77 protein-coding genes (2 of these 77 running past the window's edge) are annotated in these 115,343 nt (G+C 52.6%); 37 read left to right on the top strand and 40 right to left on the bottom strand.

Annotated features, from left to right (window positions below; translation table 11 throughout):
- The 3 genes in view from ACTJJJ_RS02555 to ACTJJJ_RS02565 are tightly spaced (at most 36 nt apart) and all read left to right on the top strand, a layout consistent with a single transcriptional unit that may run on beyond the window.
- Positions 1 to 802, top strand: partial view of a heme-binding protein gene (locus tag ACTJJJ_RS02555; RefSeq protein WP_229221735.1) — the 3' portion only. 44 nt of this gene lie to the left of the window's left edge; only the last 802 of its 846 coding nucleotides appear in the window; the start codon falls outside the window, past its left edge; its stop codon occupies positions 800 to 802.
- 36 nt (positions 803 to 838) lie between these two features.
- Entirely contained in the window at positions 839 to 2,035 is a 1,197-nt protein-coding gene (locus tag ACTJJJ_RS02560) for an FAD-dependent oxidoreductase (RefSeq protein ID WP_188930996.1), read from the top strand.
- Between the two features lie 10 nt (positions 2,036 to 2,045).
- Positions 2,046 to 3,809 carry a flavin monoamine oxidase family protein gene (locus ACTJJJ_RS02565; protein ID WP_440701391.1) on the top strand — a complete coding sequence of 588 codons (1,764 nt, stop codon included), beginning with the start codon at positions 2,046 to 2,048 and terminating at the stop codon, positions 3,807 to 3,809.
- A gap of 206 nt (positions 3,810 to 4,015) precedes the next feature.
- Here the strand turns inward: ACTJJJ_RS02565 and ACTJJJ_RS02570 are convergent, their stop codons facing one another.
- Entirely contained in the window at positions 4,016 to 4,579 is a 564-nt protein-coding gene (locus tag ACTJJJ_RS02570) for a hypothetical protein (RefSeq protein WP_426294932.1), read from the bottom strand.
- A 204-nt stretch (positions 4,580 to 4,783) separates the two neighbouring features.
- Here ACTJJJ_RS02570 and ACTJJJ_RS02575 point away from each other — a divergent pair, with 204 nt between their 5' ends.
- The 13 genes from ACTJJJ_RS02575 to ACTJJJ_RS02635 all read left to right on the top strand — a co-directional run bounded on the left by ACTJJJ_RS02575 (position 4,784) and on the right by ACTJJJ_RS02635 (position 33,031).
- On the top strand, positions 4,784 to 7,912 hold the full coding sequence (locus ACTJJJ_RS02575) for a PVC-type heme-binding CxxCH protein (RefSeq protein WP_440701392.1): 3,129 nt from the start codon (positions 4,784 to 4,786) through the stop codon (positions 7,910 to 7,912).
- 61 nt (positions 7,913 to 7,973) lie between these two features.
- Positions 7,974 to 10,331: a right-handed parallel beta-helix repeat-containing protein gene (locus ACTJJJ_RS02580; RefSeq protein ID WP_440701393.1), complete on the top strand. Its 2,358-nt coding sequence runs from the start codon at positions 7,974 to 7,976 to the stop codon at positions 10,329 to 10,331.
- 75 nt (positions 10,332 to 10,406) lie between these two features.
- Complete coding sequence (locus ACTJJJ_RS02585) at positions 10,407 to 14,660, top strand: hybrid sensor histidine kinase/response regulator transcription factor (RefSeq protein ID WP_440701394.1); 4,254 nt, start codon at positions 10,407 to 10,409, stop codon at positions 14,658 to 14,660.
- Between the two features lie 256 nt (positions 14,661 to 14,916).
- Positions 14,917 to 18,099 (top strand): SusC/RagA family TonB-linked outer membrane protein, encoded by a 3,183-nt coding sequence (locus tag ACTJJJ_RS02590; RefSeq protein ID WP_440701395.1) that lies wholly within the window; start codon positions 14,917 to 14,919, stop codon positions 18,097 to 18,099.
- A 17-nt stretch (positions 18,100 to 18,116) separates the two neighbouring features.
- The gene (locus tag ACTJJJ_RS02595) at positions 18,117 to 19,796 is read left to right on the top strand and encodes a RagB/SusD family nutrient uptake outer membrane protein (protein ID WP_188930979.1); all 1,680 of its coding nucleotides are present in this window, start codon (positions 18,117 to 18,119) and stop codon (positions 19,794 to 19,796) included.
- A gap of 68 nt (positions 19,797 to 19,864) precedes the next feature.
- On the top strand, positions 19,865 to 21,427 hold the full coding sequence (locus ACTJJJ_RS02600) for a glycoside hydrolase family 30 protein (RefSeq protein WP_440701396.1): 1,563 nt from the start codon (positions 19,865 to 19,867) through the stop codon (positions 21,425 to 21,427).
- 253 nt (positions 21,428 to 21,680) lie between these two features.
- Positions 21,681 to 22,991, top strand: coding sequence for a hypothetical protein (locus ACTJJJ_RS02605; RefSeq protein WP_440701397.1), 1,311 nt, complete (start codon positions 21,681 to 21,683; stop codon positions 22,989 to 22,991).
- A 216-nt stretch (positions 22,992 to 23,207) separates the two neighbouring features.
- Positions 23,208 to 23,810: a DinB family protein gene (locus ACTJJJ_RS02610; RefSeq protein ID WP_426294925.1), complete on the top strand. Its 603-nt coding sequence runs from the start codon at positions 23,208 to 23,210 to the stop codon at positions 23,808 to 23,810.
- A gap of 167 nt (positions 23,811 to 23,977) precedes the next feature.
- On the top strand, positions 23,978 to 24,538 hold the full coding sequence (locus tag ACTJJJ_RS02615; protein ID WP_426294924.1) for an RNA polymerase sigma factor: 561 nt from the start codon (positions 23,978 to 23,980) through the stop codon (positions 24,536 to 24,538).
- 232 nt (positions 24,539 to 24,770) lie between these two features.
- On the top strand, positions 24,771 to 25,955 hold the full coding sequence (locus ACTJJJ_RS02620) for a FecR family protein (protein WP_440701398.1): 1,185 nt from the start codon (positions 24,771 to 24,773) through the stop codon (positions 25,953 to 25,955).
- Positions 25,956 to 26,158: 203 nt separating this feature from the next.
- Complete coding sequence (locus ACTJJJ_RS02625; protein ID WP_440701399.1) at positions 26,159 to 29,104, top strand: TonB-dependent receptor domain-containing protein; 2,946 nt, start codon at positions 26,159 to 26,161, stop codon at positions 29,102 to 29,104.
- Between the two features lie 106 nt (positions 29,105 to 29,210).
- A complete protein-coding gene (locus ACTJJJ_RS02630; protein WP_440701400.1) occupies positions 29,211 to 32,078 on the top strand; it encodes a PQQ-dependent sugar dehydrogenase in 2,868 nt (955 codons plus the stop codon).
- A gap of 11 nt (positions 32,079 to 32,089) precedes the next feature.
- Positions 32,090 to 33,031, top strand: a complete 942-nt coding sequence (locus ACTJJJ_RS02635; RefSeq protein ID WP_426294920.1) for a TIM barrel protein — start codon at positions 32,090 to 32,092, stop codon at positions 33,029 to 33,031.
- Between the two features lie 58 nt (positions 33,032 to 33,089).
- Here ACTJJJ_RS02635 and ACTJJJ_RS02640 read toward each other — a convergent pair whose 3' ends face one another.
- The 5 genes from ACTJJJ_RS02640 to ACTJJJ_RS02660 are packed head-to-tail and all read right to left on the bottom strand — an operon-like array spanning position 33,090 to position 38,473.
- Positions 33,090 to 34,799 (bottom strand): alpha-L-fucosidase, encoded by a 1,710-nt coding sequence (locus ACTJJJ_RS02640; RefSeq protein WP_440701401.1) that lies wholly within the window; start codon positions 34,797 to 34,799, stop codon positions 33,090 to 33,092.
- Positions 34,800 to 34,845: 46 nt separating this feature from the next.
- A complete protein-coding gene (fucP, locus tag ACTJJJ_RS02645) occupies positions 34,846 to 36,102 on the bottom strand; it encodes an L-fucose:H+ symporter permease (RefSeq protein WP_440701402.1) in 1,257 nt (418 codons plus the stop codon).
- On the bottom strand, positions 36,102 to 36,455 hold the full coding sequence (locus ACTJJJ_RS02650) for an L-rhamnose mutarotase (protein WP_188930963.1): 354 nt from the start codon (positions 36,453 to 36,455) through the stop codon (positions 36,102 to 36,104). The genes fucP and ACTJJJ_RS02650 overlap by 1 nt, the downstream gene beginning before the upstream one ends.
- A 3-nt stretch (positions 36,456 to 36,458) precedes the next feature.
- Positions 36,459 to 37,220, bottom strand: coding sequence for an SDR family NAD(P)-dependent oxidoreductase (locus ACTJJJ_RS02655; protein ID WP_440701403.1), 762 nt, complete (start codon positions 37,218 to 37,220; stop codon positions 36,459 to 36,461).
- Positions 37,221 to 37,243: 23 nt separating this feature from the next.
- Positions 37,244 to 38,473 carry an enolase C-terminal domain-like protein gene (locus ACTJJJ_RS02660; protein WP_440701404.1) on the bottom strand — a complete coding sequence of 410 codons (1,230 nt, stop codon included), beginning with the start codon at positions 38,471 to 38,473 and terminating at the stop codon, positions 37,244 to 37,246.
- A 270-nt stretch (positions 38,474 to 38,743) separates the two neighbouring features.
- Between ACTJJJ_RS02660 and ACTJJJ_RS02665 the strand changes: the two genes are divergently transcribed.
- Entirely contained in the window at positions 38,744 to 39,622 is an 879-nt protein-coding gene (locus ACTJJJ_RS02665; RefSeq protein WP_188930956.1) for an AraC family transcriptional regulator, read from the top strand.
- Positions 39,623 to 39,658: 36 nt separating this feature from the next.
- On the opposite strand, the gene ACTJJJ_RS02670 is transcribed toward ACTJJJ_RS02665, so the two are convergent.
- From ACTJJJ_RS02670 to ACTJJJ_RS02710, 9 genes are all read right to left on the bottom strand, one after another.
- Positions 39,659 to 40,249 (bottom strand): hypothetical protein, encoded by a 591-nt coding sequence (locus ACTJJJ_RS02670; protein WP_188930954.1) that lies wholly within the window; start codon positions 40,247 to 40,249, stop codon positions 39,659 to 39,661.
- An 80-nt stretch (positions 40,250 to 40,329) separates the two neighbouring features.
- Positions 40,330 to 43,050 carry a substrate-binding domain-containing protein gene (locus ACTJJJ_RS02675; protein ID WP_440701405.1) on the bottom strand — a complete coding sequence of 907 codons (2,721 nt, stop codon included), beginning with the start codon at positions 43,048 to 43,050 and terminating at the stop codon, positions 40,330 to 40,332.
- Between the two features lie 81 nt (positions 43,051 to 43,131).
- Positions 43,132 to 44,637, bottom strand: a complete 1,506-nt coding sequence (locus ACTJJJ_RS02680) for a glycoside hydrolase family 32 protein (protein WP_440701406.1) — start codon at positions 44,635 to 44,637, stop codon at positions 43,132 to 43,134.
- Between the two features lie 80 nt (positions 44,638 to 44,717).
- A complete protein-coding gene (locus ACTJJJ_RS02685; protein ID WP_440701407.1) occupies positions 44,718 to 46,430 on the bottom strand; it encodes a RagB/SusD family nutrient uptake outer membrane protein in 1,713 nt (570 codons plus the stop codon).
- An 18-nt stretch (positions 46,431 to 46,448) separates the two neighbouring features.
- A complete protein-coding gene (locus ACTJJJ_RS02690; protein WP_440701408.1) occupies positions 46,449 to 49,610 on the bottom strand; it encodes a SusC/RagA family TonB-linked outer membrane protein in 3,162 nt (1,053 codons plus the stop codon).
- A 32-nt stretch (positions 49,611 to 49,642) separates the two neighbouring features.
- Positions 49,643 to 50,575 (bottom strand): carbohydrate kinase family protein, encoded by a 933-nt coding sequence (locus ACTJJJ_RS02695; protein WP_440701409.1) that lies wholly within the window; start codon positions 50,573 to 50,575, stop codon positions 49,643 to 49,645.
- A gap of 24 nt (positions 50,576 to 50,599) precedes the next feature.
- Positions 50,600 to 51,934, bottom strand: a complete 1,335-nt coding sequence (locus tag ACTJJJ_RS02700; protein WP_188930941.1) for a sugar porter family MFS transporter — start codon at positions 51,932 to 51,934, stop codon at positions 50,600 to 50,602.
- A 193-nt stretch (positions 51,935 to 52,127) separates the two neighbouring features.
- Complete coding sequence (locus ACTJJJ_RS02705) at positions 52,128 to 52,763, bottom strand: NUDIX hydrolase (protein WP_440701410.1); 636 nt, start codon at positions 52,761 to 52,763, stop codon at positions 52,128 to 52,130.
- A gap of 157 nt (positions 52,764 to 52,920) precedes the next feature.
- Positions 52,921 to 56,559 (bottom strand): right-handed parallel beta-helix repeat-containing protein, encoded by a 3,639-nt coding sequence (locus ACTJJJ_RS02710; protein ID WP_440701411.1) that lies wholly within the window; start codon positions 56,557 to 56,559, stop codon positions 52,921 to 52,923.
- Positions 56,560 to 56,706: 147 nt separating this feature from the next.
- Between ACTJJJ_RS02710 and ACTJJJ_RS02715 the strand changes: the two genes are divergently transcribed.
- A complete protein-coding gene (locus ACTJJJ_RS02715) occupies positions 56,707 to 60,699 on the top strand; it encodes a hybrid sensor histidine kinase/response regulator transcription factor (protein WP_440701412.1) in 3,993 nt (1,330 codons plus the stop codon).
- Positions 60,700 to 60,703: 4 nt separating this feature from the next.
- On the opposite strand, the gene ACTJJJ_RS02720 is transcribed toward ACTJJJ_RS02715, so the two are convergent.
- The gene (locus ACTJJJ_RS02720) at positions 60,704 to 61,567 is read right to left on the bottom strand and encodes an AraC family transcriptional regulator (protein ID WP_440701413.1); all 864 of its coding nucleotides are present in this window, start codon (positions 61,565 to 61,567) and stop codon (positions 60,704 to 60,706) included.
- Positions 61,568 to 61,655: 88 nt separating this feature from the next.
- On the opposite strand from ACTJJJ_RS02720, the gene ACTJJJ_RS02725 reads away from it, so the two are divergent.
- The 3 genes from ACTJJJ_RS02725 to ACTJJJ_RS02735 all read left to right on the top strand — a co-directional run bounded on the left by ACTJJJ_RS02725 (position 61,656) and on the right by ACTJJJ_RS02735 (position 64,245).
- Positions 61,656 to 62,789, top strand: coding sequence for an alkene reductase (locus tag ACTJJJ_RS02725; RefSeq protein WP_440701414.1), 1,134 nt, complete (start codon positions 61,656 to 61,658; stop codon positions 62,787 to 62,789).
- Between the two features lie 62 nt (positions 62,790 to 62,851).
- Complete coding sequence (locus ACTJJJ_RS02730; RefSeq protein WP_440701415.1) at positions 62,852 to 63,394, top strand: DinB family protein; 543 nt, start codon at positions 62,852 to 62,854, stop codon at positions 63,392 to 63,394.
- The gene (locus ACTJJJ_RS02735; RefSeq protein WP_440701416.1) at positions 63,391 to 64,245 is read left to right on the top strand and encodes an alpha/beta fold hydrolase; all 855 of its coding nucleotides are present in this window, start codon (positions 63,391 to 63,393) and stop codon (positions 64,243 to 64,245) included. Before ACTJJJ_RS02730 ends, ACTJJJ_RS02735 begins: the two co-directional genes overlap by 4 nt.
- Before the next feature lie 38 nt (positions 64,246 to 64,283).
- Here the strand turns inward: ACTJJJ_RS02735 and ACTJJJ_RS02740 are convergent, their stop codons facing one another.
- From ACTJJJ_RS02740 to ACTJJJ_RS02760, 5 genes are read right to left on the bottom strand one after another with little or no spacing between them, the layout of a single operon-like run.
- A complete protein-coding gene (locus ACTJJJ_RS02740; RefSeq protein WP_440701417.1) occupies positions 64,284 to 64,760 on the bottom strand; it encodes a hypothetical protein in 477 nt (158 codons plus the stop codon).
- Positions 64,760 to 65,290 (bottom strand): hypothetical protein, encoded by a 531-nt coding sequence (locus ACTJJJ_RS02745; protein ID WP_440701418.1) that lies wholly within the window; start codon positions 65,288 to 65,290, stop codon positions 64,760 to 64,762. The genes ACTJJJ_RS02740 and ACTJJJ_RS02745 overlap by 1 nt, the downstream gene beginning before the upstream one ends.
- An 8-nt stretch (positions 65,291 to 65,298) precedes the next feature.
- Positions 65,299 to 68,097 (bottom strand): COG1470 family protein, encoded by a 2,799-nt coding sequence (locus ACTJJJ_RS02750; RefSeq protein ID WP_229221704.1) that lies wholly within the window; start codon positions 68,095 to 68,097, stop codon positions 65,299 to 65,301.
- The gene (locus ACTJJJ_RS02755; RefSeq protein WP_229221702.1) at positions 68,090 to 68,872 is read right to left on the bottom strand and encodes a hypothetical protein; all 783 of its coding nucleotides are present in this window, start codon (positions 68,870 to 68,872) and stop codon (positions 68,090 to 68,092) included. The genes ACTJJJ_RS02750 and ACTJJJ_RS02755 overlap by 8 nt, the downstream gene beginning before the upstream one ends.
- Before the next feature lie 7 nt (positions 68,873 to 68,879).
- Positions 68,880 to 69,446, bottom strand: coding sequence for a hypothetical protein (locus tag ACTJJJ_RS02760; RefSeq protein ID WP_188930916.1), 567 nt, complete (start codon positions 69,444 to 69,446; stop codon positions 68,880 to 68,882).
- Positions 69,447 to 69,699: 253 nt separating this feature from the next.
- Here ACTJJJ_RS02760 and ACTJJJ_RS02765 point away from each other — a divergent pair, with 253 nt between their 5' ends.
- Entirely contained in the window at positions 69,700 to 70,380 is a 681-nt protein-coding gene (locus tag ACTJJJ_RS02765) for a metal-dependent hydrolase (RefSeq protein ID WP_188930914.1), read from the top strand.
- Positions 70,381 to 70,545: 165 nt separating this feature from the next.
- On the opposite strand, the gene ACTJJJ_RS02770 is transcribed toward ACTJJJ_RS02765, so the two are convergent.
- Genes ACTJJJ_RS02770 through ACTJJJ_RS02790 form a run of 5 tightly spaced genes read right to left on the bottom strand, consistent with a single transcriptional unit; the run spans position 70,546 to position 74,588 of the window.
- Positions 70,546 to 71,313 carry a LytR/AlgR family response regulator transcription factor gene (locus ACTJJJ_RS02770; protein ID WP_188930912.1) on the bottom strand — a complete coding sequence of 256 codons (768 nt, stop codon included), beginning with the start codon at positions 71,311 to 71,313 and terminating at the stop codon, positions 70,546 to 70,548.
- Entirely contained in the window at positions 71,294 to 72,313 is a 1,020-nt protein-coding gene (locus ACTJJJ_RS02775) for a sensor histidine kinase (protein WP_188930910.1), read from the bottom strand. The genes ACTJJJ_RS02770 and ACTJJJ_RS02775 overlap by 20 nt, the downstream gene beginning before the upstream one ends.
- Positions 72,314 to 72,331: 18 nt before the next feature.
- Positions 72,332 to 72,817: a hypothetical protein gene (locus tag ACTJJJ_RS02780; protein ID WP_188930908.1), complete on the bottom strand. Its 486-nt coding sequence runs from the start codon at positions 72,815 to 72,817 to the stop codon at positions 72,332 to 72,334.
- Positions 72,818 to 72,825: 8 nt separating this feature from the next.
- The gene (locus ACTJJJ_RS02785) at positions 72,826 to 73,599 is read right to left on the bottom strand and encodes a DUF1223 domain-containing protein (protein ID WP_188930906.1); all 774 of its coding nucleotides are present in this window, start codon (positions 73,597 to 73,599) and stop codon (positions 72,826 to 72,828) included.
- Positions 73,600 to 73,643: 44 nt separating this feature from the next.
- Complete coding sequence (locus tag ACTJJJ_RS02790; RefSeq protein WP_188930905.1) at positions 73,644 to 74,588, bottom strand: heme-binding domain-containing protein; 945 nt, start codon at positions 74,586 to 74,588, stop codon at positions 73,644 to 73,646.
- 413 nt (positions 74,589 to 75,001) lie between these two features.
- Between ACTJJJ_RS02790 and ACTJJJ_RS02795 the strand changes: the two genes are divergently transcribed.
- Positions 75,002 to 75,454 (top strand): organic hydroperoxide resistance protein, encoded by a 453-nt coding sequence (locus tag ACTJJJ_RS02795; protein ID WP_188930903.1) that lies wholly within the window; start codon positions 75,002 to 75,004, stop codon positions 75,452 to 75,454.
- A 68-nt stretch (positions 75,455 to 75,522) separates the two neighbouring features.
- On the opposite strand, the gene ACTJJJ_RS02800 is transcribed toward ACTJJJ_RS02795, so the two are convergent.
- The gene (locus ACTJJJ_RS02800; protein WP_188930901.1) at positions 75,523 to 76,446 is read right to left on the bottom strand and encodes a LysR family transcriptional regulator; all 924 of its coding nucleotides are present in this window, start codon (positions 76,444 to 76,446) and stop codon (positions 75,523 to 75,525) included.
- Positions 76,447 to 76,543: 97 nt separating this feature from the next.
- Between ACTJJJ_RS02800 and ACTJJJ_RS02805 the strand changes: the two genes are divergently transcribed.
- Positions 76,544 to 77,167: an NAD(P)H-dependent oxidoreductase gene (locus ACTJJJ_RS02805; RefSeq protein WP_188930899.1), complete on the top strand. Its 624-nt coding sequence runs from the start codon at positions 76,544 to 76,546 to the stop codon at positions 77,165 to 77,167.
- Positions 77,168 to 77,173: 6 nt separating this feature from the next.
- Positions 77,174 to 78,220, top strand: a complete 1,047-nt coding sequence (locus ACTJJJ_RS02810; protein ID WP_188930897.1) for an SDR family oxidoreductase — start codon at positions 77,174 to 77,176, stop codon at positions 78,218 to 78,220.
- Here ACTJJJ_RS02810 and ACTJJJ_RS02815 read toward each other — a convergent pair.
- The 5 genes from ACTJJJ_RS02815 to ACTJJJ_RS02835 form a co-directional block, all read right to left on the bottom strand.
- Complete coding sequence (locus tag ACTJJJ_RS02815) at positions 78,217 to 78,648, bottom strand: SRPBCC family protein (protein WP_188930895.1); 432 nt, start codon at positions 78,646 to 78,648, stop codon at positions 78,217 to 78,219. The two genes, ACTJJJ_RS02810 and ACTJJJ_RS02815, sit on opposite strands and share 4 nt — an antisense overlap.
- A 20-nt stretch (positions 78,649 to 78,668) precedes the next feature.
- On the bottom strand, positions 78,669 to 79,001 hold the full coding sequence (locus tag ACTJJJ_RS02820; protein ID WP_188930893.1) for an ArsR/SmtB family transcription factor: 333 nt from the start codon (positions 78,999 to 79,001) through the stop codon (positions 78,669 to 78,671).
- A 139-nt stretch (positions 79,002 to 79,140) separates the two neighbouring features.
- Positions 79,141 to 81,546: an outer membrane beta-barrel family protein gene (locus ACTJJJ_RS02825; protein WP_188930892.1), complete on the bottom strand. Its 2,406-nt coding sequence runs from the start codon at positions 81,544 to 81,546 to the stop codon at positions 79,141 to 79,143.
- 132 nt (positions 81,547 to 81,678) lie between these two features.
- Positions 81,679 to 81,903, bottom strand: coding sequence for a hypothetical protein (locus ACTJJJ_RS02830; RefSeq protein WP_188930884.1), 225 nt, complete (start codon positions 81,901 to 81,903; stop codon positions 81,679 to 81,681).
- 82 nt (positions 81,904 to 81,985) lie between these two features.
- The gene (locus ACTJJJ_RS02835; RefSeq protein ID WP_188930882.1) at positions 81,986 to 82,573 is read right to left on the bottom strand and encodes a hypothetical protein; all 588 of its coding nucleotides are present in this window, start codon (positions 82,571 to 82,573) and stop codon (positions 81,986 to 81,988) included.
- A 337-nt stretch (positions 82,574 to 82,910) separates the two neighbouring features.
- On the opposite strand from ACTJJJ_RS02835, the gene ACTJJJ_RS02840 reads away from it, so the two are divergent.
- The 8 genes from ACTJJJ_RS02840 to ACTJJJ_RS02875 all read left to right on the top strand — a co-directional run bounded on the left by ACTJJJ_RS02840 (position 82,911) and on the right by ACTJJJ_RS02875 (position 96,183).
- Positions 82,911 to 83,321 (top strand): response regulator, encoded by a 411-nt coding sequence (locus tag ACTJJJ_RS02840; protein WP_188930880.1) that lies wholly within the window; start codon positions 82,911 to 82,913, stop codon positions 83,319 to 83,321.
- Positions 83,318 to 86,314 (top strand): ATP-binding protein, encoded by a 2,997-nt coding sequence (locus ACTJJJ_RS02845; protein ID WP_188930878.1) that lies wholly within the window; start codon positions 83,318 to 83,320, stop codon positions 86,312 to 86,314. Before ACTJJJ_RS02840 ends, ACTJJJ_RS02845 begins: the two co-directional genes overlap by 4 nt.
- Positions 86,315 to 86,455: 141 nt before the next feature.
- Positions 86,456 to 87,049 (top strand): RNA polymerase sigma factor, encoded by a 594-nt coding sequence (locus tag ACTJJJ_RS02850; RefSeq protein ID WP_188930876.1) that lies wholly within the window; start codon positions 86,456 to 86,458, stop codon positions 87,047 to 87,049.
- 86 nt (positions 87,050 to 87,135) lie between these two features.
- A complete protein-coding gene (locus ACTJJJ_RS02855; protein WP_188930874.1) occupies positions 87,136 to 88,236 on the top strand; it encodes a FecR family protein in 1,101 nt (366 codons plus the stop codon).
- A gap of 211 nt (positions 88,237 to 88,447) precedes the next feature.
- Positions 88,448 to 92,017, top strand: a complete 3,570-nt coding sequence (locus ACTJJJ_RS02860) for a TonB-dependent receptor (protein ID WP_188930872.1) — start codon at positions 88,448 to 88,450, stop codon at positions 92,015 to 92,017.
- A gap of 24 nt (positions 92,018 to 92,041) precedes the next feature.
- Positions 92,042 to 93,820, top strand: coding sequence for a RagB/SusD family nutrient uptake outer membrane protein (locus tag ACTJJJ_RS02865; RefSeq protein ID WP_188930870.1), 1,779 nt, complete (start codon positions 92,042 to 92,044; stop codon positions 93,818 to 93,820).
- Positions 93,821 to 93,904: 84 nt separating this feature from the next.
- Positions 93,905 to 95,467, top strand: a complete 1,563-nt coding sequence (locus tag ACTJJJ_RS02870; RefSeq protein ID WP_188930868.1) for an FG-GAP-like repeat-containing protein — start codon at positions 93,905 to 93,907, stop codon at positions 95,465 to 95,467.
- 146 nt (positions 95,468 to 95,613) lie between these two features.
- The gene (locus ACTJJJ_RS02875) at positions 95,614 to 96,183 is read left to right on the top strand and encodes a dihydrofolate reductase family protein (protein WP_188930866.1); all 570 of its coding nucleotides are present in this window, start codon (positions 95,614 to 95,616) and stop codon (positions 96,181 to 96,183) included.
- Between the two features lie 81 nt (positions 96,184 to 96,264).
- On the opposite strand, the gene ACTJJJ_RS02880 is transcribed toward ACTJJJ_RS02875, so the two are convergent.
- A complete protein-coding gene (locus ACTJJJ_RS02880; RefSeq protein ID WP_188930864.1) occupies positions 96,265 to 100,428 on the bottom strand; it encodes a DUF6923 family protein in 4,164 nt (1,387 codons plus the stop codon).
- A 523-nt stretch (positions 100,429 to 100,951) separates the two neighbouring features.
- Between ACTJJJ_RS02880 and ACTJJJ_RS02885 the strand changes: the two genes are divergently transcribed.
- From ACTJJJ_RS02885 to ACTJJJ_RS02895, 3 genes are all read left to right on the top strand, one after another.
- Complete coding sequence (locus tag ACTJJJ_RS02885; protein WP_188930857.1) at positions 100,952 to 101,485, top strand: YceI family protein; 534 nt, start codon at positions 100,952 to 100,954, stop codon at positions 101,483 to 101,485.
- Positions 101,486 to 101,617: 132 nt separating this feature from the next.
- Positions 101,618 to 102,433, top strand: a complete 816-nt coding sequence (locus tag ACTJJJ_RS02890; RefSeq protein WP_188930855.1) for a helix-turn-helix domain-containing protein — start codon at positions 101,618 to 101,620, stop codon at positions 102,431 to 102,433.
- Positions 102,434 to 102,532: 99 nt separating this feature from the next.
- Complete coding sequence (locus ACTJJJ_RS02895) at positions 102,533 to 104,983, top strand: TonB-dependent receptor domain-containing protein (protein WP_188930854.1); 2,451 nt, start codon at positions 102,533 to 102,535, stop codon at positions 104,981 to 104,983.
- A 3-nt stretch (positions 104,984 to 104,986) separates the two neighbouring features.
- Here the strand turns inward: ACTJJJ_RS02895 and ACTJJJ_RS02900 are convergent, their stop codons facing one another.
- The 5 genes from ACTJJJ_RS02900 to ACTJJJ_RS02920 form a co-directional block, all read right to left on the bottom strand.
- Positions 104,987 to 107,212 (bottom strand): S41 family peptidase, encoded by a 2,226-nt coding sequence (locus ACTJJJ_RS02900; RefSeq protein WP_188930852.1) that lies wholly within the window; start codon positions 107,210 to 107,212, stop codon positions 104,987 to 104,989.
- A 163-nt stretch (positions 107,213 to 107,375) separates the two neighbouring features.
- Positions 107,376 to 108,584 carry a DUF4374 domain-containing protein gene (locus ACTJJJ_RS02905; RefSeq protein ID WP_188930851.1) on the bottom strand — a complete coding sequence of 403 codons (1,209 nt, stop codon included), beginning with the start codon at positions 108,582 to 108,584 and terminating at the stop codon, positions 107,376 to 107,378.
- Between the two features lie 31 nt (positions 108,585 to 108,615).
- Positions 108,616 to 111,012 carry a TonB-dependent receptor gene (locus tag ACTJJJ_RS02910; RefSeq protein ID WP_188930849.1) on the bottom strand — a complete coding sequence of 799 codons (2,397 nt, stop codon included), beginning with the start codon at positions 111,010 to 111,012 and terminating at the stop codon, positions 108,616 to 108,618.
- A gap of 79 nt (positions 111,013 to 111,091) precedes the next feature.
- Positions 111,092 to 111,496: a hypothetical protein gene (locus ACTJJJ_RS02915; protein ID WP_229221700.1), complete on the bottom strand. Its 405-nt coding sequence runs from the start codon at positions 111,494 to 111,496 to the stop codon at positions 111,092 to 111,094.
- Positions 111,497 to 111,520: 24 nt separating this feature from the next.
- Positions 111,521 to 112,051 carry a Panacea domain-containing protein gene (locus tag ACTJJJ_RS02920; RefSeq protein ID WP_188930847.1) on the bottom strand — a complete coding sequence of 177 codons (531 nt, stop codon included), beginning with the start codon at positions 112,049 to 112,051 and terminating at the stop codon, positions 111,521 to 111,523.
- A gap of 223 nt (positions 112,052 to 112,274) precedes the next feature.
- Between ACTJJJ_RS02920 and ACTJJJ_RS02925 the strand changes: the two genes are divergently transcribed.
- Positions 112,275 to 114,803, top strand: coding sequence for a phosphocholine-specific phospholipase C (locus ACTJJJ_RS02925; protein ID WP_440701419.1), 2,529 nt, complete (start codon positions 112,275 to 112,277; stop codon positions 114,801 to 114,803).
- 61 nt (positions 114,804 to 114,864) lie between these two features.
- Here ACTJJJ_RS02925 and ACTJJJ_RS02930 read toward each other — a convergent pair whose 3' ends face one another.
- Entirely contained in the window at positions 114,865 to 115,197 is a 333-nt protein-coding gene (locus ACTJJJ_RS02930) for a YciI family protein (protein WP_188930838.1), read from the bottom strand.
- 108 nt (positions 115,198 to 115,305) lie between these two features.
- Positions 115,306 to 115,343 carry the end of an outer membrane beta-barrel family protein gene (locus ACTJJJ_RS02935; RefSeq protein ID WP_188930836.1) on the bottom strand. It continues 2,350 nt past the right edge of the window, so 38 of the gene's 2,388 nt are visible here — the last part of the coding sequence; the start codon falls outside the window, past its right edge; the stop codon is at positions 115,306 to 115,308.

A 115,343-nucleotide genomic window follows, 5' to 3' on the forward strand; every position in this document is an offset into this window, starting at 1 on the left:
TGGTGCTCCCGAGGAAACCAACTCGATGTTCGGTCCGCTGACCGACCTGATCGGTACCTGGGTGGGGCGCAAGGGCTGGAACCTCGTGGCCGTTCCTAACCAAAGAGGCGGCTTTATTTTGCTTGTGCAGCCCTACACCGAAATGCTCACCGTCACGCCGTTGAGCACACCTACGCCCAACCGCGGAACGCACATCGTGCAGCAGGTACCTACTTTGCTGTACCAGCTCACGATCCATAGCAATATCGATGGCAGTTTGCTACACGCAGAGAACGGAACGTGGCTGCTGTTGCAGGATTGCCCGGACGAATTCAGCATTGCCCGCCAGGCATCTGTCCCGCATGGGGATTCATTGCTGGCACTGGGCGGTTCGTCTGTCAACGGCGGGGCGCCCAACATCCCGGCGATCAGCACATTGCCGATTACCGGCCCGGGTTCGAAACCGCTGGGCTACACCGACCCTTACCTCACACCGCAGGAAGGCTTCAACAAGGTGAACCCGAATGCCACTTTGCAGGATGCCATTGCCGGTCAGACGATCACTTCCACCACCACCATTTCGGTGAGCACGGCCAACAAAGGCGGGATTACCAACATTCCCTTCATCGTTCAGAACGCTAACACGACCAGTTTTGAGGCAACTTACTGGATTGAAACCGTACAAAACCCGAATACCGGCGGCTCGTTCCTGCAACTGCAATACTCGCAGACTTCCATCATCGAGTTTATCCCGCAGTTCCACGATCCTGCTAAGCTCATCCAATGGCCGCACGTGAACATTAACACGCTGGTGAAACAATAAGTAATACACGAAACCTTCACGATAAATACGACATACATGGCGCAACCAGCAGATCATCATTTTGATGTGATCGTGGTCGGGGGAGGGGCAATAGGCCTCTCCACCGGTTACCATCTGGGAAAACGAAAAGCTAAAACACTGGTTTTGGAGCAGTTCAATTTCAAAAATCAGCTTGGCAGCTCAGCGGGCGTTTCGCGGCAATACCGCATTCCGTATCCCGAAGAATATATGGTGCAAATGGCGCTGGACGCGCAGCCGTATTGGGACGAGCTGCAAACGCTGACGCCCAAAACACTGCTCGACAAGGTTGGGACGCTTTGGTTCGGTGATCCTTCGGTGCATTCCACCGAGGGTAATATTGCCGAGGCCGAGCAGGCACTCAAAGCATTGAGCGTGCCTTACACCAGCCTGACGGCGAAGGAAATCGAGTCGCAATACCACTTCCGGAACCTGCCCGATACTTATACCGGCCTTTTCCAGGCGGATGGTGCGAGCATCGATTTCCGTGCCACCATCGAAACCCTCTACCAGGCCTGCGAGCGGGACCCGTACACGACCCTGCACGAAGAATCGCCGGTGACAGCGATTGGGCAGGACGGAAAGTTGTTCAACGTGACGACGCCGAAAGGTGTTTTTACAAGTGAAAAACTGGTGTTAGTACCCGGGCCGTATATTGATAGCGTGATCAACCTGCTCGGGTTTACGATCGAAGCGACCTATTGGAATATGTCTTCGGCCTATTTCAAAAAGACGGATCCGAAAATCCAGTACCCGACCTGGTTTGTGTTTCAGAATGCGATCGGCTCGAACGGTAACCAGTTTTATGGCTTCCCAGGTGTGGTTTGGGACCATCCGGAGTACATCCGTGTCGCACCCGACTTTGTGATCGATCCCCTCACAAGTCCTGAGCAACGGACGCTCGTACCTAACCCGAAGGAGCTCGCCTACACGTCGGAATGGGTCAGCGAGCACATGACAGGCCTCGATCCGACGCCCTATTTTACTTCGACCTGCCTTATCGCGCTCAGCAAGATCGCGAACAAGGAGCTGCTGATCGATTTTGCGCCGCCTTATGTGCCTAATCACCACAACATCGTGGTGTATGCCACAGGCTGGGCTGCCAAGTTTACCCCGTTTTTAGGTAAGATACTGACCGAGCTGGCGCTCGACGGCCATTCCACTTTCGATATCTCGCCATTTAAGCTGGGTTATAATTATTTCAAAGCCATTTAAAACCATCAACATGAACAAAAACACGCCACTTAACAACGGAATAAAGCCTGGTTTACGGACGGAAGTCGCGATCATCGGCGCGGGAACCTCGGGCCTGTACAGTGCCTACCGCCTGACCGACACCGGCAAATACACCGGCGAGCAGGTGCAGATTTTCGACATGAGCGATCGCCTCGGCGGCCGCCTCGAATCGGTAATCCTGCCCGGGATGAACTTCTGGGGCGAGCTGGGCGGTATGCGCTACCTCACTTCACAGCAGATCGTGACTACGCTTATTGAAGGCTATCCGCTGACGGAAAAAGACCTGAGCAAGCGCACGCCGGTACTCAAAGACCATATGACGCCCGTTCCGTTCCCGATGGGCAACCCGGCTGATCTGCTCTTTTACCTCCGCAAGCAACATTTCAAACAAAATGCCTGGAATGTAGCACAGGATAAAGGAGAGAAACTCGTGACCCGCTACTACCTCAACGACGACGACATCGGTTTCAGCTCCGACCAGCTTTTCAACAAGATCATCTACGACGTGCTTGTGGCCGATCCCTGGTTTGTAGCTAATTATTCCGACAAGGTTACCAAAGGGCCTACACAATATGATTACGGTTTCAAACTGACCAGTGAGGATTGGGACCAGGTGAAGCCTAAACTCACCTACAATTTCCCGGGGTCGCCCTATGATGGCCGCAAGGTGAACGACCTCGGTTTCTGGAACCTGATCAAAGACCAGATTTCGGAAGAGGGTTATAGTTTTGTGGCGAATGCGGGAGGTTATTATTCCAACACGATCAACTGGAATGCCGCAGAGGCATTTCCTTATATGGTAGGAGATTTTTCGGCCGATGTGACTTATAAAACGATCGAGGAAGGTTATGATAGCATCGCCTATGCGCTTGCGAATCAGTATACAGGCATTCCGGGCGCGACTATCTGGTCGGAAAACAAGCTGCTGACCTTCTCGAAAGGCCATGAGCTGCGTGACGATTACCGCTACGAGCTCACTTTCCTGAATATCCCGAGCAACACCCTGTGGTATGCTTATGCCAACCACATTATTCTCGGAATGCCGCGTAAATCGCTGGAACTGCTCGATCAGCAGAATTTCTTTTTCAATTCCAATGAAAACACCGCTCTTGACCGGAATATCCGTTCGGTAATCATGGAGCCTGCATTCAAAATCCTGATGGGCTTCCGTGAGCCCTGGTGGAAACAGCTGGGTATCGACTCCGGGCACTCTATTACCGACCTGCCGATGCGGCAATGCTACTACTTCGGCACCGATCCGCAGAACAACAACTCGATGCTACTCGGCAGCTACGGGGATATGGAAACCGAGACATTTTGGAAGGCACTTTCGGATGATACCGTGCTGTTCAAAGTAAGCGCGGCGGCATCGGCCTCGCTGGTGGAGCTGAAAGCCCTTGAAAGAGAGCAGGCTACGCAATTGATGGTGAATGAAATTATGAATCAGCTGCGTGAATTGCATGGTGCACAGGTGGAAATCCCGGAACCATACGTGACCTATTTCCGCGACTGGTCCGACGATCCGTTCGGCGCAGGGTACCATGCCTGGAAGGCCGGTGTGCCGGTTTGGGACGTCATGCCTTACATGCGCAAGCCGGATGCAGACGAGCATATTTATGTTGTTGGTGAGGCCTATTCCGATCAGCAAGGGTGGGTAGAAGGAGCGTTTTGCGAAGCGGAGAAAATGCTGGAATCACATTTTCATCTCCTGCGCCCGGATTGGTTAAGCAAGACCTATTATATGGGCTGGTAGCGATTCACGCAATCCGGCTGTCCGGTAAGAGTCTGGTTTGAACCAGGTATTGAAACGAAAAAGGGCACCTCGCATGTGAGATGTCCTTTTTCATAATTGGCTTGATCTAAATGTAAACCTCAGAGGCTTACATCACAATAATGTCTGGTTTCATAGCAGATTCAGTTTTAACCGTGGTGGCTTAAAAGTATGTAATGATACAGAATTCAATTTACAATTTCAAATGTATTGCCCGACTTGAATGTGCCTTCTTTTATGTCATGTTTTGAATAGGTTCTGACAAATACGCTTCCCAAGCCCGTTAGTTCGTGCTTGCAAATTACTCGTAGTTCAATGATGTGATGTTCATTGTCATTGAGGATGGTGGAGATATCGTCCGTTGTCAAAAACCAGAGTGCGTACTCGGATTTTTCCCCAACTCTGAACGGTGCTACGTAGTTGTACTGGTCTTTTATGAGCGTGAGGGGTTCCGTCCGGTGGTTCGTTTTCCCCTCGGGACCGGTCATCGGGATCTTTTGAATCACCTCGACACGAAGGTCAAACGCTCTGAACAAGGATCTGTTGATGATTTTGAAGCAATACCACTTGTTCGACCGGCAACCATATGATCTCACATGTGTCGCGATATGACGGGCTATTCTTATCCGTGGACGAAACAAAAACAGAAGCGCAAAGAGGAATACGAAGGAGGTTATGAAACCGGAAAGTATGTCGGCGATAAACGACTGGCAGAAGACTTTCTGCTCCAAAAAGATAAGTGTTTCATTCATAATTCAGGTTGATGAAAGTTCTTCAATGTCATAATTTGCCGGGGCAACGGGGCATAAGTATAAGTCAGCCTACGGAAATTCTTATTCGGCGAATTAGCGGAAGGCTGGTACTAATGAATATCTGGTTTACGGTAGATAATAGGTTACCGATTGCTTTGATACATCTGATAAATCCGAAATTCCAGATCATCAAAACCGCTCCCTATGACCGCGTCCAGACGTTACCTTCATGCATATATTATTGCGGTGGTTTCATGTATAACACCGGCTGCCGCGCAGGACAAGACTCATTCCGTCCGTAGGGGCGCCAATACGCCGGAGCAGGAGTTGGCCGGATTTCATCTGCCCGAAGGGTTTGTGATAGAACTCGTGGCCAGCGAGCGTGACAGCGTATTCAAGCCGATCGACCTTACGTTCGACGATGCGGGGAGGTTGTGGACGCAGACGGCCAGAATGTACCCCCTCGACCCGATTTCAGACATTCGCTGGGAAGATCTCCTGAAATTGATGGACGATGAGAATGCCCAGCGTAATCATCCCAATTTCAAACGCGTTTTGCAGCTCTACAAAGGCGAAACCAAAGGAGTGGACAAGGTCATTGTGCTTTCGGATATCTACGGAAAGGGGCCAGCGAAACCGACGGTTTGGGCCGATGGACTGACGATCCCGATGAGTATCCTGCCGTACCGCGACGGCGCGTATATCGCCCAGGGATCGGAGCTGTTTTTTATGGATGATACCGATAAAGACGGCAGGGCCGATAAGCGCGTGCCGCTCTTTACCGGTTTCGGGTTCACGGATACGCACACGATGGCGCATGCGCTCGTGCGGGCGCCGGGAAACTGGATCCATTTCAGTCACGGCGCGCTCAATAAGGGACGCGTGAAGTCGCTGGTGAGTGGTGATAGTTTGAAAATCGATTTCAGTAAAATAGCGCGTTTTACGTCCGATGGCCGGAAAATGGAACTGGTAAGCGTGGGACTGAACAATATATGGGGCTTTCAGTTGCGGGGTAATGGGCAATGGTACGGGTCCGAAGCGAACGACCTGGGCTATTCGGTGGTCCCGATGGAGCCGGGAACGGCGTTGCCGGGCATAGGGAATGAAAAGTTGAGGCCTTATCAGCCATTTATGCCTGCATTGCATTCGTTCCGCGTCGGTGGTACGGGCATTTCGGGGACGGCGTTCGCGGACGATGCATCCGGTTCATTTCCCGAGGCGTTTCGCGATGTGGCGTTCCTGGCCAACCCGATCACGAGCTCTGTTAATGCGGTGAAAGTTGTGAGAAATGCGGATGGCACTGTTTCCGCCGCCCATTTGCCCGATTTGCTTACCTCGGAAGATGACTGGTTCAGGCCTGTGAATATGGAATTCGGGCCAGATGGCTGCCTGTACATCGCCGATTGGTACAACAAGATCGTTTCCCACAACGAATTACCCACCACGCACCCCGACCGCGACAAGACACACGGCCGCATTTGGCGGATTCGCCATGTGACCCAGCAGCCGAGGAATATTCCTGATTTTTACGAAATGCCTGCTTCTGCTTTGCCGGAGCATTTGCGCGCTCCCTCGCTTTGGGCAAAAAGGGCCGCCTGGCATCAGATCGCCGACCGGCCACGCGAAGAAACGAATGCGCTGATCCCGGCCATCACCACCATAGCCGCGGACCGTACTGCCGACGACATTACAAGAATCCACGCGCTCTGGTGCCTCGAAAGTTTACAGCACTTCGATGCCGCATTAATGGGCAACCTGCTCGCCGAAGCATCCCCCGCTATCCGGCGCGAGGCGGTACGGTCATTGAGTAGTTTTAAATTGAATGGTGCTGAAATTGCGGCGCTGGTGAAGATTTCGGCAGACGATTCCGATCCCATGGTGCGCTCGCAGGTATTGCGCACGTTGGGCGAGGCGGTCGAGCTGGATAGGGCGGGTATTGCCATTCTTATTGCCGCTTGCAAGCCGGAGTTGGCGGGCGAAATGCTCGGCGGGCCTTATGAGCGGAGTTTCGAAAGGTTTTTGGCAAGAATGGCCCTTGAAAAACATTCGGAGGCACTAAACCGCTTCATTTCCGGGCCGGATGTGGCTAGGGTACCTGTCGAAAACCTGCTCTGGGCGACCCAAGCATTGCCGAAGGACGATCGGGAAGAGGCATTCCTGCGTTTCTGGCCAGAGGCACATATCGAAAAGCTCGACGAGCCTACGTTTACCAGCATTACCGCGATGCTGTCCAATAAAAATGTGCTTTCAGCGATCAAACCGGCCTTCGAGGCACCCCAGGCGACGCAATATGTCCGTTTTGCGATCGATAACCAGGCACAGGTCCAGTCGGCGGAACTGAATGGCTTGCTGGCTGCGCCGGTATCGCGGCTTTTAAAAAGTAACGATCAGGCGGAAGTCGACCTCGGGTTCGATGCAGTCGGGAGGTTTGGAATGCGTGATGCAGTAGGTCAGGTGCTGGCCGTGCTGGACCGCGATATGCCCGCGTCGTCGGTCAAACTGGCGTTGAAAGCGATCGACGCGAATCCGGCTTTGGGCAAAAATGCATTGGTTAAGGTCGTTAACAACGGCAGCCGGGAGTTCGATGTGCGCGCCTATGCATTGACGGCGCTGGCAAAGACGGATCCCGCATCGGCGAGGCTGGCCGCTCAAAAGTGGGTATCAAAGCTGGACGGCGCGGAAAAAGCAGCGCTAGCGAGCATGCTCCCATCGTCGCCCGCCGGGGCCGATCTTTTGATTTACCTTATTAAAAACAAACAACTCAGTGGAAGCTCCCTGGACGTCCCTACTGCCGAAAGGCTGGTGGCTGTTCGCCGGAACGCGGAAACGGCAAGCCTGCTAAGCCGGGCGAAATCTGCGGAAAGTGAGAAAAAGAAGGCATTCAAAACCAGACTAGACAAATATATGACCATAGCCGGGCAGCAGAAAGGAGATGCGGAAACGGGCAGGGCCCTCTTTCAGACCTGCCTGAACTGTCATCAGGCCGGAGGTAAGGGGCAGAATATCGCGCCATCGCTGGACGGCTCGGCGAGCCGGGAAAATGAGGCATTGCTGACGGCCATTCTTGATCCCGATGCCGCCGTCGAAAGCGGATACACTGTTTATAGGATAAGTAAAAAGGACGGGACGAATTTCGAAGGCTATCTGGTGAGTCAGGACAAACGAGGCACCACGCTCGCATTCATGGGAGGGGCAACTACCTTCATTCCAGCCGGGCAGATCAAAAGCCAAGGCGCGCTGGGCGGTCGGTCATTCATGATTAAGGGACTGATCGACACCTACTCCGACCAGCAGGTAGCCGATTTGTTGGCCTATATCCGTACATTGAAATAGCTATTTATATTAATCAGAACGAAGTTTGATCGGTACCGGCTCCGTACGGTGTTTTTTAGTTATGAATAAAAATTTTAAAAGACTGATAACGATTGCATTGTGTGCCATATGCGCTGCATTTACGACCTCACTGCTTGCTGCGGATATTTACGTTGCCCCGGGTGGGAGCGATCGTAACGCGGGCACGAAGGAAAAACCGTTGGCGACCCTTGAAGCTGCGCGCAACAAGGTGAGGAGCATGAGCGGAACAGTAACTGTGTTTCTGCGGGGAGGCACGTATTATTTTTCAAAACCGGTCGTTTTCGGGCCGGAGGACTCGCGGGCGGCGGGGCAAGCGGTAACCTACAAAGCCTTTCCCGGAGAAAAAGTCACAATTAGCGGTGCGGCAGTTGTCCCGGTTAAATGGTTGGAATACAAGGGTAATGTCAAGAAGGCGACTATCGGCGGCGATTATATTTTCGACCAGCTGTTTATTGGCAGGAAAAAACTGCACATGGCGCGTTACCCGAATCTTGACCCGGCGGTCAGCCATTTCGGCGGCTATTCGGCCGATGTGCTTTCACCAGCGAAAATCAACTCCTGGAAGCGGCCGGAGGGTGCCTTTATCCACGCCATGCATAAGCACGAATGGGGCGATTACCATTACCGGGTGACAGGGAAAACCGGCGACACCACGCTGGCGCTCGAAGGGGGGTATCAGAACAATCGCCAGATGGGCATGCACGACAAGTACCGTTTCATCGAAAACCTGCTCGAGGAGCTCGACGCGCCTGATGAATGGTACTATGACGCCCCTTCGCGTACGCTGTACGTGTATGCGCCTGCGGACGCCCGCGAGGTGCTGACGCCGCAGATCAGGCATTTGTTCGAATTCCGCAGCACCGCGCAGAAACCGGTTCGGAATATCCGTATCGAGGGTTTTGAACTTGCGCATACCCTCCGCACTTTCATGGAAACCAAAGAACCGTTACTCCGGAGCGACTGGGCCATTTACCGTGGCGGAGCGGTGTTGCTGGACGGTACCGAAAATTGCGCCATTCGCAAGTGCCATTTCAATGCGGTGGGTGGCAACGGGGTGTTTTTCAGTAATTACAACCGCGGTGGCGAAGTTTCCGGATGTCATTTTGAAGAAACCGGAGCCAGTGCGGTTTGCTTTGTGGGCGACCCCGGCGCGGTGCGTTCGCCGAGTTTCGAATACAACCAGGCGGTGCCTTACGACCGAATGGACAAGGCTCCCGGGCCGAAAACCGATAATTACCCGGCCCAATGCAGAGTTTACGATAACCTGATGCACGGCCTGGGGCGCGTGGAGAAGCAGGTCGCCGGCGTGGAGATTTCGATGAGTATGGATATTACCGTTAGCCACAACACGATCTACAACATCCCGCGGGCAGGCATTAACGTGAGCGAAGGCACGTGGGGCGGGCATTTGATCGAGTTCAACGACGTGTTCGACACCGTGCTGGAAACGGGTGACCATGGCTCGTTCAATTCCTGGGGACGCGACCGGTTCTGGCATCCGGTGCGGGAACGGATGGACAGCCTCGCTGCCGCCCATCCCGAACTGATCCTTCTGGACGCAGGCAGGACGATCGTGATCCGTAATAACCGCTTCCGTTGCGACCATGGGTGGGACATCGACCTCGACGATGGCAGTTCCAACTATCATATTTACAATAATTTGTGCCTGAATGGCGGTTTGAAGCTGCGGGAAGGTTTTCAGCGGGTCGTGGAAAATAATATTATGGTTAATAACTCCTTCCACCCGCATGTGTGGTTTGCCAAAAGCGGTGATGTATTCCGGAAAAATATCGTCACGAAACCCTACGCGCCGATCCGGGTAAATGAATGGGGCAAAGAGGTGGATTACAACCTTTTCCCCGACCAGCCAGCGCTTGAAAAGGCCCGCTATAATGGTACCGATGCGCACAGCCTGGAAGGTGACCCGATGTTTGAGGACCCGGCAAAGGGCGATTACCGCGTGAAACCGGGCAGTCCGGCATTGAAATTGGGCTTTGTGAATTTCGCCATGGACGAATTTGGCATCGTCTCTATCGAACTGAAAAGCAAGGCCGCAAAGGTGCCTCTTCCGGCGATCAAAAATGGGACCGACAGCAAAGCCGTATCCGCGATAGCCTGGCTGGGCGGCCAGTTGCGGAATGTAAATGGCCTGGGTGACCGATCGGCCTATGGGTTGCCCGATGAAAAGGGTGTGGTAGTAGAAGCAGTGGCTGAAAATAGCTTGCTTGCACGTGCAGGCATGAAGCCGGGTGATGTGATACGGGTCCTGAACCACCGCGATATTGCCAATGTGGCGGAGTTGACAGATATTTTTCAGGAGATCAACTGGATGGGCGAGGGGGAAGTCGCGTTTTTCCGGAACCAGGCTTTGCATAAGTTGAAAGTACCCTTTAAATAGTCGGCGCCGATTCTGTTATATTTGAAGTTCCGCCCGTAAAAAAACGGGCGGGCAAGATCGTTTCGTTTCGGAAATATGTCAGAAAAGTGGGTTATGCGGGTGATGAAACGCGTATTTTCAAATTTGGTTAAAGCCTTGCTGCCGGTGCTATGCTGTGTGGCGCTGGCAGGTAGCGCCATTGCCGGTCGCGCTGCCGACAATGCTGCGGGACGGGTGCTGCGCTATTCGATCCGCGAGGGGCTTTCGTTTGGCGTGGTGAATAGTATCGCACAGGACAACGACGGGCTGATGTGGTTTGCAACAGGCGACGGTGTCAGCCGGTTCGACGGCACTGCATTCAGGAATTTCAAATATGACCGCAACGATCCGCACAGTTTGCCAGGTAACTATGTCAAATCCATTCTCCGGGACAAAAACGGTACGATCTGGGTTTCCTCGCGCGAAGGCATCGGGGAGTTTGTGCCTTCGAGCCAGCGTTTCAACAAGTACAAACCCTATCAAACCAAAGGCGGTGTCGGGAACGACGTGAGCGATATCAGCCAGGGGGCGGGCGATCACCTTTGGCTTGCATTAAATGGCTCTGGTTTCGCTTCTTTCAATACCAAATCCCATCGATTTACACTTCATAACCAGCAAACGCTTCCCGGCCTTTTTACGAATTCCATTCTTAATGTGTTCGAAGATTCGCAGGGAATGTTATGGCTCGGCTCGCGCGATAATGGGATCGAGGTTTGGAAACATGATGGCGCCGGAAAGCTGGTGAAGGCAGGGCTGGACGTCGGCAGGGTATCCCGTGCGCGGATCAATGCGCTTTACGAGGACCATTTGCGTAACGTCTGGATCGCGTCTTCCCGTGGCCTGATCCTCTTCAAAAGGAGCGAAAACCGGTTTTATGACTTGCATATCAATACATTCCATCACAGCGACATCTATCTGTCGCTGATAGAGGACCAGCAGCAGAACCTGTTGATCGGTGTGCAGGATGGCGGGATTTATAGGCTGGCATTATCACAATTGGGTTCCAGGTCGCCGGATGCGCTCCTTTTCGAGCAGGTACGTGATAAGGACAATAAGGGCATTACGCAGCGCTCGGTGCAGTCGCTTTACATTGATAAGGACCGCAATGTGTGGCTCGGCACCTACGGCGAAGGCGCGTACCTGATCAGCGCGATACCGGAGAAATTCAGGAAGTTTGAACAGAAAACCATCGATTCCCGGGCTGAAAGCTATTTGCGTTACTATGGCATGTGCGCCGACAAGGATGGTAACCTGTGGATCGGCACCGATGGCGACGGCATTTACAAAACAACTGCTTCGGGGGAAGTTTTAAAGCATTATGCGGCCTCCACAACGCCCGGCATGCTGCCGGACGGAGCCGTAATCGCCGCGCACCGCGACCGGCAGGACCGGCTATGGTTTGGGACGTATTCCAAAGGCCTGGTCCGGTACGATCCTGCTACGGATACTTTCAGACGTTACGCGCACGACCCGTCGGAGCCGTATTCGCTGGGCGCGAACGACGTTCGTGTCATTTATCAGGACCGGCGACGTAATATCTGGGTCGGTACAAATGGGGGAGGGCTTAGCCTGCTCGATGAACGGACCGGTAAGTTCCGCAATTTTATCCCGTCCAACAGCTCCATTAATGCGAACGACGTGCGTGCGATCGCGGAGGATAAGTATGGCAATCTTTGGATCGGGACTTATGGCGGCGGGCTCAACTACCTGAATACCCGTACGATGCGGTTCGAGTCGTGGTTCAATGCGGCCGGTAAGGAGCCCTATTTGTCCAACAGGATCATTTTCTCCCTGTATATGGATGGTCTCGACCGGCTTTGGATCGGATCGGAAGGGAACGGGCTGTTGCTGTTTGATACCCGCGCGAAAACGGTGCGGTTTTTTGACGAGAAGCGCGGTTTGGCAAGCAATGTGGTCAATGCGATCCAGCCGGAAAGTGCGGGAAAAGTTTGGTTAAGTACAAATAAAGGTCTTTCAAGAATCGATGCGACAACCGGCTCGATCGAGAATTTTGACACCAGCCACGGGCTGCAAGGCGGGCAATTTAATCCTGGTTCTGCACTTTATAATGCCGAAAGCGGCCTGATGAGCTTCGGGGGGACCGAGGGCTGGAACCTCTTCGACCCTACGCAGGTGCGGGCGTCGCGGTATCAGCCGAAGGTGATGATCAGCGGGATCAGAATATTTGGTAAGGACAAGGAGGGCAACGAGGCTATTTCACTTTTTGAATACCTGGGTAAATCCCGCCGGTTTTCGATCAAACCCGACCAGTCGGTATTTGCGATCGATTACACGGCATTGAACTACGCTTACCCGGAACTTACACGCTACGCCTACATGCTCGAAGGGCTCGACAAGGATTGGAGTTATGTCGAAAACGAGCGTTCGGCGACCTACCGCTACCTACCTTCGGGCAACTATGAGTTTAAGGTGAAGGTCGCCAATCAGGACGGTGTCTGGTTTGAAGACTATGCCTCGCTGCCGATCCGCGTGATGCCGCCCTGGTACCAGAGCTGGTGGGCGTATTTCCTCTATATACTCACCATCGGGCTGGTGCTTTACTACTACCAGCAGTATAAGCTGGGGCAGGAAAAAATGAAGTATGAGGTGCAGCTGGCACATTTGGAAACGCGGCAGCAAATGGAGCTGAACGAAAAGAAGCTATCGTTTTTTACGAATGTTTCGCACGAGTTCCGGACGCCGCTTACATTGATCATCAACCCGATACGGGAGATGATGCAGTCCGCTGGGGCGGCTAGCGCCGACGTCCCGTCGGTGCCGTCAGCGACGACGAGCATGCACATCATTTACCGCAATGCAAAACGCCTCCTCAGCCTGGTGGACCAACTCCTCCTCTTCCGTAAGGCCGACCAGCAGACCGACCAGCTCAAACCGGCCGTACACAACCTTCCCCAGCTGGTTACCGAAGTTTTCCAATGCTTCCTGCACCAGGCCGAACAAAAGCATATCCGCTATGAGCTGGCCGTTCCCGAAACCGAACTGGAAGTGACCTGCGATTGGGAAAAAATCGAAATTGCGGTCTTTAACCTGATTTCCAATGCCATAAAATTTACGCCCGAACATGGGACTGTGAGGGTGCAGGTGCTCGATCTCGGGGAGCAGGTGGAAATCGTTGTGAGCGATACCGGGCCGGGCATTCCGGCGGACGCGGGCGAGGATATTTTCAAGGTCTTTCATCAGTATGCCGACCGTCGTTTTGCAGCCAAAGGTGGCTTTGGGATCGGTTTATATTTAGCCAAGACATTTGCAGAAAACCATTTCGGGCAGCTGAGGTATGAATCGGAGCTGGACCGCGGCACGACATTCCATATTTCGCTTTGGAAAAACCATCCCGAGCTTGCCAGTTTTGCGCGCGGAGGCGAAATGCGCGATTCGGTGCTGCTGGAAGAGCTTTCGGAAGGGGTAATGCCGGTAAAAACGCCCGCTATGCCCGACTGGCAGAGCGAACTGCTGGATATGAAGGAACCTTCGACCGAAAGCCACACCATGCTTGTGGTGGACGACGATCCGGAGATAAGGCAGTACCTGGGCTCCATTTTCTCGGGAAAGTACAAAATGTTTGAAGCAGGAAGCGGGGAGGAGGGCCTTGAACTTGTACGCAGGCATTTGCCCGACATCGTGATCAGCGATGTGATGATGGGGGGCACTTCCGGCATCGAACTCTGCCGCCAGATGAAACTCGATATGGCACTGAGCCATATCCCGGTGATCCTGCTCACGGCCAGTACCTCACAGGATGTCCGTTTGAAAGGTATCGAGGGTGGTGCTGACGACTATATCGGCAAGCCGTTCGATAAGGATATTCTCGTGGCGCGGGTGGCATCGATCCTCCGCAACCGCAACGACCTGCAAAGGTATTTTTACAACGAAATCACCTTGCAGACGAGTGATTTCAAGATCTCGGCCGAATATAAGGAGTTCCTGAACGAATGTATCCGCATTGTAGAAAACCATATCACCGACCCGGCATTCAATGTGAAAGTGCTCGCTTCGGAGATCGGGATGAGCCATTCTACGCTTTACAACCGCATTAAATCCATTTCCGGGCAGTCGGCGACGAGCTTCGTCCGTTTCATACGCTTGCGCAAGGCTGCCCAATTGCTCATTACCACGGACATTACGATCAGCGAGACGGCATTCAGTGTTGGCATCAACGACATCCGCTACTTCCGTGAACATTTCCAGAAACTGTTCGGGATGAAGCCATCCGAATATGTGAAAAAATTCAGAACGCCTTTCCACGAGCAGATGACAATCGACAAGGATCTTTTCCGCAAAAGAACCGTGTAGTAGGTTGTTTATTGGAGTTTCCCCAGCTTTTCATGCCTGATTCTAACAAAATCAGGCATTTTTTGTGAATTCACCCCCTTTTTAATGCGAAAATGTCCCCCTATGGCCGGGTTGAAATAGTCCTACTTTTGATTGATCAATTTATAAAAGCGGCGGGCGGTACCCCGGTTTATGATTAAATCAAGATTGGCCGGATCCAGTCAAGCCGCCCCCTTATGAGCTGATCCGGCATCCAATTATTCAACTTTACAGCTGTATGAAAAAAACTCTTTACGAAGGCGTTCGGCCAACCGTTAGACCAACCCTCCGGGCGGCCCTGTACACCGTCAGCCGGCCCGCCCGGCAAGCCCTCCCGGCGACTTTGCGCACTGCTTGTTTTTTGCTGTTCCTCGCGTTAACCTCCTTGTCGGCGTTTGCACAAAACCCATTTAACGTGAAAGGGACGGTCACTTCCGAAACCGGCGAAGGGCTGCCTGGTGCTAGTGTGATCCTGAAAGGCACTTCTACCGGCACTACGACAGACGTGGACGGCAAGTATTCGCTCAACGTGCCCGACGGCAGCGGGACGTTGGTATTCACCTACATCGGCTACCTGAACCAGGAAATCGCGCTGGGCAACCGCTCGCAGCTGGATGTAAAACTCGCTCCCAACGACAAGACGCTGGAAGAGATCGTGGTGGTAGGGTATGGCACCCAGAAAAAGGCCACATTAACGGGCTCGGTTTCGGAAGTAAAAGGGGCCGACATTGTGAAAAGCCCGCAACCCAACCTTTCCAACTCGCTTGCGGGCCGTTTTTCAGGCTTTGTGGCCAACAACCGTGGCGGTGAGCCGGGTTATGATGGGTCGAGCTACACGGTGCGCGGGTTCGCTACCACCGGAAATAACGATGTGCTGATCGTCGTGGATGGTATTCCCGGCCAGGTTGGCGGGCTCGACCGCCTCGATCCGAACGATATCGAGAGCATTTCGATCCTGAAAGACGCTTCGGCGGCTGTTTATGGTAGCCGTGCGGCGAACGGGGTGATTCTTGTAACTACCAAGCGCGGTACCACGGGCAAGCCGGTCATTTCTTACAGCTTCAACCAGGGTTTTTCATCGCCTACACGCCTGCCTAAGCTGGCCGACGCGCCTACGTATGCGACGATCATGAATGAGATCGATTACTATAACAACCCGGCGGGCGGGATGAACCAGCATTATTCAGCGGACGAGATCGAGAAGTTCCGCAATGGTTCCGATCCTTTGAATTACCCGAATACCGACTGGCAGAAGGAAACCCTCAAAAGCTTCGCATTGCAGAATCAGCATAGTCTGGCGATCAACGGCGGTACCGACAATGTGAAGTATTATGTGTCACTGGGGACGATTTACCAGGATGGTTTGTACAAAAATGGCGCTACGAAATACAAGCAGTATAATTTCCGCTCGAATATCGACGCCAATGTAACGAAGGATTTCAAGGTCAGTCTGGGCGTTTCGGGCCGTCAGGAGAACCGCGCTTTCCCGATTTCGTCGGCAGGAAACACATTCCGTTCGATTTACCGGGCCTATCCAACCGTTATCGCGCAATATCCAAACGGCTACTACTCGACGGGCGTGGAGAACCAGAACCCCGTTGTACTGGGGACTAACATGGGAGGTACTGTCAGCAACCCGACGTCCGTCTTCAATGGTATCCTGCGTGCGAACTATAACCTTCCGTTTGTGGACGGCCTTTCGGTGGACGGGTTTTACTCGGTGGATAAATCGTTCAACTTCTCGAAGTCGTTCAGCACGCCTTACACGCTCTATAATTACAATAAGACTACCGGGGCTTACTCCGGCGTAGTTACCGGCGGGTCGGCCGGCGCGGCGTCGATTGACCAGTCGCAGCTCAATATTACCAACCTTACGCAGAACTTGCGGTTGAGCTACGTCAAAACGATCGGCAAGCACAATGTGAATGCATTTGTGGCTTACGAGCAAAACAAGCGTAATGAGGCCAAATTCGGTGCAACGCGGATCAATTTCCCGACTACCTCCACGCCTGAACTTTCACAGGGTGGTGCGGCGGCGACCGACAAGAACAACTCGGGTAGCAGCTTCAACTTCACCCGCCGAAGCTACATCGGGCGCTTCGCATACAATTTCAATGAAAAATACCTGGCAGAAGTGCAGGCGCGTGTGGACGGCTCATCGGTTTTCCCGAAAGGCAAGCAATATGGTTTCTTCCCGTCGGTTTCGGCAGGTTACCGCATTTCGGAAGAAGATTGGTTTAAAAACAGCGTTAATTTCATCGACGACCTGAAATTACGTGCTTCTTACGGTACGTTGGGTAATGATAATGTGGGCCAATTCCAGTTCTACAATAACTACTCCTTCGTGAACCAGTATGTGCTGGGCAACAATGTGATTTCTCCGGGTATCGACCTTACGAAGATCGCCAATCCGAACATTACCTGGGAGACTTCCAAGAAGCTGGATATCGGTCTGAATGCGGTGTTCCTGAAAAATTTCAATATCGAAGTGATCTATTTCAGTCAGAAGAGATCGGACATCCTGGCGGCGAGAAATGCTTCTATACCAAATACTTCCGGTATCGTAAACCCTTACAAAACCAATGACAATACCCCATTGGTGCCGGACGAAAATCTTGGAAAAGTGAACAACACCGGAGTGGAAGCGACATTAGGCTATAACCACAATGGCAAGTTCCGCTACAACATTTCAGGAAACATTACCTATGCCAAAAGCAAGGTGATTTTCATCGACGAAGCTCCCGGCGCGCTTGATTATCAGCGCCAGACAGGCGGGCCGCTTTACACCAACCTGCTTTATAATACCCTCGGAATCTTCCGCACGCAAGCTGACCTGGATGCACACCCGCACGTACAAGGCGCGCAGCCGGGCGATTTGATCCTGGAAGACTACAATAAGGATGGCAAAATCACCGCCGACGACCAGGTACGCAGCAAATACGGCAATGTGCCTCTGCTGACTTACGGTTTGACGTTCAATGCGGGTTACGATGCATTCGACCTGTCGTTGGTATTCTCCGGTCAGGGCATGGTAAGCCAGTATGTGTTGCCCGAATCGGGCCAGGTAGGAAACTTTTACAGCAGCTGGGCCGACAACCGTTGGAGCCCTTCAAATCCTGACGGCTCGTTCCCGCGTGTCGACACCCGTGCTTCTTCGTCGATCAACGGTGGTTTGTATGCCAATAATTTCTGGTTGAACAACTCGTCGTTCGTTCGTTTGAAAAACCTGGAATTGGGCTATACACTGCCGAAAGACGCATTGTCGAGGCTTAAAATCGCGTCACTGCGGGTGTATGCGAGTGCATTTAACCTGTTCACGATCACGGGTGTGAAAGATTACGATCCGGAAGGCAATAGCAACAGCGGCCAGTTCTATCCGCAGCAACGTATTCTGAACCTGGGCCTCAATATCAAATTTTAATTGAAATCATGATTAACATGAAAATAAAGAGCTTCACATTACCAGCCCTGGCCGCAGCGATGATGCTTTCGCTGTCTGCGTGCGACCAGAATTTCCTGGATGTCGTTCCCACCGACCGTGTGTCCGATGCCTCCATTCTCTCCGACTCCGTACTTTTCGAAGCATATGTTACGAACCGCTACATGGGCGTCCGCCTGGCCGACAAGGAAGCGGAAGGCACCTTGCCCGGCTTTGGCCGCGGATTTGAATATGCGCTATGGTCTTCCGTTACCGACGAATCAATTTATAACAATGATGATAACACCTGGCTGATCCAGCGCGGGCAGATCGCACCGGAGAACACTGGTATCGCAGGGACATTCTGGGGCCGTAGCTACCGTAGTATCCGCGAGATTAACTACGCGCTGACAAATATCGACGCCGTGCCGATGAGCGCTGCCCGCCGCAGCCGTTTGAAAGGCGAATTGCAGTTCATCCGTGCATTCCGCTACCACGATTTGCTGCGTAATTATGGCAAAGTGGTGTTGCTGGGGGATAAAGTGTACCAAGTAAGCGATGACCTGACGAGCCCGGAGCTGTTCCAGCGATCGGAGATTAAAGCGGGTCTGGACTATGCGATCGCGCAGCTTGACGAAGCAGTCGCGTTACTGCCCGCATCGAACGACAACAGTACCTGGAAGCTCGGCCGTGCTACGAAAGGCGCTGCATTGGCATTGAAATCGCGTCTGGCACTTTATGCTGCAAGTCCGCTTTACAATGCAGGAACATGGCAGCAGGCAGCGGCAGCGGCCAAAGCGGTGATGGATTTGAACAAATACTCGCTCTACACCGGCGGATATGGTAATCTTTTCACGACTACCGATAACCAGGAGATCATTTTCGGCCGTTTGTACGCGGTAGGCGCGCGCCACGTGTGCCTCGAAATTTCGAACGGCCCGAATGGCTACAATGCATGGGGCGGTAACGTGCCGGTGCAGAACCTGGTGGACGACTACGAAATGCTGGACGGTACGCGCATTACCGATGCCAACACGAGCTATGACCCGAAAAACCCGTACAAAAACCGTGACCCGCGTTTTTACGCCACTATTCTTTACAATGGCGCCTCATATCGCGGCAGCACCGTGGAGACCTTCACACCGGGAGGAAAGGATAGCAAGGACGGACCTTCGAACTGGAATACGTCCAAGACAGGCTATTATCTGAAGAAATTCATGAACGACAACCTGCCGATCGACAACCCCTGGGACGTGGCCGGAACGCAGACCTGGATTTACTTCCGGTATGCTGAGATCCTGCTGAACTACGCCGAGGCGCAAAACGAAGCCTCGGGCCCGGATGCAACCGTGTACGCAGCTGTGAATGCGATCCGCCAACGTACGGGTGTGGGCATGCCTGCATTGCCCGCGGGCCTCACACAGGCGCAAATGCGCGAGCGTATCCGCAACGAGCGCCGCATCGAGCTGGCATTCGAAGAGCACCGTTTCTACGATGTGCGCCGCTGGAAAATCGCAAGCACGACCGAAAACGTGCCTGCTTATGGCGTCGAGATCGGCAAGAGCGGCAGCGCGTTTACCTATGCCCGTAAGGAAGCGCTTACCGGCCGCAAGTTCGCCGACAAGCAATACTGGCTCCCGATCCCGCGTACCGAGATCCAGGCTTCGAACAACAAGCTCGAACAGAACCCGGGCTATTAATATCCTTCACTCCCGGCGCCTCAGTCGCCGGGAGTTCTTTTTCTATCCATTCCCTGACAGACCAATTCATGCAAATTTCTCAAAACCTCGGAACATTGTTCCTGGGGTTGCTCATGGCTGCACCCATCAGTTGCCAAGGAAGCGACCCCGTTGCTAAGACCAACGAGCCGGCTGCCGGAACGGTGACGATCCGCATCGATCCAACCAAAACTTATCAAACGATCAGAAATTTCGGTGGTTCCGATGCCTGGGCATGCCAGTTTGTAGGCAACTGGCCGCTGGCCAAAAAGAACGGGATCGCCGATCTGCTTTTCAGCAAAGACACGCTCGCCGACGGTCGTCTGAAAGGCATTGGCCTGTCGCTGTGGCGGTTTAATGCCGGTGGCGGTACAACCGAGCAGGGCGATGCGAGCGGTATCCGCGATGAGTGGCGGCGTGCGGAATCGTTTTTTGCCAACGACGGAGGTTATGACTGGAACAAGCAAGCCGGCCAGGTGTGGTTTCTCAATGCGGCCAGGGAACGCGGTGTAGGCGAGTTTTTGCTTTTCCCAAATACCCCGCCGGTGCAGTTTACGACCAACGGAAAAGGCTATGCCACAAACGGCCAGCCAAACCTTGCCTCCCAGCAGTTCGATAAATTTGCGGGTTACCTGGCCGATGTGATCGACGGCGTGCGCAAGAAAACCGGCATTACGTTTCAGTACGTGAGCCCGGTGAATGAGCCACAGTGGGATTGGAGTGACGGCGGCCAGGAAGGAACGCCGTATTTCAACAACCAAGTGGCAGCCATTACCCGCTCGCTAAGCGCTTCGCTGCTGAAAAAGAACCTTTCAACCAAAATCAATGTGGCGGAAGCCGGGCAGCTCGAATATCTCTATTCGGAGCATAACCGCCCGGGACGTGCGAGCCAGATCGCAGCTTTCTTTGATAAAAACAGCTCCGAATACATTGGTAACCTTCCTAATCTGGTTCCGGCGATTTCGGGGCACAGCTATTTCACTACTTCCCCTTATAAAACCGCCGTTGACAAGCGAAAACAGCTTGCGGGCGGGCTTGCGACCGTACCGGGGCTGGAATACTGGCAGACGGAATACTGCATTCTGGGCGATAACGATGGCGAAATAAAGGGTGAGGGCCGCGATTTGAGCATCACTTCCGGTCTGTACATTGCCAGAGTGATCCACAACGACCTCGTCTATGCGAATGCCACGGCCTGGCATTGGTGGCTTTCCGTTTCGCCTTACGACTACAAGGATGGGTTGGTATACATTGATAAAAACAAAACCGACGGTAGTTTCCAGTCATCCAAAATGCTTTGGGCATTGGGTAATTTCAGTCGTTTCGTGCGTCCGGGCGCTAAGAGGGTGGAGGCATCGAGCAGCCTCGGTACCGACGGGCTATTGGTTTCTTCTTATTTAAATACAAATAATGAACTGGTAACCGTGATCGTGAACAACGACAATCAGGATCGGGAGATTCAGCTCTCGCTCGGATCCGGCCAGAAGCCGGTGGCGACCAGGGTTTACGAAACTTCCGCCGAGCGTGACCTCGCGCCTGTACAGGTAAGCGGTCCGAACGGCAATATTTCGGTAAAAGCGCGGAGCATTGTTACCGTTACCAGCAAAATGTAAGTGGATAGTGTTCAATATGGTATCCTGGACAGGTAGTCCTGGACGGACTTTTTGGGCGGGCCGGTTCTTTGGGATCGGCCCGTTTTCGTCTGTACAGCCATTTTGTAATGTAATAGTTACAACCTAATTTTGACCCAACTACTCACCTAAATCAAATTGTATCTGTTGAAATCCGTTATACGACGGGACAACTCGTGTACGAGACGGCCAAAATAAGTGGCGAAGGCATTGCAGCAAATTCTCTAAAATATTTATGCCCACAAGAAATATCCTTGCATTGCTTGCAACGCTGCTGGTTATCGCAGCAGCCCGTTTATATTGGGTCGAAACCTTCGCGATCCGACTGCCCTTCTGGGACCAGTGGGATGCCGAGGGTGATTTTCTGCTCAGACCGTGGATCGAAGGCCGGCTGAAATTGCATAACCTGTGGGAGCCGCATAACGAGCACCGCATTTTTCCCACGCGGTTGCTGTCGCTGCTGATTTTCAGTGTTACAGGCGTATGGGACAACCTGGTCGAGGCGCGGGTGAACATCCTTGTCGCAGCTTGCATTCCGCTCATTATCCTGCTGTTTTTAATGCGGCAAAAGGCGTTGCACGGCCCGCGCTGGCTGGTGCTGATTGTGATCATCGCCCAGTTTTCGCTGCCATTCGCATTCGAAAACCTACTGATCGGCTTTCAAAGCCAGTTTTATTTTCTCATCATTTTTACACTTTTGGCCCTCATACTGGTCTCCCGCTATCCCGACAGTTTCGTGGCGATGGCTGGTGTGCTGGTACTGTCGTGGCTGAGTGTATTGACGATGGCTTCTGGCATCCTTACGCCCCTGGCGGCGGCGGGCGTGTATGCATTGCAAGGGTTTCAAAAGCGGCAGCTCAATTGGAAACATGTGGCTTTTGCCGCTGTGCTCATTGGCTTATCCGTGGCCGGGTATTTCCTGATGCCGCAGATCGAAGCCAACCACATTTACCGCTCCCGGAACGTTGTCGAGCTACGTAAGGCGTTGCGGTACATTCTGGCCTGGCCGGTGCTGAAAAGCTGGCCTGCTGCGATTGCGTTGTGGGCTCCTGCTGTGGTGATGGTACCCTGGTTTTTGCGGAACCGCACGCTCTCCCGGGCGGACCTGTTCATGGCCGGATGCGTGATGTGGTCGCTCGCACAGACGCTCGCGATCGCATACGGGCGCGGACAGGCGATGCAAACCGTCTCTTCCCGCTACACCGAGCTATTTACCATCGGATTGATCGGCGGTGCCTGGTTTGCAGCACGTTTTATGGAAATTACGCTGAAACACTGGTATATTACCTGGATTGGGGCAGTGTTTTTCGTGGTATTCATCAGGGGGCACATCACTCGCCGCGATCTGGAAATGCATAATGTCCGCACGTCGTACGGCCTCTCCGTGAAACAGGAATCGAACGTGCGCAAGTACCTGAAAACGGGCGACCCGTCGGCGCTGGTTCAACCGCAATTTGAAATACCTTACCCCGATTCCGTCCGCTTGCGCAGCCTGCTCGATAATCCGACGCTCAGGCATATCTTACCACCCTATTTGAGCCAATAGCGTACCCATTTCCTTCCCGGGAAAGCAAATAATATGGTGCCGTTAAATCACTGAAAAGCACGTATAATACCCTGTTTTTACGCCTTTGGATAATCAAAATTGTCAAAGCAGGTAAAAAGAAATAGCATTGTGGCCACATTCCGGACAATGGTCGCGGCAGTTCACGAAAAGCCGGCAGCCATTTGTTACGGAACAAGCGTTCACAAAACAAAAGCTATGAAAATCAGTACACTTTTTACCCTAGTTTGGCTCTGTGTGGCCATGCAATGCTTCGGCCAGGAAAAGCTCTGGACCGCAGCTGACAAACAGTCAACGATCGATCAATTGACCCGCACACGCGATGCATTGGTGAAGGAAACGGAAAACCTCACGCCCGAGCAATGGGCATTCCGCGAGTCGCCCGACCGTTGGTCCATTGCCGAAGTGGTGGAGCATCTGGCGCTCTGGGAGATTGTCTGGTTCAGAGAGCTTAGCATCGGGACAAGAAACAAGCCGCAACCGGAGCTGATCAAAACCACGCGGCCAGACAGCTATTACCAGGAATTCATCATGGAGCCGAACCCTCACAAAGCCGCTGAAATCGCGAAGCCAACCGGGTTTATCAAAGGAAAGGACAACCTGACGTTTTTCCTGCGAGGCCGGGAGCAAAGTATCTCTTTTGTGCGCACCAGCGAAGCCGATATGCGGGCTATTTTCGAGCTGACCGGCACACCCGACCCGCGCAACATGCATCAGGTGCTCATTTACCAATGGGGCCACACGGACCGACATTTGCGGCAGATCCTGAAAGTGAAAAGCCATTCGTCGTATCCACGGTAAGAGGGAGGAAGGAGGAAGGGGAGGAAGGAGGAAGGAGGAAGGGATAGTCCCTCCTCCCTTTCCTCCCTCCCCCCCTTTCTTCCTCCTTTCACCCAAAATAAAAATTGTTTAATTATATAAAAACGTGTAGGATTGCATTCCCGTTACATCTGACGTACCGTTCCTGAATGCAATCCAATCCCGACAACAATGCTGATGACGCTGACTTGTGGAAGTCGTTTCGTGCCGGGGATGATGAGGCGTTCGGGCAGATAGCCCGGCATTACTACAAAAGCCTGTTCAGTTATGGGGCCAAGTTCTCACGTGACCGTGAATTTGTAAAAGATTGCATCCAGGATCTTTTCATGGAACTTTGGGCGAAGCGCGAGACGATAGGGGATACTGAATTTGTAAAATTTTACCTGCTTAAATCTCTTCGCCGGAAAATCTACCGCGAAAGCCAGCGGCAGCAATGGATTAACGACGGGGATGAACTAGACTTTTCTGCCGAAATCACCGGAGACGCCTCCATTGAAGAGCATATCATCGAGATCGAAACCAATGAAGCGATGCTCAAAACGCTCAATCAGCAAATAAACCTGCTCACGCGCCGCCAGCAGGAGGTGATTTACCTCCGTTTTTTTGAAAGTATGGATAATGAAGCCATCGCACAGGTAATGGGGATCACACGTCCCGCCGTTGCCAACCTGCTCTACCGCACCATCCAGGAGCTGAAAGATCGTCTGTAAAGCGTTCGTGCGCTTGTGCAAATCTCCTGATTTGCACACCCCATTCGCAGGCCTCCGGCCGGTCGGTACTGCAAAGACGCTATCGCAGTATAGACTAGCCGGAGGCCCTTTCCTTCCTCCTCCCTTTCCTCCTTCCTCCCTTTCCTCCCTCCTCCCTTTTAAAAAAAAATTGAAATATTTTGATTATTCCAATGCGACCCCTGCCTATGTATAGTTAGAAAACAATTATAACATGGATCAGTACCAGGAATACACCCTTGAAGATTTCGTTCTCGACGCCCGTTTTCAGGGCTGGGTACGGCATCAGGAAGCTACGGATGCGGTATTCTGGAAGCAATATATCGACGAAAACCCTTTGCAGGCAGACGACATTCGAAGCGCCCGCAAGCTGCTCGACGGCGTGTACCGTCATTACCGTACGGACATTGACGAAGTGGAGATCGACCTGGAAATACAGGGACTTTTGGAACGCGTCAGAACGGATAAGTTGCTGGGTTTGAGGACGGAGGAAAAGGAGTATGGAAGAAGGGAGGAGCGAATTGTCAGTGAGCCATTGAAACTCAACGAGTCGCGTGTTGTTAGTGAATCCGGGCGTAGCGTGTGGTTTGGGTCGGCGTTTTGGACTCGGGTGGCGGCTTGTCTGGTGCTGGCGATTGGTTTGGGGTGGATCGGATGGCGGTATTATCGCTTCAATGACGGCTATAACGGGCTGGTATCGGGTAAGGGGCTGGTGGAGCGGGTGAATACTTCCGGGAAACAGCAGGTTATCAAACTCGCAGACGGCACGCAGGTGGTGCTTTACCCGCAATCCCGGCTGAGCTTTGCTGAAACATTTCAACCGGATCAGCGTATTGTATACTTGTTGGGCGATGCCTATTTCCAGGTGGTCAAGGACCCGAAGAGGCCGTTTCTGGTACATACGACGGACTTGGTGACCAAAGTGCTGGGTACCAGCTTCTTCGTGCGGGCGCAGGATGCTTCGGACAAGACGCTGGTAGAGGTGCGGGAAGGAAAAGTTTCTGTTTTTAAACAAAAGGAATTTGCGGCGCGCAAAAATGCCCTGGCCAAAACGCCGAACGGCATGGTACTCACGCCCAACCAGAAGCTCATTTTCGAGCATGCAAGCAGCGAAATGCGCAGGACGCTGAGCGACAATCCGGAAATCGTGCCTTCCGATAACCCGAAGACATTCGAATTTGTAAATACACCCGCTTCCTCCGTGCTCACCGACATCGAAGAGGCTTACCAGATCGACATCATTTTCGACCGTGATGTCATGAAGGGGTGCCCGGTAACGGCATCGCTCGGCGGGCAGCCGATGTTCAGCAAACTGAGCATTCTCTGCGAGGTGATCGAGGCGAGGTACGAAGTGCTCGACGGCAAGATTGTCATTTACAGTAGGGGCTGTAAAAGCTAGAAACCCTGTTTAACCCAACCAAAACCGGATGCCGATGCGTATATAGAAGAAAGTAACCACAAAAAAAGAGTCGGACAATGCTACCAACATGCCCGACCCTCATGAATCCCCATATTTGTTTTCGACCGCAAATACTATCCGTCCTAAGAAGGATAACGGGGATTGTTTTATCAAAATCTAACCTCAATAAAACAGTCAAATGTATGAAAGAAGCTTTTAAGTTTCAATTTATTTTCAATGTGATGCGGATATCGCTGTGCCAGTTTTTACTTGTCGGGTTGTGGGCGCTTGGTACTGCCAAAGCGACGGACGGCAACGCGCAGGCGCTTTTGTCCAAAAAAGTGACGGTGGATATCCAGGAGCAGGGGATCGAGCATGTGCTGGGAAATCTGGAAAAACAAGTGAACGGCAAATTTGTTTACAGCGCGAAAATGATTGGCAGCGAGCGAAAAGTGAGCATTAAGGCAAGCCAGAGACCATTATATAAGGTTTTGGATGAAGCATTGAAACCGCTCGGGCTGCATTACCGGGTGACGGACAACCTGATCATCATCAGTCGGTCCGATAAGTCGGCAGTAGCGCCTACGACGGGCATCCGCAGCCGGGCGGCGGGGTATACCGTTTCGGGGAAGATTACCGACGTGGCGGGCGAGACGCTCAGCGGCGTCACCGTGATCCTCAGCCACAACAACCTCGGCGTGGTGACCGACATTAACGGAACTTACAGCTTCGCCGATATTCCGGACGGTACCTATACATTGAACGTGACGAGCATTGGTTTCACGGCCATTAAGAAAGAAATACAGGTGGCAGGCCAGGACGTGCAGCTGAATATAGAAATGAAAGACGACATTCTGCAATTGCAGGAAATAGTCGTGACGGGCGGTAACCCGAAGAAAAAGATCGAAAGCAGCGTAGCCATTACGACTATCAATAATAAAGACATTCAAACCCGCGCGCCGTTGAACAGTACCGACCTCCTGAAAGCTATCCCAGGCCTGACGGTGGAAAGTACTGGAGGCGACGGGCCCGGCAACGTGTGGGTACGCGGTTTCCCGCAGCAGGGCGGCTATATTTTCCTCGGAATAATGGAAGACGGGCTGCCCGTACTGCCCACAGGTTTCAATTCCATTCCTTCTGTGGACCAGTATTATAAAACAGATTTGACGATTAAGAATATCGAAGCCGTGCGCGGCGGTAATGCGTCGATTGTGATGGCTAACACGCCCGGCGCGGTGATCAACAACCTTAGCTACACCGGTGCGGATAAAACTTACGGCAAATTCAAAGTCACGACCGGCCTTTCACAAGGCTTGTACCGCCTCGACGGTAATGTAGGCGGCAAGGTAAGCGAGCAGATCCGGTACAACATCGGTGGCTTCTTCCGCACCGATAAAGGCATTGTGCCTCCGGGCTATACAGCCAACCAGGGCGGTCAGTTGAAAGGTAATATGACTTTCAATTTCAAAAACCAGAAAGGCTTCGTGCGCCTTTACGGGAAGTATCTCAATGATAAAGTACAGTGGATGCTGACGAGCTTCTATCCCTACGACGGCACAGGTAAGCCCACCAAAACCGGCAATTTCGACATGGTTACGCAGTCGCTGGCGACGATCGATACTAAGTTCAGTTATACCGATGCCAGCGGCGTGACACGTAATTATGATTTTTCCGACGGCATTCACACCAAGCAGGGGTCGGGCGGTTTCCAGTTCAATTACCTGCTGGATAATGGCTGGGAGGTGAATAACAATTTTCGCTACCAGCACACCAACCGCACCGTTACTGCGGGCATTCCGGCAAGCATTACAACCTACAACGGAACGACACCTTATTATTACCTCGATGGCTCAGAGGCCGGTTTGAAAGCGGGCGACAGGATTGTGAATGTGACCGGCATCGGCCAGGAGGGTAAGGATGTTCAGGTTGTTGATTACCTGGATTTTAAAAAGACGATCAGCAACCATAGCGTTGGCTTCGGCGCAGGTATTCACCAGTTCAACCGCAACGACGGACCTAACTATAACTTCTCTTACCAGCAGGAGTTTAAAGAAAATCCTAAAAGACTGCTGACCTCGCCAACGGCGGCCAAAATCACGGCCACCAACCTTGTAACGGTGATCGGCGACACCCGCACATTATCAGCCTATGCATCGGACGAGATCACACTGAATCCCCAATGGCGCCTTGACCTCGGAGCACGCATCGATAACCAGAATGTTTCAGGCAAGCGTCCATTCTACGCATTCAAAGCCGATGGCACACCCGATTACACGAGAGGGGCAGGCCTGACGATCGCGGGTCACACCGATTATTCGGAAACCATCACCAACTGGGCGGCAACGGCTGGTTTGAACTACAAAGTCAACAATGAGGCGGCCTTGTTTGCACGCGCCACACGCGCCTACAATGCACCCACCATCGCGGATTACAACGCCACCGCGTACGATCCGGCGAGGATCAAGAAACGTCCTGTGTACCTGGGTGAAGTGGGGGTAAAGTATGCGAAAAACGACTTTTCACTGTTTGCTTCTGCCAGCTATTCCGCGATCAAGAATGTGTCGTTGTCCATTACAGTACCGACCATTTCCTCGGGTAACCAGGTGCTCGTAGCGTTCGGCTCCACGCGCACTTACAGCGCTGAGTTCGAAGCGTCCTACAAGCTGACAAAAGCCCTGAGCCTTCGCTGGACGGGTACTTTACAGGATTCGAAATACACAGATTATACCGCCAACACCAATACCAACTCGGCCATTGTGGCGATTCTGGGCGATACTACTTACAGCTTCACAGGCAAAAGAACGGAACGCGTCCCCGTTTTCAACACCGAATTGTCGGCGACTTACGATTACAAGAAGTTTAACATTTACCTCGCAGGAAACTACATCGGTTCCCGTTTTACTGCGCCGAGCGATAGCTACAAGCTGCCAGCTTATGTGCTCATGAAAGGTGGTGCCGGGTACAACTTTACGAAAGCGATCAATGCACGTTTCTGGGTTGATAACCTGCTCAATGCAAGAGTATTGACGGAAGGCGATGTGCGCGGCGACCAGTTCCGCAACTTCGCTGCCGTGGAAAAAGGAACAATGATGCCGGGACGCACGATTCTCCCGAGGAGTTTTTGGCTCTCGTTGTCTTACGAGTTTTAATACGATGGATGAAAAGGAGGGCGGGGGAGGCTTCCCCTGCTTTCCGCTTTTGATGCGAATTCAATGAAGGTCATATATTAAATGGTTCATTTTGATGTACATATCTATGCTTAAACCTTTCCCGATTCCGCGCAAAAGCCTTGTTTCGTCGGTGCGCTGGTCCGCCAAACTGATCACAGTCGCCGCCTTTGCTGCATTCACGATGCAGGACACCGTCACCAAACCTGATGAAAGTCGGTTCACGCCTGTTGTCCTGGCCGATAACCTCGATGAACCGATGGCATTCGAAGTGCTGCCCGACGGCAGTTCCTACATTATCGAGCGTAAAGGCGCTTTGAAAAAGTACAATCCGTCGACCAACACCACCGAGCTCATCACGACGATCCCCGTCAATACCAAATATGTGAGCAAAGAGGGCGTCTCGCGAGAGGCTGAGGAGGGTCTAATGGGTATTACCCTGGATCCGAACTTTGCCAAAAACCACTGGATTTACCTCTATTATGCCCATCCCACGGAGAAAAAGCACATTCTGGCACGCTGGGACCTGGTAAGCGACCAACTGGTCGAAAATTCAAAAAAAGTGGTGCTCGAAGTAACTACCCAGCGGGAAGTGTGCTGCCACACGGGTGGCGGTATGACGTGGGATAAAAACGGCAACCTTTTGCTTACTGTTGGCAACAACACCGGTAATGACAAAGCCGCCCAAACCGACGAACGCCCCGGCCGAGAAAGCTGGGACGACCAGGGACATGCCGGTAATACCAATGATTTGAGGGGCAAAATTCTCCGCATTCATCCCGAACCGGACGGTAGTTACACCATTCCGGAGGGCAATCTTTACCCGAAAGGCACTGCGAAAACCCGTCCGGAGATTTACTCGATGGGCCACCGCAACCCATGGCGCATCTCGGTCGACAGCAAGACGGGCTTCATTTACTGGGGCGAAGTAGGACCGGATGCGAACGAGGATTCCGAGATCGGACCGAGAGGCTACGACGAACTGAACCAGGCGCGTAAGCCGGGCAACTTCGGCTGGCCGTGGTTTGTGGGCAACGATCAGGCGTTTCCGGTTTTTGATTATGGCAATAATAAACCCGGCGAGAAGAAAGACCCTAAAAACCTGGTGAACACCTCGCCGAACAATACGGGTTTGAAGGAACTGTTCCCGACCACCCCGAGCTTCATATATTATCCCTACGGCGTTTCGGAGAAGTTCCCGCAGGTAGGCTCAGGCTCGCGCAGCGCAACGGGCGGTCCTATTTACCACCGTTCCGATTTCAAGGCTCCGAAACGTCCGTGGCCGGCTTATTACGAAAACAAATGGATCGCCGCCGACTTCTCACGCGGCTGGATCATGGCCATTACGATGAATGCGCAGGGCGATTACGAATCGATGGAGCGCGTATTGCCGAGCTATCACCCGGTGCAGCCGATCGATATCAAATTCGGGCCGGATGGCGATTTGTACATCCTCGAATACGGCAGCAACTGGTTCCGCAAAAGCGACAATTCGCGGCTGGTGCGCATTGAGTACAATGGCGGAAACCGCAAGCCCGTAGTAGCCGCATCGGCAGAGAAAAAGGGTGGGACGGTGCCATTCGAAACAATTTTGTCCTCCAAAGGCACGAAGGATTTCGATAAAGACGCATTGAAATACAGCTGGAAAGTAACCGGTCCGGGTGTTGCGCCAAAGGTTTTTAGTACTGAAAACCCTGCGGTAAAATTCGATAAAGCGGGCGTTTACACCGCCACTCTGACCGTTACCGATGCCAAAGGTGCCAGCAACAGCCAATCCGTACGCATTATTGCCGGTAACGAGCCGCCGAAAGTGGCGATCAAACTCGACGGTAACAGCACATTTTTCTTCCCTAAAAAGCCGATCGGTTACGCGGTCGGTATTACGGATAAGGAAGATGGCAGCACGGCCGACGGCAAAATCAAAGCGGGGCAGGTGGCGGTAAGTATCGACTATACCGCCGAAGGCTTTGACTATGCCGAAGTGGCCCAGAGCCAGCGCAGCGTGGATGCGACGACGCAATTCGCAGTAGCACAGACATTAATGAGTAAAAGCGATTGCAAAGTGTGCCACCAGCCGAACACCAAGTCGGTAGGGCCTTCATTTGCCGATGTTTCGAACAAATACAAAGCTGACCCGGGCGCATTGGATAAACTGGTGAAGAAAGTACGCGAAGGCGGATCGGGCGTTTGGGGCGAAGTAGCCATGGCGGCGCACCCTGCATTGCCCGTAGCTGATGCCGAAGTAATCGTCAAATACATTCTGAACAGTACCGAAAAAACGCTTTCGACATTGCCGCTGGAAGGGCAATACACCCCCCAGATCCCGAAAACAGACAACGGGAAAGGCTCCGTAATCATCCGCGCCGCCTACACTGACCGTCCTGTGGGCACCACGAAAGCCGTTCCCGCCCAAACCACCGAGGAAATGATCGTGCTTCGCAGTCCGGAGCTTAATGCGGCCGAAGCACCTGTCACGAAAGGTGTCGAAACCAAAGCATTGGGTGTAGCCGGACAAGGCTTTGCCGTGGTCGCGTTTGAAAACAGCTACATCGCATTCCCGGCCATTGATCTCACGGGCATCGATTCCCTCGAACTGAATGCCGCCGCCCAGCAACGCGAAGGCAGCGTGGGAGGAACCATCGAAATTCGCCTGAGTTCGCCGACCGGCACGTTGATCGGCCAGCAAAAACTCGCCGTAGCCAAGCCGGTAGACGTCGCTAAAATGATGGCCGAGCTGGAAAACGGCGCGAAAAAGGAAGGATCGGGTGCTGCCGCAGCATCGACTGCCAAACCGGCACCGGCGCCTCCACGACGCTTCTCGCAGCCCCCTGTTCGAATCGGCATTCAACCTACGACCGGCAAGCAGGACATTTATTTCGTGTTCCGGAACGCCGAAGCTAAGGCTATCGAGCCGCTGATGTCGTTCTCCAAAATCAAGTTTAAAAACAAACCATAACTAATTGAAATATGAAGTTTAACATAAACAGGAGGGATTTTCTCACCCGTGCAGGTGCAATGGCCGCCGGTACGCTGTTGGCGCCCTCGTTGGTCGAAGCTGCCCGCCAGGCAGGCATCACTTTGGCCGAAAAACCAGCCGGTATCCAGCTTTTCACGGTTTTTGAAAAAATGAACACCGACCCGAAAGGTACTTTGGAGCAGATCGCTAAGATCGGGTACAAGGAAATCGAATCCGCATTCAGCACGCGGGGCAAGTATTATGGTTATGAGCCTAAGGAGTTCAAAGCATTGGTGGAAGGTCTCGGCATGACCTGGCGCGCACATCACGCACTAGGCGCACCGTTCAAAATGCCTCCCGGGCGTAAGTTGCCGGTTGGCTCCGACGGAAAGCCCATTACCATCCCGCCGATGAAAAATCTTCGGGATAACTACCAGGAACTTGTAGACGACGCAGCCTCCGCCGGCCTGAGCTACCTCGTATGCGCAAGCACGCCCGTAGGCACAACCGACGAGATCAAAAGCTCTATTGAAGTGTTCCAGAAAACCGGTGAAGCAGCGAAAAAAGCCGGCATTCAATTCGCTTACCACAACCACGCAACGGAGTTCGATCCCGTGGATGGCGGGAAAACGCCTTACGAACTGGTATTGTCCCAAACCGATAAGGACCTGGTGAAAATGGAGCTCGACCTGGCCTGGGCTACCAAAGCCAAAAAAGATCCGGTAGCACTGTTTAAGGAGCATCCGGGCCGTTTCCCGCTCTGGCACGTGAAAGACATTAAGGCAGATCTTGCCACTATTACTGCCGTAGGAACCGGCGTCGTGGAGTTCAAACGCATTTTCGAAGCTGCGCAAATCGCCGGTTTGAAATATTTCTTCGTGGAATACGACCTCGCACCGGGCTTCGAAACGGTAGAAACCTGTTATAAAAACCTGCAAAAAATCCTGGCCTGAGGGTTTTGACCAGGATTTCAAAGCACACGCCAGCGGATTTCCGGGGCGTGTGCTTGTTTTAAGGGTTAGGGGGGAATAGTTGAAATTCGTTCACGCCGAAATAGCCGTGGTAATCCTGAATGGCCAGCCTGAATTTTTGGGCTTTCACAGGTGCGATGGTCTTGTCCCAGTCACCCATTTGGGTGTCCTGCGCCAGCGAAACCCATTGATTTCCTTTTAAATAGAGCACTTCAAACTTTTTGATCTCTGATTTTCCGTACCTGGATTCGCCCAGCTTAATGCGGCCTACGGTCTCCGGCTTGCCCAGATCTACTTCCAGCCAGCCCGTTGGCTCATACAACGCCATGATCTCGGGCGACTGATAATGCAGGTTTTTACCATAATATTTCGAGAAATCGACGTCCTTCCGCCGCCCGATCTTCCAGGCTGTTTTGGGGTTATCATCAAATGCGGACGCCGCGTCGTGGTAAAACTGCCCTACCGCGCTTGAAGCTGTGGCCTTGTGGGCATAAGCGAGCGAGCCGCTGGCTGGCAGCGGAACGGTCGGCGCGATCGTCGAAGCGTCTTTGTCGAGCGTCAGTACGGCAATCGTCGCGATCGGGTCGATTTTGTCTGCGGGGTAGGCGAGGCTAATGCTTTTATTATTTTGTGTGAACTGAACCGGCGTGCCGTCCGGCAGCTTTGCGCTCAGTATTTTGGCGGGAATGGCCGGCAATGCGAGGGTGGTTTTGTCCGCATTTAGCAAATGGACGAACACTTGTTTGCCACGATACGAGCTCACATAGTCGGGAGCGGGGGTGAATACGCCGCCTTTGGTATTGTAAATGGCAGTCCGGTTCTTCGCAATCCAATCGCCCATTTCGCGGGCCCGGGCTGCAAAGTCGGCGGGGAAAATGCCGGTGCTATCCGGACCGATGTTGAAAAGCAGGTTGCCGTTTCCGCCTACACAGCGCAACAGGGTGTGCACCGATTCTTTCAGGCTGCGGGGCGTGTCGCCGAACCTCCATGCCCATTGGTGGCCCATATTGGTGCAGGTTTCCCAGGGTACTTTTCCGTAACCGGCCACAAAACCCTCGGGCGTAGCATAGTCGGCGTATTTGCCCACATAAGCGTGCGATTCGTCGGGTGTGAATGGTTCCAGGCGGTTGTTGATAATGATTTCTGGTTGGAGTTTTCTGGCCAGATCATACACTTTTTTAGGCTCAACCGGCGTCGGCCAGCCTTCGTAATCGATCCAAAGCAGACTGATCTTGCCGTAGTTGGTTAATAGCTCGCGTACCTGTTCGAGTGCACGGTCGGCGAATATGCCGTTCGTTTGCGGATTACGGCAGTCGGGGTCTTTCCAGTCGGCTACTGAAAAGTACCAGCCGATGGGCATATTGGCCTCGTGCGCAGCCTGCGCAAGCTCCTTGCACACATCGCGGCCGAATGGCGTGTGCATGATGTTGTAATCATTGGTTTTGGTATCAAAAAGCGAGAAGCCGTCGTGGTGCTTGGCCGTGAGCACCATATACTTCATGCCCGAAGCTTTCGCGAGTGCTACCCATTCTTTGGCATTGAAGCGGGTAGGGTTGAAGCCGCGGTAGAGCGAGTCGTATTTGGCCTTGCCATAGCCTTCCCGCGACCAGCTGATTTCCTTGCCGATGCGGGAGACGGGCCCCCAGTGAATGAAGAGGCCCATTTTGGCGTCTTGCCACCATTTCAGGCGCTGCGCTTTCGGCATTTCGGTTTGAGAAAATCCGGGTAGCGCAAATGCCGCCAGTAACATTCCTAGTATTGTTTTTTTCATCATCATAAAAATTCAAATCAATGCTTTAAACTTGCGTTATGCCTGCCTGCGTGATGGTGTGCCCCGTCCGTGCGTAATACACGAGGTAGATGTAGCAGAGCACCGGTACGATAAATGCTTTTTGTATTCCAAAACCGTCGGACAGGAGTCCCATTACCGGCGGTATCACAGCTCCGCCCACAATGCTCATGATGATCAGCGAGGAGCCGGTTTTGGTGTAAATCCCTAAATTTTTAATACTGAGCGTGAACAGGATAGGGTACATCACGGAAGTGAACAGCCCTACCAGCGACAACGCATACACCGATACGTAACCGGTGGTTGTCATTGAAATACACACCAGTACCATTGCCGCTGCCGAGCAGAAGGCCAGGGTTACCGGTGGGTTCGCGCTCCGCAGCCAGTAAGCCCCGACCAGCCGCCCGGTCAGCACCAATGCCATGTATAGTGTGATAAATAATGCCGCGCTTTGTTCGGTAAGCCCCGGAATGCCGGACGATTTCGCATAGCGGATCAAAAAGCTCACGATACCCACTTCCGCGCCCAGGTAGCAGAACACGCCGAGCGCGCCGAGAACGGTATGGCGGAATTTCAGAATGTCGCGGATGCTGCCCGTGTGGTTGTCCTCGCCTTCTATTTTGGGTAGTTTAATAAAATACAGGAGGAGTCCGATGGTTAAAAACAGCCCGCCAAGGCTCAAATAGGGCGTTTTCACGAGCTGGGCTTCTGCATTCAGGTAATGGGTCAATTGTTCCGAATTGAACTGCCCGACCGTTTCAGGTGACACTTCCGTCGCATGAAGCAGGAAGCGGCTGCCAATAAATGGCCCGAGCGTGGCACCCACCGAGCCCACTGCCGAAGCGAGGCTCAACCTGCTGGATGCGCGTTCGGGATCGCCGAGGACAGAGATATAGGGCGTCGCGGTTACTTCGAGGAACGTAAAACCGGCTGCCATAACGAACAACGCCGTCAGAAACAGCGGGTAATAACGCATATCGGCGGCGGGGAAGAACAGGAGTGCACCCGCAGCGGCCGTAAGTAGCCCGGTAACCATGCCGGCCTTGTAGCCAAACCGGCCGATAAACTGCCCCACCGGCAATGCCAGCAGGAAATAGCCACCAAAAAACGCCGATTGTACGAGCGACGATTGAAAGTCCGTCAGCTGACAGGCCCGTTTCAAATGCGGGATCAGCACGTCGTTGATATTCCGGCTGAGGTTCCAGATAAACATCAGGCTCATCACAACGAGCAATGGTACCACCACGTCTTTGCTGTTTTTCATTACAAATGGTCGTTGAGTAGAAACACAGGTTTCATTGCGGCCCAATGCTCGCCGGCTGGGGCTTCGGAAAGTTTCTGCTGGAAACTGCCCATCCATGCGGCCCATTCTCCCTGCCGGGGCAGGGTAGCCATTTTATCGAATGCGGTTTGGAGGTCGGTGGTCTCGTCATGCTCCACGATCATGAACAAATGGCGGCCGATCCGGTAAATCTGCATATCGGTAATGCCCGCATCGCGAATACCGGCCGGGATTTCGGGCCAGATGTTTCCTGGTTTGTGGTGATGTTCGTACGATGCGATGAGTTCGGCGTTGTCGACCAGGTCGAGGGCCATGCACGTTCTTTTTGTTGCCATTGCTTATCTTCTATAACCTAATTCCGCACCGCCGCTAACGGGCATGATGCAACCTGTTACAAACCGCGCCGCATCCGAAACCAGGAATACGGCCACATCGGCGATTACGTCGCCCTCGGGGCAATGGCCGAGCGGATGGATATCGTCCAGGTACTGTTCGATTTCGCCTGCATTCGGCTGCTCGCCTGCCCATTTGCGCAGCATGGGTGTCCATACACCCGCAGGGCAAACGGCATTCACGCGAATGCCGAAAGGGGCATAATCCAGCGCCATGGCCTTCGTCAGGGCGCTCATGCCGCCCTTTGTCGCCACATATGCGGCGTGGTTCTCCTGGCCTATTTCACCCACCATGCTGCTGGTGTTGAGGATATTGCCGCGGGTTTGTTTCAGGTATTCTAAACCGTATTTGGTGGTGTAGTAAACGCTTTTCAGGTTGATCTCGAAAAGGCTGTCCCATTCGTCTTCCGAAGTCTGGTCGAGCGGCCTGGATGGGCTGGCGATGCCTGCATTGTTGTGGATCACGTGCAGGGTGCCGAAGGTAGCTACCGTTTGTTGGATAGCGGTTTGAATGTCGTCTTTTTGCCTGACATCACCCGGTAGTGCCAGCAACGCATCGCCAAACTGTGTTCGTAGCTCGTTCAGGGCGTTTTCGTCCCGGTCGAGCACGCCCACACGTGCCCCCGCACGCAGGTAGGCGGTCACGCATTCGCGCCCGATACCCGATGCGCCGCCGGTGATAAAAATCGTTTTACTGGTCAGATTCATAATGCTCGTTTTTGCTGTGGCGGTCAGTCATTCAGGTCGCTGCCGCTGCCCGGTATTTGCGGTACCTGATAGTAACCGTCCCTGATTTCCGCCGGATGCGCAAAATACGTCCGTAAATGCGGAATATGTTCCAAAAACAAATGCTCATGCCCCATGCCGATGTGGTTGAACAGCACCAGATGCTGGTGGATCTGTCCCATATCGCCCACGTGTGGCACCACCGGAATCCCCATTTGCCGGGACAGCAGGCTGATCGTCAGGAATTCTGATATGCCGCCTACCCGCACGGCATCCACCTGGCAGAAGTCCATGGCACCGGCTTGCAGGAAGTTTTTGAATATCACCTTGTTGGGAATGTGCTCGCCCGTAGCCACTTTAAAAGGGGCAATAGCGCTTGCGATAGCCTGGTGGCCCGTCACATCGTCGGGATGGGTAGGTTCTTCGATCCAGAAAGGGTTGATGTCGCTGAGTTTTTTACAAATATCCAATGCCTGCGGCAGGTTCCATTTCTGGTTGGCATCCACCATAATGGTTGCGCCGTCGCCCGCCGTTTGGCGGATCAACCCGGCCCTGCGGATGTCGCGTTCCGGGTCGTCGGAGCCGACTTTAAGCTTCATCGCATTAAAACCGTTATCCATGGCCTTGCGGGTATTTGCGACGATCTTTTCATCGGGATAGTTGAACCAGCCCACGGAAGTATCGTAACCCCGGTAGCCCGACGAAAGGACGGACGTGCGCGTGTTCCGGGTAGGCAAATGGCTTTCCAGCAGTGAAATGGCCTGGTCGCGGGTTAATATTTCTTCAAGGTAACTGAGGTCGAGGGTATTCACAAGCTGTGTGGGCGTGAGATCGAGCAACAACTGCCAGAGCGGCACCCCGCGCGACTTGGCCCAGAGGTCGTAGCAGGCATTTACGACAGCCGCAAGCGCCAGGTGAATCACACCCTTATGCGGCCCTAGCCAGCGGAGTGAAGGCGAATCGGCCATACGACGGTATTCGTTGCCGAAGTCGGCCATGAGCGTTTCGATTTCCTTTCCTTTTAATGCAACCGAGAGGTATTCAATGGCTTTGCAAACAAGATCGTTCCCGGCGCCAAGTGTAAATGCGAGACCGACGCCTGTAACCGGCGTGCCCGTGTGCAGGCAACAAACGGCATAGGCGTATTGCGGGGTGGTGTGTGTAGCGTCCGAGCCGACCCCTTCCGCCAGGTCGAAGCGCTTGTCTTTTATTTCAATGGATGTAATAATATGCATGTTTTCAGCGGATGTCAATATGATACCAATTCGGATTCTTGCCGGAGTTGCAGTTTAGTGAAATGGAGAAAGCTTGCAATAGTGTTGAAAAATAGATTCTTATCGGTGTTACATTATATTTTAGTGTTAAAAGGGTCCGGAATATTTGGATATCATTTTTTTGCTTGGTTGGTTTGCTACTGAATTTGTACAAAAATATGGGTGATAAATCCTGTAAGTTAATGGCGGATTGATAACTTGTAGTACTAAGTTTGCTTAACTCCCGAAACTATGAAAGCTACCTACACCCTCCTTCCTGAATTTGCGCCTTCGCAGAAGCCATTTGTCGTAAAAAAGACGGTGAGGCCGTATTTTTCGACGGATTTTCACTTCCACAAAGAATGCCAGCTCGTGTACGTGCTTTCAGGTTCAGGTACGCGCATTATCGGTCACTCGACCGAGCGGTTTGAAGAAGGCGATCTGACATTTGTAGGCGCCAACGTGCCCCACGTGTGGTATAGCGAGTCAAAACCGAATGAACCGGCGTTCGAGGCTGTCTCGCTCGCGCTGTATATTAATCCGGAAACGGTTTGCGAGTACTTGAGTGCGCTGACCGACACCGTGGAGCTGCGGCAGTTTTTTAAGGAATCGGAGCGGGGAATACGGATATGCGGAGAGAAAAAGGCATTGATTACCGACATTTTGAAACAAATGCTCGGGCAGCAGAACCGTCACGTAGGAATGCTCGCATCGTTTCTGCAAATTCTCGATCAGCTGCTCGATCCGGAGGAGCTGGTGTGGCTCAACGTTCCGGACCCCATTTCGAGCTATACCACTCAGACCTCCGGCCGCGTACCCAAGCTTATGCATTTCATCCAGCAGAACTTCAAGGAGGACATTACTTTGCAACAAGCCGCTTCGGTAGCCGGATTGCAAATCCATTCATTCTGCCGTTTTTTTAAGACACTCACCAACCGCACCTTCTCCGATTTCCTGAACGAGGTACGCATCGGTTTTGCCTGCAAGCTGTTGCAGCAATCGGATCTGTCGGTTACGCAAATTGCGCTGGAATGCGGCTATTCAAATATTTCCTATTTCAACCGGTGCTTCAAGAAGATCAACAAAATGTCGCCGAAGGCATACCGGAACGGGCGTGTAGCTAAAAGTTAGCCATCCGCCCACGGGTGACGGATGGCTCTAAACGTATTACAATGCGGAGCTTACCAGGCTAACGATGCCGCCCAGTTGCTTGGACGATGCCGCCGCGGCGAGTTTGGCAGCAGGGCCTTTTTTGTCAAGACCAGAAACGGTTTTGGTGGCTTCACCAAGCAGTCCGTTCAGTTTCGACTCGTTGGAATCGCCCAGGATTGAGCTTCCGGCTTTGATCAGCCCGAGGTTGCTGGTGAGGCTCGCTGCGTTCCCCAACAGGCCCGATTCGCCTTTTCCGAGCAATCCGCTGATGCGATTGGCGCCGATCAGCATTTTTACGGCGTTAACCACCTTGCCGAGCGTGCCGCCCGACAGCTTGCCCGACGAAGCCAGCGGAATCAGGTTTTTAAGGTCGCCCGCCTTGCCCAGCAGCTTGTCTTTCAGGCTGCCGTCGGAGGATTTCGCCTCTTTTTCCAATGCGGAAACACCCTGTGTAAGCGCATCGGCCGTGCCGGATTTGTCACCTTTTTGCGTCAATGATACAGCTTTGTCAAGCAGGCTTTCAACCGAAAGGCCTTGTGCGAAGGTGGTGGAAGCCCCCGAGAACAGAAACAAAGCGGCTGCGAGAGAAAAGAGGAAACGTTTCATAGTGTATTAATCAAATTGTGTTTAAATGGGCGGCAAAATAGCATTTATCTGGCATACCACCTCACTCGCCGGTCAAAGCATCAGCTTTTCACCAGCCGCCAATCCTTGGGCGATACCCCAAACCGGGTTTTGAAAACGGTAGAGAAATAGCTCTGCGAGGTAAATCCGGTCTGGTCGGCAATCTCTGCGACGGTCAGATCGGGGTTGCGGAGCAATGCGCAGGCTTTTTCGAGCCGGATGTTCAGAATGAGGTCGTTGGTTCCGCCGCCGAGGAGCGCCTTGGTTTTGCGGAAAAGCTGCACGCGCGACAGGCCCATTTCCTTGCCGATGGCTTCTACGGTAAGGGTTGGGTCGGCCAGCCGGGAGACGATCAGCGCGCGGAGATCATTCACAAACTTCTTGTCAAGTCGCGATATGCCGGTATCGGTGTCTGCCATATTTCGCCCTATCTGAGCGGATAGCAGCAATTGTCTGTTAGTCAATAGGCTGCGTATGCTTTCCTGTAAAAACTGCGGACTGAATGGCTTCGTCATGTACATATCCGCACGCGCCTGCATGCCCTCTACCTGCTGTTCTGGCGCGTTTTTGGCCGTGAGCAGGATTACCGGGATATGCGACGTGCGCATGTCGGCTTTGAGGGCGGCGGTGATCTGTAAACCGTCCATGCCAGGCAGCATTACATCACAAATGATCAGGTCGGGTACGGTGTCGAAGCACTGGTCGAGCCCGGCCTTGCCGTCCGTTGCGGTAACGACCTCGTACTGGGTTTGCAAAAGGCCGGTCATGAAACCGACCAGATCTTCATTGTCTTCGATGACCACGATGGTCGGTAGGTCGCGGTGCGGCGGCGTACTGGTTGGCTCCTCCGTTTCGAAGCTTGTGGTCGTCCAGGTAACGGATTTTTCGATGGCACCGGCCGCGGGATCGGCCAGGTCCTCGGGGCGGAAATGGGTATTTCCGAGTGGTAATGTGACCGTAAAAGTTGCGCCATCGCCTTTTTTGCCGTCGGCAGTGATGGTGCCCTGGTGTAATTCGACAAACTCCCGGGAAAGCGGTAAGCCGAGCCCGGTACCCTTGGTCGAATTTTTTCCCTGGTAAAACATTTCAAATGCACCCACCATATCGGCCTCGCTCAATCCCGAGCCGTTATCCTGCACTTTGATGGTCACTTCACCGGCATTTTGGGTGATATGAATATAAATATGCCCCCAGTCGGATGTAAACTTGAATGCATTTGAAAGCAGGTTGAAGAGTACCTTGTCCAACATGTCCCGGTCGAACCAGACATTTAGCTCATGCAGCGTGGTGATCAGTCGGAAATCAATCCTGCGTTTTTTGGCGACCTGTTCAAAAGGGAGCATGAGCTCGCTGATAAACGCAATAATATCGTTTTCGGCGGCCTGCAAACGGATTTTGCCGCTTTCGATCTTGCGGAAATCCATCAGTTGGTTCACGAGCCATAGCAGTCGCTGCGCGTTCTTTTGCACAAGGGAAAGGTTTTTCTTAGCTGCCGGGCTTTCGTTTTTTTGCCTGAGAAGCTCTTCCACCGGTGCGAGTATGAGTGTTAGCGGCGTCCTGAATTCGTGGGAAATGTTGGTAAAAAACCGGAATTTGGATTCCGTAGCTTCCTGCGCCTTTTCGGCAATGTCTTGAATACGGTTCCGCTGGATGAGGATTTCTGTGTTTTTAGAATTCAATTCGCGGTTGATCTTCTTGTTTTCGATCAGTGAATACAAAGCCACAGAGCCGAGGATGATCGAGACGATAAACAGGACGGTCATCACATAAAGCAGGCCGCGCTGGGTTTGGTAAATTTCCAGTTGCTCGTCGATACGGGCCTGCTGACGCTCGATATCATTCTGTTGGGAGATCATCTTGTCGGTCTGCATTTTGATCATCCTTACATTCGACGAATCGATAATAGCCGTTTGCAGCAGGTTTTCCTTTTGATAGGGCTGCTTTTGCAGGATATTCATTGCTACCCGTGCAGCCTCCTCGCCGCCTGTAGGGTAAAGTGCCGTAGCGGTAATATGGCCGTCGTAGACCATCTGGATATCCCCAAATTGCCCCGGTAGCCCGTCCACGCCGATCACGCGGATCTTTCGTTCGGGAAAAATCTCATTGCAAACTTCGCGCGCGCCCATAGCCATTACCTCGTTCTGTGCGAAGATGAGAGCCAGGTTGGGGAAGTTCGGAAGGGTTTTTCGGAGTTCTTTTTTGGCAATATCCTTTTCCCACTGGCCATTCAATGTGGCCACGCGCTGAATACCCGGACGGGTCACGAGCGCGTCTACGAGGCCGCGGTGGCGGTCGGAGGCGGGCGAGGAGCGGGGCAAGCCGGTGATCTCGATCATACTGCCCTTTCCACCGAGTAAAGTGGCTGCATATTCGCCCACAGTTTTGCCAACCTGGTAATTATCCCCGCCCACATAGGCCGTATAATAGGGCGATGAAGTGCGCCTGTCGACGACTACGACCGGGATACCCTTTTGAAAAACCTTTTCGATCACGGGCGTGAGCGGGTCCGACTCGTTGGGTGAAACGATCAGCAACTGAATACCGCTTTGGAGCAGCTCTTCGATCTGTTTCACCTGCACGGCGCTGTTGGCATGAGCGTCCCTGAAAATTAGCTTGGTATTGTTGTAAAATGCGAGTTCGCGCTGCATCCCGTCGAGCATGGCCCGCCGCCATTCGTCGTCACCGGTACATTGGGAGAATCCGATGACATAACCCTCCTCCTGTTTTTGAGAACAGCCTCCAAACAACATCAGCAACAGGAAAGCGATCAGCGCGAATCTCATAGAATAATTTGTATTTCAAATATAATACAAAATAGAGCTGCCGTAGCGATGGCCACGGCAGCTCTCATACCGCCGGGGCCGCTATTCGATCGACGGTTTCAATGCATGATACTGCAAATCTTCTATCTGAATACCCTTTGCGGATTTGATACTCAGTCCCGAAAGCGGCGTATCGGCGAAGAAAATATCGGTCATGACAGTCAACCCGCCATCGGCGAAAAGTTCGACGGACGCCGCGTCAGCAATGAGCGTCAATGCAATTTTCGTGTCACTGGACAATCTCGGTGCAAGATGCTTTTGCCCGAAACCCGCTTCGAAATCAACCTTGCCCGATTTGGTACGGTCAATGTAATATTGATTGCTGGCCTTGTCGTAACCGATCAGGAGCTCATTGCCTTCTTTGTTGGACAGCACCAGTTCAAAATCGTTGGCCGTTGCCGTTTTCAGATCGAGCCGGAATAGGCCGGAAGCATTGCCGCCTTTCGGTGCCAGGTCAACGGGCGCTTTTACGGCCAGGCTCTTTTTGGAATAACCTTCCGCTTTAATGGCGTCCAGCTCTTTGGCGGGTACCGAGGTCAGGTACAGCTCTTTACCCACAGTTTTCAGGCCCAGCTCGCGGGAAATAGTGTTGGCGCTACGCCAGGGGTCGGTGGGAACTTGGTTGGCGTATTGCCAGTTGCTCATCCAGCCCATCAGCAGGCTTCGGTTGCCGGTGTTGGAGAAGGTCACGGCGGCATAGTTGTCTGCACCCCAGTCGAGCCATTTGGTTTCTTTGGAATACGCGGTAAATGTTTTGCCGTCGAAATCGCCGAGGAAATATTGGCCTGCGGAGCCTTTGTTGGGTCCTCCGGGATTGATATTAACGATCAGCACCCACACCTGCTTGCCATTGTGCGTGAGCGGGAGCAGGTCCGGGCATTCCCATACGCCGCCATGCGCGCCCGCATCGACGCCGAATTCGCTTTCCTTCGACCAACTTTTGAGGTCGGGGGAGGAGTAGAAAGTAATGCGGTCTTTGGTAGCGAGCGTCATGATCCACTTTTTCTGCGGTCCGTACCAGCGCACTTTCGGATCGCGGAAATCGGTAATGCCGGGGTTGGGAAGTACGGGGTTTCCATTGTATTTGGTCCAGGTAACACCGTCGTCGAGGCTGTAAGCAATGCTCTGGTACTCGTGGCGGCCGGTTTTTTGCTTTTCCAAAACAGGGTTATGGTGCGTAAAAATGGCCACCAACGGCGCTTTGCCGTTTTTCCCGAAACCGGAAGTATTATTCACATCGACCACCGCGCTCCCCGAGAAAATGTAGCCGAGGCTGTCGGGATAGAGCGCGATGGGCTGTTCCTTCCAATGCACCATATCTTTGCTCGTGGCATGGCCCCAGTGCATTGGCCCCCATATTTTCGCCTCAGGGTAATATTGGTAGAACAAATGGTAGGTGCCGTTGTGGAACACCATCCCGTTCGGGTCGTTCATCCAATGCGCCTTCGGCGAGAAGTGGAATTGAGGGCGGTACTTTTCGGGCGTGCCCTGGGCTTGTGTTAGTTGCGCGAATAGCAGTGCTGCTAGTATTGTGATTTGTTTTTTCATATGTTTTTTTTGACATGATGCGCTCAGACTGACATTGCTGCAAAGTGGGCTTTTGCCCTTACAACTACCTCATTACATAACTAATAACCCGGATTCTGAACATAAAGCCCCTTCGTAAAGCTGATCTCCCGCTGCGGAATGGGCAAATATTCATCCCTTCCCGCAGTAAATTTCGCAGTCGCCAGAAACGGCCTCCTCACTTTTTCCTTTTCAAGATACGCATTCAAAGTCTGCTCAGCGATACCCCAACGCACAAGGTCGAAGAAACGCGGACTTTCGGTCGCAAATTCGAGCCTTCTTTCCCAGCGGAGTGCCTTTCTTGCATAATCCTGCGTCCAGCCAGAAGTGCTGTATTCTTTGATATTGTATTTTGAGGGCAATGTGCCGTCCTTCTTTTTCAACCGGCCGGTACTCGCGGCAGCGCGTTTGCGGATCTGGTTAATGAGCGGCAATGCAAGCGTATGCTGCCCGAGTTCAATATAAGCCTCGGCCTGCATGAGCAACACATCGTCGTAGCGGATAATGTCGATGTTTTTAGAGCTGCCGATGAACGGACCTTCCTTGTGGTACGACGCGCTCGTTGCCAGCTGCTGCTCTTTCATGGTATGGAAAAAGCCGTACACGCCCGGGTCGCGCACCCAGCTGTTGCTGAACGGCTTGGTTGCGTCGTATTTGTAAGGATGGCCGTCGATACCGATAGTATGGTCTACACGTGGATCGACGGTTTCGTTTGTGAAATCCACGTTTTTGTCATTGAATGTCTCGAAAAGCGGCAAACCGTTCGCATCGGTGCGGTAGGCGTTGGCGAGGTTCTGGCTGGGCTGGTGGAAGCCGCAGCAACCGTATTGCGGCGCGCCGTGCGGGTAGTTGAGGCCGGTCACATAGCTGAGGCGGCCCACGGCGGTACCGTCGTTGATCGAGTACTGGATCGCGAAGATCGATTCGGGGCCGTTTTCGGTTTCGGCGATGAAGTTCTCGGCGAAATCGGGTTGCAGGCTGTACTGGCCGGAGGCGATCACTTGCTGGGTAAGCGTTACCACTTCCTGCAAGCGGTTTTTGTTAATAGCCGTCACCTTGTGGTTTGCATCCTGCTCGTAGGCCTGGAAAAGCCGTAATTTAGCGAGATAAGCAGCCGCCGAAAGCTTGTTGGCTCTACCAAGCTGACTTTGTTTGGCTGGCAGGTTGTCGACCGCAAACTGAAAATCTTCTCCGATTTTGTTCCAAAGCTCGTCGTTGTTGTACCGCACGTTCGACTCTTTCAAAATGTCGTCGCTCGATAGTTTTTCATCGATATAAGGCACATTCTTGAACAACATTTTGAGCATAAAATGCGAGTGGCCGCGCAGGAAACGCATTTCGGCAATGCGGGTACTGCGGAGGGGAAATTCCGCATCGGTCAATGTATTGAGGCTCGTGAGGGCGGCGTTGGCACGAGAAATGGCTTTGTAAAAATTCTCCCAGGTGAAGGGGTGCATCAGGCCGAGATCCGGGCGGGTGAGGTTGTAGTGCTCGTAAAAATCCACTTCCGCCACGTCGGAAACACCGCCGCCGCCCTTGTAGGCGTCATCCGAGCGCACGCTGCCGTACACCCACATGCTCGTCATGGGGCCGATCATATCGTCGTTGCCGATACCGGCATAGGCAGCCGTAACCAGCGATTCCACCGCCGAGGCCGATTTGACGTTCTCCGACGACAGCAACCCCTGCGGCTGGTAGTCGAGAAAATCGTTACAGGAAGTAGTGATCAGCAACGTGCCGCTGGCGATCAGACCGAATAGATATTTGCTTTTCATAACAATGCGCTTTGGGGATTAGAAAGAAATGTTCAAACCAAATGTGAATGTCCTCGGAATCGGGATCGCGTTGATGTCCGTCCGCTCGGGATCAGGGCCGGTGAACTGCTTTGATTTAATCAGGAACAGGTTTTCGGCCATGAGGTACATCCGTACGCGTTGCAGTTTGATCTTCTGGGTTAGCTCTGAACTCAGTGCGTACCCCAGCTGGATGTTGCGCAGTTTGAAATAGGAGGTATTCACATTGAAATAATCCGAAGAACGCGTCTCGTTGTTGGCGTCGGAAAGCGACAATGCGGGGATTTTGGAGCCGGTGTTGCTTGTCGACCAGGCATCGAACACGCCCGGACCTACGTTCTCGCGACCACGGATGAAGTTGTTATAAAAAGTATAGGTATCGAATCCCTTCCTGCCCGCAATGCCGGAGCCGAAGATCGAGAAGTCGAACGACTTGTAGAATGCTTCCACTTTCAGGTTGTATTCGAATGCGGGCAAGGTAGTGCCGAAAAACACGCGGTCGAGGTCGTCGATGCGGTTGTCGCCGTTGGTGTCCACGTAGCGGATGCGGCCCGGCCCTGCACCCACCTGTGCGGGAGCGGCGTCCACTTCGGCCTGGTTCTGGAAGAGGCCGTTGGTTTTATAGCCAAACAGATCGAACTGCGAATGGCCGAGGATCGTCTGGATCGCATTGCCGGGATAAGCGGCGCGCACTTCTTCGGGCAGCTCGGTGATTTTGTCGCGGAAACGGCTCACGCCAGCCATGATATTGTAGGTGAAGTCGCCTTTCGGGCGAGCATAGTAGCCGGCCGAAAACTCAAAACCCTTGTTGGACTTGGCCGCACCATTCAGCACGCGCAGCTGCCCTTCGCCCACGGCCGATGCCACCGGCGGGGTGATCAGGATATCGCTGGTTTTGCGGGTAAAGTAGTCAAATGAACCCTGGATCATCCCGTCGAAAAGCCCGAAATCGAGCCCGAAGTTAGCTTCATCGGTTGTTTCCCACTTCAAATTCGGGTTAGCGCCCTGAATGGAGACGAAGCCGGAAGGCAGGTTGCCTGTATTGGCACCATTGAGGTCATAGGCAGTGCCGATGTTGTAGAACTGGTCGAAAAAGCCGTTATGACCGTTCGGAAACTGCGATTGCCGCGCGCCGTAACGCGTATCGTACAATCCAAAGCGGGCGAGGTCACCGATCTCCTGGTTACCAACCCTGCCGACCCCGGCCCGCAGTTTCAGATTGCTTATTTTGGTTACTCCCTTGAAAAACTGCTCTTTATCGATGCGCCAGCCCACCGATGCCGCCGGGAAAATACCGTAGGCATTCTCGGAACCGAAGCGCGACGAGCCGTCACGACGGATGGTAATGGCCGCCAGGTAACGGTCCGAGAAACCGTAGTCGATGCGGGCGAATTGGGAAAGCAGCCTGCTGCCCGAGCCGGAGCCGGTCACGTTGGTATTGCCGGTGCCGGCATTGAGCACAAAGTACTCCTTGGTTTGCACAGCGAAGCCTTCTTTTCTCGCAATTTCAAAATCGGAGTCGTTTTTAATGGCCTCGACACCCGCCAGGAACTTGAAATGGCTGTTGCCAAGGTCGAGGTTGTAGCGGGCCGTGTTGGACCAGGTAATGCTCAGGTAGCGGTTCTGGTCGATCGTGAGGCTATTGTTGGCGCGGCCGAAAGAGCCTTCTTCAAAGGATTGTTCGATGTTTTTGAAGCGAAAAGCCGCATTATCCGCACCGAGGCTGGTTTTAAGAAAGAAATTTTTAAATGGCTGTAATTCCACAAAAACATTGCCAAACAGCGTGAGCCGGTGCGCATTGTCCCATTTGTTGATCTCCTGCATGTGGAGGGGGTTGTTGCGGTCGGAGTAACCCGAGCCGATAGCGCCGCCCCAGGAGCCGTCTTTGGCATACACCGGAATGGTAGGGGCAAGGGTAACGGCCAGGCCGGGCGTGCCGGCACCACCGATGTCGGTCGAAGCCAGCGTCTCGTTCGAGGAGGCGATCTGCATATTCGCCCCGATTTTCAGTTTGCCGTCGAATGCGCTCGTAAGGCCGTTAATGCGCCCGCTGATCTTATCATAGTCGGTGTAGCGGAGCATACCCGTATTTTTGTAATAACCCAGGTTGATTTGCAGCGAAGAAGTGCCGTTACCACCCGAGATGGTCAGTTCATTGTTGGTCACGATGCCGGTTTTGTACATCACTTTCTGCCAATCGGTATCGCCTGCGGGCATGTTGGCATTCCCGCCCACGAGCGGCTGTACTTTTACACCATTTAATATGGGATTGGTGAAATCCTTGTTCCAGTCGAACTGGTATAAGGCCCCGTAACCGTCCTCCGGATTGACCTTGTCGTTCACCGAAGCCTGCCACAATGCACGCCCGCGATCAACCGCATTCAGCATTTTATACCGCGCATATTTCTCCGATTGCGTCGAAATGCTCGTATTGAAGTCGATATTGATCTTGCCGTTGGAATTGGCACCGTTTTTGGTGGTAATGATAATCACCCCATTGGAAGCACGCGACCCGTAAATGGACGATGCAGAGGCGTCTTTCAGCACCTGAATTGACTCAATGGAGTTCGGGTTCAACCCCTGAAATACCTCCGGGCGCTTGGTAGGCACGCCGTCGATGATATAAAGCGGATCTGTATTACCCAGCGTGTTCGCGCCACGGATCAGGATCCGGGAATTGGTACCATTCGGCGAGCCGGTTTTTTCAATATACAAACCAGGCACGCGTCCCTGCAAAGCCTGCATCGGGTTACCGGAGCTGATGTTTTTTAAAGGGGCCATGTCCACTACGGCAATGGCGCCGGTGAGGTCTTCTTTTTTGGAAGAAGTATAACCTACTACCACCACTTCGTTGAGACTTTTCTGGTCGTAATCGAGGGTAACGTTGATGGTCGTCTGGTTACCCACGGCCACCTCTTTGGTTTGCATGCCAATGTAGGAGAAAACCAACGAAGCATTCGCAGCTGGCGAAATATTATACGCTCCCGAAACATCGGTTACGGCACCATTCGAGGTCCCTTTTTCGAGGACATTCACACCGGGAAGCGGCTCGCCGTCGGTACTCTTGACGACACCCTTGATTTGCGCCCTGTTTTGCGCGTGGGCGGGCAGTTGCATCACGCAGGTGACCGCGAAGGCCACCAGCAGTAAAATTCTTTGCATACGGATTGAGATTAAAATAGGGTGATTGGAAACTAGTGGGTAACGGAGTGCTGCCCCAGTGGATGCTGCCCCAGCGGCAGCTGTGCGTGAATGAAATCCTGAATATCGGTTTCGCCGAATGCGGGCAATGCACCGGCTTTTCCGGCTACGAATGCACCGGCGGCGCAGGCAAATTCGAGGGATTCAGCAAGCGGATGCCCGGTGGCGGTCTGGTAAAGGAATGCGCCCAGGAATGCGTCGCCGCTGCCGATGGTATCTGCCACCTCCACGATAAACCCGGGGTGCTGGTGGAACTCGCCGCTAGCGGTAAGTAGCATTGCGCCGTCCGCCCCGCAGGTAAGAACCAGCATATCGAGTTTGAAATGGTCGATCAGGAATGCCATGGCTTGTTTTTCGCTTTCAAACGGTGTGAGCCAGCCCATCACTTCGCGAATTTCATGCTCGTTCATTTTGACGATGCCGGCAAATCCGAGGAGTTCGAGTACCTGCTCGCGGGTGTAATGCGGCGGGCGCAGATTCACGTCGAACACACGCGTCTGGGCATGGCTTAGATACCGCATAAGCGTAGCACGCGTGGTATGGTCGCGGGCGGCCAGCGTGCCGTACACGAAGAAATCGCTGTGGGCAACCTGCTGTGCGGCGGCGGCATCGAACTGAATGTAGTCCCAGGCCACCGGGTGCAGGATCTTGTAGGTAACCTCGTTGCTGTCCGACACGTTGGCTTTGGCAATGCCCGTCAAATGCGTCTCGCCGGTTTGTACCCATTGCGTATCGAGCCCGTGCTGTGCCATAAATGCGAGCAGTTCGTCACCCAGCTCGTCGTGACCTACGCGGCTGATGAAGGCAACGTCCATGCCGTAGCGTTGCAAATGTGCAGCAACGTTCATCGTAGCACCGCCGGCCAGGCGCGCGTCGGGCAGAACGTCCCAGAGTACTTCTCCAAAAACAGTCAGTTTCGGTGTCATATGTATTCGGTTAAAGTGGAGATTTTAGTGGAGGACCAGTGTTTTTTCGATTTGTTCGAGGGACGTGCCTTTTGTTTCGGGCATCATCTTCCATACAAAAAGCAATTGGAGTACCATCATCCCGCAGAAGATCATAAAGGTGTTGCCGCCACCGAGCGTTTCGGCGATGTAGGGGAATGTGAATGCGATCACGGCGGCCAGCAGCCAGTGCATAAAGCTGCCCATCGACTGCCCGGCTGCACGTACCTGATTCGGGAAAATTTCAGAAATGAAAACCCAGATCACCGCGCCCTGCGACAATGCGAAGAATGCAATGTAAATGAACAAGTACACCGGTACGGCATAACCGCCCAGGTTGCCGCTGTAAAATGCCTGCGCCACAAGCCCCAGCGTTGCGATCAATCCGAACGACCCGATGAACATCAGCGTCCGGCGGCCGAAACGATCTATGAGATTGATGGCGATGAATGTGAAACAGAAATTCACCAGCCCTACACCGGCAGACGACAGCAGCGCCGAACTTTTGCCCAGGCCAGCCATTTCGAAAATGCGCGGTGCATAATAGATGATCGCATTAATGCCCGAAACCTGGTTGAAAAAGGCAAAAAGCAAGGCCAGCGCCAGGGGGAGTTTGTATTGGGATGAAAAAATGGACATGCTGTTTCCGCTCTGGATGCCCGCATTGGCGGAGTTCTGAATGTCGGAAACAATGCCGCTCACATCTATACCGCCATTAGCGACGGATAGTATGTGCCGCGCTTCTTCCACTCTGCCGCGTTTCACGATCAGCCAGCGGGGGCTTTCGGGTACGAACAGGATCGTCACCAGGAAAACCAGCGACGGGAACGCCTGCACGCCCAGCATCCAGCGCCAGTCGTTGTCGCCCACGCCTACGAGCAGGAAGTTGGACAGGTAGGCGATGAGGATTCCAAGCACCACATTGAACTGGAACATGGCTACCAGGCGGCCGCGGGAATTGGCGGGCGATATTTCGGAAATGTATAATGGAGCGGTAACCGACGAAATGCCTACACCGATGCCGCCAAGGAAGCGGAAGACGAGGAAGGAAATCCAGTCGGAGGCGAGTGCCGAGCCGATCGAAGACAGCAGGTAAAGGACAGCAATGGCGAAGAGCGTGTACTTACGCCCGTAACGCTCGGAAGGGATAGCACCGGTGAGCGACCCGAGGACGGTGCCGATCAAAGCGATGGAAACTGTGAACCCGTGCTGCACCGTAGTGAGGCCCCACAATTGCTGGATCGATTTCTCCGCGCCCGAAATGACCGCCGTATCAAAACCGAATAAAAAACCGCCCAGCGCGACTGTGAATGCCCAGAAGATTACCTTTTTGCTTGTCATGATTGTTGAATTAATTTCTGACGAAGCTACCGGCTCTCCGGGCAAACTATTTTCGAATCCGTACCAAATGTTTTTAAATTTCACATTTGGTATTTTTGTATGTAGTTAGTTGATTATTAGATTTTTATATTAATTTAAAAAGCCTTTGTTTTTAAATTTGTTTCAAAGTTTTCAGGAAATGTTTCATACGTTGTCAATCACATAAAACCGGCAGCCCGGGATCAGAAGCGAATGGGAGCAGCTGGCTGATCTGCGAATAGGCGACCCGGTTCACCGACAAGTCCAGCGACAGCAACGCGTCGAACCTGATCCAACTGACACCAGAAGTTTCGTTGGTTTGGTCAAGCATCTCGCCGCCCGTGACCCGGCAGAGAATGAAGAATTTATAAACGTACCAGAGCTCTTCCGGGTGGTCGTGTTTGCGTTTATCAAAAACAGCCAGTAACCGCACTGCTTCCACGTGCAGGCCGGTTTCTTCAAATGTTTCTTTCACCGCCACTTCAAATGGCGTGTAGCCGACATCCGCCCAGCCGCCGGGCAATGTCCAGCGATCGTTGTCGATCTTTTCCTGCACCATCAGGATCTCATCGGTACCACGGAAAATCACGGCGCGGATATCGACTTTCGGTGTAACATAACCGATTTCGTGGGGCAAGAGGCTGATAATCTGCTCAATGGGCGCGTTACTGATATCGGCGAGGAGGCTGAGGCTGATCTGGCGGATCTCCTCGTAACGTTCCCGGTCGTATTCTCCGGGTTGAAAGGCCAGGCCGGTTTGGGAAAGGGCCAGAATGCGTTTGACGGCAGCCAGCCAGGGATTTGCGGACATAGCAATGAAAAAGGGACAAGTGTAGATCGATTCGCACCAGCCGGATCAGAAGGCCGGCAGCATTTAAGTAACCGGCGAATATCTGAAACATTTGTGTGAATTCAATCCAGCCTGCCCCCATTATGGAACGTTGAGTATTAGCTAGCGTTTGTAATGATTATGGCGCCACCGCGAGTTTGAGGATCTGCCGGCTGCCACCAGTTGTTTCTATTTCAACGGCATAGGTGCCTGGCCGCAGCTTGCCGATATCCATACAGCCTTCCCGCAATGCAGGCTGTACAACTAGCCTTCCGCTGGTGTCGAACAGCCTGATGTTCTTGATGCTTTCAGGTTTTAGCCCTTTCACACGAACTGCCGCCACGCCTATGGCAGGATTAGGATAAATGGCCACCCTTTCTCCTTCAAATTCCAGCACGGCAATGCGGCTGTACGAGAATGTACCGTCCAGATCGATCATTTTAAGCCGGTACATATTGGTACCGGCTTGTGGAAGGGCATCGGTATAGGAATAGTCGGTAACTGTCGCTTCACCGCCGCTCGACATTACTTCGCCAAGGTGGTGCCATTGCTTGCCGTCGCGGCTGCGTTCAATTTCGAATGTACGGCTGTTGATCTCGGAGCTGGTCTGCCATTGCAGATGAGCCTCATTCTCGCGTTTTTTGGCTTGAAAGGACACGAGCGTAACAGGCAATGCGGCCTCCGATTGCCCCGAAATAAAGAACCCGCTGAACCCGCTCACCTGAAATGAAACGAGGTACATGGTGTGGTCTTCGCTTTCCGTTACGGTTACGTTCGTGATCAGTTGCGTAGGCCCGGAGTAGGTACCCGGGAAGCCATACGGACTGGTACCATGGTATTGTACCACTTTCAGGTTTGCAGGGAGAGAGGCATTGTTGGCGTTGCCGTAGGCCTGGTTATAGGCTTCAAAATCCTGCTTGGAAAAGAATAACGTCACTTTTGCGGGGCCGTCGGTTCCGGAAGGGGTGATGTCGTAATGCCTCTTGACAAATATTTTTTGTCCTTCCGACACGGTATTGCCGGCTGCCAGGAAAGTCTTGATCGTGACATTACCGAGTGAGCCGGGTGTACCGGTGGGTTCGATAAGGCCGAAAGTCTTACAATCACTAGTGATGGAGGTCGCGCCTGCATACACAGGTAGCGTAGCCTGCTCGCCACTCGCGGGTAATGTGCCCGGGCCTGCGATCGCTTGCAGCTCGTACGCGCCCATGTCTGTTTGGACGTTGAAAGTACGGGTGTTGTTGGCGAGGTCGGTTAAGTTAGCAGGGAGGTCGGGCAATGCTTCGTTGGTACCCCGGTTGATGGCCGGCGAGCAGGGGAGGAGCTTCCAGTCAGTTTCGCCTGCGAACTGCGGATTAGTGGTGCCGGCGAGATTATGGTCTGCGTCGCTGGCCGCAATGCCTTCCACCAGGCTGTATGTGACCGAAACAGTACTTTCCTGGCTGGTAATGCCGCTGCCATTGCCATAAAGGATGCTGTTGCGGACGGTTACCGGGCCTTCGTAGCCGGTAATGGTACCCGGGTAGTTCTGGCTGTTGCCCGAAACCGTACAGTTGAGCAGCGTTACCTGGGAGCTTTGATTAAAAATCGCCCCGGCAAAATCGCCTGCGGAATTGCCTGTGATGAGGCAGTTGACCAAAACCGTGTTCGAGCCGTTTCTGTTGGCTATGGCGCCGCCGTTGCCGAACATGGCCGTATTACTTTGAAATATCGTGTTGGTGATCAGCGGCGAGGCAATGTCATTGTAGATCGCCCCCCCATTTGACGCAGAGTTGTTCAGGAATGCGCAATTGGAAATAGTGGGCGACACATTGAAATTCCGCATGGCACCGCCGTCGTTTCCGGTCACACCGGCAATGGTAAACCCGTCGAATATATCGTCGCGGGTCAGGCCGTTGTCTGAATTGTTAATGAAGGGCCCTACGGATGAAGTCAACACGGTAGCCGTCGCCGGATCGCCGTGGACGATGGGCAGCGCTCGTTGGTTGAGAGCGGTTTCGGTTCCTGCGAAACTGCCGTACATCTTCACGCCGTGGATAAAGGCCAGCTGGCTTCCGCTATTTTCGTATTCTCCGCGTGCTACCCAGACCTGGTCGCCCTCGGAAGCGACGTTCAAAGCGTCTTGCAGGGTGGGAAACGCATTGGCCCAGCTGTCCCCGGAAGGATCGGGCGCAGCGTTCGTCGTACTTACATACCAGATTGCGCTTGGCGTCACTTCATAGAGCCCGAGGTCGATGGCCTGGCTGGTGAGCCTTCGGCTGCCGTCGAATGCGACGGGTGTATCGTCTGTGTTTTTAGGGAAAATGGAAAGGTCCGTGGCGGGTTTGCCGGCGTTGGTCACCGGGCTGCCTTTGCGCTGTCTGAAATCAAGCTGCACCGGGTCGGTGAACTGCGGATCGGTGTCGAGGATGTTCGTGCCTCCTGCAAAACCGCCCTGGATGAGCGAGTAGGAGACAACCGGCGTTCCGCTTCCACCGATGCTGTTGATGCCGCCGGGCGATGCCGGATCGGTATTGTTCCAAATGATCGTATTCTCGACCACGGGCGACGAGCCGCCCACCGCGTACAATGCCCCGCCGTTGCCTCCCGCGGCACTGCCCCCTACCTCATTGGCCGAAAAAGTGCAGTTCCGGATCGTAGGCGACGAATTGTCAAGAAAGATCGCACCGCCTTTTCCGGACGTAGTGCCCTTGGCCGAATTGACCGCGAAAAGGCATTGTACGATCAAAGGGCTTGAATTGAGCAGGTACATCGCGCCCCCCTTGCCTTCCGCCGCCGACGGATCGGTGGCGTTCTCGCCGAACGTGCAGTTGGCGAGAACGAGCGAGGAATTGGTCGCATGCAGCGCCCCGCCCCGTCGGTCGCTGCCCACGAGCACGCCGGTCCCGGCCGTCACGATGAAGCCGTCGAGCCGTGTCGTGGCGCTCGCACCGGAAACGGTTATGACCGTGCCGCCCTGCCCGGAAAGCACGGTTTGGCCGCTGAACGACCTTTCGCGAAGATCACTTTCGTAGCCCTCGAAACCGCCGTAGTAAGCTACGCCGTTCGTCAGTGAAAAAGGCGTGTTGGCGGCTTCGGTCTGGTAATTACCATTCACTACCCATACCTGCTTGATAGCCGGATTCAGCGCTGCCGCGCGGGTTGCGTGGTACATCCGTTTCAGCGGGTTGTCCCAGCTGCTGCCATTGCCCGGCGAGTTGGTTTCGTCATTGACATATAAGATTCCATTGCCGTCGGGCTGTGCGTCCTCGGCGGCATCGTAGCTGGTTACCGAGCCGTTGAGCGTGAAATTGTCGATGGCCGAATAATTTTGGTTGGGCGTGTTGCTGTTGTTAACCGCGATCCTGATCTGCATGGTGTTCCGCAGTTTGGAAACGGTTTTGGTGCGGGTAATGGATGCCATGTCCATGCTCGACGAAAAGGACGAGCCGTAGTTGACGCCGTCAACCTGGACCTGGAATGTCCCGTTGTCAGCAGAGAACCGTGAAAAGGTAATACTGGTCAGTTCAACCTGATACCCTTCCTTGATCGTGACCGTGAGCACGTACACGTGATTGTGCGCATTGAGTGCCATGGCGTTGTTCCCGTTGTAGCTGTACGAGTAAGGAGTGTCGCCTATCCCCGTCCACTTGCCCGTCAGGTTAGCGTTAATGGAGGTAGGGGTGTTGAAATTGCTATTGGGAAAGGTGTGGTTATAAATCACCGCCGAATGGGCGATGGTAGCAACCAGCAGTGCGCAAAACAGTGTGAAAATGGGTCGTAGTAGTTGTGTATTCATAGCACGGTCCGGAATGATGAGTGATCATTTTTAGCGATGCAATATGGACTGCTCAACTGCCCGGGGATTGTCAATTTTTAATCAGATACTGTTCAATTTTCGTCATACAAGGCTGTTTTATCGTAAATTAGCTTCAAAGCACACCATTTGAAGAAATTCTACATGCTCCGTACGTTTCTCGTCTTCATGCTGTATTGGCTGGCCGCCTTCTGGTGCGTTCCGGTAGGCTTGTTGGCGCAGCCCGCCGGCTTCCCGGTTCCCGAAAGTATCACGGCCAAACAGGGCCTTCCTCAGGGTTTTGTACCGGGTATCGTCCAGGATTCACGCGGCTTCATATGGCTCGCCACGCGCGACGGGATGTGCCGCTTCGACGGTAGAAGTTTCAGGGTATTCCAACCGTCGGACACGCAGGAGATATCGCTTTCGTCATTAGGGCTTGAAAATTTGCAGACCACCGCCGACGGGAGAATCTGGATTACCACCGACCAGGGTCAGATCGACCTCTTCGACCCCGTGCGGGAAACTTTCATCAACTTTTCACGCCAGGCTTTTTATCAGGAACAGTTCGGGAAACGCTTTCTCAGAGATATGTACGCCGACCGCCAGCACCGGCTTTGGCTGATGTCGGATGGTGGCGGACTGGATTATATTCATTTAAATACCCAAAAAATCCGGCGTTACCACTCCGCCAATGGGGATACCTGCGCCATTGCACACGCCCATGTTCGGTTCGTGAAGGAAGACAAGGCTGGTAACATCTGGGCTGGTACTAACAAGGGTCTTTTTTTGCAAAAACAAGGGACTGACAGTTTTGTAAAATACCATTCAACGACGCTTGCAGGTGCTACCGATCACAAAATAAATGCGTTGAGCGAGCTGAACGACGGCCGCCTGCTGCTGCTTTATAATACCGGGATGGTATTACTCGATCCCGGTACCGGCATTGGGCAAACCCGCGAGCTGGTTTTGGACACCCAGGCGCAGTACAGGCACCCGATCGTGACGGATAGCAAGGGGAATGTCTATTTTTTCCGGATGAACCACCTGTACAGGCTTGGCAAGGACAACAGCCTCGCCGAATTTCCGGTCCAGCCGGATGTAGACGAATTCAAGAGCCTCTACGTTGACCGTTCTGATGTGCTTTGGGCGGGTACGAACGGGCAGGGGATCCGGAAATACAACCTCAGGGCGAGCTATTTCGATACCAAGGCCTATTCATCCGACTTTATTTCGGATCTCCTGCGTGATTTTTTGAAAGTGCCCCAGACCGAAATGGCAAAGCTGCCTGCCGGGTTGTTTTCCTACAACTTCCGCTATGCATTCGACAGCCCGCAGAGAATTTGGTTTAGTGCCGGGCGCACGCCGCTGTATGAACTGGATCTGACTTCGCACGCGATCAAAAGCATTCCATTTCCAGTGGAGGTCGCTGATATCAAGCGGTCGGAGCTGGCGATCAGCCTGGCAAAAGACCCCGACGGCCGCATGTGGGCCATACACGACAGCCTTTTGTTTTCCTACAAAAACGGCATCTGGACGCGTTTCCCGCATGCTATCCGACCGCGGCAAGCAACCGATCGCGGCCCGGCCCGCCCGGGAATCGAATCGGGCATTTATCAGATCGTAGCCGATAGGCAATATCTCTGGGTCGCGACGACGATGCGTGGATTGTACCGCATCGATAAAGCTTCGGGTGCGATCAGGCGGTACGGACAAGGGGCTGGCTCGCTTAGTAGTGACAATCTGTATTGCCTTTTCGCCGATCCGCTCGATGAAAACCTGCTTTGGGTAGGCACATTCGGCGGCGGCCTCTGCCGGTTCGACAAGCGTACCGGGCATTGCGAGCGGCTTACAAAACATAATGGTCTGCCCAATAATGTGGTATACGCAGCCATCCCCGACGGGCACGGCAGCGTGTGGGTGGCCACCAACCAGGGGTTATGCCAGATAAACAGGAAAACCCTGCGCACGCGAACCTACACGCGTGAGGACGGTCTGATGGCCGACGAATTCAACCGCTTCCATGCGCTTGCATTGCCCGATGGCCGCATTTTTCTGGGCGGAATGGAGGGGATAACAGCTTTTGATTCAAAACAGCCGAATGAGGACCGGTACCGGCCGCCGGTTTATATCACCGGCATTTCCATCAACAATGCGCCTTTGGAGCCGCGTCTGTCGGCTGGGGAATTGCCGGTAGCTGCAATGCAGGGGCTCGATCTGGCCTATTGGCAGAACTTTCTCACGATCGAATTTGCGGCCATGCAATACAACCGGAGCGACAAGATCCGCTACCGGTACCAGTTGGAAAGTGTGGACGAGCGCTGGATCGAAACCGAAACGCCTGTTACCAAGTATACCGACCTCCGGCCGGGGCATTATGTGCTCCGGCTGAATGCATCGAATACGCTTGGCGTGTGGAGTCCCGAAATCCGGGAGCTGCATATCCGAATTAGTCCGCCCTGGTGGCGGACCTGGTGGGCTTACGTGATCTATGGTGTGGTTTTTCTAGCCGTGCTTTATGGAGCATTACGCGTTTATATAAACCGCGTCAGGATGCAGCAATCCATTGTTTTCAAACAAAAAGAAATAGACCTGAAAGCCCGGGAGGCAGAGCAGCTGCGCGAGCTGGACGAAATGAAGACCCGGTTTTTCTCCAACATTACCCACGAATTCAGAACGCCGCTGACTTTGATCCTCGGCCCTGCCGGCCAAATGCTGGAAGAACCGCGGGAGCAAAAGGACAACAAACGCCTATCGCTGATCGACCGGAATGCGCGGCAACTGCTCGGGCTGATCAATCAGTTGCTCGATCTTTCCAAACTCGAAGCCGGTACCACGCACGTCGATGCGGCCTGGGGCGACCTGGCGGATTTTGTTGAATCGCTCACCGGCACATTCCAGCTGGCTGCGGAAGCTAAGAATGTGACGTTGGCGTTCAACAACCGCCTTGAAAACCGGTACTACTGGTTTGATCATGAAAAATTGGAAAGGATTGTTACTAACCTGCTTGCCAATGCGGTGAAATTTGCGAATGAAAACGGGCACATACTCGTTACGTTGAATGCGGCTGGTCCGGAAGGTACGGAAATCACCGTCGCGAATACCGGCGCCAGGATCCCGGACATGCAGCTTAGCCGCATTTTCGACCGGTTTTATCAGGCCGGTCAGCCAACGGGTTATCACGAAGGAACCGGCATCGGACTCGCCCTGGTGAAGGAGCTGGTAACCCTGCAAGGCGGCACGGTATCTGTCGAAAGCGGTGCGGATGGCTTCGATACTGTTTTCACAGTGGCTTTGCCTTATCGCTGTGGGGAGGAACGGAATGCAACCGAAAATATCCCGAAGATCAATGGAAACGGTCGAATCCCTCACCAGGAAGCGCATTTGACCAAAATACTGCTTGTGGAAGACAATGCGGGACTGGCAGAATTTGTTTCCGATAGTCTAGCCGGGAGTTACCGGTTCTACCATGCGCAGAATGGCGAGGAGGGGCTCGCGATGGCCGCCGAAATCATGCCCGACCTGATCATCAGCGATGTGATGATGCCGGTCATAGATGGTTATACTTTTTGTAAACTCATTAAATCCAACCTCGAAACGAGCCATATTCCCGTAGTGCTGCTGACGGCCAAGTCGGCCCTGGAAAGCAGGGTGGAAGGATTGGAACTCGGTGCGGACGACTACATTACCAAACCTTTCCACCTGCCTGAGCTTCGCCTGCGCATACGTAACCTGCTCGACAGGCAGACGCGCCTCTACGAACGCCTGCGGGCAGTGTTCGCGACGCCCGCCGCGCTACCGGCAGACCAGGAAGTAGTCACAGACCCGTTTTTGAACAGATTGCATGCGATCCTGGATACCCGTCTCGACGACCCTGAGTTCGGGGTTACCGAGCTGATCCGCGAAATAGGCATGAGCAACAGTAGCCTGAACCGGAAACTCAAAACCCTGACCGACCTTTCGGCGGTGGAACTGATCCGTAACTATCGGTTGAAAAAAGCGGCAGTATTGCTTTCGGAGGGTATTTCGGTGTCGGAAGCGGCCTATGCGGTCGGTTTTGATAACCTTTCTTATTTTGCCAAATGCTTCCGCGACCTGTACAATATGACGCCCCGCGAATTTGCCGCTAACGGCATTCTTTGAGGCATCAGGCGGCGATAACGAGCCCTTTTCGAAAGGCAGTCGGGCTCGTGCCGTGATGCTTACGGAACTGGCGACTGAGATGGCTTTCGTCGGTATAGCCCAGCTCGGCGGCTATTTCACCGATCGTCAGGCTGCTTTGCGTGAGCCGCTGTGCTACGAGCTTGATGCGCGAGGATGCGATGTAGCTTTGCAGGCTTTCTCCTGTGTATTTCCTGAAATATTCGCCTACATAATTGGGTGAAAGGTTGAATTGCTCCGCCAGGTAATCGACGCGCAATTTGTCCGGGTTCGCGATATGCCTTTGGATATGCAGCAGTACCCGGTTAATCAGTGCCTCCTTTGAACCGGGACTGTCGGTAGCACGGCCGTCGTGCACGTTGCGCGTGATCACATTGAGGATCAGCGTGACCAGGTGCCGCAAGTTTTCCTCGTGACCTGCCTGCCGCTGGTTGTATTCAGTGATCAGATGTGCGATCAGGGAGGAGATCATTTTGCAATCGCCCTCGTTGCGGATCAGGAGCTCTTCGAACCGGTTATTGTGTGCGAAAATCGTTTCAAGCTGTTTCAGCCACGCCGTTACCCGTTCTTTGTCCTGCTCGGTTTTGTATTCGGATAAAAACACTTCCGAGAACCGGATGGAGCAGAACCGGGTGTGCGTCCCGACATCGAACCCTCGGCAATCCAGCGGGGTGAACAGAAATATGCTGCCGGGGCGGTAGGGAAAGCGGTTCCGGTTGGTCTCGCGGGTACCGGTGCCGTTCATGATCCAGACTATTTCGAAGAAGTGGTAGATCAATGGCCGCTCGTTCCAGCAATCCATATCGGCTACGTAAACTTCAAAGGGTTGGTGCAGTGTTTTTTGTTTCATAACCTGTAAAAATACCGAAAAAGCCACGCAATGTCACTGGCCGGCCGCCGGTGGTCCGGATAGTTTTGTATTCAAAAAAAAGCAATTTATGAATACGGAGAAAAAACTATTGACACCAGTCACAACAGGCACGCTTGAATTACCAAACCGCGTCGTGATGGCGCCAATGAACCGCCGGAGGGCATTGAATGGCATTCCCGGTGAATCAGCGCCGATATATTTCGGGCAGCGGGCGGGCGCGGGGCTGATTATTACGGACAATACGGCCGTCGCCCCTAATGGCATCGGCTATATGGGTACCCCCGGAATTTACAACCAGGAGCAGGTCGACAGCTGGAAGCGCGTTACGGCGGAGGTGCATGCCCTCGGCGGACGGATTTTTATGCAGCTGGTGCATGCGGGCCGCATCGGGCATTACCTCAATAATGAAGGACAAATGCCGCTGATCGCGCCGGCCGCGCTCAGCGCCGAAGGACTAATCCGCACGCCGGGGGAAATCCATTTGCCAAACAGCGAGCCCGTTGAAGCTACCGCCGCCGACGTGCGCAGGCTCATCGGCGAGCATATCCAAGGGGCTATCAATGCCATCGAGGCAGGTTTCGATGGCGTGGAAATACATGGTGCACACGGCTTTCTGCCCGAACAGTTCCTGCACCCGCATACCAACCGGCGCACAGATGCGTACGGTGGAAGTATTGCCGCCCGCAGCCGTTTCCTGCTCGAAATCGTGGAAGGTACCGCGGCGGCGATCGGGAAGGAGCGCACGGGGATACGCCTTTCGCCGTTTGTAAAGCTCAACGACCTGCCCGACTACGCGGAGGAAGCTGAAACGCAGCGCTACATTGTGGATGCATTGCAGCAAATGGGGATTCTGTACATTCATTTGTCCGATCAGGGGCCGGTTGGGCACGGCAAAATCCCGGAAGCATTCATCCGCGAGCTGCGTCGGCGTTACAGTGGGCTGGTAATTCTTGCGGGAGGCTATTCGGCAGAGACGGCTGAGGCTGCGTTACAAGCCGGGCTGGCCGATCTCATCGCATTTGGAAAACCTTACATTGCCAATCCTGACCTCACCGAACGTTTCAGGTTAAATATTCCCCTTGCAGTGGGGGATCCGGCGACCTATTACCAGGGCGGTGACGAAGGCTACATCGACTACCCTTCCGTCGATCCTGTACATAGCCCTATTTTTGTCGCAAATGCCACCGCTGATTGTCGTTAAACCCCGCGCATTTTCACACATGATCCGGTTAAGTTTGTAAGTTCATCAGCACATCTTAAACAATGAGGGTCAAGGATTACCACCACACCATTAATATCTGGCTTCAATCGCTGGAAGCTTACGACATCGCCAGGCTTCTGGCCCAGCCGGGGCCGGGTGCGTGGTCGTTGGGGCAAGTGTATATGCACATCCTGGAAGAGACGGATTTTTATTTTAGCCAGATCAGGATTTGCCTCGCGTCGAACGACCATGCCATGGAGGATTGCACTTCCGAGGCGAAAGCTATGCTGCGCAACAATGCATTTCCCGATGCGATTCTCGAAGGTCCTCCTTCCAACGCGTTCGTCCGTCAGCCGGACAGCAGGCAATTTCTGGTCGACAGGCTTGTCCGTTTGAAAACACTTGTCGCCGAAACGGACCTTTTGATCGGCAGGAGTTTGTTTCATGGGAAAGCGAAACATCCCGGGCTGCATTACCTGTGCGCGGAGGAATGGTTTCAGTTTTCGGAAATGCATTTCAGGCATCATTTGCGGCAAAAAGCGAGGATAGAGTCGTTTTTGGAACGTACATTTGGAAAGTACGAGCCACAAACCAATCTGAAATGAAACTGAAACTCGCGATCGTGTTTTGCTGTCTGGCGTGGGCACAGGCATATGTACAAGCGTCAGCCCAGGTAAAGCCGGATACCGCGCTGCTGGGCCGCAATCCCAAAGCGGGCCATTTTGCCGAATTGCGGGGCGTGAAGCTGTATTATGAAATGTATGGCGCCGGTGCGCCGGTGCTGTTTATTCATGGTAACGGCGGCTCTATGCACGATTTCAAGCACCAGCTCCTTGCATTCGCGAAATCCAACAAAGTGATTCTGGTCGATAGCCGGGCACATGGGAAATCTAAAGATGCAGGCGACTCGCTATCCTACGAAATGATGGCCGACGACATCCACGCATTGTTGGAACACCTCAAAATTGATTCCTGTAATGTGGTAGGGTGGAGCGACGGCGGTATCAATGCATTGCTGCTTGCCCTGCGACACCCCGGGAAAGTACGCAAACTGGCCGCCACGGGCGCAAACCTTTGGCCCGATTCCACGGCCCTGGATCCGTGGGTGTACAAAAAAATCCTGGAATGGGACGCCGACCTCGCCACTCAAACATCCGATCCCGTGAAACGCAACCAGAAGAAACTCATGCATCTGATGGCCGTCCAGCCGAATATCACGCTCGAACAACTGCATAAAATACATTGCCCTTCGCTCATCATCGGCGGCGACCATGATGTGATTATCCCCGAACATACAGTTCAGATCGCCCGGGCTATTCCAAAGTCGTATTTGTGGATTTTGCCGAATTCAGGGCATTCGACGCTGGTGCATTACGCGGCAGAGTTTAACCGGGTGACGATGGAATTTTTTGCGAAGCCGTTTCGCGCGATACGGGAGGAGAAGATGTTTGAATAGCAATGACCGACCATCGTCCATGGTCGGCCCGAAGGGCTTCACAGCCCCGAAATCGTATAAGTCACCGTCGTCGTATACGTCTTCACCGGCAGCATAACCGACAACCCTTCGATTTTGTACTGAATGGGGATATTGTCGCGGTGGGCGAGCAGGTTCAGCAAGCCGCTGAAGAATGCTTGCGGCGTGCTGGTGAGTTGGATGTACGTGGTGCCGCCGCTAAGGATGGCAATGCCCGTACCATTGCCGGTTCGCTGCACGTAAAGTTTCAGCGAGGAGTCCCAGTTGGAAGTCGTGCTGAGGTGTGCGGTGATGGACCAGCCAATTAACGCATTCACTTTCAGTAGGGTTTGAGAAGCGCTGCTGATTTCGATATGCTCGTAATTTTTACCGGCTTTTGTGATCGTCGACGACAGCGAGGGGATAGACCACGTCGTTCCGCTGTTAATCGATATCGTTTGGGCGGAAACGGCGAAGGTGCTCAGGCAGGCGATATAAAAAGCGATCAGGTATCTCATCAGTTGTCGGCCATGGTATAACGCACCGTCACATTCGATGTGCCGCTGCGGATATTGGCATAAGTCTGTATTTCAAGCGAATAAGTAAGTTGGAAGCCGCTGCTACCATAGGTAATGCCGGTGTAGGCGCCTTTGATATTATCTATAAAACTGACTGGCGTGTTGGTCAGGTATTTGTTGGCCGTGACGTAGCTGTTACCACCCGTAAAGCCCAGCCCGGTGCCGACGTACGCCGATACATCCAGGCGCAGCCGGATGCCTGCGGGCAGGGTGCCTATCACATCGCCCTTAATGCTCCGTGATCCCCCGGTAGCAACCGCCGAAGTGAATATGAGCCAGTTGGCATTGTTTGAAGTGCCCGTTCCGACCGTATTACCTGCTTCTGTCGGTGCGGTCATTTGCAGGGTAACGCTGTTGGAGCCCGTGGGCAAAATGTCCACCAGGGCCACCGACGGCATAGCAAGGCTCACGTCCACGGTCACCGTCTGCGCGGATGAGGCGAGGCCGGACAAAAGACAGTAAAGGAGCATTACATACCTCATTTTTTGACAGATACTTCAAAATTTCTTTCCGAAAAATGGATCCGCTTCTCGTTCGGCCTGATCCTGAATGTCAGATCGAGCGTTTTGTCGGTTTCTACCGTCAGCTGGCGGTTGCTTTCTTCGACCACGAACCGGTCCTGGCTTCCAGGGATGAATACCGATATTTCCCAGTTCCCGGGCCGTATCTCGCGGAACGAGAATTCACCTTTATCGTTTAGCTCGGTGAGGTAGCTACCATTTTCGCCATTCAGTTTGATCAGCACCGGCGGCTTTTCGGTCAGGACGGCCGACAGGCCATTCTGTTTTGCCTTTAAAAATTCGATCCTGCCGACAATGCTTCCTGTGCGCGTCAGCGGAATTTCTACCATACTAAGGCTGTCGGGGCGCACATCTACCAACATGGGCATCCGCACCACCGGTACTACACCCTCACTGCCCGATTCGTTTTGGATGATGCTGAGGTAATAGCGATCGGGCGCTACACCGACGAAGGAGAACATGCCCGTGCTGTCGGTCATGAACTTATGGCTGCCGAGCTGGATAAGATTACCCTGCTTGCGATAGCCCAAACCGGTAAGTTTCCCTCTCACCGTGCCGATGTTCTTTTTCCGTCCCAGCGGCACATTCAGCCGCAATGCGTACCTGATATTGAAAAAGAGCGTGTTCTGGTCGGTATTGGCGGCGTTGGGAATATAGGAATGGCCGCCGGAGAGTGCGAAAACGTGCCTTTTCAGGTCCAGGGTAATCGAGGCGTCCAGAAAACTTCTTCGCACGTAGAGCTCGTCGGGCGCGTAATTATTGCGGTAGAGGAAGCTCGCGTACAGGTTCCTTTTGATATTGACCCTCGCATTGCCTCCATAGAAAAGCAAATTTTCGACCGCGCCGGTTGCCGAAAACTTGCTCGTACGCTGGTGCTCGAAATACCCGCCGACCCAAATCCACGGAAAGAGCCGGACCGCCGGTTGTATGAGGTTCGAAAACGACTCGTTTCGTCCATTATTATCGGGTACGAGGTGATTTTTGGAATAACCATATCTGCCCTGATAAAAGAGGGTAAACTTTTGGGAGGCAAGGTTATAGGAAAAATTACTGAAATTTTCGGAGTAGTGAAATGCCGCGGGCTGCTGCCGGTCCTTGCGTTCCGCTTTGGAATAGAAGAGATAAAAGCGGTTTCGCTGGTCGGGCTGGTAGGAAATGTAACCCATGTAGCTGCGGTCTTTCGGCGACACGCTGTACAGGTTGGCGTCCAGGCTCGGGTTCACGTCGGAAAAGTTGTTGCTTGCGCCGATCGTCAGTTTGCGGGTGATATTGAAGCCGATATTGTTGTTGAACAGGCGACTGTTGTTGTAAAAACCATAAAAGTGCTTTCCTGCGTAAATGAGATTGCTCGTGATACTGATCCATTTTTTGGCCAATTGAAGCCGGAGAAATGCACCGTAATCGGTTTTGCCGATAGCCTGGCCGGCACTCAGTTCGCTTTCGAAATTGAATTCCCTGGTGTGGACGCTCGCGGCAAGGCCCGTCATATGCGACCAGAATTGCTGGTGGTGAAAAAGCACATTTTTAGATGCATAATGGACCCCTACATTGGCAGACTCTTTGATTTTAAACAAAAACCTGCCCCCGATAGCATCCTTCTGGTTCATAAAAAACCGGGCTTTCTGGTAAAATAAGGTGTAGGCCACTTTTTTAAACTGCTGCTCCACGCGCAGCCCGCGCCCGAAACGGCCGAATTCCATCAGGTTGTTGAGCTGCAAAACATAATCGCCCGCCGAAACGAACAGGCGTTTGCGCCAGGCATAATCGAGCGAGTATTGATCGTACGTGCCTATCGCTGGGAACACGAACTGGTTCGGCCCGCGAACGGTGAAGTCGATGTAATGGCGCTCTTTCTGATCGATGAAACCTTTGCCGGTGGCCAGGTATTGATAGGCCGTGAACTGCCTGCCGCCATAGCGGTAGGAGAGATATGTACCGCCCACTTCCACCGGAAAGCGGAAATAGGGGTCGATTTTCCTGACTTTGGAGGAAAAAACAGGTATGCTAGTAACGGAATACACGGGCTCCGCGCCGCCTGTCATCATAATCGAGAGGTTCGAAGCGGCTTGCCACGCATTGTTGTCGGTGACCGGAATGACTTGCGATACGGTTACGTTGGTGCCGGCCCCCGGTTCGAGGGTTAGGCTGTCGGCAATGTGATCGACCTTGCCTTGGTCGGACTTCACAAGAAACTTCTCCGGATTGTTGCCGGAATTGCGGATCAGGTAGGTCAGCCGGAGCGTGTCGCCTTCGCGGATAAACTCGGGCTGTGTGACCACAAACAGTTCAATGCTGCGAATCGGCGTGATGGTGATTGGCACTTGCACGCTGGCCTCGCGTCCGTCCGTTTGCACGGCGCTCACGACGGCAGTGTGCACGTGGAATTTAACCTGGTAATCGCCCGAGGCGCAGGCGGCTGGCGTGCCTATTACGTAAAAGTAGCGCAGGCTCTGGTCGCCGGGCGTTCTTGCGGGCCGTCGCTGGGAAAGCAGCCGCCATTTTTCAGGCAGCTGAATCTCTTCCCGCAGCGAATCTGGGAGGGATGAGGAGGACTTTACGTCAAAAAACAGTGTGAAATGTCCGCCGGGAACAACCGTGCCCGACCCGGCGGGGCCCGACCCAGCGGGGCCCCACCCAGCGGGGCTCGGTACATTTGCCAGGCTCACGGTTATGGGTGATTGCCCGTAACCGTTCAGTCCTGTCAACAAAAGCAATATGGCGATAAGCCGGTACAATGGGAGAGGAGGGTTATTCAACCTGTAAAGAAATGTTCGAGCCGAACAGGTCTTTTTTTGTGTCGGCGATGATCACGCAATCGTATTTGCCTTTCGGCACATCGGTAACGGGTATTTCAAACGTACTGCAACTGCCCGGATAAAGCATGCGGGTATTTGGCTGCGTGGTTTTGAGCTTGTTACCGTTGCTGTCGTACACTTCGAGAATCACATTCGTACGCGCGCCATAGGCGCCGTTGTTCTTCAAAACGACTTTCAGGACAGACTGTTCGGCGGCAACCTTTTCGTAGGTAACCTTCTCGTAGGACAAAGGAGGCCCTTCCGCCGGCCCGATATCCACGATCACCTGAATGGCGTAACGTACTTTCGAATTGATCTGAATGCCCCGGTGCGATTCCTCGCGCACGGGATCGGCAACTTCCACCATGATCACCTCCCAATAGGTACCCGGCTGGCGGTTCGGATCGGCTTCGATCGTGTACCGCACGTCGTATTCTTCGCTGGTGGCGATCACCCGTTCATCGATATTCGTTTTCAGGCCCAACCCGAGCGACCTGCTGTGGCTGCCCACTTCCGGGTAAGCCGCCTGCTGATCGCACTCTGAAACGAGGTCCTGACGGTATACCAATATACGGGAGTCTTTTCCTCCATCATTTTTGACCTTGATCGTCCCCTGGACCTTCGTCGAGGCTGTCGGAATGCTGTGGTTGTGCGTCAATCCGTTCAAGACCACTACCGATGCCCGCAAATATCGGGGCATCAGTAGCATCATGCTGAGTAAGGCAATCCATTTCATCGGAATCTCAGTTGTCCGCGAGCGTGTAAGTCACGGTAACCGTCGTGGATCCCGACCGCAGGTTTGCATAATTGGCATCGTCGGCAATGAAAGTATAGGTGAGCTGGTGCCCGCTCGTGGGGCCCGAAGCCGTGTACGCGCTTCCGATGTCGGAAATGAGCGCCTGATCGGTTGTCAGCAGATTAAAGCCGGCCGTTGGCGTACCTTTTGTACCGGCACCACCCACCGCAGTGGCTGCCACCAGGTGGATGTCTATGCCATCGACCAGCGGCGTAGCTTTCACATTCACTTTCTTGGTCGTGGTTCCCGTCTGGATCGATGTGTAGTTTAGCCAAATCGTCGAGTTTGCAGCGGGAGCTACTATTTTATCACCCGCTTCATCGTTGGCAGGTTTGGTAAAACTGGCTGTAAAGTTTCTGGTTGCGGAAGTTTCAAGGTCAAGTAATGCCACGGTGGGTACAACCACGGAAATCTGGTGATTGTCGGTTTGGGTGTCCTGTGCTAGGGCACGGTTTGATAAGCCGGCCAGCGCCACAACAAGGGTAAAGGGGACGAGGGTAAAGTAATTTTTCATAATTAAAGAGGGAATAAAGTGAATTTTGTTGCTTTAAGGAAAGCGTATAAATGTAGAAGTACTTTTATGTATATCCAACAGTATCGGGAAATATTTTGCCTACAAAGTATAGGGTTATAGTACTTTCGGTTACATGAGTTTAAAATGGCAATGGTGGACGATTAAGCACTGACGTGAGCAACACCGACTTTTATGCCGTTATCATTTTGACAGCTCCCGGCCGGGCAGTATTATTACACCAAAAACTAAAACAATGAAAATTACCTATTACGGCCATTCGTGTTTCTCCGTAGTTGCGGGAGGCAAAACGATCCTGTTCGATCCGTTCATTTCGGGTAACGAACTTGCCAGCGGCATCAACCCGGACGATATTAAAGTGGATTATATTTTTGTGTCCCACGGGCATTTCGATCACTCACATGACGTGGTGCGTATCGCCAACAACAACGATGCAATGGTGGTGGGCAGCTGGGAACTTTACACGCATTTCGGCGCGCAGGGTGTTAAAAACGTGCATCCGCTCAACCCGGGCGGTAAGTGGAGCTTCGACTTCGGGATCGCGAAAGGTACCGCTGCCGTGCATTCGAGCAGTTTCCAGGATGGCAGCTACGCCGGTGTAGCGGAGGGGTTTGCATTCAAAACCGAAGACGGCAATTTCTATTACAGCGGCGATACCGCGCTCACGCTCGATATGACGCTCGTCCCGAAATGGGTGAAGCTGGACTTCGCGGCATTACCGATCGGCGATGTGCTTACGATGGGGATCGAGGATGCCATCGAGGCGGCCAAACTGCTGGGGGTGACGCATGTACTGGGCGTGCATTACGACACTTTCGGCTTTATTAAGGTCGACAAAGCGGCGGCAATAGAGGCGTTCCGCGACGCGGGCCTGACGCTGCATTTGCCCGAAATAGGGGAGTCGATTACGATTTAGCAGAGGAAGGGGGCATTTTTAATTCATTTTTAATTACACCGCCTTCTTCTTAACGATATATTTCGAACACAATAACAAATGCACCTAGTGCGGTTATTGCTATTGAGTTATGTAGTTAAAGATCCATTGTCCATATTTATGTTCAATGGATTTTTTATATAAAGCTCAACGGTTTTCGAGCCAGCCCAAAAAATGGCTTACTTTTTCCTTGCCAATCAGCAGTTTTTCCGGTGTCGGGGTCGTGAGTTTGATAAAAAGCTTCCTCGAAAAATAATGCTCCACTTCCTTCACCGCATCGAAATTGACGAGGTACTGGCGGTTCAGCCTGTAAAACTGTGAAGAGGAAACCATCCCCTGCACGTCTTCCAGAGGCTGGGTAATGGTATAATCCTGATTATCAAATGTGCGCAGCCAGGTTGTTTCATTATGAATGTAGAAGAATGCGATCGTCTCGGTTTTAATGGTAATGTATTTGTTTTGCCTGAAAACCAGAAAGCTCTTTTTGCCTTCGGGTTCGGCGAGTTTTTTTAAAAGCATTTCAAGCTCAGGTACCAGTGGTTTTTCACTGGAAAAATAGGTTTTCAACTGGCTAAGTTTATCGAGCGCACCTTCAATATGCTCTTTTTTGAATGGTTTGAGCAGATAATCAATGCCATTGGCCTTGAACGCCTCGATGGCATAATGGTCGTAAGCCGTGCAGAATATCACCGGTGGTACCACTCTCACCGATTCGAAAATCTCGAAACACAGGCCGTCGGACAGCTGGATATCCATGAAAATCAGGTCGGGCTGGGGCATTTCCGTGAGGTAGGAAACGGCCCGTTCCACGCTCTGGATCGTGGCCACAATGTCGGCTTCGGGGCGGAGCGTGGTGATCAGCTGCGCCAGCGAGCGGGCCGTTTTGATTTCGTCTTCAACGATTACGATTTTCATGAATGAGCGGCAGTTTGACCCTGAAATATTCCTGGTCGTTTTCGATTTGTACTTTTTGGTTCAGCAGGTGGAAATACCGGCGGTTGATATTGTCGAGCCCCACTTCCGTCGAATGCTCGGGGTTCTTTTTCAGGCGCAAAGGGTTTTCGACGACCAGCAGGCCGTTCTTTTCGTATATGGTAATGTGCAAGGGATAATCAAGCGAAACGACGTTGTGTTTAATGCAATTCTCGACCAGCAGTTGCAGGGTGAACGGCGGTATGAAAGTCCGGTAAATGTCCTCCGGGATCCGGTATTCCAGCTCGATACCCTCTTCGAACCGTGCTTTCAGCAAATACATATAAGCGTCGAGTATTTCAATCTCCTCCGAAAGTGAGATCAGGTCGAGCTTTCTGTTTTCGAGTGAAAACCGGTAAAAATCAGAGAGTTTTAATATGAAGTCGACGCTGTTCTTGTCTTCCAGCTCCACCATCGATTTCAGGGTACTGAGGCTGTTGAAGAGGAAATGTGGGTTGACCTGCTGTTTCAGCAACTCATATTGCGCGCCGAGGTTGTCGGCCTTGCTGCGTTCGAGTTCGAGGATCACCTGCTGGTTGCGGTGTGTCTGGTAGAGCAGATGCAGCAACATATAGAAGATCAGGTTGATCATGATCCCGCGCACCTCGAACATCAGCACCACCGGTCCGAAATCCACCGACGGGATCGCCAGCTTTTGCGCGCCTACCATCAGGAACATGAGCACGATGCCAATGGCGATGCTCCGGAACAGCAGGGAGTAGGAAAAGCCCGTCGCTGAATGCTCCTTGGTGAATTTCGGCAGCGAATAGATATTGAAATACCACACAAACAAGGTAAACGACGTGGTGATCAAGGCGCTGGTAATCGCCTCGAAACCATTGGGATGCTTCTCGGCTATTTTGGGGACGGTGGTGAGCACACCCAGTGACAGGGAACTAAGCCAGACGATCACCGCCGAAACCCTGAATCTCTTTTGTACCATGATTGTTCTTGAACAGGTTTACGGAAAAACAGATGCCTGTTGGGCAAATATAAAACTAATCCGCTCTGCTTTGCTTGTAGCGGCATTTTCGTCACGCTTTTGACGGGAGTGGCGGATCGCATAATCGATCGCAGGGCCAGAGCCGCCGGTGGAAACGGTTACCGTCTCCACCGACCGTAGTCCGCCATTGATATTACTCCCAAACCACAGCGGATTTTGTTTCAAATCCCAGGTTACGAGCTTGAAAACTACGCCCGGCGTCGCTTCGCCGGGCGTCGCTTCGCCGGATGTGTGCGCTGCGCGCTCCTCACGTGCATGTGCGAGGGCGTCGTCGTTCCCGTAAAGTACCGAAATCGTATGCGTACGGGCGTTGTGGAAGGAGGTGATGACGTGCAGGCCCTGATCGTCGAAGATCGTCTCGGGTGCAGGCGTGAGCTTGCGCGAGTCCTGGCAAGCGGCCAATACGAGTGTGGCGGAGATGATGATTAAAATGATGCTTTTCATGGCGATCCTTAGCTATTTTGTTTGAAATCGGGCCGAATGGCGGCGGTAATGGTACCAGTCTGGGTGTTTTGCAGGAAAGTAATCACTTCCCATTCGGTCGGGTTAAAACCTTCCGGCAGATTCAACGCCACATGGCCGCTGTCTACTGCCGGGAAGCTTTGAATGCGGCGGACGATCTGCACGTGCGGCAGCAACCGGCCCGCATTCTCGCCGCGTTTCACCATCGTATGCGCTACTTTTTGTACCAATGCGACTTGTAAAACGGTACCGCGGCCCGCGTTGGTTGCCTGGTAAGCCAGTTTCAATTTCCCCGCCTCGATTTGCGCGTCGGCATGCAACTGCGCAGGAGCGCCGGAGTTCAGTTCTATATTCAATGCGCGTCTCAGCGTCTCTTCCTGCGAGCCGATCAGTTCATGCCTGCCGTTTACGACCACCTGCGGCGTGTAAACCGTTTCGAGGTTGAGCCAGCTTGCATATTGGTACTGGCGTTTGGTAAAGTCTTTTTCGCTGAACACGTCCCGCCAGCCCTGGTGGTTCCAGTAGTCTACGTGGAAGGCGAGAATGTAAACCGGTTTGCCCGCATGTTCCTCCTGGATTTTCGCCAGCAGCTTATCCGCTGGCGGGCAGCTCGAACAGCCCTCCGAGGTGAAGAGTTCGATAACCGCAAAGCCTCTGTTTGCGGCTTTTTCTGTATTTGCCGAATCGGTTTTTGGGTTAAAAGCCATAGCAGAAATGGAAATGCCGAATAAAAGAAAAAGCGAATTGATGATTTTGGTTTTCATAATGAGTGAATGATTGAGTTTTGAATGAGTGAATGTTCAGGCTGTCACCGCTGAGCCGGTTTGGTCGGAATGTCGAATACGAACCCGGTTCCCTTGGCCAACTGGTGGCAATTGATGCAGCTGGTCGCGAATGCGGTCGTCTTGCCGTAGGGTTTCAAATCAAGCCCGCCGAACCGGGCGAAGCCCCAGCCTTCGGTTCCGGCAAACTTTTTCGCGTCGCGGACCATCATCTGGACGTTGTTGAAGTTGCCGGGTTTTACATTGCCGTCGGCGTCGGGTGCCTGGCTGTTCCAAACTACTTTCACGATCACCGCACCGTCGGGCCAGGGAAGGATGTCGTTTTCTTCCAGGGCTTTCACGGCAATGTCGTTTCCGTAGATTATGCGTGAGGTACCATTGTCGGGACGGCCTGTGGTGCTAATCACCTTCCAGTTTTTGTAATCATCGAAATAGCGAATGCCAATGACGGAGGTTGGCACGTTTGCGACTTTAGGCTTGTCAACGATCTTGGCTGTGTCTCCGGTGGCATAATGCTTTTGCGATATGCTGGTCACGTAGTTTTTCAGGACAGTAAGCTCCGCAGGCGTCACTTTTGCGGACGGGTGTGTGGCTGTGTACTCAGGTAGCGGCATCCGGCCGGCCTCGATCATATTGACAATGTACCAGAGCTTGCCTTCCTGCTCGCCCTTGGGAATGCTGTCCCATTCCGAAAAATTGAACCGTTTGCGGGCTTCCTCGACGTCGGCAGCGACTTTGTAGGAGAACGGTGCGACCTTGTCGTACCAGCGCAGGTTGGTTTCGTTGGAATGGCAATCGTAGCACGAGCGTTTCAGAATGCGGGTTACCTCTTCCGGTCCGTGAAATTCCGACGTTACGGGCGGATTTTCGATCTCTGGGCTATTAACCTGCAATACAACGAAACTCGTGAAAAAGATGCCTGCGAGCACGGCTGCAATGTTGCGGAATGTGTGGTGTTTCAGGGTCTTCATTGCGGTTTGTTTTTTCTCAAAAGTAGGGTTAGGAGCCGTCGTGGGGAATTGGATTCGGGCCGAACTGGACATATTCGGGGCTGGAATGGACGGGGGAGGGAGGAAGGGAGGAAGGGAGGAAGGGAGGAAGGGAGGAAGGGAGGAAGGAGGAAGGAGGAAGGGGAGGAAGGGCAATTTCAGTCTGAGCGGACGGGGCGGCTCAGACTGAAATTGCCGAGCTCGCGACGTTCTTTGTCCAGTTGGGCTTTCAATCTGTCCAGTCGGGTTATTTTGCGGTGTTGGGTGCGACGGAATTGTAGTCTATTTGTATCAGAAATCGCAGCGGAAACGCTGATTTTGCGCAGAATTGCAAACTATTAAAAGACTACAAAATCAAACTTTAATTTAATCGTACCGGCGACCCGGTCAAAATCATGGAAACAATCGAAATCGCTCAAGTAGCAGGTAATACCACCATCGATAAAGTTCTCTATACAGGGAAAACCCACACCTCTGGCGGCCGCGACGGCGTTTCACGCAGTTCGGATGGTAATCTGGACATTAAATTGTCATCACCGGGCTCCAATGGCGCTGGTACCAATCCTGAGCAGCTTTTTGCCGCGGGCTGGTCAGCATGTTTTATCGGGGCAATCGGCATAGCAGCCGCGAAGAAAAAAGTTGCTTTGCCGGAAGGTACAGCGGTGGATGCAGAGGTAGACCTGGGTCTCACTAAGGCCGAATATTTCCTGCAAGCCCGCCTGAATGTAAGCCTGCCCGGCCTGGACGAAGAAACTGCCCGCATTCTGATCGAATCGGCGCACCAGACTTGTCCTTATTCCAAAGCGACGCGGGGGAATATCAACGTCACTATTAACGTGAGTATCTGATAGGTTAAGTACAGTACTTCCTCGACAGCCCCGTCCGGTTTATCCCGGGCGGGGATTTTTGTATTAACTCAGGCCAATGCTATGGCTTCCGGAGCTTTCCATTTGCTCACAAACAGCTCCTGCAACTGCTCGATCTCCTTTTGATAAATGGTCTTTTTCCTTGTCCCGAAATACAGCGTGTTTTCCAGCGGCGTGCTGCCTTCCCATACGAGCTGGATCTGCGCGGCTTCCATGGCCTCCACGCATAGGAAATGCGGGACGATCGAGAAGCCCTCGCCGTCGCTGAGGCAACGGATGATGGAGCAAATGTTGGGGACAATGTAATTAGGGCGGAAATCGGGGTGCTGCTCGAAATTTTTCAGCCAGAAATTCTTCAAATGCTCCATGTCGGCAGCCGTGCTGTACCAGATCTGCTGTTTGAGCCAGTTGGCGGCTTCCGTCTTATTCGGCTGGCCGAGCAGATCGATCAGCGGGTCGATGTCGGTCTGATTACCAGCGATGAGCACAATCCTTTCTTTGGAAAATGGCTTGTAAACCAGGTTTTGCTGGCTGCCCTGCTGTGGCGTGACGATCAGGTCGAGCAGGCCGTTGTCGAGGTCCTGCTGCATTTGCGGGTATTCGCCGAATTTAATAATGAGGTTAAACGGCAATGAGGCAATATGCTCTTCGAGCGTGTACTGGAATGTTTCAAAACACATCCCGACGCTGATCGTCGGCCGCTCGGACTTGGAGCTTTTATGAAAATGCTGTTCCACGGCTTCCAGCTTGCGCAGTGGGTCGAGCACGAAGTTGTATAATACCTTTCCCTTCTCGGTTGGTACCATTTTCCGCGGCGACCGGTCGAACAGTTTGTGCCCGGTATAGGCTTCCAGTGAGTTTAAATGCAGGCTTACGCCTGGTTGCGATATAAAAAGCTCCTGGGCCGCCGCCGAGAGCGTCCCCGTTTCATAGATCGCCTTGAAAGTGCGGAGCCATTCCAGATTGAGTACCATACCTTTCTATAAGTTTTATGATACAAATATACAATTTAAGTTATTTTGATAATGAGTTAAGCTGCCGGAAATTTGTAGCATCAAAATCAAACAGAACATGAAAAAGATATTTGTCATCAACGGCGGTCAGCATTTTGCGCATTCCGGAGGGAAATTTAATCATACACTGACCGGACTTGACCAATCCTATTTTACGGAAGAAAACGGCTTTGAGCTGCAAGTAACAGACATTAACGAGTCCTACGACCCGGATGAGGAAGTGAAGAAATTCGTTTGGGCCGATGTGGTCGTATACCATACGCCTATATGGTGGTTCTCGATGCCTTATAAATTGAAAGAATACATCGACATCGTCTTCACCGCAGGCCACCGCAAAGGCATTTATCGAAGCGACGGCCGCAAAACCGATAATCCGGCGATCAACTACGGCACCGGCGGAATGCTCCACGGCCGCAAATACATGCTCACCACCACCTGGAACGCTCCGGAAACGGCATTCACATTACCGGGCGAGTTCTTCCGCGAACACTCGGTGGATGAAGGTGTGATGTTCGGTTTTCACCGGATGAATGCGTTTGCAGGATTAGCGCAGCTGGACGGCATGCATTTCCACGATCTCGAAAAGAACGCGACGCCCGAGCGTGTCGATGCATACAAGAATCAATACCTGGCGCATTTGGAAGGTATATTCAGTAATCAGGAAATAGCATATCAAGCGTAACGGGCCATGGAAAAGCTAAAAACAGCATTGGTCGTGGGAGCAAGCGGGGTAATCGGTAAAAACCTGACAGCCTATTTGCAATCGCTGCCCGATTGGAAAGTAATAGGAACATCGAGAAAGCCGCTGCCGGGAAATGTCGAAACCATTATAGTCGATTTGCTCGACGAGGCGGATGTAGCAGCCAAATTTGGAGCATTGGACCGGGTAACCCACGTTTTTTATACGGCCTATCAGGACAAGCCGACCTGGGCCGAACTGGTAGCGCCCAACATGGCCATGTTCAGGAACGTGGTGGAAACTATCGAAAAAGTGTCGCCCAAACTGGAACATGTCAGTTTCATGCAGGGCTATAAAGTGTACGGCGCGCATCTGGGGCCGTTCAGGACGCCCGCACGGGAGGACGACCCGCCTATTATGCTTCCCGAATTTATGACGGAACAGCAACGGTACATTACTTTGGCGCAGGAAGGCAAGCAATGGAACTGGTCGGCTATCAGGCCGTCGGTGGTGGGTGGTTTTGCACCCGGTAACCCGCTCAATCTGGTGTCGCTGATTGCCGTTTATGCTTCCATTAGCAAGGAATTGAATGTGCCTTTCCGGTTTCCGGGAAAGCCGGGCGCCTATCATCCGTTGATCGAGCTAACCGACGCGGATTTGCTGGCCAAAGCCACCGTGTGGGCCGCTACTACGCCGGAAGCCGTGAATCAGGCGTTTAATATCAACAACGGCGACCTGTTTCGCTGGGAAGAAATGTGGCCTAAGCTTGGTCGCTATTTCGGATTGGAAACCGCTTCGCCCGTGCAACTCCCCCTCGCGGAGGTCATGCGCGACAAGGCGCCGGTGTGGGAAGCGCTGCGCGAGCGCCATGGATTGCAATATGGCTACAAAGCATTGTCCGCCTGGCCATTCGGAGATTTCGTCTTTTCCTGGAATTATGATTTTCTCGCAGACGGTTCCAAGGCCAGGCGGCTGGGCTTTCACGAATATGCGGATACCGAACAAATGTTCTACCGCATATTCGATCAGTTGCGTGCCGAAAAGGTAATTCCTTAACCTTCCTGCTCGACAAACTCGGCCAGGCTCTTCCCGATAATGTGGTTCCAGCCCGCAGAGAAGCTTTCGGGTCTGAAATCGGGATGGTCTTTCGGGAAGGTATGAAGGCCCTTGTGCGTGAGGCGCAGTCGGGTTTTATCACCCTCGGGGATCAGCTCGAAACTTACTTCGGAGTCGCCGGGATAGTCGGCGTAGCGCCAGGAATAGGCGAGTTTCCGGTTCGGCTCAGCCTCTGTGACCTTGCAGAGATGGCGGTATTGCCGTTCCTCGCTTCCGGCTGTAAATTCGAACTCGAAGCCGGTTTCCGCTTTAAATTCCGGGATATCGAAATACCATTTTTTCATCTGGCCCGCGTCGGTAAGAGCTCTCCACACGCGCGCCGGCGGGGCATTCAGTACTCTTTCTAAAACAAAAGGTTCAAAAGCCATAGTTGTTATGGGTTAAAAGTTCAGAGGTTTTCATCCGAAGGGTTTTCGTCCAGGAAGCGTTCGAGTGCGTCCAGCTTATTATTCCAGAATTCCTGGTAGGTATTGGCCCATTCCGAAACCTGTTTAAGGCCCTTCAAATCGGCCTCGCAGAAGGTTTCGCGGCCACGGGTCCGGACAACGACGAGTCCGCATTCGGTGAGTATGCGGATGTGTTTCGCAACAGCCGGCCGGCTGATCGTGAAATGATCGGCGACGTTGTTCAGATTGAGCGTCCGCCGGGCGAGCAAATGGATGATCTCCCGACGGGTAGGGTCCGAAATAGCCTGAAAAACATCGCGCCGCGTCTGGTTCATGGGTTTTACAACTAATGGAAAATAAAATGGAAACCGTATGGTTTCCAAATATAAATGAAACCATACGGTTTCCAAAAAAATACCCGGGTTTTTTGAGAAACCCGGGCTTTTTTGTCCGATTTAGTAATACTGTTGAACCTTAATTATTTCCTTCACCAGACTTCTTGTCGTCATTGCTGATCCGTTTTTTCTGGCGCTGACCACCGGACACCTGTCCGAATTCATATTTTAGGTTGAGGCGCCACCCGCGGCGGTACATGGCTACGTCCTGCGTCTGCACAAAGTTGGCGCCTACGAAATCGTTTTTCCACCGTATTCTGCGGTTGAACGGATTGTCATAGCCAAACCCGATCGTTCCTTTCTTCTTCAGCACTTCTTTTTGTATTACAATATTATAGAACCCAAAGCCGCCATAGCTACCCTGAAGGTTCACGCGCGGCGAGTTGTAGAACCCGAAGAGCTGCGCTTTGATGCCCTTGCCGAAATCGATTGTCGAGTTCAGGTTGATGCGGTACATCCAGTCGGCGTTGCGGGTTTTGAGCTCGGCGCTTTCCAGTACATTATAAAAGAGGTTCAGCGAGCCGTTGACGGTCCATTGCTTCATGAGTTTCGTATTGGCGCTCAGGTTCAGGCCGTAAGCGGAGTTCTCGGCTACATTCTGGAAAATCTGTTTCAATACGCCGGTACTGTCGACGCTGCTGATGCTCTCGATCGCGTTGTTGGTCTGGCGCAGGAAAAAGGACGCGTTAATGCTTGTCTGCTTGATCGATACGCTGTAATTCGCTTCCACGGAGTGCGTCAGCTCGGGTTTCAGGTACGGGTTGCCACCGTATTGGTTCTTGGAGTCGGCCTGGTTTACATATGGGTTGAGGAAAAAGAACTGCGGCCGCTGAATGCGCTGGGTGTAGCTCAGCCTGACCTGCTGGTTCTTTTTAAGACTCCGCGACAGGCTCACGCTCGGAATAAGGTTTCCGTAATTGTTGGAAAAAGCCGCGGTACCGTTCAGGAAGTTGGCTTGTATGAACGTGTGCTCGTAACGTGCGCCAAGGTTGATACCCCATTTCTTTTTCGGCGTGCGGTTATAAACAAGGTATGCGGAGGTCACCTGCTGGGCGTAATCGAATACGTTGGCCTGCTGTGGCATATCGTGGAAATCGTCGGAACCGTCGATGGCACTGGATATGCGGTAATCGCTCAGGATCTTGCGGAAAATGGTTTTGGTACCGGTTTCGAGCGTGCTGATGCTGTCGAGCGGGTTGGTGAAGTCGAGCTGAATCGTCCCTTCCTTATTATTGCTGATATTATAACTCTTTTCGCGGTAGTACACTGCATTCTCGCGGGTTGCGACGTCGGAGTCGTAATCGCTGTCCTCTCCTTCAAAAGAGTACATCATCAGCAAGGCGAGCTCCCGTTTTGGTTTCTTGAACAAACGGGTATAATCGAAGTTGACCGTCGCACCCTGCCAGTCGTAGGTCCGGCGCATATCGCGTTGGAAGTACTGGCCGGAAACGCCCTGGCTGCTTTCGTCGAAAGTAATGTCGAACCTGTTGGTATTGATGCCATTATAGTAGTTAATCCCTGCACCGATGCGATTGAGCGAGTCGATATCCAGGTCGGCATTGAAAGTTCCGTAGAAGTTCTTTCCCCTGCCGTTTATCCATTGCATCTGGTCCTGGTTGGTGACGGTATCGCCGTTGGTGAAGGTGCGCAGCTGCTGCATGTAGCGTTTGTTTTTCCAGTTGCTGAACCCGCCGTTCGCAGAAAGTGTCAGGCCCTTGTTGCGGTGGCTGATGCTGGCATTCGGCCAGTTGTTCCATTGCCCGAAGTTCGGGCTGATCGATCCGTTGGTGCCTTTCAGTGTATTCTTTTTGGTAATAATATTAATGATGCCTGCCGTTCCTTCCGCGTCGTATTTGGCAGAAGGCGAGGTGATTACTTCCACTTGCTTGATAATGTCGGCCGGAATCTGTTTCAGTGCTTCGGAAACGCTTCGGGCAACGACGTTGGAAGGCTTGTTGTTGATGAGAACCTTGATGTTGCCGCTTCCACGCAGCTGTACGTTACCTTCGATATCCACCGCAATGGACGGTATCTTCTTCAAAACATCGGTAGCGTCCCCGCCTTTAATGCTAATGTCTTTCTCCGCATTATAAACCATCCTGTCGGATCGCTCCTCGAACAGGGCCTTCTGCTCGCTCACGGTCACTTCTTTCAGGTTTTGCGCCGCGGCGGCGAGTTTGATCACGCCGATTTCGACATCTTCTTTGTCGGCATGTACCGGACCAAAGGTTTTGCTGGTGTAGCCCATCAGGGAGGCCTGGACAATGTACACGCCTGGCGCGACTTTGGCAAATACAAACCGGCCTTTGGCATCGGCGGTAACGCCTTCGGTGATCTTCCCGTCTTTCAGCAATGCCACCGTCGCGAACTCGACGGGTTTACTGGCCGTGGAGTCCATCAGTAGCCCCGAAATGCGCACATGTTGGGCCGACAGGAAATTCATGGTGAGGGCCAGGATGGCCAGGGTGAGTAGGGGTGTTTTCATACATGGCTAATTAACGACTGTTCGATGCATGCAATGACGACCGAGTTCCGGAAACGTTGCACGGAAAAGAAAAAAAGGCCCCGGAAGGCCTTTCAGATTTTGTTAATCAGCTTGAAAAACAGGAGAATGGTGTCAGGCCCTCTGCCGGTGGAACGGGGTTTGGTCGTGACGTATCTGTTCGGCCAGACGGGTAATGTAAGGAATGCCTTCCCGCTCATAGTCAGCAATTTGTGTGGCTGTGAGACGTATTGCAAAGTCGTACAAGCCCACCCCTCCACATACCACCGAGAGGATGTAGTCTCCGGGCTGCTGTTCGGAAAAAGTGTAGTTCCAGGCTTCCTTGGCAATTTCTTTCATGTAAATAAGCGTTATGCGGGGCTAAATATACGTCAAAAAGAAAGGACAGCGCGTAGCCCTACGCGCTGTCCCGATTTCATAGTTATAGTGGTGTTTCTGTATATTTTCCTTTTGGTATCTTGTTGACAACCGCTTCGGAATAGCCCGTCGGAAGGTGCCCGCCTGGCAGCCAGAGGCTGTTGGCGCCCATTTCGTTGCCCGAAGGAACGCGTACATTCAATCCCTTGGGGTCGGGGATTGATATCCTTACCATTTCCAGGCCTTTCCAGCTACCGGCCGGTATACCCAGTTCTGTTTCAATCTTACTGATGTCCTTGCCGGTTTTGGTCAGCATGGCGTCCATTTCGGTCTTGGTCATTACAAATTGCGTGTTGTCGGGGTAGCCGAGCGTGTCGCGACCATACTTGTCCAATGATGATTTGGAGACAAGATAAGTCGCGCCGCCGTTGAATTGCGCAAGGTGGAAGTCGATATACTTCTGGTCGAGGTACACCGACGGGTCGGGGCGCTGGCCCTTGGCGATGTCGAGTACTTTCTGCGAAGTCCAGGGGGCTTTCCAGGAATCTTCGAGTTTGATTGTCTCGGGGTCGGTACCGTGGTCGTCGCTACACGAGAAGGACACCGCTGTCATGAACACGAGCAGCCACAGGTGGAGGAGATTTTTCTTCATGAAAATTGTATTGGCTAAATGTTTGTGTCCGCAAGTATACCGAAAAGTTAATTAATTCTACTTTTGTAGTATTGCTTTTTGAAGAAATTCTACAATTGTATTCTTAAACATCGTTTCCCCGTTTTGGAATATTCGTGCAAATTTTTCCCTATTATCGCGGCCGAAAGTACCAACAGGGCGTCTGCATGCTCATTTTAGGCAAGGTTAAGTCCCCACATCCGGGGCCGGTTCAGAATCGGCCAGGATGGAACAACTTTTGCATTGCTTGCGATAGTCGGGCTATGGGGCCACGGACGTATAGGGTGATAAGGAGCCTGGGCCGACACTCAGATTACCAATGAAGACGATGATACCCGGAAACATTTCAATTCTCCTGGTGGACGATGATGTCGATGATCAGGAGATTTTCCTGCTTACCATGCAGGACACAGGCACGGGCGTGGAATGCGAATTTGCATGCGACGGTATCCAGGCGCTGGAAAAACTCGGTGACGGCGGCTATCAGCCTCACCTGATTTTTATCGATATCAATATGCCCAAAATGAATGGGATGGAATTGCTCACAGCATTGAAACAAAACCCGCGGCTGGGGAAGACGCCCGTCTATATGTATTCGACTTCGGATCAAAAGGAGATCGTGACGAAGTGCATGGAACTGGGTGCTTCCGGTTTTATGAAGAAAAGTCCTGACATTGAAGAGCTTCGCAGAGAATTTAGTTCAGTGATCGATAACCGTTTGCCTTTATGACCGACCCGAAGGAACAAACCACCCTTGAATTTTTGGCAGGTGGAGGCGAAATGGGACGACGCATACGGGAATTCGATTGGCAGGCAACTGAACTCGGAAGTCCCCGGGACTGGCCGCAAAGCCTGAGAACCTGTATCCGGATCATGCTTAGCTCGAAACAGCCGATATGGATCGGGTGGGGGCCGAGACTTCTGAAATTTTACAATGACGCCTATATTGATATTGTAAGGGGTAAGCATCCGCACGCGCTCGGTGAGCCTGCGTCTGTCGTCTGGAAAGACATCTGGAAGGATATAGAACCTATGCTTTCCCGGGCAATGGAGCGCGACGAAGGCACCTACGAGGAATCGCGGCTGCTGATCATGGTGCGGAGCGGGTTCCCGGAAGAAACATATTATACTTTTTCATACACGCCCGTGTTGGGCGACGATGGTCGCCCGGCAGGGATGATCTGCTACAACACGGCTGATACAGAGCGTATTCTCAGTGAACGCGCGCTCAAAACCATGCAGCAGCTCGACTCGCTGGGCGAAAAGAAGCGGGAAGACGAAGTGTTCGCGCAGGTGGGGCGGGCATTGTTGGCCAACCCGCTGGACTTTCCGTTTGCGGTCATGTACCGGGTGTCCGATGACGGAGCACATGCCCATCTCGTTGCAACGTCGGGTGTGGACCGGGCCAGCCCGCTTCTGGATGAACAGATCCGTCTGGCTGAGCCGGGTGATCGTTACGAGCAACTGGCGGCGACCGTGCAGCAAAACCGGATGACCGAGGCGATTAACCGCGGAGATTGGAAAAATCTCGCCAAAGGTGGCTGGGATGTGCCGCCCAGATACGTGGTGTACCTGCCTATTCGGTCGGCGAGCCGAAAATCCCCGCTTGCGCTGCTGGCCGTCGGGCTGAATCCATATCGCAAATTTGACGAGGCTTACCGGAATTTTCTTCAACAGATCGCCGACCGCATTGCATTGGGCCTTGGCAATGTAATGGCATACGAGGAGGAGCAACGGAGGCTCCGGGCGTTGGAAGAGTTGGATAGGGCCAAAACCTTGTTCTTCACCAATATCAGTCACGAATTCCGGACGCCGCTGATGCTGATGCTTGGCCCGCTGGAAGAACTGATGAACCGTGGCACGACGGAATGGTCGGAGGCGGAAAGCGCGAAAGTGGAAGTGACGCACCGTAATGCATTGCGCCTGCTCAAACTCGTGAATACGCTGCTGGATTTCAGCAGGATGGAAGACGGCCGGGGACATGCGCGGTTCGTAAAGACCGATATGGCTTCCTACACGCAGAACCTTGCTTCCAATTTCCGTTCGGTCATCGAAAAAGCAGAACTGGAATTTGAGGTGAGGATCGGCGGTAACACATGCTATGCTTATGTAGACCGCCAAATGTGGGAGAAAGTGGTCTTTAACCTGCTATCGAATGCATTCAAATATACATTAAAAGGAAAAATCACGCTGGAACTCGATGCGCACGACGGCCAGGTGCGGCTGTCGGTGAGCGATACGGGCGTCGGCATTCCCGCGCACGAGATCCCGCACATGTTCGAGCGTTTTCACCGGGTGCAAAATTCCGGAGGCCGGACCTACGAGGGCACGGGGATAGGGTTGTCACTCATCAAGGAATTGGTCAGGCTGCACGGCGGGACGATCGGCGTCGAAAGCACGGAGGGTGTGGGGAGCCGCTTTACGGCAACAATACCCGAAGGCAAAGGGCACCTCGAGGCCTCGCAGGTGTACGACACCAACCCAGAAGTAGAAGACGCCATTTCGGATTTCTATGTAAGCGAAGCCGAGAGCCTGCTGGCTTCTGCGGAAAAAGAGCCGGTGGCTGACAATTGCCATGACGACCGTCGGCGGGATTGCATACTCATTGCCGACGACAATGCCGATATGCGGGAGCATATCCGGTCGCTTTTGGGGAATAAGTATAAAGTATTGACGGCCCCTAACGGTCTTGAAGCGCTGGAACTGATCCGGAAGCATCGGCCTGCGCTCGTGTTGAGCGATATTATGATGCCCCAGATGGACGGGACGGAGCTGCTGAAGGCCGTGAAAAGCGACCCGGTGCTATGCCACACACCCGTAATCCTGATCACGGCGCGGGCCGGGGAGGATTCAAGGATCGAGGGAATCGAGATTGGTGCGGACGATTACATTGTGAAGCCGTTTTCAAGCAAGGAGCTGATCGTACGGGCGCAGGCGCAGATACGGATGTTGGGCGAGCGCAATAAGATTACCGAGGAGCTGGAACGGAAAGTCGAGCAGCGCACGCAGGAGTTGGTGAATGCCAACAGGGAGCTCGAATCTTTCAATTATGTGGCCAGCCACGATCTTCAGGAGCCGCTCAGGAAGATACAGACATTCATTCACCTGATCGAGCGGAACAATTTCGATAGCGAGCTTTCGAAAGGCTATTTTCAGAAAATATACACTTCTGCACAGCGAATGGGCGAGCTTATCCAGTCGGTATTGTCGTATAGCAGGCTCTCGAAAAACGGAGAAGCCTTGCAGCGGGTCGATCTGAACAAAGTGATAGACGATATTAGCGTCGATTTTGAACTGGCTATCCAGGAGAAGCAAGCCGTGCTGTTGGTTGAAAACCTTCCGATAATCGACGCGAACCTTTTGCAAATGAATCAGCTGTTTTCAAACCTGATTAGTAATTCGCTCAAGTTCTCGGTTGTGGCGCCGGAAATACGGATTACGAGCAGCCGGGAATCAGGCCGCGAAATCCCGCTGGCACCCGTCGAGCTGGCCGACAACAGCTACCACCACATATGCGTAAAGGACAATGGCATTGGTTTCGAACCCGAGTTTAGCGAGAAGATATTCGCATTATTCCAGCGGCTCCACCGCCGGAGTGAGTATGCCGGCACGGGGATAGGCCTGAGCATCGTCAAAAAGATCGTGGAGCAGCACGAGGGCTTCCTGTCCGCCGAATCGCATCCGGGAGAAGGGGCGATATTCAACATCTGGTTTCCAGCGTAATTGCTATGTAACCAGCATTTTACGAGTTTAAAGATGTCAATATAGGATAGGAAAATGCTAATATTCGAAGGGGATTTGGTCGAAAATTGTTCTATTTAAACATATTTTAGTATTTTTGATAAAAAGCAAAAACCCGACTGTTTGGCTTCTCCCTTTACCGATACCGATGATAGAATACTGTGGCAGCGCTTCCGGCAAGGCGACGAGGAGGCATTTACCTCGCTGTATCAGCGGTATGTAAGGGTACTTTACAGCTACGGGAAAAAGCTGATTACAGACGACGCGGTGGTTGAGGACCTGGTCCAGGACTTGTTTATTGACCTCTGGCAGAGCCGCGAACGCCTGGCCGATGCAGAATCTCCCCGCTTTTACCTTTTCCGCTCGCTTCGGCGCCGCATTCACCGTGCTTGCAACGGCCGTTTCAACGAGCGCTGGGATCTTATCGACGAAGACCTTCATCCCATAACGCTCCCGAAAGAAACCGAAATCATTGAATCGGAGCAGACCCAAAAACAGAAAGACGAGCTCGATGCGTGGCTGAAAAGCCTGCCAGGGCGGCAATATGAGGTAATGATGCTGCGATTTTACCAGGATTTCAGCTATTCCCAGATTTCCCAACTACTTACGATCAATGAGCAATCGGTACGAAACCTCGTGCAAAGGGCTGTTTCTAAGCTCCGCCAGCTCACTATCTCGGTCGTTATCTCCGGATTATTTCTATTTCTTCTAAAATAATTCACGAAAAGTGAGTTAAACCGTCATTGCACGTGCTCTTTCTTATTGAGCACCGTGTTAAATTTTTTCATCAAATATTCATACTGATGGGTTACTATCATTACGAAGTAACTGATTTCCTGGAAGATCAATATTTCAAGTCCTGGGTATTAACCCCGTCTCAGGAGTCCTGCGAGTTTTGGAATAATTTTTTACTTACACACCCCGAAAAAGCGGAGGCCGTTGCCAGCGCGAAATGGGTCCTGCTGGGAATCCGGTCCGAAATGGAAGAAGATTTCCCGACTGAGGGGCAGGTGACAGCCATGCTCGACGAGATCCACAGTCGGAAGGAGGCTACAAGTCGCTGGCCGATGCGTGGACTATGGTTGCGGCTGGGTGCGTCGTTGTCGGCTGCTGCCGTGGTTTTGCTGGCCATAGGCTGGCTCCGAGAGCCCAACCGGCACGACAACCACGTAAGTTATGAGGAATTGTTGTCGGCGGTGGACGCGCCCCTGATGGAGCAAACCAACACGACCACCGCGCCGATCCTGCTCACATTGCCCGATAGCAGTACGATTCTGTTGCAGCCGAAAAGCAGCGTGAGTTATCGTAAAGACTTCGTCCGGAATGCATTGCGGGAAGTGTACCTGTCGGGCGAGGCGTTTTTTACAGTAACCAAAAATCGTCGGCGCCCATTTATAGTATATTCCAACGAGCTGGTTACCAAAGTATTGGGTACGAGTTTTATAGTGAAGGCATTCGAAGATGCGCGCCAGGTGGAAGTGAGCGTTAAAACCGGCAAAGTTTCCGTTTTTCCGCGCACCGATACGGAAGTATGCGAGGGGATAGCCAGCCCCGAACTGGCAGGGACGATCATCACGCCCAACCAGAAAGTACTTTTTTCACGTGAGCAGGTGCAGATCCGCAAAGAGCTTGTGGACTCACCGGAAATCCTTGCCTCGGCGGTGTTACCAGCACCGCTGCTGAAGTTCCAGGATATGCCGGTGTCGGCGCTGCTCGGCAATATCGAGGAGACCTACGGGATCGACATCGTATATGACGACCGTTTGTTCGGCCAATGCCTTCTGACGGCCTCGTTCACGACCGAAAGCCTCTATGAGAAAATGGAACTCATTTGCAAGGGCATCGAGGCGAGTTTTGAAGTAGTGGACGGAAAGATGGTCGTGACCGGCCGCGGATGTAATTGATTTTTAAAGCATTAACCAATGCAAACAAACCTAACTAACAACCCTAAAACGTGATTGCTTCTATGATTTAAACAAACTCCCTAAAAAAGAAAAGGTTGATGATGTTGCACCATCACCAACCCTGAGTTCATCCCCAGTTAGATACATCCGTTACCAGCGGATGGAGGACTCGTTTTGCCCATTTTTCCATGTTACAAAACTTAGTAAAGTTATGAAAAAATTGTATCCTAACTATGCTTATTGGCAGATCCTTATGAGATTCAGTTGTATGCAACTCATCATTGCTGCACTCCTGACGACCGTGGCCGTGGCTGGTGTTACCGAAGCGCAGGAGGTCCTGAATAACCGCATTACGATCCAGATGCAGAATCAGGACGTCCGTAAAGTGTTGTCAGCGATTGAAGACCAGGTTAAAATAAAATTCCTTTACAGTTCCAATCTGATCAAGGCGGAACGGAGGGTGAGTGTGAATGTCCGGCAGGAACAGCTGGGCGAAGCATTGAAAACCATTCTTACACCATTGGACCTTGATTTTGAGGTTTCGGGGAAACAGATCATCCTGAAAAGAGTGAAGCTGCCCGTTGAAAAGCTCAATCCGCAAAGCTACAAGTCGGCCACGCTGGACCGCAGCATTTCTGGTACTGTTACCGACGCGAGCGGCTCTTCTCTGCCGGGTGTTTCGGTAGTGGTAAAGGGAACATCCCGCGGGACCGGCACCGATGCGCAAGGCGTGTACAAGATTGACGCGCCGGATGGAAATGTGACGCTTACATTCAGCTTTGTAGGTTTTACTCCCAAGGACGTGGATGTGGCAGCCGGCCAGGGCACGCTCGATGTGACCCTTTCCCAGGACGAAAAGCTTCTTAATGAAGTGGTGGTTGTGGGCTATGGAACAGCCAATCGCAAGGACCTTACCGGTGCGGTGTCAATTGTAAAAGTCGCTGAACTGACCGAGCAGCCTAATGCCAACCTGAGCAACCAGCTGCAAGGCCGCGCCTCAGGCGTGACTGTCCTTACCTCAGGCCAGCCGGGGCAGGCGCCTCAGATCCGTATCCGCGGTATCAACTCATTTGGCAATAACACGCCATTATTCGTAGTGGACGGCGTTCCTACCCAGGATATCAACAACCTGAACCCGAACGACGTGGCTACAATGCAGGTGTTGAAGGATGCCGGCTCGGCTTCAATCTACGGTTCGCGTGCATCCAATGGTGTGGTGATTATCACGACCAAGCGCGGAAACGGCAAAGTGAAGGTGAGTTATGACATGTTTTACGGAACACAGGGTGTCCCCAAAGGAAATGTCTACGATATCCTTTCGCCTCAGGGAATGGCGGATCTGAAATTTCTTGCGCTGAAAAACTCGGGATCAGCGATCAACGATCCGCAATACGGCAATGGACAGACGCCCGTTTTGCCCGATTACATTGTGCCAACCGGTGCAAGTGAAGGCAGTGTGGATTTCTCGAAATATTATGTCAACCCGAACTACACCGATAAAGCCGATATGGATTCGTTCTATCGGATCGTGAAGGCCAACAAACAGGGTACAGACTGGTTCCACGAGGTGTTCAAAAGCGCGCCTACCCAGAGCCACAACCTTTCGGTAAGCGGAGGCGGGCAGCAAGGAAGCTACCTGTTCTCGTTCAACCATTTCAATCAGCAGGGCAACCTGATGAACACCTACCTGAAACGTTACACGATCCGGGCCAATAGCCAGTATAATGTGACTAAAAACATCCGTGTGGGTGAGAATATCGCGCTTACGCTGGTGAACAATCCGCGCAGCGGCATCCTGGAAGAAGGCAGTGCGATCGGTATGGCTTACCGGATGCAGCCGATTATTCCGGTGTACGACATTAAGGGTAATTATGCGGGTTCTTTCGGCAGTGGTTTGGGGAATGCCAAAAATCCCGTTGCTATCCGTGACCGGGCACGCAATAACCAGGGCCTGACCAATTCCATCTTTGGGAATATGTTCGCTGAGGTGGACTTCCTGAAAGACTTCACTTTCCGTACAAGTTTCGGGGGTAACTGGTTTACCTACACGGAGAATACTTTCGGTTATCCTGAATGGGAGAATGCTGAAAATGTAACGACGAACGCTTATTCGGAAAGGGTGAATTCGGGCTATAACTGGACCTGGACGAACACCGTTACCTATGAGCATTCATTTAATAATACCCATAATGTGAAGGTGTTGCTGGGTACCGAGGCTTATAACAGCTTGTACCGGGAAGTAGGAGGTTCTACCCAAGGCTATTTCTCTTTCGACCCGAATTACACCAGCTTATCGTCGGGCTCGGGAACGCCTACCAACTTCTCGAACCGTTCGGCGGATGCATTGTTCTCGTATATCGGCCGTATCGATTACAATTTCAAAGATAAATACCTGCTGAGCGGAACGCTGCGCCGCGACGGTTCTTCGCGTTTTACTTCCCAGTATGGCTGGTTCCCGGCTGTGAGCGCGGGATGGCGTATGAAGGAGGAAGAGTTTATGAAAAGCGTGACCTGGCTTAACGACCTGAAAATCCGCGGAGGCTGGGGGATCATGGGTAACCAGTTCAACGTGAACCCGACCAATGCATTCACTACTTATGGTCAGAACAGAAGCCATTCGTTCTACGACATCAAAGGAACGGGTAACAGTACCACCCAGGGCTTCCAGCGTCTTACCGTGGGTAACCCGGCTGCGAAATGGGAGGGAAATATCAACTCCAATATCGGTATCGATGCGTCGCTGTTCAATGGGTCTGTCGAATTCACGATCGACTATTATCAGAAAAACATAAAGGACCTGCTTTTCGCACCTGAACTCGCCGGTACGGTAGGACAGGGTACTGCGCCTGCGGTGAACATCGGAAAGATGAACAACAAGGGGATCGATATGTCGCTTTACGGCGAGAAAACCATCGGTAAGGACCTGAAACTGAATGCTACCGCTACGCTGACGACCTATAACAACAAGATTATCAAGATCACCGACGGTGCGAGCTATTTCGATCAGGAAGGCCGCCGCTTCAACGGTAGTGCTATTGTACGCAATGCGGTGGATCACTCGATCGGTCAGTTCTTCGGGTATGACATTGCAGGTTTCTGGAACACTCAGCAGGAGATCGACCAGGCCAATGCACAAGCGGCAGAGCGTTCGGGCAACCCGGCCGCGGTTTACCAGAATGAAGTGAAAGTGGGCCGCTTCCGCTATAAGGATATTAATGGCGACGGCGTTATTACGGCCGATGACCGCACTTTCCTTGGAAATCCCAGCCCTAAATTCAGCTACGGTCTCAATATCGGAGCTACCTACAAAAACTTCGACTTTGGGATTTTCCTCTACGGCGTTCAGGGTAACGAGATCTGGAATAACCTGAAATGGTGGCACGACTTCTACACCAACTTCCAGGGTGCAAAAAGCAATACCGCATTGTACGATTCGTGGACGCCCGAGCACAAGAATGCGACCGCGCCTATCCAGGAAAATACCGGTTCATTCAGTACCACTAACGTTCCAAACTCCTATTACGTGGAAAATGGATCTTACCTGCGTGCCAAAAATGCACAGATCGGCTACACCCTGCCTAAGCACCTCACACAGGCATTGAAGATCGACCGCCTGCGCGTGTATGTGCAAACCGCCAATTTGTTCACGATCACCAAATACTCGGGTCCTGATCCGGAGGTTGGACAGAGCCAGGTGGCCGGTTCAACGGCGTTCGGCCTGGACGAGGGGGTTTATCCGAACACCCGCCAGTTCCTGGTTGGCTTAAATCTGACATTCTAATTCACTGTATATAAACAGAAAAAGATGAAGACACTGAGATTTTCAAAGATAGCACTGGTCGCGATTTTCGGGCTGATATCCTATTCATGTCAGGACAGCTTCCTGGATAAGCCTGCACTGGGGGCATTGAGTGACGCCCAGCTGAATACCAAAGCAGGGGTGCAAAACCTGCTGATCGGCGCCTATGCCGCGTTGGATGGAAATGGCGTCGGCGCAGCCAGCGCATGGGATGCCGCTGCCGACAACTGGATTTATGGCAGTATCGCGGGCGGAGACGCTAAAAAAGGCAGCGATGGTGCCGACCAGCCGGGGATCAACTCCATTATGATTTACAGTGCCGGGCCCAGCAACGGTTTTTTTAACAGCAAATGGAAAGCGGTTTACGAGGGAATCAACCGCGCAAATACCGTTTTGAAGTTCATACCGCTTGTAGAGAGTGGTATGACAGAGGCCGAAAAGACCGATTACACCGCCCAGGCACGCTTTCTTCGGGGACATTACTATTCCGAATTGAAGAAAATGTTCAATATGGTACCGTGGGTTGACGAAAATACACCTAACCCCGCGGCTGTGACCAACGACGCGGACATCTGGCCAAATATCGAAGGCGATTTCCGGTTTGCGATGGACAATCTTCCGGCTACGCAGTCGGACGTGGGCCGCGTGAATAAATGGGCGGCGGCGGCGTACTTGGGAAAGACGTTTCTTTACGAAAAGAAATATGCCGAGGCCAAGACGATCTTCGACCAGGTTATTGCCCAGGGCGTAACGAGCAACGGTTTGAAATATGACTTGATGCCGAAGTTTCAGGATAACTTCGACGCAGCGCAAAAGAACCTTGCCGAATCGGTTTTTGCCGTTCAGATGGCCGCCAACGACGGTACGAATACGATCGACAACGCCAACACCGGCGGTATGCTGAACTTCCCGTACAATTCGCCTTTCCGTTGCTGCGGTTTCTACCAGCCGAGTATCGATCTGGCCAATTCTTACCAGACCGATGCGAATGGCTTGCCGAAAGTGGACAATTACAATGCTGCCACGTTGAAAAATGATATGGGCATCAAATCGGAGGCCGCATTTACACCGGATGCCACCACCGCACTCGATCCCCGTATCGACTGGACCGTAGGCCGCCGCGGTGTGCCGTTCCTCGATTGGGGTAACCACCCCGGCCAGTCATGGATCCGCGACCAAAGCTACGCCGGGCCCTATTCCCCTAAAAAGAATATGTACTGGCAGGCAACGCAGGATAAATATTCCGACCAGCATTCATGGGCGCCGGGAACGGCGATCAACGTACAGATCATCCGTTTTGCCGACGTGTTGCTAATGGCCGCTGAAACCGAAGCGCAGCTGAACAACCTTGCGAAAGCACAGGAATACGTGAACCGCGTGCGGGCGCGGGCGGCGAAACCGGAGAGCTGGGTATATACCTACGCCGATCCTGCGAAGCCCATGGGTGGTTTTACCAAAACGCCGGCTGCGAATTACAAAATCGCCCAATATCCTGCCGGTGCATTTGCGGCTAAGGGAAAAGACGGTGCATTGGCGGCAATCTACTTCGAGCGTAAGCTGGAACTCGCGATGGAAGGTCACCGGTTCTTCGACCTCTCGCGCTGGGGCATTGCCGAGCAGACGCTCAATGCCTACATCACGTTCGAAGGTAAAATTACGCCTGACGTAAGAGGAGGGAAGTTCCTGAAAAATGTGAACGAGTATTTCCCGATCCCCCAGTCCCAAATCGACATCAGTACGCGGAACGGAGTCTCTCCATTGAAACAAAATCCCGGTTATCAATAGACAAACTAATACCAATGCAATGCAAAGGGGGCAGTTCATAACTGCCCTTTTTTGTTTATAATAGGAGGTATTATTGATTTGAGTATGAAATTCTCTAAATGGTTTTCGGGCATACCAATCTGGATTTTTGTCGCGGCGGCCTGCATTCAGGCGTGCGGTACTACGGGCCGGTCGGACGAAAAATCGCGTGAAGCGGAACTCACGGGCGAACTTGCGGAGGGCAGGGATGCGGCGCAAAAATATTGCAGTACCTGCCATTTGGCGGTGGCGCCGGCGCTGCTCGACAAGGATACCTGGAAAAACCGTGTGCTGCCTGTGATGGCCCAATATTTTGGGATCGAGGTGTGGCAGAGGAACCAGTATTTTGCCGACGAAAAATCGGCCATGGCCATTACCGACTGGATGAAAATCGTGGCGTATTACGATTCCCTCGCGCCTGCGCGCTTATCGGCCCCGCGGCCGCCCGTGCAGGAAGAGTGGGCCGGTTTTACACTGAAAACGCCCGCCAACGACACATCCCGCCTGGCCACCACCACCCTGGCCGCTATCGACAGCGCTGGCAGGGCTATTTACACGAGCAGTTCAGAAGTACCCGCGTTGGTGCGTTGGGACCAGGAATTTGTAAAAAAAATGAAAGCGCCGTTCTCGTCACCAGCCATGCACATGCTGTTTTCCAGCGGTCCGTCGCACGGCGGTGCAGCGCCGGTCGTAACAGTCGTGGGCGAAATGCGTGCTTACGACGTTTCGAAAGGAGAACTCTATCGTATCAAGGCATCGGGTGTGTTTGATCCGGTCCCTTTTGTGACCGGCTTGCGGAGACCGTTGCATACATCGGCAGCGGATTTTAACCGCGATGGCAAAACGGATTATGTAGTTTCTGCATTCGGTCATAACCAGGGCGGTCTTTATTTGTTTCGGCAAATGCAGGATGGGAAGTTTGAAAACGTACCTGTGCGTGAAGTCGCGGGCGCGACGCAATCGGCTACCGGCGATTTCAATGGAGATGGCTGGCCGGATATTGTCGCCTTGTTCGCCCATGCGCAGGAAGGTATCTGGCTTTTTACCAATGACAAGAAAGGCGGTTTTTCTGAAAAACCATTGCTGCGTTTCCCGCCGGTTTATGGCTCTTCCAGCTTCCAGCTCGCCGATGTCAACCGGGATGGCCAGCCCGATATCATTTACACCGCAGGCGACAACAGCGATTATTCCCGCATTCTGAAACCCTATCACGGGGTATATATTTTTCTGAACAAGGGGAATAACCATTTCGAACAAAGCTGGTTCTACCCGGCCAATGGCGCAACCAAAGCAATGGCGGCCGATTTTGACGGCGATGGCGACCTGGATATCGCCTCCATTGCATTCTTCGCCGACCATCTCCGTAATCCCGGCGAGAAATTCCTGTATTTCCGTAACGAGTCTTCCAGGGCTGGTTTAAAGTTTCAACCCATTTCGCTCCCCATCGCCGGGTATGGCCGATGGATTTGTATGGATGTAAATGACTGGGACGGCGACGGCGATCCGGATATTGTGTTGGGGAACTATTCCAAAGGGTTTCTCAATCAGGAAGAGGTAAAAGCCGACTGGAATGTGTATTTGCCATTTATAGTATTGCAAAACGATTTCAAGTCTCGTTCCAAACCTTAATTTATTTCAATTCCGGCTGTAAAATTCAAGCCATAGTAATATCGAATGATAAATGGTCGAATAGCCCCCTCATATTGTCGTGATAGCACCCGGCGCGTGTACCTGACCCCGGCTAAATTTGGACATTATTAACCGATAACAGCAAAATGAGAAAGCTCAGGATTTTTGAACACATTTCCCTCGACGGCGTGATCGAGCACGACAAAAACTATGTGTATGGCGGGTGGACAGGACCCTACCGAACCCCTGCCGGGATGGCCATGCTTCTTGAAGCATACGGTACCACTTTTGACCTGCTGGTTGGCCGTCGTACGTACGACGAATGGTTGGGCTACTGGCCAAATGCCGGAGACTTCCCGATGGCGAACGCTATAAACGCTGCAACCAAATACGTAGCTACCCACAGACCTGATAGCTTAAAGTGGGGGCCGGTCAGGGATTTGGGAGGGGATATCATAGAAGGTGTTCGCAACCTCAAGTCCACAGACGGCCCTGATCTGGTTCTTTCCGGAAGTATATCATTAACGTCTGTGCTGCTCGACGCTGGATTGGTAGATGAGGTCATCCTGATCGTATACCCGGTATTGCTGGGTAAGGGCAAACGCCTTCTCTCAGAGAGCTTCGATGCCCGCAAACTCGAATTTGTGAGTACAGCAACCACTCCAACGGGGGTAATGCTCAATGCTTACCGACACCTCGGATCAATGACAAGCTGATTTTTCATGGGTGCTGCGTCCAAAATAAGAGTCCGTCCCAGTTAGATCTGAGACGGACTCTTTCTTATTATAACCAACTATTTACCTAACTATAATAACCTTCTGCACGCTCTGACTGCCGTCGGCGAGGGTGAGTTTAAGGCTATATATTCCCGGAGCGAGCTTGCTGATATCCAGGCCTTCGGAAGTGACAGCTTTGCGGTCGATCACTTTCAGCCCAGCTGCATTGTGAAGGACAACAGACTTCACTTTTGCATAATCCTTGAACTTCAACCGGTCGCTGGCCGGGTTAGGGTAGGCCGCAAGCAAGCCGTTGCCGCCGAAATCCAGGCTTAGAATGCGGCTGTACGCGAAAGGAGCCTCCTTGCCGTCGGCCGCGCGGTCAATCATTTTAAGGCGGTAGTAGTTCAGCCCCACTGCCGGTGCCCGATCGACGAAATCGTATTTACGCAACACGCTGCTTTCACCATGCGAGGCTTTGGTGCCGATCATTTTCCAGTTTGTGGCATCCTGGCTACGCTCGATTTCGAAGCGGTCGCTGTTGGTTTCTTCGGTAGTTGACCAATTGAGCAGGGCGCTGCCGGTTTCTTTCGAAGCTGTGAACGACACAAGCGTTACGGGTAATCCGCATTCCTGCTGGGTCCTGACCGTCAGGCTGGCCGGTGCGGATGTGAGCGTACAAAGGTCGCTGTCGCTGTCGACGATCACCTGGTAGCGGTTGCCGCTCCATGCGGTAGTGGCTGGCGTGAGTGTCAGGGTGTTGGTATTGGCACCCGAATAGGTTCCGTTCGCGTCGGTTGCACCTCCTGGGGCCAGATTGGTCCAGTTGTTACCACCGTCGGTGCTTACCTGCCATTGGTACGTGAGTGTTCCGGTGCCGCTGGCTGTTACTTCAAACGTGGCGGCTTTGGCCACACAGGCAACCTGGTTTTCCGGATTCGGCTTAGTGAGCTCGATATCGCAAAGCGTTGCCGTAACACAGTTCGCACCATCGTTGCTGCCGGATGGCGTCGAGGCCGACATAAAGCTGGCCGAATTGTTGACCGGGTCTATTTTGTAAAAACGGCCCGAGTCGTTGTGAAATGCGTAGAGCTTGCCGGTCGCATCGGCGAAAACAGCCCCGAAACCACTGGCGGCGGGCAAACCGGAAACTGCCGTGCCCCCCACGGTAACCGCGCCGGTAAGCGGGTTGATCGTCGAAATGCGCGCATCGGGAGTGAAGCCGTAAATGAGCTGGGTAGAAGGCAGGTAGGCAAAGTCGGCTCCTCCGAAAGGTGCGCTCAGCGTTACGCCGTAGGTCGGGCCGGTTTGAAGTGCGAATCCGTTGGTTGGGTCCACCAGTTTCAGGTAGGTCGAAGGACGGTTCGGGTCCACGTCGATTACGTAGAAGCTTGGCGTATTGGTCTGATAAATCATCATATAACCATTCGGCAGTTCTACCCCGACGTTGAAAGTACCGCTAGCAGGCAGGTTCGCGATAGGATATTCCACGGTACCGCCTTCGCGGTCGATCTGTACAATGCTGGCGGTTCCGTTTCTGGTAGCCCAGAGCATATTATCCGCCGAATTGTAAATCAGTGAGTTGACGGTCATCGGAAGGGGTGCGATCTCGGTGCGGGCACCTGAATTTACATTGTATGCGTAGAGTGTTGAAACAGGTTCTCCAGCGGAAGCTGCCACCTGGTAGGTGATACCATCCGCGCAATCGAAGGGCAGGTTTTCCAGGATGGAGTTAGGGCAGCTGGCACCGTCGTTGCTATTCGACGTAATGCTGGTCGAGAGCAGCGTGGATGTTGCCGCAGTAGGGTTGATGCGGTGGAATGTGCCCGGGTCGTTGGCAAAAGCGTAGAGCTTTCCGCTTGGATCCGCAAATACCGCTCCGAAAGAAGTTGCCGTTGGCAAGCCTGCTACCACTGCGCCGACGTTGCTTGCACCGGTGACATGGTTAAGGGTTACCAATTTCGCGGTGGTAGATTCCACGCCATAGACCAACCCTGTAACGGGTTCATACACAAGATCGGCCACGTTGATGGGTGTGCTCAACGCAATGCCGTAGGTCGGGCCGGTTTGCAGTGCGTAACCATTGGCAGGATCAACCAACCGCAGGTAAGTGGCGCGGGACGGGTTGATATCGATCACATAAAAGCGCGGCTGGTTGGTGTTGTAAACGAGCATATAGCCTCCCGGAAGCCCGGTGCCCACGTTGAAGTTGCCGCTGAGGTTGGCAATAGGGTATTCGATGAGCGCACCATCGGCCGCGATGCGAACGATGGAATTTGTGCCGTTTTTGGTAGCCCAAAGCGTATTATCAATTTCGCTGTAAATGAGCGAGTTTACCAATGTGCTAAGTGGTGCGATCTGCGTTCTTGTGCCACTGGTTACATTGTAGGCGTAAAGTGTTGAAACAGTTTCACCACCGGCGGCGGCTACCTGGTAGGCCACGCCATCTTCACAGGTGAAGGGTGTGAGACAGCCGGAAATCGTAATCGGCTGGCTCACGGGGCCCTCACAGCCCGGGTTCTCGTAACGTGCGTAATACGTGCCTACGGGTGCCTGTGTAGGATCTGCCACGAGCGTCGCAGGCGAAGGTGTTGATGAAGTGTAAAAGCGCAATGTGCTGCCAGCGGGGGCGGAGCCTGCTACCAGCCGGTTCAGATTGTAGGTCGTGGCCGGGCAAATCGGCGCGTCGTTGCCTGCTACCAGCGTTGGCGCGCCCGGAGTGGCGAATACGTTCATCGTAGCCGACGATGAGGGGGTAGTACACAGGTTGCTGGTAATCATACAGCGGTAGCGGAAATTATTCCAAGCAGCTGTCGATGGTGTGACGGTGAGTGTGGCTGTGCCGCCGCCAGAATAACTGCCATTTGGCCCCGTAAACGGAGTGGTTTGCAAATTAGCCCAGTTGTTTCCGCCGTCGGTACTTTGCTGCCATAGGTAAGTGAACGGCCCATTGCCGTCGGGTGCGACGGTGAAATTAGTGGTACTGCCAGGGCAAAGCGTTACATCGGCTGGCACGACCGGAATGTCGGTATCGCATTCCACGAATGCATTCGGGCAACTCGCGGCGTCGTTCCCGCCCGAAGCAGGGCTGGTCGAGAGCAATGTTGCCGTGTTGGCAACGGGATCGATACGATAAAACCCGCCGGTTGCGTTGTTGAACGCGTACAATTTGCCGGCTTTATCACTGAACATGCCGCCATAATTGGCATTGGGCAGACCTGCCACCGGTGTTGCATTGATGGTTACAATACCTGTCGCAGGGTTAATGGTCGTGATGTTGCTTGTTGGTGTAATACCGTAACCCAGACCCGTAGATGCGAGGTAGGCCATATCCGAGGAGTTAAATCCTGCCGAGACCGTTGTTCCGTAATTGGGACCGGTTTTTAGCGCATAGCCGTTGGCGGGGTCGACGACTTCGAGAAACGTGGCACGCGTGGGGTCTACGTCCACCACATAAAACTCGGTTGCATTGCTGGTATAGATGAGCATATAGGCATTGGGCAGTTCTACCCCCACGTTATAGGTGCCTGTCGGGAGATTTTCGATATCATAAACAACCGTTCCGGCGCCCGCTCCGATACGTACGATGTCGTTTGTGGCGTTGAGTGTAGCCCAGAGGAAATTGTCGGCTGCGGTGCTGTAAATGAGTGAGTTCAGTGCATAAGGGGTAACGGCGCCGATCTGGGTACGTACCCCAGAACTGACATTGTAACTTAAAAGAGAGGATTCGGTGTTACCGGCAAGGATCGCAACCTGGTAGGCGATACCGTCCAGGCAGCCGAATGACGTCTGCAGGCTCATGCGGAAGTTCTGGTTCTGCATGTTCGCTGCCTGGTTGGTGAGCGCGATTTCACCGGTCAGCGGTGCATTAGCCTGATTGGCAGTGTTGCTGCCGCCTACTACATCTTCGGCCACAAAATAGACACCGGGTATGCGGTTTCCTTTCGGATTGGTGGCCGTATTGGTAAGCACGAGTTTGTGGCCTGTGAGGTTGTTGGGCAGGCCGGTGAATGCATAACCTCCGGCGGGCCCTACCGTTGTAGAGGCGATGACCGCCCCCGAAGCATTGACCACGTTGACATACATCGTGCCGCCGAAATCGGTGCCGGTTTCCCCGGCATCGACGATGCCGTCATTGTCGGTGTCGACCCAGGCGGTCCCTGTAATGTTGACTGCCTGAGCAGCCCCGTAACACAGCACTCCCATGAGCAGGAATAGTGCTCTGACAAATAGATTTTTGTTCATAAGCAAGCGTTTGGAATTAAGTAAAAAAAGGAACCGTTGAATTAGCGTACATGGTGCGTCAGACTCCACAGTCTTAGTGGCCCGTGTCGTTGACGACAGGTGTCTTTTTTCTTTTTAGAAGAAGAGGTTGATATAGAAGTAACTGACAACAAATATCAAACTAAATGTTAAACTGACACGTTTAGTTTGGTAGAAATGATTCTACAAATATCGATTTCATTTGACAAATATATTTTGCATAGAAACCTCTTGGATTGTAGAGCTATGCTGAGAAAGCGGCCTCATTTTTGAAAAATATTTCAATGACGATGGCGAAAATCTTATTCGGGAATGTAGATTCCAATGGCTGGAAATCCTGCACGCTATATCAGAGTATAGTGGTAACCTCGGAGTAAGTAGTCGATCTCGGGCGCCGATATGCGCTAATTTTGTATCGCCGCCCGGCCCTGATGGCAGGCCGTCAAGAATGGCTTTCGGTCAGGACCCGGTGTGAAGTATTCATACCATCAAACACAATGAAATCATGTCGAAGACAACCTGGAATGTTGACACTGCACATTCAGAAGTTCAGTTTAAAGTAAAGCATCTTGTAATCTCGACCGTGACCGGGTTTTTCCGCACTTTCAACGGTTCCGCATCTACAAACGGCGACAGTTTCGAGGACGCTCAGGTCGATTTTACGATCGACGTCAACAGCGTGGACACCGGCCAGCCCGGCCGTGACGAGCATTTGCGCAATGCGGATTTCTTCGAAGCGGAGAAATACCCCGAGTTCCGTTTTGTATCGACTTCCCTTAAAAAAGACAAAGGAGACGTATACAAACTTGCCGGTGACCTTACCATCAAAGGTGTTACAAAAGAGGTAGAACTCGCAGCCGAATACGGTGGCACCGAGCGCGATCCATGGGGGAATACCAAGGTAGGATTTGAAGTGAGTGGCGTGATCGACCGCAAGGATTTCGGTGTGACGTTCAATTCACTTACCGAAACCGGGGGCCTTGCATTGGGCGAAAACATTAAGATACTGGCTAATATTCAGCTGGCGAAACAAGCATAACAGCCATTATTTAGAGTAGCTGGTGTGCGAGAGGGCGTCCTGTTTCAGGGTGCCCTCTTTTTCGTAATGAAAGATTTTTGGTTTAATTTGTATACCCTATTAACCTGCTAGAATATTCCGCACCCTGACTGTATGCAAATAGAGATAAAAAACAAACTGAACGACAATGAGTTGTTTCGGATCAAGAGAATGAAGGAGGTTATTAAAACCACCAACCCGCACGGCCACAAAGAATATCTCGAAATCATCTTCCTTACACAGGGCGAAGGCCTTCACCAGATCGACCACCACCATTTTCCGGTGCGTGGCAATAGTTTATACCTCGTTATGCCCGGTCAGATCCACAACTGGGCGCTGACCGCCATTCCGAAAGGCTTTGTGGTGATGGTCCAAAAGGATTTTCTCCTTGGCCATCCGCTTTATGACGATCTTTTTCAGACGTTTCCTCTCACATTCAGCAGTGGCTATCAGCTCGAACAAACGGGAGAGGCCGTGCATGGTATTTTTGAAAATATTGAAAATGAGCACGCTGAGCGGCAACCGAACTACCAGGCTATTATCCAGACTTACCTGTTGCTGCTCTTTAATTTGCTGAAACGGGAAGCGCACATCGACCGCAGCCAGTCGGAGCCGCCCTTGCTCAAAGCCTTCTTCGAACTCGTTGCGACGCATTATAAAACCTCACACGAAGTAGCCTGGTATGCCAGCGAGTTGAATGTGACGACTAAGACCCTGAATGCCAACTGTCGGAAGTTTCTGGACAAAACGGCCGGAGCCGTGATCAATGAAAAGCTGACTGCGGAATGCAAGCGGTTGCTGCTCTATTCCCAGGCAAATATGGGCGAAATTGCCTATGAGCTCGGTTTTGCCGATCCTTCGCATTTCAATAAGTTCTTCAAAAGGCAAACCGGCGTTCTGCCGAGCATTTACCGCAAGGGAATTTCCTGAATATACCAGTTTTCGGACGGAAAGTACAAAAGTCTACTGACTTTGTAGGGTTATTTTTGCCACGTCATTCAACACGATGAATTGGCGAAAATAACCCCTATGAAATTCCTATTTACCCTAACATTTCTTTTTTGCCTGATGGCGTTCGCCCGGGCCCAAAGCCAGGTGGTCATTACCGGCAAAATCACCGACCAACAGACTAGCCAGGGGTTGCCTTTTGCCTCCGTCGCATTGTACCGCTCGACCGATTCGGTACTGGTGAGTGGTGCTTTGGCCGACGATAAGGGCAGTTTCCGCTTCGAGAAAACGAACAGTGCAGCTTATTACCTCGAATCACAATATATGGGGTACCGGAAAACGCGAACACCCGTGCCTTCGGGAGAGGGCGTCGTGGAATTGCCGCCCATTGCCATGCAGGCGGATGGCCGGTTACTCGACGCGGTGGAAGTAAAGGGTGCCCGCGGCGCGGTAGAAAGCAGGATCGACCGGCAGGTGTACCGCGCAGGTGCATTCCTGGGAAGCCAGGGCGGTACGGCGGTGGATGTACTCAAAAATACGCCGTCGGTAACGGTAAATAGTGAAGGCGACATTATGCTGCGCGGCTCGACCGGCTTCCTGGTGCTTGTGAACGGCAAGCCTGTGCAAACCGACCCGGCTGTGGTGCTCAACCAAATCCCCGCCAACAGCATTGAAAACGTCGAAATCATTACCAGTCCTTCGGCGCGCTATGACCCGGATGGGAAATCGGGGATCATCAATATCACCACCAAAACCGTCGATAAAAACAGCCAGAGCCTCATCGCGAATGTTCAGGGAGGGTTTCCGTCGGTTCATACCTACGACAATCTGAAAAAACCGCAGCGTTTCGGTGCCGATGCAGCCTGGGGACTGAAAACAGGTAAATGGGAGGTGAACCTGAGCGGCAGCTATCTGCGCAACGATATTACCGGCCGTAGGATCGGCGACGTGAACACGACGATCGGCGATGTTTTCACTTCCTTCCCGTCCGACGGGGAGCGGAGTTTTAAGCGGTACAACTACACGGCACGGGCATCGGTCAGTTTCACCGCTGATCCTTCCAACGTGGTTTCGGCCGGTTTTTACAAAGGTTACCGTTTCCAATCGAGAAGGGCAGATTTGGTTTATAACAACACCAAAACCAACCTGGAAACGGGGCAGAACCTGGGAAGGATTACCTATTTCAACTCCAATGTCGCGCAAAAGACGGCCGATGTGATGTCTGGTAACCTCGATTACCTGCATCGTTTCGCCAACAAATCGGAGCTGACCTTGTCGGGGCTGATCGAATCGGCGGACCTCGACGGGCTGACTACCAATATCAATCTTTCTGAACCGGGCCGCACGCACACACTGCAAAGCACGCGTAACCCCAGCCAAAACCCGCTGAATGCATTCCGCTTGCAGGCCGATTACGTTGCTCAGATCGGTAAGGGGAAGCTCGAAACGGGCTATCAATACCGAAACCAGGAGCAGAAAGGGACTTTTCAATATCTTGATCAAAACCTGGAAACCGGCGAGTTTGTGCTGGTACCCCAGTTTTCGAGCCGGACGCGCCTGGTGAATCATATTCATTCCCTATACGGCCAGTACAGCGGAAAATCGGAAAAACTGGAATACTCGGGTGGTTTACGTTATGAATACGCCACCCGGCAATTTACCGCGGAAGGTACCGACAAACGTAACCTCGACTTATCCAACTTTTTCCCCTCGGCCCAGTTGCAATACCGGTTTTCCAAAAGCTGGCGTGGGAAGGTGGGCTACACGCGCCGCGTACAACGCGCGACCAACAACGAGCTGAACCCGTATCCCGAACGCGAGCATTCCGAAACCTTGGAATCGGGCGACCCAGACATTTTGCCGGAATTTATCGGCCAGGCCGAGCTGGGCGTCGTGAGGGAGTTTGAAAAGGGAAGTGTTTTCGCCACGTTGTATAACCAGCGCGTCAAAAACGTCGTTAACCGGGTCAATAGCGTGTATAACGATAGCATCGTCAACCGGATTTACACCAACGCGGGCCTGGCTACGTCATGGGGCGTGGAAGTGAGCGGGAATGCCAATCTAGCCAAATGGTGGCAGCTTTATGCAGGCGCGAACGTGTACCGGTACGCGATCGAAGGGGGGCTTTTCCGGAACACCGTGGTGGTGAATAGTTCGAGTGTCGTATATTCGCTGAATGCCAACACCACGTTTAAAATTACTCCTGCATTGCAGGTACAATGGGGCATAAGCTATCTTTCAAAAAGGGTAACGGCGCAGGGAGAGGATTCACGTTTTGTGAACCCGTCGCTGTCCGTAAGGAAGTCATTCCTGAAAGGCAAGCTGGCGGCTACATTGCAATGGCAGAACATGGATCTGGGCATCGTCGGGGCCAACCAGCAGCGTATCTCCACCTGGGGTAGGGACTTTTATACCACCACAAATTACATTCAGGAAACAGATATTTTCCTCATTAACCTGAGCTATAACCTCAACCAGCTCATTAAAAAAGCAAAACTCCCGGCCAGCGAATTCGGTGATCGGGAGTTTTGACGGTCACTTGCCGTTGATCAGTTGCAATGCCTTTTCCAGCGGCTCGTCGCGCCCGGCGGCAATGCCCAGGATCGTGGGCTTCACTTCCACTTGCGGAACGATGCCGATTTGCTGCGTTTCGCGGCCGTCGGGGTAGTAGACGCCGATACCGCTAATGCCCGTACGTAGTCCGCCGGGCAGCACGATCGGCGATACATTGCCGTCGGCACCGGCCGTTGTACTGCCGATGACCGTTACATTCGACGCAGCCGAAAACGCCATTGCGGTGTATTCCGAATGGCTAATTGTGTTTTCATTCACAATCACGATTACTTCGCCCTTGTAGTTATTGGGGTTGGTTTTGCCGAGTTTCAGCTCTGGCGACCAGGTGAACAAGCCGGGCGTTTGCGGACTGCCTATTGTGAATTTTACAAAAGGTTTAGCCTCCGGCAGCAGCATTGGTCCAAATGAAAATGCAATAGCGTCGGTAGGGTAACAGCGCAAATCGACAATCACACCCTTGCTTTTTTCTATCTGCGGCGTTAGGGCAGGTAAATAGGCGTTTTTGAATTTACCCGGGAAAATGTAAGCTACGTCTTGTCCGATCATTTTGAAGCAAGTGTCCTTTTTATTGTAATTGGCATAAGTATCAATCTGGCTGGATGGGTAAAGCGAAATGCTCGTTTTTTGTACTTTTCCGGCCCGGTTAATCGTGATAGCCAACGTAGAATCGTTGCTCCGGAGCAGGTTAGGGGCAATGGCTTTCAGTTGCATTACGTCGTTGGAGGCTGGTGTGTAGGGCTTTTGCTCGCCGATGATCCCGTCGATGGATCTGCCATTGATCGATTCGATCGCGTCGCCGGGTTTCAGCCCCGATCGCTCACCCAACTGAGCATTGTAGTAATCGATCACAACCGGTTTTCCTTCGACAAAGCTAAGCTGCACGGGTGCATAGTTCTTTCCGAAATATTTGTCCAGAGCCTCGTGGTTACCAAATAGGTTCGCATGGGAATCCTTCACACGGGCAATCAGCGCGATGGCAGTGAGCTTGTACTCCGTTTCATTCGCAGCCATCACGAACCTGGGCACAAACTCGTTCAATACCGCATACCAGTCTTCGCGAATAAGAGGCTTGTAAGGGAAAAAATACTCGATCATGTTCCAGTAGCGGAACAGCGAAAGCAGCCTGAAACCCGGGTCGGGGTAGGCCATTTCCTGGTAGGTGTTCTCGTTTTTAAAATCGGGGTTACCTGCATTCGGATATGCGTCAATGTAATAATGCTCGCCCGTGCGCTCAGCCTGGCGAATCGAGTCGAGTCGGGGTGAAAGTGTTTTTCCCACATTGTCCAACCATGCCAGGTCCGGTTTAATGACCGCATCGGTTGGAATGGTCACGGAGGAAAGCTTTTTGATCGGCCCGAATTTAACCAGCCAATTGGCGAGCACGCGCTGCCGTTCCGCATCGTTTTTGGCAGTAATGTACGGCGAGGCAACGCGGAAAAGCTCGTAATCCATGTTGAAATTACCGTCTGCTACGGCCGGATGATGGTATTTGACAAATCCCCAAATCCTGCCCAGTTCCGCGAGATGACCGGTTTGCTCTTTGGATAATGGGTACCCCGGACCAAGCGTGAGTTTGGATCCGCCGTCGAATTCCTTGTCGAGCGCGGCGGGAAACGCCTTTTTAGGAGGAGCTTCCGTAAAAGGCTTCCCGTCCACGAGCAATTCGAAATCATCCGCCCAGACCGTTCCGGGCCCTACCAGTATCGCGCCCAGGTAAATTTTGTCGGCACTCGCAGGCAGCTTCATTTTAATGCTGTATTGTTTCCAGTCTTCGGTTCCTCGTATGCCCTTTGCTTGCCCATTGTCGAGTTGTAAAATGTCCGATTTGCCGTCTATCCGCATCATCAGACCGACCCAGCCCTTTGTCACACCACTGAATTTGAGGTAGCCCCGTAATTCGATTTCTTTGCCGCCAAAGGTGACGGGGACCGGGTTGGCTGCACTACCGAATTGGATATTGTCCATAACCGCCGGTGCCTGGATGCGCAATGCTGCCTTCCCTTTGAATTTTTCCGTTGTATCCACCAGAAGCAGGTAACCCTTTCCCCATTCCATCCAGGGCCGTGGGAGCTTTTTGGAATCTGCTGGATTTTCGAAGTCGAGATTGAGATCTGTTGACTGAACTTGCTGCGCGATGGAGGCTGACGTGCAAAGCAGCGAAACGAGCATTGCTAGAATGTATCGCATGAGTAAGGTTTTTCTTTGTAAAAGAAGGGTTACTAATACTAATACTGTAACCGAATGTGAAAACAATGTTAACTATCACATTTTAGTGTAAAAAGAACAAGCCCCGCGTAAACATACCGCGGGGCCTTCTGATACACCAGACTTGTTCCTTACAATGAATCTGCTATTTGGTTTTTTCCAAACGGAGGATATAATCGATGCCGTCCACAAACTCGGCCCCTTTGGTCAGTTTATCTGTTTTGGGATCATATTGCCAGATATAATCCTTGTCGGCAGCATTCACAGCGATATATGCATTGCCGTCTTCAACCACCACGGCATTCACCATACGCTCGCCTTTGTCGGCAGGAAGGTCCAGCTTTTTGATAAATGTTCCGCTTTTAACGTCGATGACCGAGAATGAATGGTCTGCGTCGATGGACTGGCCCGCTACACGTGTGCGAACGATGGCTTTGCCGTTTCCGATGTACCACATAGCCGCTCCCATTCCATTGCTTGTTTTGGCTGAAAGATCGAAGTAATAGCTCGCGTCAAGCGTAGTGGCGCCATTTTTGATGCGGTAAACCACCGAAGGGGATTTGTAATCGTAGCCGCTCACAGGGTCGCTGACGAAATAAATGTCGCCGTTTTCATCCTTGAAAGATGCCGGTGCATACACGATCGGTCCGCCCGGAGTAGTTGTACGTGTCTCGGTGATGATACTTTCCACTTTCATCGAAGGGTAGCCTACGACCGCCACGTTGAAATCCGGATTTACGGGCAACGGATTCTGCGACCAGTCGGAGAAAGAATAGCCATAGCCGAGGAACAACTTGCCGTCGCGATACTCGGCGAATCCGAAATTGTAGCCGGTGAAGCCTGCCGGTTTCGGTTTCAGGTCGAGCTTGCCGGTCGTAAGCGTCATGTCGGCTACTTTCACGATCGCATAACGCCCTTCTCCCTCCGCATCGCCCAGGATAACGAGCGTTTGGTCGTCTACCCACACGTATGAGCTCCAATTCAGGAATGTAAATGGCACTTCCTTGTCGATTACCAGTGAACCGTTTTCAACATGGTATTTACCAAAACGGCCGCTGCCGAAGTTGGCGTGGTAGTAGAAACCGTCTTTCTGGATAATATCCTGAGCATAAACCTTGCCCGTCATTTCCGCACCGTTTCCTTTGAGGCTGATGGAACCGCTGGTGAGTGAAGGCACGTCCGCAATGTAGTAGGCGGTATTAGGCCAGGCGCCCACGCAAAGGATGGCCGAATATTTGCCTTCTTCCTTCACAGGCGTATTTTCGTTGTCGGAGCTATCGCTGCATCCGTTGAGCATGACTGCGGTGAGTGCAACGAGCATTGCTTTTGCCGGGTAGCTGAAAAATCTGTTCATTTTTGGGTGTTATAGATAAAATTGGAGTTGCTTAATGGATGAAATACCGGAGTTTCAACGCGAATGCACGACCGGGTTTTTGCAGCCTGAAATTATCGTAGGCCAGGTCGTCGGTAAGGTTGCGGCATTCGGCCGACACATTGTAGCGACCATCGGCGAGTGAATAGCTCAACGTCGCATTGTGGATCAGCTGGCTCGGGATCGTCGACTTGCCGTTCACATTTCCGAAAGCTTCCCAGGTCAGGTAAAACCAGTGTACATATTGCGTAAACCAGCTGAATTGCAGGCGCGAGCCCTTCGTAAACACATCGCTTTTCCCGATGCCGAAGTTGGCATTGCCGAAGAACCACGGCTGGTTGGGGATCTTGTTCTTGTAAGTCGCTTCGGGCACATTGGAGGCGGTGCTGCCGAATTTGGTCATGTTAACCGCGCTTTGATAGGTCGCATTTATATTGAAAGAAAGCAGGTCGGCGTAATCGTACCGCAGCTCGGCCTCGAAACCGGTCACGCGTACATTCGACTTGTTTTCGTTTTTCAAAGCCTTCGAGCGCTGGTCGGCAACAGGGTAAATAAAATCGGATGCATTGCGGTAAAAGCCTGCCGCTTCGGCGAAAAAGCGGTGCTTACCGGTACGGAAGCCATAGTAGGAGCCCAGGTTCACATTATCGCTGCGCTCGGGTTTGAGGTCGGGGTTGGGCTGCACATTCAGGCCATCACCAAACACTTCTTCCACTTCCTGTAAGCGGAAAGTATGTTCGAGGGAGAGCTTCAGGCCGAAGTCGGGCAGGATTTTGTAGCGCGATGCCGCGCCGTAGCCGTAGTTGGGGAAATTGTCTGTCAGCACCTGGTAACCGCCGTCGATCCACTTCTTCCGTTCGAGGCCCAGGCCATAGTATTTTACAAAAAAAGTGTTTGTCCAGCGTTTGTCGAGCAACTCCTGCTGATAGGCGAGTCCCAGGATTTGCTTTGTCATAATCCCCGGCATATCGTCGCCGGACACGAGTAATTCATTATAACTCTCGTTTTTGAGACGGTCGATTGTATAGTTCAGGTTAAATGAATGCCGCTCGCTGAGCGTGTAGCTCGCATTCGCACGCAGGAAGGCACGCGGGCGGATGATGTGCGAGAGCGACTTAATGCCGCCCATTTCGGTAGCGCCCTTGGTCGTCCAGGACCCGTCCCAGTAATATTGGCGGAGCAGGGTGTCGACGGTCAGGAATTTATCGGTTGAAAGCGAAGCAAATAGGTTGACGTCCAGTCCATTCAGCAATAGATTGCTCTTTTTGTACCGCAAAGTCCCTGTCGACGACTTTCCTTTTCGCTCCACATTGCCGTACACGATGGCCTGCTCAAAACCGGTCTGCTGATCCTGGCGGCTCTCCGAGTACCCGAAGCCGGCATACAGTACATCCGCCCAGCTTTTGTTGGAAATACCCACTTCAACCTGCCCCATACCCGAGCGGTAACGGTCGTGGAAGCGCTTCACGTCCGTGATCACGAAGTTTGCGCCGTTGAGATCGGTAATCTGGTCGCCATTGCGGGTACCTCCTTCGAGGATCTCGACGCCTCTCATTTTATAGTTGTTGTCGGAATAATTAAAAAAGCCGCTCGCTTTCACGGTAATACCCGTCGGCTTGTGTACATATTGCGCTGTAAGGGCCGAACGGTGGGTGTTAAACGAGCCGTAGCTGTGGCTGACGTCGAGGTAATTGGTCTGTTTCTGGTTGGTGATCACATTCACAGCACCACCCATGGCATCAGAACCGAGCTGCACAGGCACCACGCCTTTGTACACCTCGATCCGCTCCGAGAGGTTCACCGGAATGTTGTTCAGCGACATCGCGCTACCCATTACCTCCATTGGTACGCCGTCGATGAAATATTTCACCGCCTTACCGGAAAGGCCGTTGATCGAAAAGTTGAAGTTCGATCCCAATCCACCCTGTTCGCGGATACGAACGCCTGCGCTGCGGTTGAGCACCTGGTTGAGGTCGGCCGTCGTGTTCTGAAATTGCTTCGTCTCGATCGCATTCACCGTGAACGCCTGCTCCTTCACCGCCTGCGTTTCCGTTTTGCCGTACACGCTTACCTCGTTCAGGTTTTGCTGGTTTTCTTTGAGCTGGAAATTGAAAGCAGCTGTCCTTCCGGATTGGATGACGACCGTTTGGGATACTGCTTGGTAGCCCATCAAAGTAGCCTGCACGGCATAGGTACCTGCTTTCACGGGAGGTAACTCGAAAAATCCGTTTGCGTCCGTCGTAACGCCATGCGCCGTTTTTAAGATTGAAACGGTAACTCCTGGCAGCGCCTCGCCGGATTCTGTTTTGACATAACCGGAAACCGACGGCACTTTTTGGGCGAGGCCGTTCAGCGCGTTAAAACTGATTGTGATCAGGAGGAATAAAAATATAGATGAACTGCGTGGCATGAGGTGTTGATTCTAATATCACCCCTTAGTAGCACCAATACACAACACCCGAAGGTCGGGTTTGGAAAAAATGGAATTTTTAATCGTAGAAGCCGTAGCGTTTCTTGATTTTGCCTTTGATTGTCGTAGAGCAGGTGATCTGGCGTCTGATGACTTCAAAATCTTGCTGATCGAGCCTGCCTATGATGACTGTGGGGCGGTTTTGAATGATTGTACATATTTCGGTACGCTCGATGATTTTGAGTTTTGAGCAATCGACAAACGAGGTATGATCAAGGTAATCCCGACCGGCAGCGTCGAATTCGATATGTTGGCATTGAAGGTCCAGATTGAAGTTGACCTTCATATCGAGTTCGGTATTAATGTATACCGAAGCTAGCGTCAGGCTGTCTGCCGACTCACCGACAATGATGAAACGCTTGACTTTGGGTGGAGTCGTATCTTTGACCATCATCCGAAGGACGGTCCCGATCAATGAAGTCATTTGAATGATTCCGGGTCGGTATGATCATTCAAATTTGGCTGAATGGATCAGCAGCTGATCCTCAATGTACTTGACCATATGGCTGTCTGCGCCTCCGGCCCTGGCCATCGCGATGGGGCTTATCTCTTTATCTCTCGCCGTCTGGTTCCAAGCCTCGTCATGCGATTTGTCTGTCAGGTCGTTAAAGCTGAGATTTTGGTTTTCCTGCACAGATTCGTCAATGCATTTCATTTCTGATTCGGAAAGGAAATCGAGATCCGGATCGGCAACTCCCTCGATGGAAAAGCGGTCTAATGCTGAAAAATAGCGTGCATAGGTTACACCACCTTCTTTCACGCTCTTATAAATATCATAAGCAATGGACGGTACGGGTCCATTCTTCATCGCATGGTAACGATCTTGCGAAACAGCCGTTCCATATCTGACCAAATGCTTCTGTTCAGCGAAGTAAAGGATTTTGAAGAGCTTGTGGATATCGGAGCGCCCGCCAAGCTTTTGCAGAATGTAAAGTAGTAAGTGGATTGTCCCCTCGATTTTTTCTTCAAAAGCGTCCATAGCTCAAAAAAGGTTTTCCTGGTTAATGGTTACCTGAGTGCAGAAGGAATGAAGGAACAATTGAGTATGCAACAAATGTATGCATGTTTTGGAATTTTTACAACCCATCTGGATTTTTTCCAAATTTTCTTAACACTCCCATAACCCCGCTCTGACACCCGGATCAGTAATTTTGCCGCCCACATTACTTGTACATTTTTACCAACCACCCAGACTAAACCCAATGGATTCAAGAAGAGATTTTATTAAAAAGGCTGCTATGCTCGCTGGCGGCGCAGGCGCAGCGAGTTTGTTCCCCGAGTCGGTGCAGCGGGCGATGGCAATCAGCCCGGCCCCCGGTACGACCTACCTCGACGCCGAGCATGTGGTGATCCTAATGCAGGAAAACCGATCGTTCGATCACTGTTACGGCAAATTGCAGGGCGTGCGCGGCTTCAACGACCCGCGTGCGATCGATCTGCCGAATAAGAACAAGGTGTGGCTGCAAACCGACCTGAAAGGCGATACCTACGCGCCGTTCCGCCTCGATATTAAAAATACCAAAGCCACCTGGATGCATGACCTGCCGCACTCGCGCGAGTCGCAGGTGGACGCCTACAATGGCGGGAAATATGATAAATGGCTCAGTTCCAAACGTTCTGGCCATAAGGAATACGCCGAAATGCCGCTGACGCTCGGCTATTACGACCGCGAAGACATTCCGTTTTACTACGCGCTGGCCGATGCATTTACGATTTGCGACCAGAATTTCTGCTCGTCGATGACGCCCACGCATCCCAATCGCTATTATCTCTGGTCGGGTACGATCCGTGAAAAGCCGGAAATGGACTCGCTGGCGGTGGTGCGGAACAGCTATTTTTCCATCAACAAACCCGTGAAATGGAAGACCTTCCCGGAACGTATGCAGGAAGCCGGTATCAGCTGGAAGTTTTATCAGAATGAAGTGGGCGCGGTGATGCAGTTCCACCCAGGAAAAGGCTCGTGGCTGAGCAATTTCGGATGTAATCCCTTGGAGCGTTACGCGCAGTATCGGGTGAAGTTTTCGAAGGATTTTATCCACTATGCACAATTGGAAGTGGAGAAGATCAAAAAGGACCTGCCCGCATTGAAGGAAAAGCTAGAAGCGGCAACCGGCGCGGAAAAGGACAAACTGACGAAGTCGTGGGACCAGCGGAATGCGCTGCTTGAAAGGCTGGAAACGGATTTGGCAGAGCATAGCGAAGAGAATTTCAGGAAACTTTCGGTGTTTGAGCAGGAACTGCACCGCAATGCATTCGTAACCAACCGTAACGACCCCGATTACCTCGAACTTTCGTCCATGTTTTACAAAGAGGGTGATTTGGGCAAGAAGATCGATATGCCGAAAGGCGATATCTTCTTCCAGTTCCGCAAGGATGTGAAAGAAGGCAAGTTGCCAGCGGTTTCGTACCTGGCAGCGCCCCAGAATTTCTCGGATCATCCGTCGGCGCCCTGGTATGGAGCATGGTATATTTCCGAGACACTCGATATCCTCACCAAAAATCCAGAAGTGTGGAAGAAGACTATATTTATTCTTTGTTATGATGAAAATGATGGCTATTACGATCACGTTCCGCCATTTTCTATCCCCGACCCATTGAAGGCGAATGCAGGAAAAGTATCTGCGGGTATTGATATCAAAGCCGAATATGTAACGCTGGAACAGGACGAAACCCAGGTGCCCAAGGCGAATGCACGGGGCGGTGCGATCGGATTAGGCTTCCGGGTACCGCTGGTGGTCGCATCGCCGTGGTCGAGGGGCGGGAAGGTATGCTCGCAGGTTTTTGACCATACCTCCATTATTCAGTTTCTGGAAGAATTTACGAGCCATAAATCGAAGAAACAGGTCCGTGAAACCAATATTACGGAATGGCGCCGGACGGTCTGTGGGAATATCAGCGCGGTTTTCCAGCCTTTCGATGCCTCTGCCTACAAAAAACCGAAGCCGGTAAACCGCGAAGAAATCCTGACGACCATTCACAAAGCACAGTTCAAGGACGTGCCTGCGAATTTCAAGGCGCTCAATGCAGCAGAAATTGGTAAGATCAATGCAAGCCCGGCCGGATCGCCATTTTTGCCCAAACAGGAACCCGGTACAAGGCCCTCGGTCGCGCTTCCTTACGAACTGCATGTGAATGGTGCGCTTTCAGCGGATAAAAGTGCTTTCGAGATCCGCATGCATGCCGGGAATAAGGTATTTGGCCCAAAATCAGCCGGAGCGCCTTTTATCATTTATGCCATGAACCCTTATGAAGGCGAAGTGCTGCGGGTTTGGAATTATGCCGTGAAAGCGGGCGATACGCTGACGGAAAACTTCAAGCTGACCGGTTTCGAAAATGGAAGGTACCATTTGCGGGTATATGGTCCCAACGGTTATTTCCGCGAGTTTGCGGGTAATGCACAGGAACCGGACGTGGCGGTATCTTGTGGGTATGTTTTGGATAAAAAGGGCAAGCCGACGGGTGAGGTGGAGCTTGTTGCTGTGAACAACGGGAAAAAATCTTTAAAGCTGCATATTGTTGACAACAGCTATCAGCAGAAAAACATCGAAGTAAGCCTGGCCGGTGAAGCAACAGTGAAAACGCTTGTCCCCACGGCACAAAGCCACCAATGGTATGACTTTAACGTCGATCCTGGCTCCGGTGACTTGTTGAGGCGTTTCGCCGGACGTGTGGAAACGGGGAAAGAAAGTGTGACCGACCCGTGCATGGCCCACGCTATGAGCAAAATTTGATTGAAAACATCAAGAAATCGCCGGGTTAGGCTTAAAGCACTAGTCCGGCGATGATAAGCTATTACTGCTGCGTTTCCCTTACTTCGGCGTAGCCATCGAACTCGTAAATCGGGCAGCTGGCGGCGATTGCGGTGGCTTCGTCCAGGTCTTCGGCTTTGAGTAGGAGAAAGCCTCCGACGATTTCGGTACCGACCTGGTGAATGCCTTCGCTGGCTTGTCCGTCCCTGATAATCCGGCCGTTGAGCGTCAATCCGCTGCCGCCCGCGAGCTTGCCTTTCGCCCCCCATTCTGCAAACCATTTCGCCCAGTTTTCGCGGTGTGCGGCGATTTCTTCTTCGGTGTGGGTGCCCTGCCGACCGTCCGGCTCACGGAAAATGACAATGTAATTTTTCATAGTTTTTCAGGTTGAAGAGAATGCTTCAAAAGTAGCAACTAGCTTTAATCCGAATGCCTCCGAAATGCCTTTTTAATCACTATTTAATGACTACAAATGACACTTGTGTCACCGCGCCCTGTTCTGCTCCGTTTCACCGGTGGACT

The sequence above is a fragment of the Dyadobacter sp. 22481 genome, from assembly GCF_052044875.1.
GTDB classification, from domain to species: domain Bacteria; phylum Bacteroidota; class Bacteroidia; order Cytophagales; family Spirosomataceae; genus Dyadobacter; species Dyadobacter endophyticus.

What these genes read in the sequence shown, in the direction of transcription:
- ACTJJJ_RS02560 (WP_188930996.1), top strand. Translation starts at nt 839, where the DNA reads ATGGCGCAACCAGCAGATCATCATTTTGATGTGATCGTGGTCGGGGGA.
- ACTJJJ_RS02565 (WP_440701391.1), top strand. Translation starts at nt 2,046, where the DNA reads ATGAACAAAAACACGCCACTTAACAACGGAATAAAGCCTGGTTTACGG.
- ACTJJJ_RS02570 (WP_426294932.1), bottom strand. Translation starts at nt 4,579, where the DNA reads ATGAATGAAACACTTATCTTTTTGGAGCAGAAAGTCTTCTGCCAGTCG.
- ACTJJJ_RS02575 (WP_440701392.1), top strand. Translation starts at nt 4,784, where the DNA reads ATGACCGCGTCCAGACGTTACCTTCATGCATATATTATTGCGGTGGTT.
- ACTJJJ_RS02580 (WP_440701393.1), top strand. Translation starts at nt 7,974, where the DNA reads ATGAATAAAAATTTTAAAAGACTGATAACGATTGCATTGTGTGCCATA.
- ACTJJJ_RS02585 (WP_440701394.1), top strand. Translation starts at nt 10,407, where the DNA reads ATGTCAGAAAAGTGGGTTATGCGGGTGATGAAACGCGTATTTTCAAAT.
- ACTJJJ_RS02590 (WP_440701395.1), top strand. Translation starts at nt 14,917, where the DNA reads ATGAAAAAAACTCTTTACGAAGGCGTTCGGCCAACCGTTAGACCAACC.
- ACTJJJ_RS02595 (WP_188930979.1), top strand. Translation starts at nt 18,117, where the DNA reads ATGAAAATAAAGAGCTTCACATTACCAGCCCTGGCCGCAGCGATGATG.
- ACTJJJ_RS02600 (WP_440701396.1), top strand. Translation starts at nt 19,865, where the DNA reads ATGCAAATTTCTCAAAACCTCGGAACATTGTTCCTGGGGTTGCTCATG.
- ACTJJJ_RS02605 (WP_440701397.1), top strand. Translation starts at nt 21,681, where the DNA reads ATGCCCACAAGAAATATCCTTGCATTGCTTGCAACGCTGCTGGTTATC.
- ACTJJJ_RS02610 (WP_426294925.1), top strand. Translation starts at nt 23,208, where the DNA reads ATGAAAATCAGTACACTTTTTACCCTAGTTTGGCTCTGTGTGGCCATG.
- ACTJJJ_RS02615 (WP_426294924.1), top strand. Translation starts at nt 23,978, where the DNA reads ATGCAATCCAATCCCGACAACAATGCTGATGACGCTGACTTGTGGAAG.
- ACTJJJ_RS02620 (WP_440701398.1), top strand. Translation starts at nt 24,771, where the DNA reads ATGGATCAGTACCAGGAATACACCCTTGAAGATTTCGTTCTCGACGCC.
- ACTJJJ_RS02625 (WP_440701399.1), top strand. Translation starts at nt 26,159, where the DNA reads ATGAAAGAAGCTTTTAAGTTTCAATTTATTTTCAATGTGATGCGGATA.
- ACTJJJ_RS02630 (WP_440701400.1), top strand. Translation starts at nt 29,211, where the DNA reads ATGCTTAAACCTTTCCCGATTCCGCGCAAAAGCCTTGTTTCGTCGGTG.
- ACTJJJ_RS02635 (WP_426294920.1), top strand. Translation starts at nt 32,090, where the DNA reads ATGAAGTTTAACATAAACAGGAGGGATTTTCTCACCCGTGCAGGTGCA.
- ACTJJJ_RS02640 (WP_440701401.1), bottom strand. Translation starts at nt 34,799, where the DNA reads ATGTTACTGGCGGCATTTGCGCTACCCGGATTTTCTCAAACCGAAATG.
- fucP (WP_440701402.1), bottom strand. Translation starts at nt 36,102, where the DNA reads ATGAAAAACAGCAAAGACGTGGTGGTACCATTGCTCGTTGTGATGAGC.
- ACTJJJ_RS02650 (WP_188930963.1), bottom strand. Translation starts at nt 36,455, where the DNA reads ATGGCAACAAAAAGAACGTGCATGGCCCTCGACCTGGTCGACAACGCC.
- ACTJJJ_RS02655 (WP_440701403.1), bottom strand. Translation starts at nt 37,220, where the DNA reads ATGAATCTGACCAGTAAAACGATTTTTATCACCGGCGGCGCATCGGGT.
- ACTJJJ_RS02660 (WP_440701404.1), bottom strand. Translation starts at nt 38,473, where the DNA reads ATGCATATTATTACATCCATTGAAATAAAAGACAAGCGCTTCGACCTG.
- ACTJJJ_RS02665 (WP_188930956.1), top strand. Translation starts at nt 38,744, where the DNA reads ATGAAAGCTACCTACACCCTCCTTCCTGAATTTGCGCCTTCGCAGAAG.
- ACTJJJ_RS02670 (WP_188930954.1), bottom strand. Translation starts at nt 40,249, where the DNA reads ATGAAACGTTTCCTCTTTTCTCTCGCAGCCGCTTTGTTTCTGTTCTCG.
- ACTJJJ_RS02675 (WP_440701405.1), bottom strand. Translation starts at nt 43,050, where the DNA reads ATGAGATTCGCGCTGATCGCTTTCCTGTTGCTGATGTTGTTTGGAGGC.
- ACTJJJ_RS02680 (WP_440701406.1), bottom strand. Translation starts at nt 44,637, where the DNA reads ATGAAAAAACAAATCACAATACTAGCAGCACTGCTATTCGCGCAACTA.
- ACTJJJ_RS02685 (WP_440701407.1), bottom strand. Translation starts at nt 46,430, where the DNA reads ATGAAAAGCAAATATCTATTCGGTCTGATCGCCAGCGGCACGTTGCTG.
- ACTJJJ_RS02690 (WP_440701408.1), bottom strand. Translation starts at nt 49,610, where the DNA reads ATGCAAAGAATTTTACTGCTGGTGGCCTTCGCGGTCACCTGCGTGATG.
- ACTJJJ_RS02695 (WP_440701409.1), bottom strand. Translation starts at nt 50,575, where the DNA reads ATGACACCGAAACTGACTGTTTTTGGAGAAGTACTCTGGGACGTTCTG.
- ACTJJJ_RS02700 (WP_188930941.1), bottom strand. Translation starts at nt 51,934, where the DNA reads ATGACAAGCAAAAAGGTAATCTTCTGGGCATTCACAGTCGCGCTGGGC.
- ACTJJJ_RS02705 (WP_440701410.1), bottom strand. Translation starts at nt 52,763, where the DNA reads ATGTCCGCAAATCCCTGGCTGGCTGCCGTCAAACGCATTCTGGCCCTT.
- ACTJJJ_RS02710 (WP_440701411.1), bottom strand. Translation starts at nt 56,559, where the DNA reads ATGAATACACAACTACTACGACCCATTTTCACACTGTTTTGCGCACTG.
- ACTJJJ_RS02720 (WP_440701413.1), bottom strand. Translation starts at nt 61,567, where the DNA reads ATGAAACAAAAAACACTGCACCAACCCTTTGAAGTTTACGTAGCCGAT.
- ACTJJJ_RS02725 (WP_440701414.1), top strand. Translation starts at nt 61,656, where the DNA reads ATGAATACGGAGAAAAAACTATTGACACCAGTCACAACAGGCACGCTT.
- ACTJJJ_RS02730 (WP_440701415.1), top strand. Translation starts at nt 62,852, where the DNA reads ATGAGGGTCAAGGATTACCACCACACCATTAATATCTGGCTTCAATCG.
- ACTJJJ_RS02735 (WP_440701416.1), top strand. Translation starts at nt 63,391, where the DNA reads ATGAAACTGAAACTCGCGATCGTGTTTTGCTGTCTGGCGTGGGCACAG.
- ACTJJJ_RS02740 (WP_440701417.1), bottom strand. Translation starts at nt 64,760, where the DNA reads ATGAGATACCTGATCGCTTTTTATATCGCCTGCCTGAGCACCTTCGCC.
- ACTJJJ_RS02745 (WP_440701418.1), bottom strand. Translation starts at nt 65,290, where the DNA reads ATGCTCCTTTACTGTCTTTTGTCCGGCCTCGCCTCATCCGCGCAGACG.
- ACTJJJ_RS02755 (WP_229221702.1), bottom strand. Translation starts at nt 68,872, where the DNA reads ATGAAATGGATTGCCTTACTCAGCATGATGCTACTGATGCCCCGATAT.
- ACTJJJ_RS02760 (WP_188930916.1), bottom strand. Translation starts at nt 69,446, where the DNA reads ATGAAAAATTACTTTACCCTCGTCCCCTTTACCCTTGTTGTGGCGCTG.
- ACTJJJ_RS02765 (WP_188930914.1), top strand. Translation starts at nt 69,700, where the DNA reads ATGAAAATTACCTATTACGGCCATTCGTGTTTCTCCGTAGTTGCGGGA.
- ACTJJJ_RS02770 (WP_188930912.1), bottom strand. Translation starts at nt 71,313, where the DNA reads ATGAAAATCGTAATCGTTGAAGACGAAATCAAAACGGCCCGCTCGCTG.
- ACTJJJ_RS02775 (WP_188930910.1), bottom strand. Translation starts at nt 72,313, where the DNA reads ATGGTACAAAAGAGATTCAGGGTTTCGGCGGTGATCGTCTGGCTTAGT.
- ACTJJJ_RS02780 (WP_188930908.1), bottom strand. Translation starts at nt 72,817, where the DNA reads ATGAAAAGCATCATTTTAATCATCATCTCCGCCACACTCGTATTGGCC.
- ACTJJJ_RS02785 (WP_188930906.1), bottom strand. Translation starts at nt 73,599, where the DNA reads ATGAAAACCAAAATCATCAATTCGCTTTTTCTTTTATTCGGCATTTCC.
- ACTJJJ_RS02790 (WP_188930905.1), bottom strand. Translation starts at nt 74,588, where the DNA reads ATGAAGACCCTGAAACACCACACATTCCGCAACATTGCAGCCGTGCTC.
- ACTJJJ_RS02795 (WP_188930903.1), top strand. Translation starts at nt 75,002, where the DNA reads ATGGAAACAATCGAAATCGCTCAAGTAGCAGGTAATACCACCATCGAT.
- ACTJJJ_RS02800 (WP_188930901.1), bottom strand. Translation starts at nt 76,446, where the DNA reads ATGGTACTCAATCTGGAATGGCTCCGCACTTTCAAGGCGATCTATGAA.
- ACTJJJ_RS02805 (WP_188930899.1), top strand. Translation starts at nt 76,544, where the DNA reads ATGAAAAAGATATTTGTCATCAACGGCGGTCAGCATTTTGCGCATTCC.
- ACTJJJ_RS02810 (WP_188930897.1), top strand. Translation starts at nt 77,174, where the DNA reads ATGGAAAAGCTAAAAACAGCATTGGTCGTGGGAGCAAGCGGGGTAATC.
- ACTJJJ_RS02815 (WP_188930895.1), bottom strand. Translation starts at nt 78,648, where the DNA reads ATGGCTTTTGAACCTTTTGTTTTAGAAAGAGTACTGAATGCCCCGCCG.
- ACTJJJ_RS02820 (WP_188930893.1), bottom strand. Translation starts at nt 79,001, where the DNA reads ATGAACCAGACGCGGCGCGATGTTTTTCAGGCTATTTCGGACCCTACC.
- ACTJJJ_RS02825 (WP_188930892.1), bottom strand. Translation starts at nt 81,546, where the DNA reads ATGAAAACACCCCTACTCACCCTGGCCATCCTGGCCCTCACCATGAAT.
- ACTJJJ_RS02830 (WP_188930884.1), bottom strand. Translation starts at nt 81,903, where the DNA reads ATGAAAGAAATTGCCAAGGAAGCCTGGAACTACACTTTTTCCGAACAG.
- ACTJJJ_RS02835 (WP_188930882.1), bottom strand. Translation starts at nt 82,573, where the DNA reads ATGAAGAAAAATCTCCTCCACCTGTGGCTGCTCGTGTTCATGACAGCG.
- ACTJJJ_RS02840 (WP_188930880.1), top strand. Translation starts at nt 82,911, where the DNA reads ATGAAGACGATGATACCCGGAAACATTTCAATTCTCCTGGTGGACGAT.
- ACTJJJ_RS02845 (WP_188930878.1), top strand. Translation starts at nt 83,318, where the DNA reads ATGACCGACCCGAAGGAACAAACCACCCTTGAATTTTTGGCAGGTGGA.
- ACTJJJ_RS02855 (WP_188930874.1), top strand. Translation starts at nt 87,136, where the DNA reads ATGGGTTACTATCATTACGAAGTAACTGATTTCCTGGAAGATCAATAT.
- ACTJJJ_RS02860 (WP_188930872.1), top strand. Translation starts at nt 88,448, where the DNA reads ATGAAAAAATTGTATCCTAACTATGCTTATTGGCAGATCCTTATGAGA.
- ACTJJJ_RS02865 (WP_188930870.1), top strand. Translation starts at nt 92,042, where the DNA reads ATGAAGACACTGAGATTTTCAAAGATAGCACTGGTCGCGATTTTCGGG.
- ACTJJJ_RS02870 (WP_188930868.1), top strand. Translation starts at nt 93,905, where the DNA reads ATGAAATTCTCTAAATGGTTTTCGGGCATACCAATCTGGATTTTTGTC.
- ACTJJJ_RS02875 (WP_188930866.1), top strand. Translation starts at nt 95,614, where the DNA reads ATGAGAAAGCTCAGGATTTTTGAACACATTTCCCTCGACGGCGTGATC.
- ACTJJJ_RS02880 (WP_188930864.1), bottom strand. Translation starts at nt 100,428, where the DNA reads ATGAACAAAAATCTATTTGTCAGAGCACTATTCCTGCTCATGGGAGTG.
- ACTJJJ_RS02885 (WP_188930857.1), top strand. Translation starts at nt 100,952, where the DNA reads ATGTCGAAGACAACCTGGAATGTTGACACTGCACATTCAGAAGTTCAG.
- ACTJJJ_RS02890 (WP_188930855.1), top strand. Translation starts at nt 101,618, where the DNA reads ATGCAAATAGAGATAAAAAACAAACTGAACGACAATGAGTTGTTTCGG.
- ACTJJJ_RS02895 (WP_188930854.1), top strand. Translation starts at nt 102,533, where the DNA reads ATGAAATTCCTATTTACCCTAACATTTCTTTTTTGCCTGATGGCGTTC.
- ACTJJJ_RS02900 (WP_188930852.1), bottom strand. Translation starts at nt 107,212, where the DNA reads ATGCGATACATTCTAGCAATGCTCGTTTCGCTGCTTTGCACGTCAGCC.
- ACTJJJ_RS02905 (WP_188930851.1), bottom strand. Translation starts at nt 108,584, where the DNA reads ATGAACAGATTTTTCAGCTACCCGGCAAAAGCAATGCTCGTTGCACTC.
- ACTJJJ_RS02910 (WP_188930849.1), bottom strand. Translation starts at nt 111,012, where the DNA reads ATGCCACGCAGTTCATCTATATTTTTATTCCTCCTGATCACAATCAGT.
- ACTJJJ_RS02915 (WP_229221700.1), bottom strand. Translation starts at nt 111,496, where the DNA reads ATGACTTCATTGATCGGGACCGTCCTTCGGATGATGGTCAAAGATACG.
- ACTJJJ_RS02920 (WP_188930847.1), bottom strand. Translation starts at nt 112,051, where the DNA reads ATGGACGCTTTTGAAGAAAAAATCGAGGGGACAATCCACTTACTACTT.
- ACTJJJ_RS02925 (WP_440701419.1), top strand. Translation starts at nt 112,275, where the DNA reads ATGGATTCAAGAAGAGATTTTATTAAAAAGGCTGCTATGCTCGCTGGC.
- ACTJJJ_RS02930 (WP_188930838.1), bottom strand. Translation starts at nt 115,197, where the DNA reads ATGAAAAATTACATTGTCATTTTCCGTGAGCCGGACGGTCGGCAGGGC.